The following is a 104,815-nucleotide window of genomic DNA, read 5'->3' on the forward strand; positions in this document are numbered from 1 at the left end:
GCGATGGCCACCTTGTGCTCGGCGGTACGGGCCTGGCCCTCCTCGTCGATGGTGAGGGCGATGAGCGCGGCGCCGTGCTCCTGGGCGAGCCGGGTGACCTTGGCGAAGCGGGACTCGGGGCCGTCGCCGTCCTCGTAGTTGACGGAGTTGATGACGGCCCGGCCGCCGAGCTTCTCCAGACCGGCGCGGAGGACGTCCACCTCGGTGGAGTCGAGGACGACGGGGAGGGTGGAGGCGGTCGCGAAGCGGCCGGCCAGCTCCTCCATGTCGGCGACGCCGTCGCGGCCGACGTAGTCCACGCACAGGTCGAGCATGTGCGCGCCCTCGCGGATCTGGTCGCGGGCCATCTCGACGCAGTCGTCCCAGCGGCCTTCGAGCATGGCCTCGCGGAACTTCTTCGAGCCGTTGGCGTTCGTCCGCTCGCCGATCGCCATGTAGGCGGTGTCCTGGCGGAACGGCACGGTCTGGTAGAGCGAGGCGGCGCCGGGCTCGGGGTGGGGGGTGCGCTCGGGGGGCGTGAGGCCGTGGACCCGCTCGACGACCTGCCGCAGGTGCTCGGGGGTCGAGCCGCAGCAGCCGCCGACCAGGGACAGGCCGTAGTCGCGGACGAAGTTCTCCTGCGCGTCGGCCATCTCGGGCGGCGTCAGCGGGAAGTACGCGCCGTCCTTGGTCAGGATGGGCAGACCGGCGTTCGGCATGCACATCAGCGGCGTGCGCGAGTGGCGGGCGAGGTAGCGCAGGTGCTCGCTCATCTCGGCCGGGCCGGTCGAGCAGTTCAGGCCGATCATGTCGATGCCGAGCGGTTCGAGGGCGGTCAGCGCCGCGCCGATCTCCGAGCCGAGCAGCATGACGCCGGTGGTCTCGAAGGCGAGCGAACAGATCAGCGGTACGTCCAGGCCCAGGGCGTCCATCGCGCGGCGGGCGCCGATCAGGCTCGACTTGGTCTGCAGCAGGTCCTGGGTCGTCTCCACGATCAGGGCGTCCGCGCCGCCGGCGAGCAGGCCCTCGGCGTTCTGCTGGTAGCCATCGCGGAGCACGCCGTACCCGATGTGGCCGAGCGACGGCAGCTTGGTGCCGGGGCCGATCGAGCCGAGCACCCACCGCTGGCGGCCGTCCGCGGCGCCGAACTCGTCGGCGACCTCGCGGGCGATCCGGGCGCCGGCCTCGGAGAGCTCGAAGATCCGGTCCGCGATGTCGTACTCGCCCGCGGCCGAGTGGTTGGAGCCGAAGGTGTTCGTCTCGACGCAGTCGACGCCGGCCTCGAAGTACTCCCGGTGCACCGAACGGACGATGTCGGGCCGGGTGACGTTCAGGATCTCGTTGCAGCCTTCGAGGTTCTGGAAGTCCTCGAGGGTGGGGTCCTGCGCCTGGAGCATGGTGCCCATGGCTCCGTCGGCCACGACGACGCGGCTCGCGAGTGCCTCGCGGAGGGTCGCGGCGCGGTTCCGGCTGTCGGCGGACGGGGTCGGCAACGAGGCCATGGATGAGCTCCCTGGGATGCGACGGCTGTCGGCTTTGCACCATCGGAGGATGGCGCACGGAGTCAGCGTAACCGCGCTCCGCCCGGGGTGGACATGGCGTCCCACGGGCCGGACGGCATCCTGTGTCCGGGGACTCCCGGTCCGGCCCGTTCTTGTCCGACACTGTCTTGTGTGACACAAGGTCGGCATCGACCGATAGTGTTCAGCATTGTCGAACAGCGTGAGAAGGAGAAGGCCGGGCGATGGCGAAGAACATCCAGTCGCTTGAACGAGCGGCGGCCATGCTGCGACTGCTCGCGGGCGGCGAGCGCCGGCTCGGCCTGTCGGACATCGCGTCCTCGCTCGGGCTCGCGAAGGGTACCGCCCACGGCATCCTGCGCACCCTCCAGGCGGAGGGCTTCGTGGAGCAGGAGGCGACCTCGGGCCGCTATCAGCTCGGCGCGGAGCTGCTGCGGCTCGGCAACAGCTATCTGGACGTGCACGAGCTGCGCGCCCGGGCCCTGGTCTGGACGGACGACCTCGCGCGGTCCAGCGGCGAGAGCGTGCACCTGGGCGTGCTGCACCAGCGGGGCGTGCTGATCGTCCACCACGTCTTCCGGCCGGACGACAGCCGCCAGGTCCTGGAGGTGGGGGCCATGCAGCCGCTGCACTCCACGGCCCTCGGCAAGGTCCTCTCCGCGTACGACCCGGTGGCGCACAGCGAGGTGCTGGAGGTCGAGCGGGAGGCGTTCACGCCCCGGACGACCGTCGAGCCGGCCGCGTTCGAGTCGCTGCTCGACCTGACCCGGGCGAAGGGCTGGGCGGCGGACGTGGAGGAGACCTGGGAGGGCATCGCCTCGGTGGCGGCGCCGATCCACGACCGGCGCCGGATGCCGGTGGGCGCGGTGGCGGTCACGGGCGCCGTGGAGCGGCTCTGCCCGGCCGGGGAGCTGCGTCCCGAGTTGGTGGCGGCGGTACGGGACTGTGCCCGCGCGGTGTCCCGGGATCTGGGGGCCAGGCGCTTCTGAGCCTGCCCCGATCCGACTGAACCCGCCGGTAACGATCGCGTTATCGGCGGGTTTTTCGCATCCCCGGCCCTTGACGTGCTGTTAACCCGAGGGCAAAACTTCCGTTCACCGGTCGGCATTGCCGAACACCTAACGGCAATACGCGCTAAGGTGTGGCAGTGCCAAGGGCCGGTAACGCCCTCACACGAGGGCGCGGACCACCGGAGGGACCCGGGGTTCGCCTTCCCCTGGACGAAGGACAAAGGAGTCGCGGGTGTCCAGCTCCGACATCTTCCTCGGCGAGACCATCGGTACCGCCGTTCTCATTCTGCTCGGCGGTGGTGTGTGCGCCGCCGTCACGCTCAAGGGCTCCAAGGCCCGCAACGCGGGCTGGCTCGCGATCACCTTCGGGTGGGGCTTCGCCGTCATGACGGCCGTCTACATGACGGCTTCCCTCTCGGACGCCCATCTGAACCCCGCCGTCACGGTCGGAATCGCGATCAAGGACGGCGAGTGGGGCGACGTTCCCGTCTACTTCGCGGGCCAGATGCTCGGCGCCATGATCGGCGCGGCGCTGGTCTGGGTGGCCTACTACGGGCAGTTCCAGGCCCACCTCGCCGACCCCGAGGCCTCGGGCGAGAAGCCGATCGAGGGCCCCGGCCCGGTGCTCGGCGTCTTCTCCACCGGCCCCGAGATCCGGAACACCTGGCAGAACCTGGCCACCGAGATCATCGGCACCGTCGTGCTCGTCCTGGCCGTGCTCACCCAGGGCCTCAACGACAGCGGCAAGGGCCTCGGCGTCATAGGCGCCCTGATCACCGCGTTCGTGGTGGTCTCCATCGGCCTCTCGCTCGGCGGTCCGACCGGCTACGCGATCAACCCGGCCCGTGACCTCGGCCCGCGCATCGTGCACGCCCTGCTCCCGCTGAAGCACAAGGGCGGTTCCGACTGGAGCTACGCCTGGATCCCGGTCGCCGGTCCGCTGATCGGTGGCGCCATCGCCGCGGGTATCTACACCATCGCGTTCGCCTGAGCCGTCCTTCTTCCAGACCTCCATGGAGCACACCGTGACCGACGCACACACCTCCGGCCCCTTCATCGCCGCGATCGACCAGGGCACCACCTCCTCCCGCTGCATCGTCTTCGACAAGGACGGCCGGATCGTCTCGGTCGACCAGAAGGAGCACGAGCAGATCTTCCCGAAGCCGGGCTGGGTCGAGCACGACGCCGCCGAGATCTGGACCAACGTCCAGGAGGTCGTCGCCGGCGCCCTGGCGAAGGGCGGCATCGCCGCCGCCGACGTCAAGGCCATCGGCATCACCAACCAGCGCGAGACCACGCTGCTCTGGGACAAGAACACCGGCGAGCCCGTCCACAACGCCCTCGTCTGGCAGGACACCCGCACCGACGCCCTCTGCAAGGAGCTCGGCCGCAACGTCGGCCAGGACCGCTTCCGCCGCGAGACCGGCCTGCCGCTGGCGAGCTACTTCGCCGGCCCGAAGATCCGCTGGATGCTCGACAACGTCGAGGGCCTGCGCGAGCGCGCCGAGGCCGGGGACATCCTCTTCGGCACCATGGACTCGTGGGTCATCTGGAACCTGACCGGCGGCGCCGACGGCGGCGTGCACGTCACCGACGTCACCAACGCCTCGCGCACCATGCTGATGAACCTGCACACGCTGGCCTGGGACGAGAAGATCGCGGAGTCGATGGGGGTCCCCCTCAACGTCCTCCCCGAGATCCGCTCCTCCGCCGAGGTCTACGGCCACGTCAAGGACGGCGTCCTCGCCGGCGTCCCGGTCGCCTCCGCGCTCGGTGACCAGCAGGCCGCCCTCTTCGGCCAGACCTGTTTCGCCGAGGGCGAGGCGAAGTCCACGTACGGCACCGGCACCTTCATGCTGATGAACACCGGTGACAAGATCATCAACTCCTACAGCGGCCTGCTGACCACGGTCGGCTACCAGATCGGAGACGGGAAGCCGGTCTACGCCCTGGAGGGCTCGATCGCCGTCACCGGTTCGCTGGTGCAGTGGATGCGCGACCAGATGGGCCTGATCAAGTCCGCCGCCGAGATCGAGACCCTCGCGTCCTCGGTCGAGGACAACGGCGGCGCCTACTTCGTACCGGCCTTCTCCGGCCTGTTCGCACCGTACTGGCGCTCCGACGCCCGCGGTGTGATCGCCGGTCTCACCCGGTACGTCACCAAGGCGCACATCGCCCGCGCCGTCCTGGAGGCCACCGCCTGGCAGACCCGCGAGATCACCGACGCCATGACCAAGGACTCCGGCGTCGAGCTGACCGCGCTCAAGGTCGACGGCGGCATGACCTCCAACAACCTGCTGATGCAGACGCTCTCGGACTTCCTGGACGCCCCCGTCGTGCGTCCGATGGTCGCCGAGACCACCTGCCTCGGCGCCGCCTACGCCGCCGGTCTGGCCGTCGGCTTCTGGCCGGACACCGACGCGCTGCGCGCCAACTGGCGCCGGGCGGCGGAATGGACCCCTCGCATGGACGCCGACAGGCGGGACCGCGAGTACAAGAGCTGGCTCAAGGCCGTGGAACGGTCCATGGGCTGGCTCGATGACGCATCCGAGGAGTAAGACATGACCACCCTGCAGAGCGTCCCCACCCTTGGGACGCGCCCGGCGTCCGGCTCCCTGCCGAGCCGCGCCGAGACCCGGGACCAGCTTTCCAAGGCGACGTACGACCTCCTGGTGATCGGCGGCGGCATCCTGGGCATCTCCACCGCCTGGCACGCCGCGCAGTCGGGCCTGCGGGTGGCCCTGGTGGACGCCGGCGACTTCGCCGGCGCCACCTCCTCCGCCTCCTCGAAGCTGCTTCACGGCGGTCTGCGCTACCTGCAGACCGGCGCGGTGAAGCTGGTCGCGGAAAACCACTTCGAGCGGCGTGCGGTCTCCCGTCAGGTGGCACCGCACCTCGCCAACCCCCTCACCTTCTACCTGCCCGTCTACAAGGGCGGCCCGCACGGCGCCGCCAAGCTCGGCGCCGGCGTCTTCGCGTACTCCGCCCTCTCGGCCTTCGGCGACGGCGTCGGGCACCTGCTCTCCCCCGCCAAGGCCGCGCAGGACGTGCCGGAGCTCCGTACGGACAACCTGAAGGCCGTGGCCGTCTACGGCGACGACCAGATGAACGACGCCCGCATGGCCCTGATGACGGTCCGCGCGGCGGTCGACGCCGGAGCCACCGTCCTCAACCACGCCGAGGTCACCGGGCTGCGCTTCACCCGCGGCCGGGTCACCGGCGCCGAGCTCAAGGACCGCACCAGCGGTGACGAGTTCGGCGTCACCGCCCGTCTCGTACTGAACGCGACCGGCCCGTGGGTCGACCACCTGCGGAAGATGGAGGACCCGAACGCGGCCCCCTCCATCCGCCTCTCCAAGGGCGCGCACCTGGTCCTCAGGCGGACCTCGCCGTGGAAGGCCGCCCTGGCCACCCCGATCGACAAGTACCGCATCACCTTCGCCCTCCCCTGGGAGGACATGCTGCTGCTCGGCACCACCGACGAGGAGTACGAGGGCGACCCCGGCCAGGTCGAGGTCACCGAGAAGGACACCGCCCAGATCCTGGACGAGGCCGCCTTCTCCATCCGCGACCAGCAGCTGTCCCGCGACCTCATCACCTACTCCTTCGCCGGTCTCCGGGTGCTTCCCGGTGGCCCCGGGGACACCTCCAAGGCCAAGCGCGAGACCGTCGTCACCGAGGGCCGGGGCGGCATGCTGTCGGTGGCCGGCGGCAAGTGGACGACCTTCCGCCACATCGGCCGTACGGTGATGAGGAAGCTGGAGCAGCTTCCCGGTCACCCGCTGGGCGAGGACTACGAGTCGGTGTCGACGCTGCCGAAGCGGCTGCCGCTGCCCGGTATCGCCAACCCGAACGCGGTCGCGCACCGGCTGCTCGTCGACGGCCCGGCGCCCGGCCCCCGGATGGCCGCCGACACCGCCAAGCACCTGGCGACGCACTACGGTTCGCTCTCCTTCGACATCGCGCGCATGGCGAACGAGAACCCCGAACTCGCCCGCCGCATCCACCCGGACGCGCCGGAGATCTGGGCGCAGGTCGCCTACGCCCGTGACCACGAGTGGGCCGAGACGGCGGACGACGTGCTGCGCCGTCGTACGACGCTGACCATCCGCGGTCTGGCGACGGACGAGGTCCGCGCCGGGGTCGAGTCGATGCTCGGGAAGTAACTCCCCCGGGTCGAGGGGCGGTTCCTCCTGGAGGAACCGCCCCTCACGCGTGCCGTGTGCGGGGGCCGGTTCCTGGGTAGTCGATCAAGGCCGCACGGGTTTTCGGGGACGTCCGGGGGCTGCGGACGGACCTCGGGAAAGCCGTAAGGTTGGTCCGTACGACAGGAACTTCGAAGAAGGAGGCGCTGGGTGATCGAGCTCGAGGGGGTACCCGAGCTGATCGACCCGGTCATGGTGGCCGCGTTCGAGGGCTGGAACGACGCCGGCGACGCCGCCTCCACCGCGGTCGCCCACCTGGACCGGGAATGGAAGGGCGAGGTGTTCGCGGCGCTCGACGCCGAGGACTACTACGACTTCCAGGTCAACCGGCCCACGGTCTTCCTGGACAACGGCGTACGGAAGATCACCTGGCCGACGACCCGGCTCTCCGTGGTCCGGGTCGGCGGGGACAAGCCCCGTGACCTGGTCCTCGTGCGCGGGATCGAGCCGTCGATGCGCTGGCGCTCCTTCTGCAACGAGATCCTCGCCTTCGCGCACGAGCTGGGCGTGGAGATGGTCGTGATCCTGGGCGCCCTGCTCGGGGACACCCCGCACACCCGGCCGGTCCCCGTCAGCGGCGTGACGTCCGACCCGGACCTCGCGCGCACGATGGACCTGGAGGAGACCCGGTACGAGGGTCCGACGGGCATCGTCGGCATCCTCCAGGAGGCGTGCACGCACGCGGGTGTGCCGGCGGTGAGCCTGTGGGCGGCGGTGCCGCACTACGTGTCGCAGCCTCCGAACCCGAAGGCGACGCTCGCGCTCCTCAACCGCCTCGAGGACCTGATCGGTCTGCGCATCCCGCTGGGCGAGCTGCCCGAGGACGCGCGGGCCTGGCAGGTGGGCGTGGACCAGCTGGCCGCCGAGGACAGCGAGGTGGCCGAGTACGTGCAGACGCTCGAGGAGGCCCGGGACACGGCGGAGCTGCCGGAGGCCTCGGGCGAGGCCATCGCCCGCGAGTTCGAGCGGTATCTGCGGCGCCGTGAGCCGGGCTCGGGTCCCGGTCCCGGCCTCGCGACGGAGGGTGGCGACACGGCGTTCCTGCGGGATCCCGGCAGTGGCCGTACGAGGCCGCCGAAGCCGGAGCAGCCGGGTCCGGAGGCCGTGCCCGGCGCGGAACCCGCACCGGAGGCGGCGGAGTCGGCGGGCCCCGGACCGGCGGAGGACGCCTCGTCGGACGCCGGTGGAGGCGACGGGCCCGAAGGGCCCGAGCCGCCCGGTGAGGACGCGGGCGACGACGCCGAGGAGTAGGCCGAGGAGTGCGCGGTACGGGAGGGGCGGCGCGGCCGCCCCTCCCGTACCGCTTTCCGGGCCCGTTCGAGCCGGGTACGCGACCGCCCCCGGACTTCTCGTGAAATTCGGGGGCGGTCGCGTACCGGCCCGGCGGGGCGGGGCCCTCGTTACAGGGCGACGCCGAGGAGGGCGTCGACGGCGCGGGAGACGAGACCGGGGGCGGAGTCGTCGGTGCCGCCCTCGGCGGCCTGGAGCACGGCCCAGCGGTCGACCGCGGCGAGCGCGGTGGGGGTGTCGAGGTCGTCGGAGAGGGCGTCGCGGAGCTCCTCGACGAGCGCGTCGGCGGACGGGCCGTCGGGGCGGGACACGGCGGCGCGCCAGCGGCCGAGGCGCTCCACGGCGTCCTGGAGGACCTGGTCGGTCCATTCCCAGTCGTCGCGGTAGCGGTGGGAGAGGAGCGCGAGCCGGATGGCGGCGGGGTCGACGCCGTCGCGCCGGAGCTTGGAGACGAAGACCAGGTTGCCCTTGGACTTGGACATCTTCTCGCCGTCGAGGGCGACCATGCCGGCGTGGACGTACGCCTTCGCCATGGGGAACTCGCCGGTGAGCGTCTGGGCGTGGGAGGCGCCCATCTCGTGGTGCGGGAAGATCAGGTCGGATCCGCCGCCCTGCACGTCGAAGCCCATGCCGAGGTGGTCGAGGGCGATGGCGACGCACTCGATGTGCCAGCCGGGACGGCCGGCGCCGAGGCTGGCGCCGTCCCAGCTCGGCTCGCCCTCGCGGGCGGCCATCCAGAGCATCGGGTCGAGCGGGTTCTTCTTGCCGGGGCGCTCCGGGTCGCCGCCGCGCTCGGCGGAGAGGTGGCGCATCAGCTCGGTGCTGTAGTTCGAGACCTGCCCGAAGTGCGGGTCCGCGTCGACGGAGAAGTAGATGTCGCCGTCGAGCTCGTAGGCGGCACCGGAGTCCCGGAGGCGCTCGACGAGCGGGACGATGCCGGGTATGGCCTCGACGGCGCCGATGTAGTGCTGCGGGGGCAGCATCCGCAGGGCGGTCATGTCCTCGCGGAAGAGCGCGGTCTCGCGCTCGGCGAGGCCGACCCAGTCGATGCCGTCGCGGATCGCGCGCTCCAGGAGCGGGTCGTCCACGTCCGTGACGTTCTGGACGTAGTGCACCTGCCGCTTGGTGTCGAGCCACACGCGCTGAACGAGGTCGAACGCGTTGTAGGTCGCCGCGTGACCCATGTGGGTCGCGTCGTACGGCGTGATGCCGCAGACGTAGATACGGGCGACGGGGCCGGGGGCGAGGGTCACTCGTCCGCCGGTCGCGGTGTCGTGGATCCGGAGGTCGCGGCCCTTGCCAGGAAGGGCGGGGACCTCAGAAGCGGGCCAGGCATGCATGCCCCGAGCGTAACCGGACAGGTGTTTCGGATACGAACCGGATCCGGGATCTTGACCTATTAGGCGCTCTTGCGGGTCGGAGGCGTGCGTGCGTACCTCCAGGGGTACGGAGCCTCGCCTCAGCCTTGGCCGAAAGCTTTCGGTCCGCTCAGACCGGCGGCCAGGGGATCGCCGGCCACTGCCCCGAGGGCTCCGGATGCCGCCCGGTGGCCCGCAGCGCCGCCACGCGGGCGCGTACCGCCGTGACCTCGCCGGGGGTGAGCAGTTCCGCCAGACGGGCGTCGAGAGGCGCTCCGGGCGCCAGGGAGAGGTCCAGGGCGTCGAGCACCCCGGCCGCCTCCGCGGGCAGTTCCTCGCCCGCCCAGCCCCACAGCAGGGTGCGCAGCTTGTCCTCGACGTGGAAGGTGACGCCGTGGTCGATGCCGTAGAGGCGGCCGTCGGGCGCCGGCAGCAGATGGCCGCCCTTGCGGTCGCCGTTGTTGATGACGGCGTCCAGGACCGCGAGCCGCCGCAGGTCGGGGGTGTCCGCGTGGACGAGGAGCGCGGTGCGCTCCTCGTCGAGCCGGGCGGGCCCCACGGCCTTCCAGCCCTCGCCCGCCTCCTCGTCCTCGGTGAGGGCGAGGAGGCGTGCCTCCGGATCGGCCTCGATCCACAGCTGGACCATGCCCTCGCCGTACGGCCCGTCGCGGAGCACGGTCGGCGGGACCAGGCCCCAGCCGGTGGCCTCGGAGATCTCGTACGCGGCGACCTCGCGCTGCGCGAGGGTGCCGTCGGGGAAGTCCCACAGCGGCCGCTCCCCCGCGACCGGCTTGTAGACGCAGGCCGCCTCGCGTCCCTCGTGGGCGACGGAGCAGTAGAGGACGGCGTTGGAGGCCTCGCGGACCTGGCCGCGCACGGTCAGCTCACCCCGGGCGAGCAGTTCGACGTCCTGCGGCGTCGTGAGGCTGCTGCTCATGCTCCGCGGCGGTATCCGTTCTGGCGCGGGCAGACGTGCCCCTCGGGGTCGAGCGGCAGGCTGCAGAGCGGGCACGGCGGCCGGCCCGCGTTGACGACGTCCAGGGCCCGCTTGGCGAAGGCGCGGGCCTGTGCGCCGCTGAGGCGGACCCGGAGCATCGGCGGGCCGTTCTCCTCGTCCTGGAGGAGCCGCTCCTCGGCCTCGGCGAGGTCCTCCTCGGATTCCACGTCGAGTTCGACGAGCGCCTGCGCCTCGACGATCATGCGCTGCTCCTCGCCGTCCCAGGCGAGCGCCATGGTGCCGACCCGGAACTCCTCCTCGACGGGTACGTCGAGGGGGGCGGTGTCGGCGACCTCGGCGGGGGCGACGGCGGGCACGGGCGCGTTGCCCCCGGTGCGGCGCACGACCTCGTCGAGGAGTTCGTCCATGCGCTCGGCGAGGGCCGCGACCTGCGTCTTCTCCAGGGCGACGCTGGTGACCCGGCCGCCGGCGGACGCCTGGAGGAAGAACGTACGGCGGCCAGGCAGCCCGACCGTACCGGCCACGAAACGCTCCGGTGGGTCGTAGAGGAACACCTGACGGGACACGTTTCCCGGCTCCCTTGCGTCTCGACGGTCGTACTACAGCGGCGCGTCCACCCTACTGCGCGAAGGGATCACGGTGCGCCCGCGCCGCCCCCGACCGCGGCCGTCCCGCTGCTGTCGGGGTGGTCCCGGGGGCCGAAACCGGCGAAGTCCCCCGTGTCGCCGAGGCGGAGGAGGAAGGGACGCAGGCGCGTGTAGCGGATGACGGTGACCGAGCAGGGGTCGACGTGGAGGCGCTGGAAGAGGTCGAGGTGGAGGCCGAGGGCGTCCGCCACGATCGACTTGACGATGTCGCCGTGCGAGCACATGACATAGCAGGCGTCCTCGCCGTACTCGGCCTCGATCCGCGCGTTCCAGTCGTGCACGGCGTCGACGGCGCGGGCCTGCATGGCACGCATGGACTCGCCGCCGGGGAAGGCGGCCGTGGAGGCGTGCGCCTGGACGACTTCCATGAGGGGTTCGTCGCCCAGTTCGGCCAGCTTGCGGCCCGACCAGTCGCCGTAGTCGCACTCGTTGATCCGGTCCTCGACGTGCAGCGGCAGGTCCGGGCGGGCTTCGAGGAGGGGTCGTACGGTCTCCCGGCAGCGCTGGAGGGGGCTGGAGACGACGGCGGCGAGCGGGACGTCCGCGAGGCGCCCGGGGAGCGCGGCGGCCTGCGCGGCGCCCCGCTCGTCGAGGGCGACCCCGGGCGTGCGCCCGGCGAGGACACCGGAGGTGTTGGCGGTGGAGCGTCCGTGCCGGACGAGGATCAACGTGGCCATGCCGGCCAGCCTAGGGCGTGTCCGGCGGAAACCCGGTGGAGAGCCCGGTGGGGAGGATCCGGATGGGCACACGCGTGCATGGCGGGGCCGTTCGGGGGGAGAATGCGGCGCGTGATCGTCGACTCTGCCATCTATCGGGACGGGCGCCGTACGGACGGGCCCGCCGACCTCTCGGACGCCCTGGACCAGGCGCGGGCCACCGGGGACGCCTTCCTCTGGGTGGGCCTCCACGAGCCCACGGAGGCGGAGTTCGACCACGTCACCTCCGAGTTCGCGCTGCACCCGCTGGCCGTGGAGGACGCCCTGAAGGCCCACCAGCGGCCCAAGCTGGAGGTCTACGACGACTCGCTGTTCGCGGTGCTCAAGCCGATCGTGTACGAGCCGAAGAGCGACCGGGTCTCCTCGGGCGAGCTGATGCTGTTCGTGGGCGACTCGTTCGTGGTGACGGTCCGGCACGGCGAGGGCGCGCCGCTCGCCGAGGTGCGCCGCCGTCTCGAGGCGGACCCGGAGCTGCTGAAGCACGGGCCGACGTCGGTGCTGTACGCGGTGAGCGACGCGATCGTGGACCACTACCTCGACGTGGCGGGAGAGCTCCAGGTGGACCTGGAGGAGCTGGAGGCGGACGTCTTCGCGCCGACCGGCGGCAATCCGGCGAACACGGCGGAGCGGATCTACACGGCGAAGCGGCAGGTGCTGGAGTTCCGGCGGGCCAGCGGCCCGCTCGCGGGTCCGCTGGCCCGGCTCACGGCCGGTTCGGTGCCGTTCGTGCACGAGCGCGCGCAGCCGTTCTTCCGGGACGTCAACGACCATCTGATGCGCTCCAACGAGCAGGTGGAGGGGCTCGACCGGCTCCTGTCCGACGTGCTGTCGGCCCATCTCGCGCAGATGGGGGTACGGCAGAACGACGACATGCGGAAGATCTCGGCGTGGGCGGCCATGGCGGCGGTCCCGACGATGGTCGCGGGGATCTACGGCATGAACTTCGACCACATGCCGGAGCTGCGGTGGGTGGGCTCGTACCCGGTGGTGATCGCCGTGATGACGGGCATCGTCCTCGGGCTGTACCGGTTGTTCAAGCGGCGCGGCTGGATGTAGGCCCCGCCCGGGGCCCGGCGGGCTCGGGCGGGCCCGGCGGGCTCGGGCGGGCTCGGCAGGGCTCGGGCGGGCTCGGCAGGGCTCGGGCGGGCTCGGCAGGGCTCGGGCGGGCTCGGCAGGCGAGAGCGGGGGCTCAGAAGGCGGGGGCGGGAGTCGCGGGGCCGCCGAGGGCGTCGAGCCGCTCGGGCATCCGCAGGTCGACCATCTTGTGCCAGCCGGCGGCGCGCTCGTACGCGTACATGCCGTGGATGCCCGCGGCGAGGGCGGCGCCCTTGGCCCGGGGCCAGCGCAGGATGCGCCCCATGTGACGCATCACGGCCAGGCTGACGTCGCGGTAGACCTGGATCTCGACGAGGGCGGACTCGCGCAGGGTCCGCTGGATGAGCCGGCCGTGGCCCGCGCGGGCGAGGCGGAGCAGTTCCTCGTGGCAGTAGGCGAGGTGGTTCGCCTCGTCGTTGTCGATCATGTGGATGGCCTTGCCGAGTTCGGGGTGGTCCCCGAAGTACGTGACGAGCATGTCCATCTGGTCGGCGGCCCGCTGCTCGGTGACCCGGCTGTGGGCGAGGTAGGCGATGACGTCCTGCTCGGTCAGCGGCTCGTCGGCGCGCAGCTTGTCGTGCGCGAGGCCGATGCCGCGCTGTTCGAGGAGCATCGTGTAGTCGGTGTCGGGCGGTACGGGGACGGGGGTGAGGCCGCGCCTCCTCATCAACGCCTGGAAGATCCGGCCGTGCTTGTCCTCGTCGGCGCCGTGCCGGGTGATCTTGGGCGTGAGCTCCCGCATGCCGGGCGCGACGAGGGCCGCGATCCGGGCGTTCTCCCAGCCGCCCTGGGTCTCGCCGCTCGCCGCGATGGAACAGAACAGCCGAAAGGACTCGTCGTTGTCGATGATCTCCTGGAACAGACCCTTGGCCGTGAGCATCGCCGCCACCTCCGTGCGCGTTCCGCACTCCGTACGCCCCCGGGACAGAACGAGTCAAATGCGGTCAGGGGCGGCAGGCAACAGGAGGGGCCGTACGACTCGGCCGAAAGAGTGAGTGCCGGAGGCGTAACCGGGGGCCCCGTGGAGCCGTTGTGCTGCGTGACGGCCGTGGCGGGGAAGACCCCCGAGCCCCCACCACGGCCGCGGACCTCTTCTCGACGGCGCTCTCGCACCCTCGGGGTTACGCCAGGCCCGCCCGCTCCATGGCCTCCACACCCGCCCGCAGGGCCGCCACCCGCTCGTCCAGGGTGAAGCCCGCCGGGGCGAGGGTGAGCGTGGTGACACCGGCCTCGGCGTAGGCCGTCATCCGGTCGGCGATCCGCTCGACGGAGCCCAGCAGCGCGGTCTGGTCGATGAGGCTGTGGGGCACGGCGGCCGCGGCGGCCGCCTTGTCGCCGGCCAGGTACTTGTCCTGGATGTCGGCGGCCTCCTTCTCGTAGCCCATGCGCCGCGCGAGCTGGTTGTAGAAGTTCTGCTTGCGGCTGCCCATGCCGCCGACGTAGAGGGCGGTGTACGGGCGGAAGACGTCCGCGAGGGCCTCGACGTCGTCACCGAGGGCGAGCGGCACGGTGGGACAGACGTCGAAGCCGTCCATCGTCAGACCGGCCTTCTCGCGGCCGGCGCGCAGCGGCCGGAGCGCGGTCTCCTCCAGATGGGCGGCGGAGGGGAAGATCAGCAGGGCGCCGTCGGCGATCTCGCCGGTCTGCTCCAGGTTCTTGGGGCCGATGGCCGCGATGTAGAGCGGGATGTGCTCGCGCTGCGGGTGGACGGTGAGCTTGAGGGGCTTGCCGGGGCCGTCCGGGAGCGGCAGGGTCCAGTGCTCGCCGTCGTGGGTGAGGCGCTCGCGGGACATGGCCTTGCGGACGATCTCGACGTACTCGCGGGTCCGGGCGAGCGGCTTGTCGAACTTCACGCCGTACCAGCCCTCGGAGACCTGCGGCCCCGAGACGCCGAGGCCGAGCCGGAAGCGGCCGCCGGTGAGCGAGTCGAGGGTGGCGGCGGTCATCGCCGTCATGGCCGGCTGCCGGGCGGGGATCTGCATGATCGCGGAGCCGACGTCGATGCGTTCCGTCTTCGCCGCGACCCAGGCGAGGACGGTGGGGGCGTCCGAGCCGTAGGCCTCGGCGGCCCAGCAGACGTCGTAGCCGAGGCGGTCCGCCTCCTGCGCGACGGCGAGGTTGTCGCCGTCCATACCGGCGCCCCAGTAGCCGAGGTTGATGCCGAGCCGCATGTCCACGCACCCCTTACCCATCGGTAACGTCCCTGTGGGCCGGACTCTAGCGCGCGCTCCTGCCATCCGTCAGGACGCGGTTGTCCACAGGCTCTCTCCGCGTGGTGCCCTGGCCAGTAATCTCGCGCCCATGGAGCAGAGGCATCTCGGACGTACCGGCCTGCGTGTGTCGCGCATCGGACTCGGCACCCTCACCTGGGGCCGGGACACCGACGAGCACGACGCCGCCGAGCAGTTGAGGACGTTCTGGGACGCGGGCGGCACGCTCGTGGACACCGCCGACGTGTACGGCGGGGGCGAGGCGGAGTACCTGCTCGGGCGTCTCATGGAGCGGCTCGTCCCCCGGCAGGACCTCGTCCTGTCGACCAAGGCGGGCAGCGTGCCGGACCCCGACCGGCGCACGGACGGCTCGCGGGGCCATCTGCTCGCCGCGCTCGACGCCTCCCTCGCCCGGCTCGGCACCGACCACGTGGACCTGTGGCAGCTGCACGCCTTCGATCCCCACACGCCCCTGGAGGAGTCCCTCCAGGCGCTCGACATCGCCGTACGCAGCGGCCGGGCGCGGTACGCGGGCGTGTCGAACTTCTGCGGCTGGCAGCTCGCCAAGGCGGGCACCTGGCAGCTCGGCGGGGACCGGACCCGGCTCGCGGGGGCGCAGCTGGAGTACTCGCTGCTCCAGCGGGGTGTGGAGCGCGAGGTGCTGCCGGCCGCCCAGGACCTGGGGATAGGCCTGCTGCCCTCCTCGCCGCTCGGACGTGGGGTCCTGACGGGCAAGTACCGCAGTGGGACCCCCACGGACTCGCGGGGCGCGTCGGAGACGATGGCGCCGTTCGTGGAGCCGTATCTGGACGAGGCGGCGAGCCGGATCGTGGACGCGGTCGCGACGGCGGCCGACGGCCTCGCGACGACACCGCTGCACGTGGCGCTCGCCTGGGTCCGTGACCGGCCGGGAGTGACCGCCCCGATCGTCGGCGCGCGCACGGCACGGCAGCTCACGACCGCGTTGTCGGTGGAGACCCTTAGTCTTCCTGACGAGATCTGTCGGGCGCTGGACGATGTGTCGGCGCCCGTGCACCGCTATCCGGATCACGACTGGAGCACCTTGTGACCGAGCCTTCCGGGGAGACCGCGCCCGAGGCCGTGGAGCCCGCCGAGGACCTGCGGGAGGGAGCCGCCGAGGCCCCGGGCCCCGACGCGCCCGAGGAGCCGGGTACGGCAGAGGAGCCGGGTTCCGCCGAAGAGCCCTCCGAGGGGTTGGACACGGCCGGGGAGACCAGTGTCGGCGAAGAGGCCGCCGACGGGCCGGACACGGCCGGGGAGACCGGCGCCGCCGAGGGGGCGGCCGGGCCGTCGGGGGTGGCCGGGGGCGCCGACACGCCCGGGTTGAGCGACGCGCAGGCCGAGCTCGCCGCGCAGCGCGAGCTGCGGGCCAGGATCGAGGCGCGGAAGGCCGAGAAGGAGGGGCCCCTGGCGAGCGGCGCCAAGCTGAGCGGCACGGCGGCCGACCTGCTCGCGGCCGTCCGGGCCGTGGAGGGCGGTGCCGCCTCGGGCAGCGCGTTCTACGAGGCCCCCGAGCCCGCACCGCGACGCCCCGCGCCCGAGACGGCCCCGGCCGTGACCGCACGGCCGCCCGCACCGGCGCGGGCGGCCGGACCCGCGCCCGGCACGACGGCCGCCGTCCAGGAGGTCCTGGCCAAGGGCGGCGCCCCCGAGGCGCTGGCCGGCCGGGTCGCCGTCGTGCTCGGCGAGAACGCCGCCGCGGCCCTCCTCGACGACCCGTGGCAGCTGCTCGCGGTGCCCGGGGTGCGCCCGGAGCAGGCCGACGGCTTCGCGCGGACCCTGCTCGGCGCCGCGTGCGGCCCCGACGACCCGCGCCGGACGGTCGCCCTGACCGTGTGGCTCCTGGAGCGGGCCGCGCTCCAGGGACACACGGCGCTCGAGATCCGGGCCGTGCACGCCGGACTCGCCGGGCAGGGGGTGCCCGATCCGGAGTCCGCGGTCGAGGAGGCGGTCTCGGCGGGCGCCGTCCTCGTCTTCCAGGAGGAGGAGACGGCGGAGGAGGAGGATCCCGAGGAGGGTGAGGAGCCGGCAGAGGCCGTCGCCGCGGAGCCGGCCGCGCCGGTGCTGCTCGGGCTCGACCGGTACGCGCTGGCGGAGGAGAGCCTCGCGGACGCCCTCGCCCGGCTGGTCAGGACGGTGACGCCCGCCCCGTGGGAGGGCTCCGAGCTCGAACGCGCCGCCGGTGCGCACGGCCTCGTCCTGCACACGGGCGGCGAGGCGTCCCGCGCCGAGCCGGTGGCACTCGCCGTGGCCGCTCGCGAGCGCGGCCTCCGCACCCTGGTCACCGTCCACGCGGGCGACGGGCGGCGCGCGCCCGACGCCGCCGGGGCGGCCGTGGTCACGGTCGCCGACCTGCTCTCCGGGGCTGCCGGTCCGGGCCGTGACGAGGAGGGCGCCCTCGCCCTGGACCTCCTCGTGGTGCTCGACGCGCCGCAGCTGGACACGGAGACGGCCGCCGTGCTGTTCGAGTCGCTGCCCGACGGCTGCCGTCTGGTGCTGAGCGGCGACCCCGCGGTCCTCGGCGCGCCGGGGGCCGGTCAGGTCTTCGCGGACGTGCTCGCGGCCCGGGTGTGCCCCCACGTCGCGTCGCGCCTGCCCGACCCGGGGCCGCTCGGCGAGCTGGTCTCGGGGATCGGCGCCGGAGAGCTGAACCAGGTCGAGGCCCCCGGCAAGGAGATCGTGATCGTCCCGGTGCGGGACGCCGGCGAAGCCGTGCACCGTACCGTCCAGCTGGTGGCCGACTCGGTGCCGCGGGCGATCGGGGTGCCGTCCGAGCAGACGCAGGTGGTGACGGTCGGACACGGCGGTTCGGCGGGTACGCGCGCGCTGAACGCGGCGCTCAAGCAGCGGCTCAACCCGGGCCCCGGCCGCTTCGGCGGCTACGACATCGGCGACCGGGTGGCGTACGCGCCGGCGCCGGGCCGGACGGTGACGGGCACGGTGCTTTCGGCCGACGCCGAGGGGCTGCGGCTGCGCTGCGGGGACGAGGAGCTCCTCGTACCGAAGGAGCGGGTGGAGACGGAGCTGCGGCACGGCTGGGCGGTCACCGCGCACCAGGCGGCCGGGACGCGCCGGCCTGCGGTGGTCGTGGTGCTGCCCGGCGACGCCGCCGCGGGTCTGAGCAGGCCGTGGGTGTACACGGCCTTCAGCAGGGCCGAGCGCCATCTGTCGGTCGTGCACGGGGTGGACCAGGCGCTGGCCCGCGCGGTGGCCGAGGGGGTGGCTCCGGAGCGTACGACACGGCTGCGACCGCTCCTGGAGGCGCTGCTGGCCACGCCCGAGGAGTAGGCGGACGGGCGGAACGGCGGAGGGCCGGGGCACCGATCGGTGTCCCGGCCCTCCGCCGTCTCCCCCTCAGGAGCCGGAGCCGCCGGTTCCTTCCTTCTCGTCGTGGTCCTCGTCGTCGTGCTCCTCCTCGTCGAAGACGGAGCTGACGTCGAAGCGGCAGACGATCCGCTCGGGGTCGGCGTGCTCGAAGGGGGCGTTGAGCCACTCCCCCGGTTCCGGGATATCGTCGGCGGCGGTGACCCAGAGTGTGGAGTCGCCCTCCTCCAGGCCGAATTCCTTGTGCCGGGAGGCGATCTCGTCGGGTTCGTACTCGCCGAAGAGCACGCCGAGCGCGGCGAGCGGCGAGACACCGGCCCTGGCGGCCGGCCCGGTGGTGTCCGTGTCGCCGTCGATCTCGGCGACGCGGCGGGCCTGGGCGAGCAGACGTTGCGGTTCCGCCACGGCGTAGTCGCGGCGGATCAGGAGGCTGACGGCATGGGGTTCGTCAGGTCCGGAGTACGGCGGCAGTGCGCCGTCCGCTCCGGGGATCTCGAAGGGAGTGACCTCGTCGTAGCGGTCGTAGAGGAGTTCGTCGTACGCCTCGGCCGCCGTGGCGAGGGCGTTGAAGGCTTCGTAGACGGCCGTGTCGTCGTCCCCCGTGCGGCGTTCGACCGCCGCGAGGTGACGGTCCAGTGCGGCTTTGACCGCCTCGGCGGCGGCACGTACCTCGGCAGCGGTGGGCTGCGCAGCATCAGACATGGGACAGACGCTATCCGTACCGGGCCGGTGCCCGCACAATAGATGCGATGCCGGAATACGAATTTGTCGACGTGTACGTGCCGCGAGGGGTCTCCCGCAAGGAGGCGACGCGGCTGTTGACCGACCATGCCGAGTACGGACACTGGGAGTTGGACCGTCTGAGCCTGCACCGGGACGGGAGCCGCAGAGTGCGGCTGAAGCGGCGGATCATCCGCCAGGTCCGGGCGACCTGGTAGCGAGAACAGGACGACAGGAAGGGGCCCCGCGGTCTGCGGGGCCCCTGTGCGTGGTGCGGCGCGGGTGCTTCAGGCCGCGCTGCGGGCGCGGCGGTAGATCAGCGAACCGGCGAGCAGCAGGCCGGCACCTGCGGGGACGATCACGCCGAGCGGACCGGAACCGGTCTCGGCGAGCTCCTCGACGGCGCGGGGCGGAGTGACGCCGTGCTCACCGGGAGTGTTCGAGCCGCCGTCGTCGCCGGGGGTGCCGGGCATGCCAGGAGTACCGGGCGTGCCCGGGTTGCCAGGCGTGCCGGGGTTGCCGGGAGTGCCAGGGTTACCCGGGTTCCCAGGATTGCCGGGGTTCCCAGGATTACCGGGGTTCCCAGGATTACCGGGATTACCCGGATTCCCGGGATTACCCGGATTACCCGGGTTGCCGGGGTTGCCCGGCTCCTCCTCCCCGTACCCCGTGTCCCCGCCGTTCGCGCAGTCGTTGCCTCCGGCGGCGTTGCCGAGGCCGATGCCCGTGACGCTGTTGCCGCACACGTTCACCGGAACGTCGACCGGCACCTCGACGGTGTTTCCGGAGCCCACGCCCGGAGAGCCGCTGGTGTGCCCGTCCGCCGAGGAGCCGCCGCCCGGCGTGCCGGGCTTCGAGGTGTTGGCACACGTGTTGCCCATCGCCGGATTCAGCAGTCCGACGACGTTGACGGTGTTTCCGCAGACGTTCACCGGTACGTGCACCGGGACCTGGACGGAGTTTCCGGACGCGACGCCCGGCGAATTCGTGGCCGCGCCGTTCGCACCGGAATCGGCGTGCGCATAACCGCCGCCGACGGCGGCGAAAACGCCTCCGGCGGCCGCAACGGTGATAAGGCCCTTGCGCGTGACCTGTCGCATAGCTTGTTTCCTGCCTGCTCGGCTTCGAAAGAGTGCCACCGGGCGGAACGCCCGGGGCGGAAATGGCCACCGGCCCCGGAGTGCATGGCACGCACTCCGGGGCCGGACCGGCTCACACCCTCACGGGCGAGGCACAACGTCAGGCGTTGACGCAGGTGTTGCCGAAGGCGGGGTTCAGCAGGCCGATCACGTTGACCGTGTTGCCGCACAGGTTCACGGGAACGTGAATCGGCACCTGGACGACATTGCCCGAGAGGACACCGGGGGAAGCGATGGCAGCACCCTGGGCGCCCGAGTCGGCAACGGCCATGCCCGCACCCGCGAGAACGAGACCGCCCGTGGCAGCCGCGGCAGCGGCGACCTTCTTGAACATTGTTCCTCCTAGTTGGCAAGGCGGCCCCAGCCGCGGACCGCACACCTGTAACGAGGGGGAAGGGAGGGGGCTACGAGCCCCTGTGTTCATTCACTCTTTCTGGTCATATGCAAACGCGCGCCCGAATTCAGCAGGCGTCGATGAAGCGGTCCAGGACCCGGGCGCCGAACTTCAGGCCGTCCACCGGCACCCGCTCGTCCACGCCGTGGAACATGCCGGCGAAGTCGAGCTCCGGCGGCAGCTGGAGCGGGGCGAAGCCGAAGCAGCGGATGCCGAGGTCGTCGAAGGACTTGGCGTCGGTGCCTCCGGAGAGCATGTACGGCACGGCGCGGGCGATCGGGTCCTCGGCGCGCAGCGCCAGCTGCATGGCGTCCACCAGGGCGCCGTCGAAGCTGGTCTCCAGGGCCTTGTCGCCGTGCACGTCCTCGCGCTTCACCTTCGGCCCGAGGATCCGGTCGAGGTCGGCGAGGAACTCCTGCTCGTACCCGGGCAGGAAGCGCCCGTCGACGTGCGCGGTGGCCTGGCCGGGGATCACGTTCACCTTGTAGCCGGCGCCGAGCATGGTGGGGGCGGCGGAGTTCCGCAGGGTGGCGCCGACCATCTTGGCGATGCCGCCGAGCTTGGCGAGGGTGCCGTCCATGTCCTCGGGGTCGAGGGGGGTGCCGAGCGCGTCCGAGAGCTCGTCCAGGAAGGAGCGCACGGTCTTGGTGACCCTCACCGGCCACTGGTGGCGGCCGAGGCGGCCGACGGCCTCGCAGAGCTCCGTGATCGCGTTGTCGTCGTTGGTCATCGAGCCGTGACCGGCCGTGCCCTCGACGGTGAGACGCATCCAGTGCATGCCCTTCTGGGCCGTCTCGACCAGGTAGAGGCGCAGGTTCTCGTTGACGGTGAAGGAGAAGCCGCCGACCTCGCCGATGGCCTCGGTGACCCCGTCGAACAGGCCCCGGTGCTTGTCGACCAGGTGCCGGGCTCCGTAGGTGCCGCCGGCCTCCTCGTCGGCGAGGAAGGCGAGGACGATGTCGCGCGGGGGCTTGCGGCCGCTGCGCAGCCGGTCGCGTACGACCGCGAGGGTCATCGCGTCCATGTCCTTCATGTCGACGGCGCCGCGGCCCCAGACGCAGCCGTCGGCGATCTCCCCGGAGAAGGGGTGGTGGGTCCAGTCCTCGGCGTTGGCCGGGACGACGTCGGTGTGGCCGTGGATGAGGAGGGCCGGCCGCGACGGGTCCTCGCCCTCGATGCGGGCGACGGTGGAGGCCCGCCCCTGGTGCGACTCGATGATCGTCGGTTCGAGTCCGACCTCCGCGAGCTTCTCGGCGATGTACTCGGCCGCCGCGCGTTCGCCGGGGCCGGAGTGGTCGCCGTAGTTGCTGGTGTCGATGCGGATGAGGTCGCTGCAGAGGTCCACGACCTCACTCTCGGCGGTGACGCTTCGGCCCGTGTTCGACTCGCTCACGCTGCTTCCTCCCACTACGTGCCCCACGTGATTGCTTCGGTGCTCGCCCCATCCTCCCGCGCGCCCCCCTCCGCGCCCAAGGGCGGCCCTCGTCCGACACGCGCCCGTCACAGGACGGGGGCGGCCGGGGGTGGTGATCGACCACCCCGAATGTTTGCTATGGTTTTCCTCGTCGGAAGGCCCCAGCGGCCAGGAAGACAGACACCTTGTCCGGGTGGCGGAATGGCAGACGCGCTAGCTTGAGGTGCTAGTGCCCTTTATCGGGCGTGGGGGTTCAAGTCCCCCCTCGGACACCAGCGAAAGACCCCACATCATGTGGGGTCTTTCTCGTTACGGCGGTAGGACCCGGTGCGACGCAGATCCAAGGCCCCCTCTTCGCCCCTCCCCCAGCGGGACGGGATCGATCCGGTGCGGGTGCGGTTGCCTGAGGACCCCGAGGGGGGCTGGGGGACCGTACGGGAGCACCTGCTCGACCGGTACGCGGGTGCCATCGGTGCCGCGCGGGTCGAGGACATGCTGCTGAGCGGCCGTTTCGTGGGGACGGACGGTCCCGTCGGCGGGGACGAGCCGTACACCGTGGGGCGGTACCTCTGGTTCCACCGGGACTTTCCCGTCGAGACGCCGGTGCCCTTCCCGGTCGGGGTGGTGTACCGGGACGAGCGGATCGTGGTCGCCGACAAGCCGCACTTCCTGGCGACGATGCCCCGGGGGCGGCACGTCACGGAGACCGCGATGGCCCGGTTGCGGCGGGAGCTGGGGCTGCCGTGTCTGCAGCCCGCGCACCGGTTGGACCGGCTGACCGCGGGGCTCGTGCTGTTCGTCGTGCGGGAGGAGGACCGGGGGGCGTACCAGACGCTGTTCCGGGACCGGCTCGTGCGCAAGGAGTACGAGGCGGTGGCGCCGTACGATCCGGCGGTCGGGCTGCCGGTGACCGTGCGGAGCCGGATCGAGAAGGAGCGGGGGGTGATGGCCGCCCGTGAGGTGCCGGGTGAGCCGAACAGCGAGAGCCGGGTCGAGCTCCTCGGTCGTTCCGGAGGGTTCGGGCGGTACCGGCTGGTGCCGGAGACCGGCCGCACGCATCAGCTGCGGGTGCACATGAACGCCCTGGGGCTGCCGCTCCTGCACGACCCGGTCTATCCCGTCGTGCGCGAGGACGGGCCGGAGGACTTCTCGCGTCCGCTGCAACTGCTCGCGCGGAGGCTGGAGTTCACCGACCCGTTCACGGGTGTGGCGAGGTGTTTCGAGAGCCGGCTGGCTCTCAGTGGCCTCGGTTGATCCACTCCTCCAGGTGGGGGGCCTCGGCGCCGATCGTCGTCGTGTCGCCGTGGCCGGTGCGGACCACCGTCTCCGGCGGCAGGGTCAGGAGCTTGTCTCGGATCGAGTCGACGATCGTCGGGAAGTCCGAGAAGGACCGGCCGGTGGCGCCGGGGCCGCCCTGGAAGAGGGTGTCGCCGGTGAAGACCGTGCCGAGCTCGGGGGCGTGCAGACAGACCGCTCCCGGCGCGTGGCCCGGGGTGTGGAGGACCGTGAGGTCCGTTCCCGCGATGGTGAGGACCTGGCCGTCGGCGAGGTCGCCGTCGGGGCTGTGGTCGGGGTGGGTCAGCTTCCACAGCGGCTGGTCGGCGGGGTGGAGCAGGATGCGGGCGCCGGTGGCGGCGGCGAGCGCGGGGGCGGCGTCGATGTGGTCGTCGTGGGCGTGGGTGCAGACGATGGCGCGCAGGGCGCGGCCGTCGAGGGCGGCGAGGACGGCGTCGGCGTCGTGGGCGGCGTCGATGACGATGGCCTCGGTGTCGTCGCCGACGATCCAGACGTTGTTGTCGACGTCCCAGGTGCCGCCGTCGAGGCTGAAGGTGCCGGAGGTGACGAGGTGGTCGATGCGGGCGGCCATCAGAAGACCACCACCGAGCGCAGGACGTCGCCCTCGTGCATGCGGGCGAAGGCCTTCTCGACGTCGTCGAGGCCGACGGTCTCGGTGACGAAGGCGCCGAGGTCGATGCGGCCCTGCTGGTGCAGGTCGACGAGCATGGGGAAGTCGCGGGAGGGCAGGCAGTCGCCGTACCAGGAGGACTTGAGCGCGCCGCCGCGGCCGAAGACGTCGAGGAGCGGGAGTTCGAGCTTCATCTCGGGGGTGGGGACGCCGACGAGGACGACGGTGCCGGCGAGGTCGCGGGCGTAGAAGGCCTGCCGGTACGTCTCGGGGCGGCCGACGGCCTCGATGACGACGTCGGCGCCGAAGCCGCCGGTGAGTTCGCGGATCGCCTCGACGGGGTCGGTGGTGCGGGAGTTGACGGTGTGGGTCGCGCCCATCGTCCGCGCGCTCTCCAGCTTCCGGTCGTCGATGTCGACGGCGATGATCTTCGCGGCTCCGGCGAGGCGGGAGCCGACGATCGCCGCGTCGCCGACGCCTCCGCAGCCGATGACGGCGACGGTGTCGCCGCGGCCGACGTTCCCGGTGTTGATCGCGGCTCCGATGCCGGCCATCACGCCGCAGCCGAGGAGGCCCGCGATCTCGGGGGCGACGGCGGGGTCGACCTTGGTGCACTGGCCGGCGGCGACGAGGGTCTTCTCGGCGAAGGCGCCGATGCCGAGGGCCGGGGAGAGCTCCGTGCCGTCGAGGAGGGTCATCTTCTGCCGGGCGTTGTGGGTGTCGAAGCAGTACCAGGGGCGGCCGCGCCGGCAGGCGCGGCACTGGCCGCACACCGCGCGCCAGTTGAGGATCACGTAGTCGCCGGGCTCGACGTCGGTGACGCCCTCGCCGACCGACTCGACGATTCCGGCGGCCTCGTGGCCGAGGAGGAAGGGGAACTCGTCGTTGATGGCGCCCTGCTTGTAGTGGAGATCGGTGTGGCAGACGCCGCAGGCCTGGATCTTCACGACGGCCTCGCCCGGGCCGGGGTCGGGGATGACGATCGTCTCGACCCGTACCGGTTCGTTCCTGCCGGGGGCGATGACCCCCTGGACGTGCTGCGGCATCGCGAACTTCCCTTCCTCCGACCGGATCTTGTAAGGCTCTTGCGTACCACTATCTCCTGACAAAAGGCGAGTCCCCCGCAGGCAGTGCCTGCGGGGGACTCGCCGGATCCCGTGGGGGAGGTCAGTCCCGGTGGGTGGCGGCGGTCGTGCGGACCCGGCGGCGGACCAGGAACCAGCCGCCGACGAGGGCCGCCGCGATGAGCGGCAGGCAGGCGACGGTGGTGCGGCCGACGCCGCCGTCCATCCACATGAGGACGAGGACGGAGCCGAGGAAGCCCAGGGTCACGATCTGGGTGTACGGGGCCCAGGGCAGGTTGTAGCCGGGGCGGGTGACCCTGCCCTCCTGGGCGCGGCGCCAGAAGAGGAGCGAGCAGACCATGATCATGGCCCAGGTGCCGATGATGCCGATGGAGGCGAAGTTCAGGACCAGCTCGAAGGCGTCGTCGGGCATGACGTAGTTGAGGCCGACGCCGAGGACGCCGAAGCCGGCGGTGAGCAGGATGCCGCCGTAGGGCACGCCGCCCCGGTTCATGACGCCGGTGAACTTGGGCGCGGAGCCGGCCAGCGACATGGAGCGCAGGATGCGGCCGGTGGAGTACAGGCCCGAGTTGAGGCTGGAGAGGGCGGCGGTGAGGACGACGAGGTTCATCACGCCGGCGGCGCCGGGGACGCCCAGCTTGTCGAAGACGGTGACGAAGGGGCTCTGGTCGCCGGAGTAGGCCGTGTACGGCAGGAGCAGGGCGAGCAGGACCACCGAGCCGACGTAGAAGAGGCCGACGCGCCACATGATCGAGTTGATCGCCTTCGGCATGATCTTCTCGGGGTTCTCGGTCTCGCCGGCGGCGACGCCGCAGAGCTCGACGGAGGCGTAGGCGAAGACGACGCCCTGGATGAGCAGCAGCATCGGCATGACGCCGCTGGGGAAGATGCCGCCGTTGTCGGTGATGGTGGCCATGCCCGGGGTATGGCCGCCGATGTCGTGGGAGGTCACGACGAGGAAGATGCCGACGAGCATGAAGACGACGAGGGCGCCGACCTTGATGATCGCGAACCAGAACTCCATCTCGCCGAAGTACTTCACGGAGATGAGGTTGGCGGCGAGGACGACCGCGAGGGCGATCAGGGCGAGGATCCACTGCGGGACGTCGCTGAACATCGACCAGAAGTGGGCGTAGGTGGCGGCCGCGGTGATGTCGGCGACGGCGGTGGTCGACCAGTTGAGGAAGTACAGCCAGCCGGCCGTGTAGGCGCCCTTCTCGCCCATGAACTCACGGGCGTAGGAGACGAAGGCGCCGGAGGAGGGGCGGTAGAGCACCAGCTCGCCGAGGGCCCGCACCACGAGGAAGGCGAAGACGCCGCAGACGGCGTAGGCGATGAAGAGGGAGGGTCCGGCCTGGGACATCCGGCCGCCGGCGCCCAGGAAGAGGCCGGTGCCGATGGCTCCGCCGATGGCGATCATGTTGACGTGCCGGGACTTGAGGTCCTTGCGGTATCCGGCGTCGCCGGCGTCGACGTGGGGGGCGGCCGGGTTCGCCGGTGCGGCGGACAGCGGGTCGGCCGCGGTGACGCGGTCACTCATGGAGTTGTTCGCCTTCGTGAGGGGGCTGTGCGGTACCCGGCCGTGCCTCGTGGGGGTCTCCCGGCACGGCCAGCGGACATCCTCACGGCAAGGGGCGCCGACTGACTGTGGCGCATGTCACTGAACGCCCATATTTGAGCTAGTTCAGAGCTTTACGGGCGGCTTACGAGCGCCTGACCGGCACCTTACGACTTCCTACGGAGCCAGGACGTCCAGTTCCCGGAGGGCGCCGACCGCGATCTGGCGGGTGAGCTCCTCGGCGCGGGCCGCGTCCCGTTCCCGTACGGCCTCGGCGACCTGGACGTGGAGGGTGACGGCGGCCGGGTCGGGGTCCTCGAACATCACGTGGTGGTGGGTGCGGCCGGTGAGGACCTCGGCGACGACGTCGCCGAGGCGGGCGAACATCTCGTTGCCCGAGGCGTTGAGCACGACCCGGTGGAAGGCGATGTCGTGGACGAGGTACTCCTCGAGGCGTCGGCCGCGCGAGGTGGCGACCATGCCGAGGGCCTGTTCGGTGAGCTCGCGGCACTGCTCGGGGGTGGCGTTCTCCGCGGCCAGGCCGGCGGCGACGGGTTCGACGGCCGAGCGGAGCACGGTGAGCGAGCGGAGCTGACGGGGCCGGTCGGCGCCGGCCAGGCGCCAGCGGATGACCTGGGGGTCGTACACGTTCCAGCTCGCCGCGGGAAGGACGGTCACGCCGACGCGGCGGCGGGACTCGACGAGGTGCATGGACTCCAGGACCCGGACGACCTCGCGGACCACGGTCCGGGAGACGTCGAAGCGCTGGGCGAGCTCGTCGGTGCGCAGCACGGTGCCCGGGGGGTACTCCCCCGCGGTGATCGCGAGACCCAGGGCGGCGAGGACGTGTGAGTGGAGCCCCGGGGCCGGTGTCGTCATGGCGGCAAGCCTATGCGCGGCCGCGCAGGTGATCACATCGGGAATTAAAAGTACTACTTTTATGTCACAGCCTCTTGAATACGTCGTACCCAATGGGTTTCATGAGCGCGACGGATCGATGTCGAAGAAGACAGCGAGGCACCACCCATGAGCACCCCCCACCCCCCGGTCGTCGTCGTGATGGGCGTCGCCGGGACCGGCAAGACCACGATCGGCCCGCTGGTCGCCGAAGCGCTGGACCTCCCGTACGCGGAGGGCGACGACTTCCACCCGCCGGCCAACGTGGCCAAGATGTCGGCCGGCACCCCCCTGGACGACACCGACCGTGAGCCCTGGCTCGACGCCATCGGGAAGTGGGCGCACGACCGGGCCGGGCTCGGCGGGGTGGTGAGCAGCTCCGCGCTGAAGCGGAGTTACCGGGACCGGCTGCGCGCCGCGGCCCCCGGTGTGGTCTTCCTCCATCTGACCGGCGACCGGGAGCTCATCGAACGGCGCATGGGGGCCCGCCAGGGCCACTTCATGCCGACGGCGCTCCTCGACTCCCAGTTCGCCACCCTGCAGCCGCTGCAGGCCGACGAGGCCGGCGTCGCCGTCGACGTCTCCGGCACCCCCGAAGAAATCGCCGCCCGCGCCGTCGTCGCGCTGCGCCGGCTCACCCACTGACCCCGAGGAACCCCCGTGACCAGTCTCAGCGTCGAGACCCTGGCAGCGGACGCCGTCGAACCGATCACCTCGGCCGGCAACGCCCAGCTGGGCATCGCCGTACTCGCCGGCATCGCCGTCATCGTCCTGCTCATCACCAAGTTCAAGCTGCACGCGTTCCTGGCGCTGACCATCGGGTCGCTCGCGCTCGGCGCGTTCGCCGGTGCCCCGCTCGCCGACACGATCAAGTCGTTCACCACCGGCCTGGGCGCCACCGTGGCCGGCGTGGGCGTGCTGATCGCGCTCGGCGCCATCCTCGGCAAGCTGCTCGCCGACTCGGGCGGCGCCGACCAGATCGTCGACACGATCCTGGCGAAGGCCGGCGGCCGGGCCATGCCCTGGGCGATGGTCCTCATCGCCTCCGTGATCGGCCTGCCGCTCTTCTTCGAGGTCGGCATCGTGCTGCTGATCCCGGTGGTCCTCATGGTCGCCAAGCGCGGCAACTACTCCCTGATGCGGATCGGCATCCCGGCCCTCGCCGGACTCTCCGTGATGCACGGGCTCATCCCGCCGCACCCCGGCCCGCTCGTCGCGATCGACGCGGTCGGCGCCAACCTGGGCGTCACGCTCGCCCTCGGTCTCGTCGTCGCGATACCGACGGTGATCATCGCCGGTCCGCTGTTCTCCCGGTACGCCGCCCGCTGGGTCGACATCCCGGCCCCGGAGCACATGATCCCGACCCGTCCGTCGGAGGACCTGGAGAAGCGCCCCGGCTTCGGCGTCACCGTCGCGACCGTGCTGCTGCCCGTCGTCCTGATGCTGGTCAAGGCGCTCGTCGACATCGTGGTCGACGACCCGGAGAACGGCGTCCAGAAGGTCACCGACGTCATCGGCTCGCCGCTGATCGCGCTGCTCGCCGCCGTCATCGTGGCCCTCTTCACCCTGGGCCGCGCGGCCGGCTTCACCAAGGAACGGCTGTCCTCGACCGTCGAGAAGTCCCTCGCCCCGATCGCGGGCGTGCTGCTGATCGTCGGCGCGGGCGGCGGCTTCAAGCAGACCCTGATCGACATCGGCGTCGGCCAGATGATCCTGGACTTCTCCAAGAACTGGTCCATCCCGGCCCTGCTGCTCGCCTGGCTGATCGCGGTCGCGATCCGGCTCGCCACGGGCTCCGCGACGGTCGCCACGATCTCGGCGGCGGGCCTGGTGGCTCCGCTGGCGGCGGGCATGTCGACGGGTGAGACGGCGCTGCTCGTCCTCGCGATCGGCGCGGGTTCGCTCTTCTTCAGCCACGTCAACGACGCCGGGTTCTGGCTGGTGAAGGAGTACTTCGGGATGAACGTCGGCCAGACGATCAAGACCTGGTCGGTGATGGAGACGATCATCTCGGTCGTCGGCATCGTGTTCGTGCTGCTGCTCTCGCTGGTGCTGTAGCACCCGCTTGTGACCGGGCGTGACCGGCGATGAGGGCCGGTCGTGGCTGACAGACTGTCGGCCATGACCGGCCCTCACGCGCTCAAGCCCTTTCTCCTCGCCTTTCCCGGCCCCCTCCGCGACCGGCTCGTCGCCGCCGTCCTCTCCGGCGAGAAGACGGCCACCACCGGGCTCCTCGTGGAGTACGAGGTCGAGAACGAGGAGCTGCCGGAGGCGGGCGAGCGCTCGGCGCTCATCGACTCGGACGGGCGTGAGGTCGCGGTCGTGGAGGTGACGGAGGTCCGCGTGCTGCCCCTGGGCGAGGCGGACCTCCGGCTCGCGCTCGACGAGGGCGAGGGGTTCCTGTCGGTCGCGGACTGGCGGGAGGCCCATGAGCGCTTCTGGCACAGCGAGGAGATGCGGGAGGGGCTCGGGGACCCGGGGTTCGTGGTGGACGACGGGACGATGGTGGTGGTGGAGCGGTTCCGGGTGGTGGAGGCGCTCGCGCCCGGCGCGGAGTCCCTCTCCCCCGGTGTCGGCTGACCGCCTTCTTCCGGGACGTCAGCCGACCGCCTTCGCCGCCGGGCGTCAGCCGACCGCCTTCGCCGCCGCCCTGCCCGCCGCCCGGCCCGAGAAGACGCAGCCGCCGAGGAAGGTGCCTTCGAGGGAGCGGTAGCCGTGGACGCCGCCGCCGCCGAAGCCGGCCGCCTCGCCCGCCGCGTAGACGCCCTCCAGGGGTTCGCCGCCCTCCGTGAGGACGCGGGAGTCGAGGTCGGTCTCCAGGCCGCCGAGGGACTTGCGGGTGAGGATGTTGAGGCGTACGGCGATCAGCGGGCCCGCCTTGGGGTCGAGGATGCGGTGCGGGACCGCCGTGCGGATGAGCTTGTCGCCCAGATAGCGGCGGGCGCCGTGGATCGCCGTGACCTGGAGGTCCTTGGTGAAGGGGTTGACGATCTCGCGGTCGCGGGCGGTGATCTCCCGGCGTAGCGCCGTCTCGTCGATCAGGTCCTCGCCGGTGATCCGGTTCATGCCCCGGACCAGGGCGGAGAGGTCGTTCTCGACGACGAAGTCGACGCCCTTGTCCATGAACGCCTTCACGGGTCCCGGCACGTCCGCCCGCGCGCGCCCGATGACGTCGCGGATCGACTTGCCGGTCAGGTCGGGGTTCTGCTCCGAGCCCGAGAGGGCGAACTCCTTGCCGATGATCCGCCGGTCGAGCACGAACCAGGTGTGGTCGTGGCCGGTCCGCATGATGTGTTCGAGGGTGCCGAGGGTGTCGAAGCCGGGGAAGAGCGGCACGGGCAGCCGCTTGCCGGTCGCGTCCAGCCAGAGGCTGGAGGGGCCGGGCAGGATGCGGATGCCGTGCCGGGCCCAGATGGGATTCCAGTTCTCGATGCCCTCCGTGTAGTGCCACATCCGGTCGCGGTTGATGTGGCGGGCGCCGGCCTTCTCGGCGACGCCGAGCATCAGGCCGTCGACGTGGGCGGGCACTCCGGAGAGCATCCGGGCGGGCGGGGTGCCGAGGCGCTCGGGCCACTGCGCGCGGACCAGGTCGTGGTTGCCGCCGATGCCGCCGGAGGTGACGATCACGGCCTGGGCGCGCAGTTCGAAGGTTCCGGTGGGCGTGCGGGTGCTGGCGGTGCCCCGGGCGACGGTGGAGGGTTCCAGGATCTCGCCGGTGACGGTGTCGACGGCTCCGGCGGTGCGGCCGAGGCCGGTGACCCGGTGGCGGAAGCGGAGCTTTACGAGGCCGCGGGCGACGCCCTCGCGGACCTTGCGCTCGAAGGGGGCGACGAGGCCGGGGCCCGTACCCCAGGTGATGTGGAAGCGGGGGACGGAGTTGCCGTGGCCGGTGGCGTCGTAGCCGCCGCGCTCGGCCCAGCCGACGACCGGGAAGAAGCGCACCCCGCGCGCGTGGAGCCAGGAGCGCTTCTCACCGGCGGCGAAGTCGACGTACGCCTCCGCCCACTTCTTCGGCCAGTGGTCCTCGGTCCGGTCGAAGCCGGCGGTGCCGTACCAGTCCTGGAGGGCGAGTGCGTGGCTGTCCTTGACGCGCATCCTGCGCTGTTCGGGCGAGTCGACGAGGAAGAGGCCGCCGAAGGACCAGTGGGCCTGGCCGCCGAGGGACTGCTCGGGTTCCTGGTCGAGGAGGATCACGGTGCGGCCGGCGTCGACCAGCTCGGCGGTGGCGACGAGCCCGGCGAGGCCGGCCCCGATCACGATCACATCAGCGTCGTAGGACATGGACCGCATCTTGGATACACGGATGTATCGAGTCAACCGTTTCACCGCCCCGACCCCTCTCCCATTTTCTAATGCCGAGCATTAACATGCATGCATGGCGAGGACATCGGGGCCCGAGACCCGGGACAGACTGATCCGCGCGGCGGAGGAGCTCTTCGCCGCCCAAGGCGTCCACGGCGCACAGCTGCGGGACGTCGTGGCCCTGGCCGGGCAGGCCAATCCCTCCGCCGTGCAGTACCACTTCGGTTCGCGCGGCGGGCTGATCGACGCGGTGATGGCCGGCCGCCAGACACGGACGGAGAGCGTGCTCGCCCCGCTGCTCGCGGCCGCCCCCGACGAGCTGCGCGCCCTGGTCGCGGCCCTCGTCACGGCCGAGGCGAGCGAGCTGCGCACCGACAGGGGCCGCCGCTGCCTCCGGATCTCCGCGCAGCTCAGCCATGAGAGCGGGGTACGCACCCGCACCCCGCATCCCACGCTCGCCGGCACCGGCTACTGGCGTCTGATCGAGCGGATCGCGGACCGCCTGGCCGCCGACGGGCTGCCCGAGCCCCTGCTCCTGGAACGCCTCGACCTGGCGCTCACCGTGGTGGGCGCGGCGATGGCGGACCGGGCCCGGCAGTACCTCGACGGCACCGAACCCCTCACCGGTGAGGCGCTCTTCCTCGCCGACCTGATCGAGACCACCACCGCCCTGCTGCGTGCCGCACGGCCGGAGCGGGCGCACCACCGAAAGGACCCCTCATGAACGACCTCACCGGCAGGACCGTCCTCGTCACCGGCGGCGCCCGCGGCCTGGGCGCCGAGGCCGCCCGGCAGGCGGTGGGGGCCGGCGCGAACGTCGTGATCACCGACGTCCTCGACGAGGACGGCAGGGCGACCGCCGACGCGCTCGGCGAGCGGGCCCGCTTCCTCCACCACGACGTGACCTCCGAGGAGGAGTGGGCGGCGGCCGTCGCGTACGCGGTGGCGGAGTTCGGCGGGCTGCACGGCCTGGTCAACAACGCGGGCATCTCCACCGGGGCCTTCCTGGAGACCGAGTCCGTCGAGCACTTCCGCAAGGTCCTCGACATCAACCTGACGGGCGTCTTCATCGGCATGAAGGCCGCGATCCCGGCGATGAAGGAGGCCGGCGGCGGCTCGATCGTCAACATCTCCTCCGCGGCGGGCCTGATGGGCCTCGCCCTGACCGCCGGGTACGGCGCCTCCAAGTGGGGTGTGCGCGGGCTGACGAAGATCGGCGCGGTGGAGCTCGGCACGGCGGGGATCCGCGTCAACTCCGTCCACCCGGGCATGACGTACACCCCGATGACGGCCTCCGTCGGCATCGAGCGCGGCGCGGGCAAGTACCCGAACACGCCGATGGGCCGGGTGGGCGAGGCCGACGAGATCGCCGGCGCGGTCGTCTTCCTGCTGTCGGACGCCGCCTCGTACGTGACCGGCGCGGAGCTGGCGGTGGACGGCGGCTGGACCACCGGTCCGACGGTGAAGTACGTCATGGGGCAGTGAGCCCGCGGGCGCGTCCGGTCGTCCGGTCGTCCGGTCGGATCCGTTTGGTTGGATGGCGGCATGAGCGCCGAAGAACTCCTTGACGTCGTCGACGAGAACGACCGGGTGACCGGACAGGCCCCGCGCGGTGAGGTGTACGCGCGGGGCCTGATCCACCGCTGCGTCTTCGTCCGGGTCCGGGACGCCGAGGGACGGGTCTTCGTCCACCGCAGGACGCCGACGAAGCTGGTCTTCCCCTCGATGTACGACATGTTCGTCGGCGGGGTCGTCGGCGCGGGCGAGTCCTACGACGAGGCCGCGCTGCGCGAGGCCGAGGAGGAGCTCGGGGTGCGGGGGCTGCCCCGCCCCGAGCCCGTCCTGACCTTCTTGTACGACTCCGGGGGCGTGGCCGGGAAGTGGTGGTCGGCGGTGTACGAGGTGCGGTGCGAGCTGCCCGTGGACCCGCAGGCCGAGGAGGTCGCCTGGCACGCCTTCCTGACGGAGGAGGAACTGGCCGGGCGGCTGCGCGAGTGGGAGTGGGTGCCGGACGGGCTCGCCGCGTACGAGCGGCTGCGGGCCCGGGAGACGGCCGGCGGGACGGGACGTGCCGGACGCCGCGGGCCCGGCCTTGATCCGGAGACCCCCTAGGGTGCGCGTGTGAGCGATTTCGTACAGAGCCTGCGGCTGTGGTTCGCGCCCCGGCGGATCAGGGACGAGGGCGAGACCCCCGACTACCGTTTCTCCCTGGCCAACGAGCGGACCTTTCTGGCCTGGATCCGGACCGCGCTCGCACTGGTCGGCGGCGGGTTCGCCGTCGACCAGTTCCTGCCGGACCTGCGCTGGGGGGTGCGGGTCGGGCTCGCGGTGGGCCTGCTCGTGGCCGGTGTGCTCTGCGCCCTGCGCGCGGTGAACCACTGGGTGCGCTGCGAGCGGGCCATGCGGCGCGGCGAGGACCTGCCCGTCTCCCGGTTCCCGGCGGTGCTGAGCCTCGCGGTGGCCCTGGTGGCCCTCGCGATGGTGGTGGTCGTCGTCTTCGGCTGGGCCGATCGGTGACCGGGGCCCGCGATCCGGGCCGGGAGGTGGCCGAGGCCCGCGACCCGGGACTCCAGCCGGAGCGGACCCGGCTCGCGTGGCGGCGCACGACCCTGTCCTGCACGGTGGTGGCGGTGCTCGCCGTCAAGGTGGCCGTACCCGACGAGATCACGGCGGCCGACGCGACAGCGCTCGCCCTGTCGGCGCTGGTGTGGGTGGCGTTCCTGGCCGTCGCCCACCGCCGCATCCGCGTCCTGGACGCGGCCCGGCCGGACCCCCTCTCGCACCGGGGCGCGCTGCTCGCGGCGGTGTGCACGATCGCGCTCGCCGTCCTCGGCGCGGCGATGATCTGGTGACCGGGCCCCACAGTGAGGGCGACAGGCCGGACGAGAGGGGCATACCGGGACGAGAGGGACGCACGAGGCTAGCCTGGGTGGGTCAGCCGACCCCTCACAGAGGCCATGTCATGACCGTTCTCCACCATGAGCACGCCACCCACAGCCACACCCACGGCGCGGACTGCGGCCACCCGGCGGTGACCCACGAGGACCACGTCGACTACGCGCACGACGGGCATCTGCACCGCGAGCACTCCGGGCACTGGGACGAGTGCGAGAAGTCCGGCCACGTCTCCCACGACGGGCACGCGCACGAGCACGGGCCGGAGTGCGGGCACCGGGCGGTGACGCACGGCGACCACGTCGACTACGTGCACGACGGGCACCGGCATGCGGCCCACGACGGCCACTGGGACGACCACTGAGCCGTGCCGCCTTCCCCCGGACCGGAGCCGGCTGGCAGGCTGCGCCTGTCCAGTCGGGCTCTCAACCGGGGGAATCCCTGTGTCTGCCACCGACCCCTACGTGGTCACGCTCGCTCCGAACGTCCACGCCTTCGTCCAACCCGACGGCGGCTGGTGCCTGAACAACGCCGGCTTCCTCGGGGACGCGCGCGAGTCACTGCTCGTCGACACCGCCGCCACCGAGCGGCGGGCGCGGCTGCTGCGCGAGGCGGTGCTCGCCGAAGGGCTTCCGCTGCCGGGGACCATCGTCTCCACCCACCACCACGGCGACCACACCTACGGCAACGGGGTGTTCCTGCCGGAGGCGCGGATCGTGGGTCACGAGAACTGCCGGAGCGAGCAGCTCGCGGCCGGGCACCAGCTCCACCTGCTGTGGCCGCGGACCGACTTCGGGAAGATCGACATCCGGCCGCCCTCCGTCACCTACCAGGGACGGCTGACCCTGTACGTCGGGGACATCGAGGTGCGGGTGATCCACCCGGGCCCCGCGCACACGACGGGCGACTCGATCGTCCATCTCCCGGAGCAGGGCGTGGTGTTCACCGGCGACCTGGTCTTCCACGGCGGGACGCCGTTCCTGCCGATGGGCTCGCTCTCCGGTTCGCTGCGCGCCCTGGAGCTGCTGCGTTCGCTGGACGCCCCGACCGTGGTGCCGGGGCACGGGCCCGTCGCCGACCCCTCGGTGTACGACGCGACGGAACGGTACCTGCTCCGGGTGCGGGAACTGGCCGCCGAGGGGTACGCGAAGGGCGCCGCGCCGCTGGAGACGGCGCGGCGGGCGGAGCTCGGCGAGTTCGCCGCGTGGCGGGAGAGCGAGCGGCTGGTGGCGAACCTGCACCGGGCGTACGCGGAGCTCGACGGCCTTCCGGAGGGCTCGCCGCTCGACCCGGTGCGGGTCTTCGGGGACATGGCGGCGATGAACGGCGGGGAGCAGGTGGCCTGTCACGCGTAGCCCCTGGGCGGGCGGCGGCGGGGTGCGGGGCCTTGGGCGCGGGTTCGGGCACAAGGGGCGGAGGCGCCCGCCAGGGCGTCGTTCCGTTGTGCCCACCCGTTCCGCCCCAGCGGAACGAATGCCCACGACGAAGGGTCACCACTTGCTTGGGGTCCAGTCCGGATCCGCGGCGTGCATCGCCGCCCTGTCGTCGCGGTTCCGTAGGGTGCCGTCGTCGTCGAGCCAGCGGCGGTGCAGGGCGGCGAGGGCCGGCCGGTCGAGTACGACGCCCAGGCCGGGGGCGTCGGAGACGGTGAGCCGACCGTCCCGGAAGGCGGGGCGGGTGGTCACGACGTCCTCGGTCTGCCACGGGTAGTGGGTGTCGCAGGCGTGGTGGAGCTCGGGCAGGGTCGCGGCGACCTGGGTCATGGCGGCGAGGCTGATGCCCAGGTGGGTGTTGGAGTGCATGGAGAGCCCGACACCGTACGTCCGGCAGAGCGCGGCGAGTTCGCGGGTGCGGTGCAGTCCGCCCCAGTAGTGGTGGTCGCAGAGGACGATCCGTACCGCCCCCTCGGCGAAGGCCTCCGGGACCTCCTCGAAGGTGGTCACGCACATGTTGGTGGCGAGCGGCACGTCGGTGCGGGCGGCGATCTCGGCCATGGCGCCGGTACCGCTCGCGGGGTCCTCCAGGTACTCCAGCACGTCCTTGAGTTCGCGCGCCACGGCGAGCGAGGTCTCCACGGACCAGGCGCCGTTGGGGTCGAGCCGGAGCGGGCGGCCGGGGAACGCCTCGGCGAGCGCGCGGATCGCGGCGATCTCCCGTTCGGGCTCGAACACCCCGCCCTTCAGCTTGAAGGAACGGAAGCCGTACGCGCGGTCGAAGCGGCGGGCCTGGGCGACGATGCCGGCGGGGTCGAGGGCCGGGCCCCAGTCGTCCGCCGGGGCGTCCGCGCCCGGGTGGGCGGCCCAGCGGTAGAAGAGGTAGGCGCTGTACTCGACGCTGTCGCGGACCTTGCCGCCGAGCAGGGCGTGAACGGGCAGGCCGAGGGTCTTGCCGAGGGCGTCGAGGCAGGCGGTCTCGAAGGCGGAGACGACGGAGAGGCGGAGCTTTTCGGCGGTACGGACTCCGCGCAGTCCGCCGGCGTCCACACCCGCGTCGGGCTGCGGGACGGCCACGCCTGGATGGACCACGGCGGGACGAGCCGCCGCGGGATCGGCGGACGCGGGATCGGCGGATGCCGGATCGGCGGTTGCCGGATCGGCGGTTGCCGAGGTGGTCGCCGTCGGATCGACCGCCGCGGCCAGGGCGAAGAGGGTGTTCACGTCCGTGACCGGGTGGCCCGGCAGCGCCTCGGCCAGCGGCCGGGCCAGGTCCAGGTAGACGGTGTCGCCGTAGGTCTCGCCGAGACCGCTCACCCCTCCCCTGGTGATCACTTCGACCACGAGCCGGGGCGTGTAGGGCTGGTGGACTCCCTGGACGTTGAGAAGAGGCGGGTCGGAGATGAGGATCGGGGTGAGCCGGACTTCGTCGACGATCAACTTCGCATCCATATGTGAACCCTATTCATGGACACGACCGAACCGCCAGAGCGCGTCAGGCCCTTTCCGTACTCCCCCTGGACGACATACCGACTGGTCGGTCATCATGAACGCCGACCGAAGCCGATCCGGAGGTACGCACGTATGAGTTCCGCCCCGCCGCCAGGTCTCGACCCCGAGCAGCTGCGCCGCTTCCTCGACCGCGAGCGCCCCGGCCTGGTGTCCGGCCCCCTCGAAGCCCGGCTGATCGAGGGCGGCCGGTCGAACCTGACGTACGTCGTCACCGACGGCACCGGCCGTTGGGTCGTCCGCCGGCCGCCGCTCGGCCACGTCCTCGCCACCGCCCACGACATGCGCCGCGAGCACCGTGTCATCAGCGCGCTGCACGCCACGGACGTGCCCGTCCCCGAGACGCTGCTGCTCTGCGAGGACGAGTCCGTGATCGGGGCGCCCTTCTACGTCATGGAGTTCGTCGAGGGGACGCCGTACCGCTCGGCCCGTGAACTCGCCCCGCTCGGCCCCGAGCGCACCCGCGCCGCCGTCCTCGGCCTGGTCGACGCCCTCGTCGACCTGCACGCCGTGGACCCGGACGCCGTCGGGCTCGGCGACTTCGGGCGCCCCGAGGGCTTCCTCGACCGGCAGCTGCGCCGCTGGGGCAAGCAGCTCGACGCCTCGCGCGGCCGCGAACTGGCCGGGATCGACGAGCTGCACGCCGCCCTCGGCCGGTCACTGCCGGTCTCGCCGCCGCCCACGGTGATCCACGGCGACTACCGGCTCGACAACGTCCTCATCGACGGGGACGACCGCATCCGGGCCGTCCTCGACTGGGAGATGTCCACGCTCGGCGACCCGCTCACCGACCTCGGCCTGCTCGTCATGTACAGCACGCCGCTCGGCCTGCCGGACTCGCCCGTCTCCACCACCGCCACGGCCCCGGGGCACCCGAGCACCGCGGAACTGGTCGAGCGCTACGCGGCCCGCTCGGGCCGCGACACCTCCGCCCTCGCCTGGTACACGGCCTTCGCCTGGTTCAAGCTCGCCGTGATCCTGGAGGGCATCCACTACCGCTGGACCCTCGGGCAGACCGTCGGCGCGGGCTTCGACCGCATCGGCGACCTCGTCCCCGTCTTCATCGAGCACGGCCTGACCACCCTTCAGGAGGGCTGAACCACCATGGACTTCGCCTACGACGCGCGCACCGAGGAGCTCCGCGCCAAGCTCCTCGCCTTCATGGACACGTACGTGTACCCGGCCGAGGAGACCGCCGAGGAACAGCGCGCCCTGCTCGCCTCGCCCTGGGACACCCCGGCGGTGGTCGAGGAGCTGAAGGCCGAGGCCAAGCGGCAGGGTCTGTGGAACCTCTTCCTTCCGGACGCGGAGTACGGGGCCGGGCTGACGAACCTGCAGTACGCGCCGCTCGCCGAGATCACCGGCCGCAGCCCGCACCTGGCGCCGACCGCCCTCAACTGCGCCGCCCCGGACACCGGGAACATGGAGCTGCTCGCCCAGTTCGGCGACGAGGCGCAGAAGAAGCAGTGGCTGGAGCCGCTGCTCACGGGCGAGATCCGCTCGGCGTTCGCGATGACCGAGCCCGAGGTGGCCTCCTCCGACGCGACGAACGTCGAGACCCGGATCCGGCGCGACGGTGACTCGTACGTCGTCGACGGCCGCAAGTGGTACATCTCCGGGGCGATGAACCCCGACTGCAAGATCTTCATCGTCATGGGCAAGACCGACCCGGACGGGCCGGACCCCCGCCGCCAGCAGTCGATGATCCTCGTGCCGCGCGACACCCCGGGCGTCGAGGTGCGGCGCGCCATGCGGGTGTACGGGTACGAGGACCACTCCCACGGCGGCCACGCCGAGGTGCTCTTCGACGGGGTCCGCGTCCCGGCCGCGAACCTGATCGGCGAGGAGGGCGGCGGCTTCGCCATCGCGCAGGCCCGCCTCGGCCCCGGCCGCATCCACCACTGCATGCGGCTCATCGGCATGGCCGAGCGGGCCGTGGAGCTGATGTGCCGGCGCGCGGTCTCCCGTACCGCCTTCGGCAAGACGCTCGCCCAGCAGGGCGTCGTGCAGAACTGGATCGCGGACGCCCGGGTGACGATCGAGCAGCTGCGGCTCCTGGTCCTCAAGACGGCCTGGCTCATGGACACCGTCGGCAACAGGGGCGCCCACACCGAGATCCAGGCCATCAAGATCGCGACCCCCCGCGCGGTCGTCGACATCATCGACAAGGCCGTGCAGGCCCACGGGGCGGGCGGGGTGTCGCAGGACTTCCCGCTGGCCGAGCTGTGGGCGGCGGCGCGGACGCTGAAGCTCGCGGACGGACCGGACGAGGTGCACCAGCGGTCGCTGGCGCGGCGGGAGCTGAAGAAGTACCTGTAGCGGTACGGGCGGGCGGCGCGGGCCCGCGGACGCGTTCCCCCTGCTCCGGCACGACCGGGGGGAGCGGTTCGCGGGCCGCGTGCCAAGAGGCGGGGAGGGCGGTGACGCCCGTGCGAGCGGCGATCACCCCGCCCGCGATGGCGCAGGTGGTGTCGATGTCGCCGCGCCCCTCGACGGTCCGCCAGATGCCCTCGTGCAGGTCGTCGAGGTGGCCCGCCGCGCACCACAGCGCGTAGGGGACGGTGTCGGGCCCGGACATCCGGTACCCGGAGCCCAGGACCTCCGCGGCGTGCCGGACCGAGGTGCGCTCCGGCATCCTCGACGCGATCCGCACTCCCGACCGGACGTCGCCGTCGGGCAGCCGTTCCGCGACGGCGCGGAGGAAGTCGGGCCGCGCCGGGGCGGGACCTCCCCGGCTGCGGGTCGCGAACGCCGCGGCGAGGGCGACCGCCACCGCCCCCGAGACCGCCTCCGGGTGGTGGTGCGAGACCTCGCCCTGGCGGGCCGCCTGCTCCACGACCGCGTCGAGGGGCGCCGAGCGGGGCGACCCGCATGGCGGCGCCGTTGCCCCAGGAGCCCTGGCCGCCGAACTGCCCGGCGACCACCTCCCGCCAGGGACCGCCCGCGCCGATCCGACGGAGCACGTCGTGCATCGAGGCTCCGTAACCGCGGTGCGTGTCGTCGGCGTAGGCCTCCGCGAAGCGCAGGGCGAGGCGGTCCTGGTCGACCGTACCGCCGCCCTCGACGAGTTCCCGGACGAGGGCGAGTGCCTGGGCGGTGTCGTCGCTCCATCGCCACAGCGGCTCCCGGGGCGGCGTGCGCGCTTCCAGGGCCGCGGGCCCCTCCCGGCGCAGGATGCCGAACCAGCGGTCGCCGAAGGCGTCACCGAAGGCGAGCCCGTGCAGCGAGTCCCGTACGGAGGAAGGGTCGTTCGTCATCGGGGGAGTATCACAGGGCACCGCCGCTCCGGCACGCCGTTTTCGGCGGCCCCTCAGGGACGACCCCTCAGGGACGGAGCGCGCGCAGCAGGAGGTCGGCGAGGTGGCCGGCGACCTGTTCGGGGGTGAGGGGGCCGTCCGGGCGGTACCAGGTGGAGAGGTGGTGCACGGAGCCGAAGTGGTAGTCGACGACCAGGTCGGCGGGGGTCGCCGAGGAGAACACCCCGGCCCGCTGACCCTCCTCGACCAGGGCGCGGAACCGTTCGTGGTAGCGGCGGCGCTCGGCTCTGACCTGCTTGTTCTTCTCCGGGCTGAGGTGGTGCATGGAGCGGAAGAAGATGGCGGCGTCGTCGAGGTTCTCGATGGTGGTGACGACGACGTCGGCGGCGGCGTCGCGGAGCCGGTCCTCGATGGGCGCGTCGGCGTCGGCGTAGGCGTCGAGTCGTTCCTGCTGGAGGCGGAGGACGCGCGCGTAGACCTCCTGGAGGAGGTCCTCCTTGGAGCCGAAGTAGTGGTAGAGAGCGCCCTTGGTGACCCCGGCGGCCTCGACGATCTCCTGGACGGAGGTGCGGTCGTAGCCCCGCTCGGCGAAGAGCCGGGTGGCGGCGGCGAGGAGTCTCTGGGGGACGGGTGCGCCGCTCCCGTCCGTCGTCCTGGCCATGCTCCGCCGCCTTCCTTGGTGATCGTTCTCGGTCACGGGAACACGTTCCCGCCGGTAGATCTTCCCATCCGCCGGGGCCCTCGCCTACGGGTGCCCGCGGATCGGCCGCTCCGGGCCCGCCCGGCGGCGGCCGCGCGCCGCTCCCCCGGCTATCGCGTGCCCGTCTCCCAGGCCTGCTGGACGTGGTTCATCGTGGTGAGCCAACGCTCGGGGTCGGTGGCCCTGTTGCGGTAGTAGCCGGCGACCTCGGGGTGCGGCAGGACGAGGAAGCGGTCGGCGGCGATGGCGTCGAGGAGGGCGTCCGCGACGTCCTCGGGCTCGATGGCGGTGGGGGCGAGGACGAGCTCGCCGGCCGTTCCCGCGGCGGTGAGCATGTCCGTACGGACGCCCTGCGGGCAGATCGCGTGGACGGCGAGGCCGCGGTGCCGGTAGGTGAGGGAGAGCCATTCGGCGAAGGCGTACGCGCCGTGCTTGGAGACGCTGTACGGCGCCGCGCCGATCATGGTGAGCAGTCCGGCGGCGGAGACGGTGGAGACGAACCGGCCGCTGCCGCGCTCCAGCCACTGCGGGAGGAGGGCGCGGGCCGCGCGGACATGGGCCATGACGTTGACGTCCCAGGCGGCGGCCCAGACGTCCTCGTCGGCGAAGGCGTCGCCGGGCGAGGAGAGTCCGGCGTTGGCGCACCAGATGTCGACGGTGCCGCCGAGGGCCTCGCGGGCCTCGTCGACGACGGCGGAGGCGTCCCCGGGGACGGCGAGGGCGCCGATCTCCTCGGCGACGGCCTTCGTGCGGACGGGGTCGAGGTCGTTGACGACGACCCGGGCGCCTTCGGCGGCGAACCGGCGGGCGAGGGCGGCGCCGATGCCGCCGCCCGCTCCCGTGACGACCACTCCCGCGCCCTGGACGACGCTCGTACCCGTGCTCCCGCTCGTATCCGCGCCCATGGCGTGATCCACCTCTCCGAGACGACGACCCTGACGTGCCGAACGGCAGACTAACCGGTCGGTATGTAAGGAGGGAAGGGGCCGGGGGCGGAGCGGCGGGGACGAGTGAGGGCGCGGGGGCGGAGGCGGGTGGGGCGCGGGGGACGGAAGAGGCGCGCCGCACGGTTCCCGCACGCCTCGTTCCCCGGAGGCGTCAGGAGCGCTAGCGTGCGTGCCCATGTCGCGCGCCCCGGCCGGGGACGGCGATCGAGGAGGTTTCCGCATGAGCCTGTCGCGACGGAGTCTGCTGGCCGCCGGAGGGGCGCTCGGCGCGGTGGCGGCCACCGTGCCGAGCGCCGCGGCGGCCGACGGGCAGCCGGGCCGCCACCGGGTACGGACCGGCTTCGAGCGGCTCGCGGCCGACGGGTACGCCCTCCTGGCCGGCGAACGGGTCGGCGTCGTCACCAACCCGACCGGGGTCACCGGGGACGCGCGGCACGTCGTGGACGTGATGCACGCCGACGAACGGGTCGACCTGGTCGCCGTCTTCGGCCCTGAGCACGGCTTCCGGGGCACCGCGCAGGCGGGCGGCTCCGAGGGCCGGTACGACGACCCGGCGACCGGACTGCCCGTCTACGACACGTACCTGAAGAGCGGTCAGCCGCTGGCGGACGTCTTCACCGCCTCCGGCGCGGACACGGTCGTCTTCGACATCCAGGACGTCGGCGCCCGCTTCTACACGTACATCTGGACGCTGTACGACTGCATGGTGGCCGCCGCCCTGGCCGGGAAGCGGTTCGTGGTCCTGGACCGGCCGAACCCGGTGACCGGGCGGGCGGCGCTCGGCCCCGTCCTGGACCGGACGTTCGCCACGTTCGTCGGACGCGAGCCGATCGCGCAGGCGCACGGCATGACGGTGGCGGAGCTGGCCCGGCTGTTCAACGCCGAGTTCCTGAGCACGCCCGTCGCCCTGGAGACGGTCCGGATGACGGGGTGGCGGCGCACGGAGTTCTTCGACGCGACCGGGCTGCCGTGGGTGCCGCCCAGCCCGAACATGCCGACGCCGGACACCGCGCTCGTCTACTCCGGGACCTGCCTCTTCGAGGGGACGAACCTGTCCGAGGGCCGGGGCACCACCCGCCCCTTCGAACTCCTCGGCGCCGAGGGGGTCGACCGTCGGTGGGCGGAGGCGGCGAACGCGCTCGGCCTGTCCGGGGTGCGGTTCCGGGAGGCGTACTTCGCGCCGAGCTTCTCCAAGTTCCAGGGGAGGACGGTGGGCGGGGTGCAGCTGCACGTCCACGACCGGGACTCCTTCGACCCGGTACGGACCGGGATCGGGCTCCTGGTCACCGCCCGGAGCTCGTGGTCCGGCTTCGCGTGGCGGGCGGACCACTGGATCGACAAGCTGACCGGCTCGACCCGGGTGCGGACGCTGATCGACGCCGGGGCGGGCGTGGACGAGACCGTCGGGGCGTGGCAGGCGGACCTGGCGGCCTTCCGGGCGGTCCGGGAGGAGTATCTGCTCTACCGCTGAGAGGAGTCGTCCGTCACGCCGCCGACCGGGGTCTCCCCGGTCGCGGCCACGGCGCTCCGTTCCTGGTCAGGGTTTCTTCCCCGCCGATCGGACGCGGGAGTTCCGCCGGGTCTCCGGGGCCTCTTCCGCACCGCTGATGGCTTCCATCCGAATTCCGATGGAACACGGCGGCGCGCTCGTTCGTCCCTCTGATACCGCGGAAGGACCAGCGACGGAGGTGCGGGAGATGGCCGGTTTCCGGAGTCTCGCGAGACAGGTGCGCGATCCGAGGTGCGACACGGCACTGCGCAGGTACTCGCTGCGCAAGTGCCTGGAGCGGTTCGCGCCGTACGGGCACCGGGCGACGTGGGACCACCTGTGCCGCAGGCACAGCTTCGGACCCGAGGACCGGGAGCTCGACCCCGGGCGGCTGATCGCCGCGCTCGACGAGCTGGAGGAGGCGCGGGCCGTGTGGCTCGCGTACGAGGAGGAGTTCGCCGCCCGGCGACGGCGCGAGAAGCAGGAGGGCCTGCGCGGGCTCGGGGCGCTCGACGACTGGCACCGGCGGGTCTGGGGCGGCAACGGCGTGGTCCGGTGCGGCGATCCGGCGGTGCACCCGTCGGACCCGCTGCCCGAGGTGCTGCGGCGGCTGATCACGGCCCTGGAGCGCGGACCGGGCGAAGGGTGCCCGGTGTGCGCGGGGCCGCGGATCGAGTGGGCGGGGCCGGGGGACGCGTACGAGCCGTGGCTCGGCCCGGTCTGCGGGGACTGCGGAGTGGGCGTGCCCCGCGCGGTGCTCACCTCCGGGGCGCTGGCCCGCGCCCGGGGGGACCGGAACCGGTCGCTGGCGCCGGCGGCGTGAGCACCGGGAGCCGGAGACGTCCTCCGCGCCTCCGGCGCCCCTGACCCCGGTCCGATCCGGTTCCGGCCCGCCCGAGGGGCCCTAGGACCTGCCCTTCGGGGCGGTCCGGCGTACCGGCAGCAGGCGGGAGCCCGTCATCTGTTCGCCGATGACGTCGTCGGGGTTGGACAGGACGCAGGTGTCCAGCGACAGGCAGCCGCAGCCGATGCAGTCCGTCAGGTGGTCGCGGAGCCTGCCGAGTTGCTTGATGCGCTCGTCGAGCTCGGTGCGCCAGGCCGCCGAGAGCCTGGCCCAGTCCTCGTTGGTGGGCGTGCGCCCCTCGGGGAGCTGGGCGAGGGCCTCGCGGATCGTGGCCAGCGGGATGCCCACCCGCTGGGCGGCGCGGACGAAGGCGACCCGGCGCAGGGTGTCGCGGCCGTAGCGGCGCTGGTTGCCGGTGGTGCGGCGGCTGCTGATGAGCCCCTTCGCCTCGTAGAAGTGGAGGGCGGAGACGGCTGCCCCGCTACGGGCGGAGAGCTGGCCGACGGTGAGCTCGTGGATCTTCTCTGGAATCTGCGGCACCCCGCGACCCTACTGGTCCTTCGACCGCGCCTCCGGTCCGTTGACAGCGCACCCCTCACCCCCACATGCTGAGCAAGCGCTTAGATACCGACCATCAGGTATGCCGTACCAGAAGGGACAGGAACATGGCCGAGCCGAGGATCTTCACCTCCGCCGACGAGCTCCGCGCGGGGGTCGGCGAGCAGCTGGGACACAGCGACTGGCTGGAGGTCGACCAGAAGCGGATCGACCTCTTCGCGGAGGCGACCGGGGACCACCAGTGGATCCACGTGGACCCGGAGCGCGCCGCCTCCGGACCCTTCGGCACGACGATCGCGCACGGCTATCTGACCCTGTCGCTGCTGCCGCTGTTCGTCCCGCAGGTGCTGCGGGTCGAGGGCATGAAGATGGGCATCAACTACGGCACGGAGAAGGTGCGTTTCCCCGCCCCCGTGCCGGTCGGCTCGCGGCTGCGCGCGACCGCCGTCCTGACGAAGGTCGAGGAGGCGGGCGGCGGTGTGCAGGTGACGGCCGCGGTGACCGTGGAGCGCGAGGGCGGCGAGAAGCCGGTCTGCGTCGCCGAGTCGGTCTCCCGCTACTACTTCTGAGCGCCGACCATCCGCAGGACGAGGTCGGCGTAGAGCGCGCCGACCTCGTCGGGCGTCCTGCGGCCCTGGGTGTTGAACCAGCGCGAGACGTCGATGCAGAGGGAGAGCACGGCCACCGTCGTGCCGGACACGTCCGGCACGTCGAACTCCCCCGCCGCCACACCCTCGTTGATGATGCGGCGCACCACCCCGTCGGACTCGCGGCGCAGCTCCACGATCTCGGCGCGGTGCTCGGGACCGAGGGCGTCGAGCTCGTACTGGACGACCCGGGCCGTGGTGTGGCGCTCGGCGTGCCAGCGGACGAAGGAACGCACGGCGTCGGCGAGGCGCTCGGCGGCGGTGCCGGGCCCCTCGGCCGAGGCCCGGAGGATCTCCAGGGCCCTGTCGTGACCGATCCGGCTGATCCGGTGGAGCAGCTCTTCCTTGGTCTTGTAGTGGATGTAGAGCGCGGCCGGGCTCATCCCGGCGCGGCCCGCGATGTCCCGGGTGGTCGTGGCGTGGTAGCCCCGCTCGGCGAACGCCTCGACGGCGGCCACCAGCAGCCGCCGGGCGGCCTCGGGCGTGACCTCGCCCCAGGGCACGTCCTCGGCCCCGGGCGTCTCCTCCGCCGCGCTCATCGCACACTCCTTCTCGACCCCGTCAGGACGAACACCATACAACGAGGGTGAGCAAGCGCTTAGATCTTGGCGGTCGGCGCTCCTGCCGGAGCTTCGCACGCCAGAGCTTCTGTCAGAGCTTCTGGAAGGGGTCGTGCTCGGCGAGGAGCTTCTCGAGCCGGGCCTGGTCGACGCGGCTGACGATCTGGCCGGCCTCCTGGCGGTCGCGGACGACCTTGGCCAGCGTGAACGCCGAGGTCGTGAGGTAGAGGACCGCGACGGCGAGGAAGGCCCGCACCCAGGCGCTGGCCTCCAGCTGGAAGATCCCGATGGCCACGGCCGCGAGGGCGATCCCGAAGGAGAGGACGGCCTGCATGTAGTAGGCGGCGGTGTTCTGCTGCTTGACCGGTGTGTCGCTCATGCCGGACAGCATCCGCCGGATGTGGCCCGTGCCACATCCGTCCGCGTACTCAGCGACGTACTCAGAAACCGGGGACCGGAGGCCGGGAGCCGGGGCCGGCGACCAGGAGGTTGGTGATCAGGAGGCCGGTGGTCAGAAGGCCGAGATCCCCGTCAGCGCCCGTCCGATGATGAGCTTCTGGATCTGGCTGGTGCCCTCGTACAGGGTCATCACGCGCGCGTCGCGGACGAGCTTGCCGACCGGGTACTCGTCGATGTAGCCGTAGCCGCCGAAGACCTGGAGGGCGTTGTTCGCGGCCCGGACGGCGGCCTCGGAGGCGTACAGCTTCGCCTTGGAGGCGGCGGTGGCGAACTCCTGGCCCCGGTCGATCAGGTCGGCGACCCGCCAGGTGAGCAGCCGGGCGGCGTCCACGTCGACGGCGATGTCGCTGATCAGTTCCTGGACGAGCTGGTACGAGGCGATGGGCTTGCCGAACTGCTCGCGCTCCCCCGCGTACCGCACGGCGGCGTCGAGGGCGGCCTGGGCGATGCCGACGCAGCCGGCGGCGACCGACATGCGGCCCTTGGCGAGGGCGGACATGGCGACGGTGAAGCCCTTGCCCTCGGGGCCGAGCATCGCGCCGGCCGGGACGCGGACGTCCTCCAGGACCAGTTCGGCGGTGGCCTGGCCGCGCAGGCCGAGCTTGCCGTGGACGGGGCGGCGGGTGAGGCCGGGGGTGTCGGTGGGGACGAGGAAGGCGGAGACGCCCTTGTGTCCTGGGGTGTCGTCGGTGCGGGCGAAGAGCAGGACGACGTCGGCCCAGGTGCCGTTGGTGATGAACATCTTGGTTCCGTTGAGCACGTAGTCACCGGCGCCGCCGTCCCGTACGGCCCGGGTGGCGAGGTTCCCCGCGTCGGAGCCGGTGCCGGGTTCGGTGAGGCCGAAGCAGCCGAGCGCCTCGCCGGAGGCGAGCCGGGGCAGCCAGGCGCGCTTCTGCTCCTCGTCGCCCCAGGAGGCGATCGTCTTGGCGACCAGGCCGAGGGAGACGGAGACGATGCCGCGCACGGAGGAGTCGCCGCGTCCGAGCTCCTCGGTCACGAGGCAGTAGGCGAGGTGGTCGCCGCCGGAGCCGCCGTACTCCTCCGGGACCGTGAGCCCGAGGAAGCCGACGGCGCCGAGCTTCTTCACGAGCCCCCGGTCCACCTCCTCCGCGCGGTCCCACGCCGCGGCGTGCGGGGTGACCTCGCGCGCGACGAAGTCCTCGGCGAGCCGCCGTACGGCTTCCTGCTCCTCGCTCAGTGCCAGATCCACCGTGTCACCCCTCACCCGGGCCGCCGTCCGGCCGCTCGTTAATTACCACTGCTAGTTTTGTGGCGCAGGCCTACTATGTGCGCCATGGCCCGACCGCGCAAGCCCCTGCTCAGCCGAGACCGCATCGTCGAGACGGCGGGCGCGCTCGTCGACGCGGAGGGGCTCGGCGCGCTCTCGACCCGGCGGCTCGCGGCCGAACTCGGGGTGAGCGGACCCTCGCTCTACAACCACTTCCGCACCAAGGACGAGATCCTCGACGCCGTCGCCGACGCGGTGAGCGCGAAGATCGACCTGTCGATGTTCACGGAGGCCGACGGCCGCGACTGGCTCACGGCGCTGCACGACTGGGCCGTCTCCTACCGCGCCGCCCTCACCGACCACCCGCACATCGTCCCGGTCCTCGCCCAGGGCCCCGGCCGCCGCCCGGCGGGCCTGCGCGTCGCGGATGCCGTCTTCGGCGCGATGGTCCGCGCGGGCTGGCCGCCCGCCCAGGCCACCTCCATCGGCGCGCTGATGCGGTACTTCATCACCGGCTCCGCCCTGGGTTCCTTCGCCCGCGGCTTCGTCGACGACGAGTCGGCCTACGACCCGGCCGACTACCCCCACCTCGGCCAGGCCCACCTCCTCGCGGAGCACCGCCAGAAGGTCGACGAGGGCGCCTTCGAGACGGGCCTGCGGGCCCTCCTGGACGGACTGCGGCTCCAGTACGAGGCACTCGCCCGCCGGCCCGGAACCCCCCACGACACTTCGGCCGCCGCCGAAGTGTGAGTGCGGGAAGCTGGTCGCATGGCAGCCAGTGACCTCGCCGCGCTCGCGGCGCTCCTCGCGGACGAGACCCGCGCCGCGTTCCTGCTCGCCCTGCTCGACGGACGGGCCTGGACCGCCGGGGAACTCGCCCGGCACGCGGGCGTGGCGCCGTCCACCGCCAGCGAGCACCTCGGCAGACTCGTCTCCGGCGGGATGCTCACGGAGGAACGGCAGGGGCGCCACCGGTACGTACGCCTCGCCGACCCCGGGGTCGCGCACCTCGTCGAGGACCTGGCCGCCCGCTCCGAGCCGGCGGCGTCCGCGCCGCCCCGCTCGCTGCGCGCCGCGAACGCCGGGCGGGCGATGGCCCGGGGGCGGACCTGCTACGACCACCTCGCCGGCCGGCTCGGCATCGCCGTCACCGAGGCGATGACCGCCCGCGGACTGCTGCGCCAGGACACCGGATTCGCGCTCACGGACCGGGGCCTGGCCTGGTTCGAGGACCTTGGCGTCCCCCTCGTGCGCCGGGGTCGGCGGCCCGTCGCGCGCGGCTGCCTCGACTGGACCGAGCGGAGACCGCACCTCGCGGGGATCGCGGGCGCCGCGCTGTGCCGGCACGCGCTGGACGCGGGGTGGTGCGTACGGATCGGGTCGGAGCGGGCCGTGAAGGTGACCGAGGAGGGCGAGAGCGCGCTGTACGCGACCCTGGGCATCGCGGCGGCGGAGCTGCGGTGAGCCGGGGGGCCGGGCGACACGCCCCCGGGAGCGGGCCGGGCCACGGAGCGTGGGGCGACAGCGCGACGGGCGGGAGCGGGCCGTGGCGCGGCGGGCGACTTGCCGAACGGCCGTGGCGCGGCGGGTGGGTGGGGCGTGGGGGGACAGTTCGGTGAGCGCCGAAGCGTCCGGGTCCTACGGTCGGGGCATGCAGAAGCAATCCTCGCGGCTCGCCCTCGCCGCCGCCGGTGTCACCGTCGTCCTGTGGGCCTCCGCCTTCGTCTCCATCCGCAGCGCCGGGGCGGCCTACTCCCCCGGCGCCCTCGCGCTCGGGCGGCTGCTCGCGGGGGCCCTGGTCCTCGGGGCCGTCCTCCTGGTCCGGCGGGAGGGGCTGCCGCCCCGGGCGGCCTGGCCGGGGATCGTGGTCTCGGGCCTGCTCTGGTTCGGGGTGTACATGGTGGCGCTCAACTGGGGCGAGCAGGAGGTCGACGCGGGCACGGCGGCGATGGTGGTGAACATCGGGCCGATCCTGATCGCGCTGCTCGGCGCCCGGTTCCTCGGCGAGTCGCTGCCGCCGCGGCTGCTCGCGGGCATGGCGGTGTCCTTCGCGGGCGCGGTGGCGGTGGGCCTCTCGATGTCCCGCGCGTCCTCCGGCGGGCACGCCTCGGTGCTCGGGGTGCTGCTCTGCGTCCTGGCCGCGATGGCGTACGCGGGCGGGGTCGTGGCCCAGAAGCCGGCGCTCGCGCACGGCAGCGCGCTCCAGGTGACGACCTTCGGGTGCCTGGTGGGTGCGGTGGCCTGTCTGCCGTTCGCCGGGCAGCTGGTCGAAGAGGCGGGCCGCGCCCCCCTGTCGGCGACCCTGAACATGGTCTACCTGGGCGTGTTCCCGACCGCGCTCGCCTTCACGACCTGGGCCTACGCCCTGGCGCGTACGACCGCGGGGCGGATGGGCGCGACGACGTACGCCGTACCCGCGCTCGTCGTCCTCCTCGCCTGGCTGCTCCTCGGTGAGCTGCCGGGGCTGCTCACGCTCGCCGGGGGCGCCCTGTGCCTGGCCGGTGTGGCCGTTTCCCGGTCCCGGTCACGGGCTTCCGCCGCGGCCGGAACGGCTGAATCCACCTGACAGGCCATACCCCCGGTTCCGGTCACTTCACGGACGGCCGGCACGGACCGACCGGCTCGCGACCTGGAGAGGAGACGCCCGTCAAGCCTCCGTTTCGGCCCCCCGGGCGAGAACATACGTTTCGCGGCCGCCCGGCCGGATAGTTTCGAGTCGGTCACAGGCGTGGGCCGGAACATAACGCTCCGGCACCTTCTGGCAAGCCGACGGGGGAGTTCATGGCGATACAGCAGCGGGCGGAACGTACAAGACAGGAGATTCTGTCGGCAGCCGCGCGGGTGTTCGACGGGCTTGGGTACGAGCGGGCGTCCCTGGCCAGAATCGCCGGCGAGGCCCGGGTGACGACCGGGGCGCTGGTCTTCCACTTCGCGACGAAGGCGGACCTCGCGACGGCGGTCCGCGGGCGGGCCCGCGCGGTCACCCGGATCACGGTCGAGTCGGCCTGCCTGTCCGCCGAGGGGGTGGGCGGCACGGCGATCGACAAGTTAGTCATCGCCACGCACGCGCTGATCCGGCTCTTCGAGACCGATCCCATGGCGCGGGCGGGCGAACGTCTCGCACGGGAGCTCCAGTTGACCGATCCCGGGCTCTCCCGCGAGTGTCCCTGGCGGCGCGAGGTGGCCCGCCTGGCGCGTTACGCGGCGGCCGAGAAGGCCCTGCGCCCCGGCGTGGACGCGACGGCCGTCGCGGCGCTCATCGGCTACGTGATCACCGGGGTCGAGCTGGAGATGCGCTGCCCGAGCAGGCCCGCGGAGGAGTTCTGGTCCGCCGAGGAGTCGACGACCGCCGAGAGCGGCGCCCTGCACTGCTCGGCCGAGCAACGACTCGGGCGCATCTGGGAGTTGATCCTGCCGGGCCTGGTCCACCCGGCCGCCGGCCAGCCCGGCGCCTAGCGGCCGGACCTGCCGCCACCGGTCCGTACCGGACCCCCGCCCCCCACCGCCACCGCTCCGTACGCCGACCGCGCCCCGGGCGTCCGCCCGGCACGCCGGGGCCCAGCCGTACGACGCCCGCGCCCAGTACGCCCGTCGAGGCCCGCCCGAAACGCGTCCGCCGGAAGTCCGTCCGGGCGACACCCGCCCCCGGGCCCGGCCGGCCGAGGCCTTCCGGCGCCCCTCCTCACTCCCCCGACCGCAGCAGGTGGCGGGCGAAGTCCGCGAGGGCGCTGCCGATGCGCTCGGTCGACAGGCCGAGTTCGTGCCGCTGGAACTGGAAGAGCTCCGGCGACAGCGGGCCGAGCGCGACGTCGATCAGCGGGTCCGGGTCCCGGACCCCGTGGTCGACGAGCAGGGTGCGGACGTGCACGCGCCAGAAGCCGTACGCGCCCGTCCGGAAGCGCGCCGGGCCGGTCTCCGCCCCGAGCGCGAGCGGCAGGTGCCGTTCGAGCAGGTCGAGCATGGCCAGGTAGAACGCGGCGAGCCGTTCCCCGGCGGGAGCGCCGGGGCCCAGCGGCGGCGGGCCGTAGATGAGCTGCCCCTGGAGCCGGCGCTCGTGCTCGTCGAGGAGCGCGACGGCGACCGACGAGGGATCGGGGAAGCTCCGGTACAGCGTGGCGCGGCCCACCCCGGCGGCCTTGGCGATCCTGTCCATGGTGACGGACCGCGGGTCCTGCTCGGCGAAGAGCCGTTCGGCCGCGGCCAGGATCTGGGCGCGGTTGCGTTCCGCGTCCGCGCGCCTGCGCGGGGCGACCGGCTGTTCGTCGGCCGCCTGGAGATCACCGAGGAGCCCGCCGACCCGGTGCACGGAGGCGGCTCCACGACCGCGCTGCTCGTCGTCGCTCATGGACCAGACCTTACTTCCCCCGGAGCTAAGTGGACACCTTGTCCGTTTGATGGCAGCCGTGGCATGCTAACCGGACTCAGTGTCCACTTACCCGCTCGTCCCCGCCCCAGGGAGATCAAGATGCACACCGCGCTCCTCGCCGCGGCCCTGCTGGTCGGCTGCCTCCTGGCCGTCCAGGCCTCGGTGAACCTCCAGCTCAACTCGGCCGTCGGGACCCCGTACGGCGCCTCGACCATCCAGCTCGGCGTCGCGACCGGTCTGCTGACCGTGCTCGCGGTGGTGGCCGGAGCACTCGGCGCGCTCGGCAAACTGCCCGACGTCGAGCCCTGGCAGCTCCTGGGCGGCCTCGCCAGTCCGCTCTACATCACCAGCGGCATCCTGCTCTTCCCCCGGCTCGGAGCCCTCGCCGCCGTCGGGCTCTTCGTCACCGGCCAGATGTTCGCCTCGCTCGCGCTGGACCTCTTCGGCCTGCTCGGCCTCGAGCAGAAGGACCTCAGCGCCGGGATCGTCGTCGGCGCCCTCGCCGTGCTCGCCGGCATCGTCGTGATCATCCGGGGCATGAAGGCCGCCGCCCCTCCCGGCGCCCCCAGGATGTCGGGCGCCGGCCGCGTCGGCTGGCTCGCCCTCGGTGTCGTCGCCGGCGCCGTGCTGCCCGTGCAGGGCGCGGTCAACGCCCAGTTGCGCGCCCAGCTCAAGGAGCCCATCACCGTCGCCGTGATCAGCTTCGCCGTGGCGACCTTCACCATCGCCGTCGTCCTGCTCGTGCTCTACGCGACCCGGCGCACCCCCAAGCCCAAGATCGCGCCCCTGAAGAAGATGCCCTGGTGGGGCTGGCTCGGTGGCGCCTGCGCCGCCGCCTACGTCACCGGCACCTTCCTGCTCATCCCCTCCATCGGGGCGGCGGTGACCATCGCGCTCACCGTGACGGGGCAGCAGCTCACCTCGGCGCTGATCGACCACAAGGGCCTGTTCAAGCTCCCGCAGCGCTCCCTGACCAAGCCGCGCGCCCTGGGCCTCGCCCTGCTGATCGCCGGCTCCCTGACCATCCAGCTCGTCTGACCATCCAGCCCGTCCGACCCGGGGCCGCCCCTCTCCGGGACCGCGCCCGGGAGCCACGGCCCACCCGGTGCGTCATGAAACTCGCCGCGTCGCGAGACCCGCCGCGTCGTGGAACTCGGTGCGTCATGAAAGGTGTGTCATGAAAGCGTCCTACACCGCCGGACCGGACATCCACGTCCTCCCCTCGGCGCTGCCCATACCGGGCCTCGGCGACCAGCCGGTGAACGCCTTCCTCCTGCGGTCCGGACAGCCGCTCCTCGTGGACACCGGCATGCCCGTGGACCGGGACGGCTTCCTGGACGCCCTCTGGTCGCTGATCGACCCGGCGGATCTGCGCTGGGTGGTCGTCACCCACGACGACCGCGACCACACCGGCGCCCTCGCGTCCGTCCTGGCCGCCGCGCCGCACGCGAAGGTGCTCGCCAACGCGATATCGGTGACGCGAATATCGGAAGAGTTCAGCATTCCGCAGGACCGGGTGGCGACCGCGAACCCGGGAAGCCGCGTGAAAATCGGCGACCGCGAGCTGAGTTTTCACCGGCCGCCCACTTTCGATTCACCCGGAACCCTTGCCGTGTTCGACCATTCCGATGGAACCCTCTACAGCTCCGACAGCTTCGGTACCGTCGTCGAGGAAATCAGTCAGGAATTCAACGAACTCTCCGAGGCTGAATTCTTCCACGGCTTCGAGGTCCTGAACCGGGCCATAGCCCCGTGGACCGCGCTGGTCGACGAGGCGAAGTTCCTCCCGCCGGTGCGCGAACTGGCCGCCCTGCGCCCCGCGCGGCTGCTCAGCGCCCACGGGCCGACCGTCCGGGAGGACGCCGTACCGCGGCTCTTCGAGGCGATGGCCCGCATCCCCTCCCTGCCCGCCTGGCTGCCGGACGCCGACCTCGACCTGGAGGCGGCGCTCGACGCCATCGAGTCCCCAGCGGGCTGAGCCCGCTCCGCCCGCGTACGAACCGAGGAGAACCATGCCCGACCCGACCACCGCCGACCTGACCCCGCCGCGCGGAGTCATCACCGTCTTCTCCGACATCTGGTGTTCCTTCGCGCACATCGCCGTCCACCGGCTGCACACCACCCGGGCCCGTCTCGGCCTGGAGGAGCAGGTCTCCTTCGACCTGCGCGCCTTCCCCCTCGAACTGCTCAACGACGCCCCGAGCCCGCGCCCCGGCACGGACAGCGAGGTGGCCAGGATGGCGAGCCTCGAGCCGGCCGCCGGCTGGCAGCTCTGGCAGGCCAAGGACTGGCTGTACCCCTCGACGACCCTGCCCGCCCTCGAGGCGGTGCTCGCCGCCAAGGAGCAGGGCCTGAACGCCTCCGAGCAGCTCGACCTCGGGCTGCGCCGGGCCTTCTGGGCCGAGTCGCGCTGCATCAGCCACCGCAAGGTGATCCTGGACGTGGCCGCGGACACCGGCGCGGTCGACGTGGCCGCCCTCACCGAGGCGCTGGACGACGGGCGCGCGCGCCGGGCGCTCGCGGACCAGGCCGCGCAGTCCCGGACCGACCGGATCAACTGCAGCCCGCACCTGTTCCTGCCCGACGGCTCCGACCACGCCAACCCGGGCATCGACGTGGGCTGGGAGGGCGCGTACGGCATCGGCTGGCCGGTGATCGCGTCGGACGACCCGAAGGTGTACGAGGACATCCTCCTGAAGGCCGCCACTGAATAGTTGAACAAGCCGCCAAAAGCGGCCGGACAACACCGGAACGACGGTCAGACATTCCGTTCGAGGAATGTCTGACCGTCGTTCCTTTTTTTCGCCGGGAGAACATCGCGGTGATTATTAATTGCGTGACCCGGCCGTTATTCGCAAGGCCGGTCGAAGCTCCTAAAGTCGTTCACGCCGCCGGAGTTCCGGACGGAGATTCGTATCGACAGCGGGAGTTCTTCATGTCGTTGACCGACAAGGCAGACGTCAGCACGTTCGTCGACCTCACCCAGCACGAGATCGAAGCCCTGAAGACCAGGTTCAACCTGGCCGACGCGCACACCCACCAGCGTCAGTCCGCGTCCCAGGAGCGAATCGTCTCGCGACTCCCTGAACTCTGGCACGAGTCCGAGTCGAAGCAGCAGGCGCACTTCGAGCGCCAGTTCCTGGACGCCTTCTTCCGGCTGCACCAGCAGCCCACCGCCCGTGCGATGGACCGCACGCTCCTCTCCTACTCCGCCAGCGTGTCGACGATGGTCGCCGGCATGCTCCTCAAGCAGCGCGGGATGTCGGTGCAGCTGGTCGAGCCCTGCTTCGACAACCTGGTCGACCTGCTGCGCAACATGCAGGTGCCGATCTCCCCGCTCGCCGAGTCGGCGCTGCACGACAGGGACGCCATCTACGAGCGGCTCGTGGAGCAGGTCGACGCGGACGCGATCTACCTGGTCGACCCCAACAACCCCACCGGGTTCACCCTGCTCGCCGAGAAGCTGGAGGGCTTCCGCGAGGTCGTCCGCTACTGCGTGGACCACGGCAAGGTCCTGGTGATGGACTTCTGCTTCGCCTCCTTCGCGCTCTGCGACGAGGGCATCGGCCGGGTCGACATCTACCAGCTCCTGGAGGAGTCGGGCGTCACGTACATGGTCATGGAGGACACCGGCAAGACCTGGCCGATCCAGGACGCCAAGTGCGCCATGATCACGGCCAGCCGGGACATCCAGGAGGAGGTCTACAACCTCCACACCAGCGTCCTCCTGAACGTCTCGCCCTTCGTCCTCAACATGGTCACCCAGTACGTCGAGGACTCCATCTCCGACGGCTTCGCCTCCGTGCGCGACATCATCCGGACCAACGGCGAGGCCGCCCGCGACGCGCTCAGCGGCACCATCCTGGAGTTCCAGGAGCCGGTCGTCGGCACCAGCGTCGCCTGGTTCCGCATCAAGCCGGAGCACCTGACCGCCACCCGCCTCCAGGCCGTCCTCTTCGACGAGGAGGTGTACGTCCTGCCCGGCACCTTCTTCTACTGGAACACCAAGGAGAAGGGCGAGCGCTTCATCCGGCTCGCCCTGGCCCGCGAGCCCGAGGTGTTCGCCGGCGCGATGGAGCGGATGCGGAAGGTGCTCGAGCGCTATGCGGGCTGACGCCGACCCGGTGGTGTTCGTCGACGCCACCCTCTTCATGGGCATGCACAGCAAGGACGGCGCCGTCCGCCTGGCCGCCAAGGCCTTCTTCGCGGGCCGCCTGGCCGCGGGGGACGCCGGCCGGGTCCTGATGAGCTGGGAGCAGGTCGGCCGCTGCGACGACCTGGTGTGGGCGTACGAACGGGGCGTGCAGGACGACTACTACCCCTTCATGGACGTCCTCCACACCGACCTCGCCATCGAGCGGATCGGTTACGACGAGGACGACGTCCGCCGGGCCCTCACCCTGCCCGCGCTCGACGGCCTGCCCACCCACGAGCGGCTGCTGCTCGCCCAGGTCATCGGCCGCGGGGGCGTCCTGCACACGGCGAGCCCCCGGCTGGCCGGGACGACCGGCCTGCCCGTCGTACCGATCGTGCCGGACGGCTCAGCCGGCACGATCCGGGACACGGCGTTCCCCGCGTACCTGGAAGACCTCTACCAGCGGTCGCTGGTGCTGACGGTCGTCTCCGAGAGCCTCTGAAGACCTCCGAGAACCTCCGAAGACCTCCGAAGCCTTCTGAAGACCTCCGAAGACCTGTGAAGAACTCCGAAGGGCACCCCACTCATGCCTGACACCTACTCCGGGACCGTCGTCCCGCTGATCACCCCTCTCGACGAGGACGGAACCGTCGACGAGCAGAGCGTCGCCCGCCTCCTGGACCACATCCGGGACGAGGTCACGGGCCTCATGCCGGCCCTGACCTCCGGTGAGGGCTGGAAGCTCGACGCCCGGCAGTGGCAGGACGTCGTCACGCACACCGTCAAGCACGCCGACGGCCTCCCCGTGCTCGCCGGCATCCAGCTCCCCGACACCGCCTCGGTGATCGACCGGGCCCGCACGGCCGCCGAACTCGGCGTCGACGCGGTCGTCGTCACGACGCCGTTCGGCTCCGACGTGACGCAGGACGGGATCGTCGCGCACTACCGGGCGATCCGCACGGCCCTCGACATACCGATCTTCCTCTACAACGAGGAGGCGCTGTCGGGCAACCGCATCGAGTTCGACACCCTGATCCGGATCTGCGAGGAGATCCCGGGGATCGTCGGCATCAAGGAGTCCAGCGGCGACGCCGCCTTCACCCGACGGATGGCCGAGGCCGGCACCGGCATCCCGGTCTTCGAGGGCTGGGAGAACCTCCTCGTCGACGCCCGCGGCATCCAGGGCTTCATCGGCCCGCTGGCCAACCTCGAACCCGGCCTGTGCAACGCGATGCTGGTCGACCCCAGCCCGGACCGCCAGGCGGAGATCAACGCCGTCTGCGAGCGGTACGGAGTCTTCCGCGACGACTGGTACCGCTGGGTCAAGAAGGAACTGCACCGGCGCGGTGTGATCGGTTCCCCCACCACGCACGAGGAGGCGAAGGCGGCATGAGCACCACCCCCGCCTCCCGCACTCCCTCGTCCCACGTGTCCGTCCCGGTGGCCGCGCACTCGGTCGCGGCCCCGGCCGCGACCGCGCAGCGCGAACTGCACGAGCTCTACCGGCGGGTGCCCAACCTCGGCGACTACGGGTCGATGACCGCGATCGAGGAACGGTGGATCCTGCCGAAGGCGCGGGCGTACGAGGCCTCCGCGCCCCGGTTCGGCTCGGCCGGCGAGCTGCTCCAGGCGCTCAAAAGCTTTCTCGGCGAGGAGGAGGCCGCGATCCCGGAGAGCGCGACCTTCCTCGCCGAGCACGCGACGCTCGACCAGTTCAAGGTCGTGGTGGGGCAGTTCGCCCTCGACGGTCTCACCGAGTCCGAGTCGCTGCTGCCCGTGGTGCCCCGGCTGCCGTACCGCTCGGCGATGGCGGTCTTCCGGGTGCTCATCGACGAACTCGGCTGCGGCAACGAGGAGAAGGCGCACTCCCAGCTCTACCGGGACCTGCTCACCGAGCTCGGCATGAGCCTCCGGCTCGACGACTACCTCGACGAGACGTCCCCGGAGTGCTTCGCGTACGTCAACATGTTCCACTGGCTGGCGAGCCGGGCGCCCTCGCCGCAGTACTTCCTGGGCGCGTACGCCTACTTCGAGACCAGTGTGCTGTACGCCTTCCAGAGCTTCGCGCGGGCGGCACGGCGGCTCGGCATCAGCCACGACGCCTACTACACCGAGCACCTCTACATCGACTCGTACCACAGCAACCACATGCGTACGGCGATCCGTGCCCTCGAGGAGCCGGACCTGGCGAAGATCTGGGCGGGGGTCCGGCTGGCCTCCGACATCGTCGGCACGGCCACGGAGGCGGCCGTCGCACGGGCGCGGGAGACCGTCGCGTGACCGCCGTGCCCGCCGGACGGCGGAGCTCCGACGAGCCCACCGTCCGCCAGGTGACGGAGGACCTGGTCCTGGTCGAGGTCGCCGGCCGCAAGGTCCTCGCGGCCGCCGTCTGCCCGCACCGCGGGGGCCGGCTCAAGTACGGCAGGGTCGACGGGGACAGGCTGCGGATCACCTGCCCCCTGCACCACACGGTCTTCGACCTGACCAGCGGGGAGCGCATGTCGGGAGCGGCGTGCGCGGCCCTGCGGGTCGTCGACGTCCTGCCCGGTGAACACGGCGGGCGCGGCCCGGCCGGGGGCGACACGCCGCCAGGGCAGGGTCCGGTCGGGGGCGGGACCCCGTTCGGGCAGAGCCCGGCCGGGGGCGCCTCGTGACCACCACACCGACCGGGGCGGCGACCGTCGTGACGCCGCCCCGCGCGGGGGCCGGCCACGACGGCGTCGCGCCGGTCCCGGAGGCCGAACGCACCTCGGCGCCGGGCGCGTTCGGCTGGATCTGGCCCTCCGCGCAGTTCTCCTTCGGCACGGTCGTCCTCGGCGCGCTGCCCGTCGTCTTCGGCCTGGGCTGGTGGGCCTCGGCGAGCGCCATCGCCGCGGGCGTCGCCGTCGGCACGGCGCTCCTCGCGCCGCTGGCCCGGTTCGGCGTGCGCACCGGCACCAACGACCCGGTGGCGAGCGGGGCGCACTTCGGCGTACGGGGCAGGGTCCTCGGCAACGCCCTCACCGTGGTGACCGCGCTCGGCTTCTTCGCGATCGCCGTGTGGACGGGCGGCACCGCCGTCATGGTCGCCGGGCACCGCCTCCTCTCCACCCCCACGGGCCCCGGCGCGCTGACCGCCGCCATGTTCGTGACGGCGGCGGCGGTCGCGCTGGTCGCCGTACGCGGCCACGAGACACTGGTGCGCACCTACAAGGTGACCGCGGTCACCGGTGGCGCGGTCCTCCTCGGCACCGTCCTCGTCCTCGCCCCGGACTTCGACGCGGGGTACGCCGGCGGGGCGCTCGCGCTCGACAGCGTCTTCCACACCTGGCTGCTCGCGGCGACCGCGTCCGCGACCGTTCCCCTGTCGTACGCCACCTTCCAGGGCGACTACACCCGCTTCATGCCCGCCTCCACGCCCACCGGCCGGGTGGTGCGCGCCAGCGGGATCTCCATGTTCCTCAGCAGTCTCGCCGCGCTGCTCACCGGCGCGTACGTGACGACCCTCTTCCCCGTCCCCGACGAGCCGTGGCTGCAGGGCCTGACGGACGCGGTGCCCGGCTGGTTCGCGGTGGCGGTCGTGGTCTTCGGCTTCGCGGGCACCCTGCCGCAGGCGGGACTGTGCCTGTACGCGGCCGGGCTCTCCGCCAACTCGGTGTTCTGGCGCTCGTCGCGGGCCGCGGTGACCACGGTGGTGGCGCTGCTCGCGGCAGCCGTGCTGTACCTCGGGGCGGTGGTGTACGACGCCATGGACGCGATGTCGGCGTTCGTGACGCTGCTCCTGACGGTCGTCGCCCCGTGGGCGGCCGTGCTCTCCGTCGGGTACGTGCTCCACAGGGGCCGGTACGACGCGGAGGCCCTGCGTACCTTCACCACGGGCGGCGGCGGGCGGTACTGGTACACGGGCGGGGTCAACCCGCGGGCCGCCGCGGCCTTCGCGGCCGGCTCCGCCGTCGGGGTGCTGTGGGTCAACAACCCGCTGTACACCGGGCCGTTGACCGGTCTCACGGACGGCGTGGACCTCAGCCTGCCGGCCTCCTTCGTGGTCGCGGCCGCGCTGTACGGGGCGCTCTGCCGCGCATGGCCGGAGCCTCTTCTTCCGCCCTCCGACGGCCGTCCGTCCCGCGCACCGACCGCCGTCGATCCCGTTCACTGACCGAGGTGACTCATTCATGTCCATGTTCCGACTCGCGGTCCGGTCGGTCGTCGAGGAGGCGGAAGGCGTCCGGGGACTGCTCCTCGCCGACCCGGCGGGCGCCGACCTGGCCCCGTGGGAGCCCGGTGCGCACCTGGAGGTGACGCTGCCGTCCGGGGCGGTCCGGCACTACTCGCTCTGCGGCGATCCCGCCGACCGGAGCGTCTACCGGCTCGGGGTACTGCGGGAGCCGGCGGGCCGGGGCGGTTCGGAGGAGGTCCACACGGCCGTCGGGGAGGGCACGCTCCTCGGGGTGCGGGGCCCGTACAACCGTTTCCCGCTGGTGCCCGCCGAGCGCTATCTGTTCGTCGCGGGCGGCATCGGCATCACCCCACTGCTGCCGATGGTCCGCTCCCTGCCGCCGGGATCGTGGTCCCTGCTGTACGGCGGCCGGAGCCTGGCGTCGATGGCGTACCGCGAGGAGCTCTCCGGGCTCCCCGGCGTCACGCTCGTCCCGCGGGACACGGCGGGGCTGCCCGACCTGGACGCCGTCCTGGGGGAGCTGCCGCCGTCGACGGCCGTCTACTGCTGCGGCCCCGAGGGGCTGCTGAGGGCGGTGGAGGAGCGCTGGTCCGGGCCGCTGCACACGGAACGGTTCGGGGCGGCGGCGCCTGCCGGCGGGGCCTCCGGCCCGGACGGCTTCGAGGTCGAGCTGCGCCGCAGTGGGCGGATGCTGCGCGTGGAGCCCGGACGGACCCTGCTCGACACCGTGCGTGAGGTGGTGCCGGGTGTGGCGTACTCCTGCGAGGAGGGGTGGTGCGGCACCTGTGAGACGAAGGTGCTCGCCGGGACGCCCGAGCACCACGACTCCGTCCTCGGCGAGGAGGAGAAGGCCTCGGGGACGACGATGATGATCTGCGTGGGCCGCGCGCGCGGCGGCCGGCTCGTCCTGGACCTGTGACGGGCGGAGGCCCGTACCGGCTCGTGGGCCGGTACGGGCCTCCGCGTCCGCTCGGGGTGCGGGGTACGCGTGCCGGTCAGTCGAAGACGACCAGGGCGCGGCCGCCCTTGCCCGCGATCATGTTGTCGAAGGCGCCCGGGATGCCGTCCAGGGTGATCCGCTCGGTGACGAGCGCCCCGAGGTCGAAGCGGCCCGCCCTGATGTGCTCGGCGAGGACCGGCAGGTCCACGGCCGGGTTCGAGTTGCCGTAGACGCAGCCGGCGAGGGTCCTGCCCCAGTGGAAGATCTCCAGGGCGTTGAACGTGACCTGCTGGTCCTTGCCGCCGATGCCGACGACCGTGGTGCGACCGCCGCGCCGGGTGGACTCCCAGGCGGTACGGATGGTGACGGCGCGGCCCACGCACTCGACGGCCACGTCGACGCCCTGGCCCCCCGTCAGCTTCCGGATCTCCCTCGGCGTCGTCTCGGAGGCGACGACGTACTCGGTGGCGCCCGCCGCCCGCGCGAGCGCCTCCTTCTCCGGGGAGACGTCGACGGCGACGATCGTGGACGCGCCCGCGATCCGGGCGGCCTGGAGGGTGGCGAGGCCCACGCCGCCGACCCCGAACACCGCGACCGACTCGCCCTCGCGGACCCGGGCGGAGTGGTGGACCGCGCCCCAGCCGGTGAGGACGGCGCAGCCGAGCAGGGCCGCGTCGGTGAGCGGGATCCCGTCGGGGACGGGCAGGACGCTGTTCTCGGCGACGACCGTCTCCTCGGCGAAGGCTGCGACGGTGAGGCCAGGGTGGAGCTCCGTGCCGTCCTGGGTGCGGGCGTGGACGTTCGCCGCGCCGGCCAGGGCGTCGACGCAGAGCCACACCTCGCCGAGCGAACAGGGGTGGCAGTTCCCGCAGGACGGCGCCCAGTTGAGGACGACGCCGTCGCCCGGGGCGACCCGGGTGACGCCCTCGCCGACGGAGACGACGGTGCCGGCGCCCTCGTGGCCGAGGACGGCGGGGACCGGCAGGCGCATGGTGCCGTTGGCGAGGGACAGGTCGGAGTGGCAGACGCCGGCGGCGGCGAGCCGGACCCGGACCTGGCCGGGACCGGGCTCGGGGAGCTCGATGCCGGTGATCTCCAGGGGCGAGCCGACGGCGGGCAGGACTGCGGCGCGGATCACGCTCACGTGCGGTGCTCCTCGGGTGTCGGAACTGTCGGAACCATCGGGACTGTCGGATCCGGCTCAGAACTGGAGGGACTTGGTCTGGAGGTACTCGGAGAGACCGTGCGCGCCGAGTTCGCGGCCGACGCCGGACTGCTTGTACCCGCCGAAGGGGGCCAGCGGGTTGAACCGGCCGCCGTTGATGTCGACCTGGCCGGTCTCCATGCGGCGGGCGAAGGCCACGGCCTCCTCGGGGTCGCCCCAGACGGCACCGGCCAGGCCGTAGACGGTGCCGTTGGCGAGGGCGAGCGCGTCGGCCTCGTCCTCGTAGCGGAGGAGCGAGACGACCGGCCCGAAGATCTCCTCCTGCGCGATGGTCATCTCCGGGGTGACGTCGGCGAAGACGGTCGGGGAGACGTAGTAGCCGGTCTCGCGCGGGGCTTCGGGGCCGCCGGCGACGAGCCGGGCGCCCTCCTCGACGCCCTTCTCGATGTAACCGCGGACGCGCTGCTGCTGCTTGGCGTTGACCAGGGGGCCGACCCGCTCGCCGGGTACGTACTTGGCGACGGCCTCGGCGGCGAGCGCCACCGCCTCCTCGTACCGGTCGGCGGGGATCAGCATCCGGGTCCAGGCGCTGCACGTCTGCCCCGAGTTGGACATGACGTTGGCGATGCCGACGGCGACGGCCTTGGGGAGGTCGGCGCTCGGCAGGATGACGTTGGCGGACTTGCCGCCGAGTTCGAGGGCGACCCGCTTGACGGCCCCGCCCGCGAGGGCGCCGATGCGGCGGCCGACGGCGGTGGAGCCGGTGAAGGAGACGAGGTCCACGTCCGGGTGCTCGGCGAGGGCCTGGCCCGCGACCGGGCCGAGCCCGGTGACCAGGTTGAAGACACCGGCGGGGATTCCCGCCTCGTGCACGGCCTCGGCGAAGAGCTGCGCGGTGAGCGGGGTGTCCTCGGCGGGCTTGAGGACGGTGGTGCAGCCGGCGGCGAGGGCCGGGGCGACCTTGGCGACGATCTGGTGGAGCGGGTAGTTCCAGGGGGTGATCGCGGCGACGACACCGACCGGCTCGGAGTAGACGGTCGAGTTGCCGACCTTCTCCTCGAAGGGGTGGGTGGCGGCCAGGTCCGCGTACGAGCCGGCCACGGCGATCGGCAGTCCGGCGTGGACGGCGGCGGCGAGCTGCGGCGGCGCGCCGAGTTCGGCGGTGACGGTGGCGGCGATCTCCTCCGCGCGCGTGGCGAGCGCGTCGCGCAGGGCGGCGATGCGGGCGCCGCGCTCGGCGGGCGGGGTCGCGGCCCAGCCGGGCAGCGCGGCGCGGGCGGCGCGTACGGCGGCGTCGACGTCCTCGGCGGTGCCGGCCGGGACGTGTCCGATGACCTGCTCGTCCGCCGGGTTGATGACGGCGATCCTGTCGGGGCCGGACGCGGGGCGCCATTCCCCGCCGATGTACATCGCGTCGTGCGCGTCGTGGGCCTTCATGCGCTTCCCTCTCCTCACCCGGCCGACCGGTTCGGCGGCGTCGACCCAAACTAGCGCCGTTAGTTTTTCGGCGCCAGGGGCCCGGGACGTGCCCCCGGTCTCAGTACCGGGCCGAGCACCGGACCGAGCACCGGACCGAGCACCGGACCGAGCACCGGACCGATCGTGCCGCCCCGGCGCGGACGCTGTCCACGGCGGGACCGGGCAGTCACCGGGCCCCGGAACTGGCCCCCGACTCCTGGACAGGGCCGCGCGCACGCCGCCGCGCCCGGCGGGCACGCCGGGTGGCGGGCCCGCCGGACGCGGCGGGGAGGGGCTTGCCGGACTCGGCGGGGAGAGGGCCGACGGAGCGGCTGGGATCCGTCGGAAGCGTTGGGCAGACCTTTAGGTCAGATCTTCTGGGCGATGCCGGTGAGGTGGGCGAAGACGACGATGTTCGCCTCGTAGCCCGTTTCGCGGTCGAAGGCTCCGCCACAGGTCAGCAGCCGCAGTTCGGGCCGCCCGGTGGCGCCGTACACCTCCTTGTCGGGGAACTCCGCCTTGGCGTACGTACGGATGCGGTCGACCGTGAAGACGGCGACCCTGCCGTCCGCGCGGGCGACCCGGACGGTGTTGCCGGGGCTGAGCGAGTCGAGATTCAGGAAGACCGCGGGTCCGGTGCGGGTGTCGCGGTGACCGACGACGACCGCGGTCCCCCGCTCACCCGGCGTGGCCCCCTTCGCGTACCAGCCGACGACCTGGGGGTTGTCGACCGGCGGCGTGGCGAGTCGTCCCGCGCCGTCGAGGCCCAGCTCGATCACGGGCGCCTCGATGGTGATCGCCGGTACGGCGAGGGTGGTCGGACGCGAGCGGGCCAGCGGCGCGGGCGGGGGCGTCGGCCGGGGCTGCGGCGCGGCCTTCGGCCGGGGCGCGGTCCGCGCCTTGTGGTCCAGGGCGGCCGGCGCTCCGGCCGCGGCGGCCGGAGCGGCCCCGCCGGGAGCGGCCGGGCCGGCGGCGAGCGCCGGGCCGGCCGGTTCCTCGTCTCCGGCCCACCAGACGCCGCCGGTCACCAGGACCACGGTGACCGTCACGGTCCTGGCGAGCCGGAACAGGCGCCGACGCCTGCGCGTGAGGCGGGAGAGCCTACGCGGCGCCATTGTTGCGGCGGCGCGAGCGGCGGATCAGGACCAGTCCGGCCGTACCGGCGAGACCGGCGGCGACGGCCGCCCCGACGCCGAACGTGGAGGAGTCCTCGGCCGCGATCTCCGCGCTGCCGCCGCCACCCGCACCGACCGGGCCGTGCGGGGGCTTGTGGTGGCCGCCGTGGCCGCCGTGGCCGCCGTGGCCGTTTCCGCCGTTGCCGTTGCCCCCGTTCGGCGGGTTCGTGAAGTCGTCGCAGTCGACCCTGAAGACCTTGCTCTTCTTGGCCCCCTGCTGACCCATCCAGGTCCACTCGATCTTGTACATGCCGTCGGGGAGTTCGATGTCCGGGGTGTACCCGTTGCCCTCGCGGTCGACGGTGATCGCGCCGCTCCTGACCGTGCCACCCCTCGGAGGCTGCGGCGCGATCGTCCAGTTGAGCAGCTGGAGCCCGTCGAAGCCGAGTGCGGCCGCGTAGAACGTGCAGACCTTGGGCTCGTGGCGCTGGTCGGTCTCCGGCGTGCGCGGCGGCTCGTCGGCGCGCCCGGCGTGGTGGATCTTGACGTCGCCGTTGTCACCGGGGGCGGCGAACGCGGCGGGCGCACCCGCGAAGGCGAGACCACTGAGAGTGAGAGCGGCCGCTGCGGCGGACAGGGGCCGGACGAGGCGAACGGACATAGGGGTTCCTCCGGGAGGATGTCGTCGGACATTTCAACCGATATTCCGACTATCAGTCATCACATGAGCACGGAGGGTGGCGACATGCGTGTCGCCACCCTCCGTGTCCCCCGTCCGGCCCAGACAGGCCCCGCACCGGCTCTGCACCAACCCCGCACCGGCCCCGCGATTCGGTGACGAACCCTCAGACGATCCCGAAGAGCAGGGCCGCCGCAAGCACCACGAGGGAGGTCAGCGCGGCCCACTTCACCGTGAACCTGGTGTGGTCGCCGAACTCGACCTTCGCCATGCCGACGAGGACGTACACGGCGGGCACCAGCGGGCTCGACATGTGCAGGGCCTGGCCGACCAGCGAGGCCCGCGCGATCTCCAGGGGCGACACGCCGTGGGCGGCACCCGCCTCCGCGAGGACGGGCAGCACGCCGAAGTAGAAACCGTCGTTCGACATGAAGTACGTGAGCGGCAGGCTCAGCAGACCGGTGACCAGGCCCATGTGCGGACCCATGCCCTCGGGGATGGCGCCGACGAGCCAGTCGGCCATGTGCTTGACCATGCCCGTGCCGGTGAGGACACCGGTGAAGACGGCGGCGGCGAAGACCATGCCGGAGACGTTGAGGACGTTGTCGGCGTGGGCGGCGATACGCGTCTTCTGCTCGGCCATGTTCGGGTAGTTGACGGTGAGCGCGAGCGCGGCACCGAGCAGGAACAGCACCGGGATCGGCATCAGTTCGAGGATCATCGCGGCGAGCAGCGCGACCGTCAGTCCGGCGTTGAACCAGTACAGCTTGGGACGCAGGGTCGCACGGTTCGGGTCGAGCCCCTGGAACCCGTCGCCGCCACTGTCGCTGTCGCCCTCACCGTCGCCCGCTTTCGCTCCGGCGCCGGAGCCGGCACCGGTCGGCTTGTCCAGCGCGCCCGTGCCGGTGGTGCCGCTGCCCGCGGTGACAAGCACGGTCTCGGTCTCCGGCACCAGGACCTCGTCGAGCGTGAGGTAGCCGATGCGCTTCCGCTCGCGGCGCCCGAGGGCGTACGCGAGGACGAACACGAAGAGCAGGCCCATGCCGAGCGCCGGAATCATCGGCACGAAGACATCACCGGCGTCCAGCTTCAGCGCGGTCGCGGCGCGGGCCGTGGGGCCACCCCAGGGCAGGGTGTTCATGACGCCGTTCGCGGTGGCGGCGACACCCGTCATGACCACCAGGCTCATACCGAGCCGCTTGTACAGCGGATACATCGCGGAGACGGTGATCATGAACGTGGTCGAGCCGTCGCCGTCCAGCGACACGATCGCGGCGAGCACCGCCGTACCCACGACGATCCGTACGGGGTCGGCCTTGCAGAAGCGCAGGATGCCCCGGACGATCGGGTCGAAGAGGCCGACGTCGATCATGACGCCGAAGTAGACGATGGCGAACATCAGCATCGCGGCGGTCGGCGCGAGCTTGCCGACGCCTTCGATGACGTAGTCGCCGAGCTGGGCCCCCTGCCCGACCGCGACACAGAAGAGCGCGGGGATCAGCACGAGCGCCGCGATCGGCGACATCTTCTTCATCATGATCAGGACCAGGAAGGTCGCGATCATGGCGAAGCCGAGGACGGTCAGCATGGAGGGCACCTCACGTTCACCGTTGAACTGCCGCCGAGCGGCGGTCCGGATGACGTTAGGTGTCCCCTTCTGCCGTTAACAAGACGTTGACGCGTGAGCAATACGAGCAAAACCCCAGGTCAGAGCAGGGGTGATACGTCGACGGGGAAACCGTTCAGCACGGCGGTGCCCGACAGCGGGTCGAGCCGGGAGCCGTCGAGCAGCTGGTTGACGTTGACGCCGGGGCGCGCGGACGCCACGGTCAGCCGGGTGCCCGGCCGGTCGTGACCCCAGCCGTGCGGGAGGCTCACCACCCCCGGGCGCACCTCGTCGGTCACCTCGACCGGCACCTCCAGCTCGCCGCCCTCGCCCTTGACCCTGGCGCGACCGCCGTCGGTCAGCCGCAGCCTGGCCGCGTCCTCGGGATGCACCTGGAGGGTGCAGCGGTTCGAACCGCCGCCGAGAGCGGGGGTGTTGTGCAGCCAGCTGTTGTTCGAGCGCAGGTGGCGGCGCCCGACGAGCTGGAGGGTGGCCGGGTCGGGTACGGCGTCGAGCGCGGCGCGCAGCCGGGGCAGATCGGCGGCGAGGGGCGCGGGGAACAGCTCGATCCGTCCGCTTCGGGTCTTCAGGACCTGACCGAGGCGCGGCTTCAGGGGGCCCAGGTCGATGCCGTGCGGGTGGGCCCGCAGCTGGTCGAGGGTGAGCCCGTACGGGCCGAGGCGCAGCATCAGGTCGAGCCTGCGCTCGACCCCGGTCTCCCCGGTGAGCCGGGCGGCGAACTCCTCGGGGTCGGCGCCGTACGCGGGTGAGTGCTCCTGTGTCACGGCCTTGGCGAGGGTGGTGTCGATGGCGAGCCGGTCGACGGCGGAGGGCGGAGCGCCGTGCATCCCGGAGACGGCGAGGATCAGCCGGGCGTGGATCTCGCACTCGTCCATGCGGTCCGCTTCGAGGGGGACGGCCGCCGGGGTGTAGCGGACCTGGTCGCGGACGGCGAAGCCGTTGAAGGCGAAGTCGAAGTGGGCGCTGCGGGACGGGGGCGGCGGTGGCAGCAGGACGTCGGCGTGGCGGGTGGTCTCGTTGAGGTACGGGTCGACGGCGACCATCAGGTCGAGGGAGCCGAGGGCCGCGTCGAGGCGGTCCCCGTCGGGTGCGGAGAGGACGGGGTTGGCGGCGACGGTGATCACCGCGCGGATGCGCCCCTCCCCCGGCGTCTCGATCTCCTCGGCGAGCGCGACCAGCGGCAACTCGCCCTTGGCCTCGGGGTGGTGCGAGACCCTGCTGTGCCGGCGCCCGAGGGCGAAGCCCCTGCCCGGTCCGGCGGGGCGCGGGGCGGGCGCGGTGGCGGAGAGCGGGAAGAGGGCGCCGCCGGGCCGGTCGAGGTTGCCGGTGAGGATGTTGAGGACGTCGACCAGCCAGTTGCCGAGGGTGCCGTACGCCACGGTGGAGCTGCCCATCCGCCCGTACACGGCGGCGGTGGGCGCGGCGGCGAGCTCCCTGGCGAGGACACGGATGGTGTCGGCGTCCACGTCACAGGCGGCGGCGACCGCCTCGGGGCTGAACTCCCGTACCGCCGCCCGTACCTCCTCGACCCCCTCCACATGGGCGGCGAGCGGACCGAGGTCGGTGAGTCCCTCCTCGAAGAGGGTGTGGGCGACGGCGGCGAGGAGGAGCGCGTCGGCGCCGGGGCGGATCGCGACGTGCCGGTCGGCGAGCCGTGCGGTGCGGGTCCGCCGGGGGTCGACGACGGTGAGGGTGCCGCCGCGCCGGCGCAGTGCCTTGAGTCTGCCGGGGAAGTCGGGGGCGGTGCACAGGCTTCCGTTGGAGTCGAACGGGTTGGCTCCGAGGATCAGCAGGTGATCGGTGCGGTCCAGGTCCGGCACGGGGACGGCGAAGGGGTCTCCGAACAGCAGGCCGCTGGAGACGTGCTTGGGCATCTGGTCGAGCGTGGACGCCGTGAAGAGGTTCCTGGTGCGCAACGCGCCGATCAGTAGGGGTGGGTAGAGGGCGCCGGCGATCGTGTGCACATTGGGGTTGCCCAGGACGATACCCACCGCGTCCGGCCCGTACTCCTCGATGATCGGTCGAATTCCGGCGGCGATCGTCGCGAACGCCTCCTCCCAGGTGGCCTCCTGGAGTTCTCCGTCCTTGCGGATCAGGGGGACGCGCAGCCGGTCGGGGTCGGCGTCGACCTCGGGGAACGCGGCGCCCTTGGGGCAGATGAACCCCTGGCTGAAGACGTCGTCGCGGTCGCCGCGCGCCTTGGTGACGCGGCTGCCCTCGATCGTCAGGGTCAGTCCGCAGGTCGCTTCGCAGAGGGGACAGATGCGCGGGACGGTGGACATGGCGGCTCCCTGGGGCGCGGCGTCGGGGGGCCGAGCATACCGACCGGTAGGCACGTGCGGGAGGGGGTCGCGGAAGGTTACGAGAGCGAGGGCGCCAGATAGGCGTGGAGCAGGTGACGGGTCTCGCCGATCAGCGCCGGGTCGCCGGCCGGGTCCGTGCGGAAGGCGAGCCGGACGAGGGCGTCTGCGGTCTCGACGCCGACCAGGACCTTCCGCCGCAGGTCGTCGTCGGCGGGCCGGTTCAGATGGGCGGCGAGGAGGGCGCAGAGCCGTTCGGCGACCAGCCGGTTGGGGTCCTCGACGACACCTCCGGCCGCGTCCGGGCCGCCGCCGTCACCGTCACCCGCGCCCTCACCGGGCGCGGCGGGCACCCCGAAGTCGACGAGCGCGAAGCCGGGGACGGTCCGCTTCATCGCGATGAACTCGTCGAGGACGCCGTCGATGGCCCCGTACGCGTCGAGGAGCGGCGCTTCGGCGAGCCGGTCGGAGACCCGCCGGGCGTACTCGTCGAGGTTGCGGTGCGCGAGAGCGGCGACCATCGCCCGCTTGTTGCCGAAGAAGCGGTAGACGGAGCCGATGGGGACTCCGGCGCGGCCGGCGACGGCGCGGGTGCTCAGCTGCTCGTAGCCGGTCTCGTCGAGGAGCGCGGCGCAGGCGTCGAGGATCCGGGCGAGCCGCTCGGCGCTGCGCTGCTGCACCGGTGCGCGGCGGAGGGCCGGAGGGGTCTGGGGGCGGGTCTGGGGCACGGGGACCATGATGCCGCTCCGGTCGTAGGTCGGGCGACGAGCGGGGCGAGGACCTGGGCGGGAGGGTCCAGGGAGGCGAGGGCCGGGCGCCCGGCGGGTTCAGGCGATCAGCAGGCCGATGCCGCCGAGCGTGTACGCGATCATCAGGGCGAACAGCGGGAGTTGGCCGGCGACGGCGCGATGGGGCGGGAAGAGGCGCACGGACCGGTCGTGGGCGGCGATGACACCGAGGACGTGGCCGGTGACGATCGCGGCGACCTGAAGCGTCGCGAGGCCCCCCGGACCCAGGAACGGGGCGGGTGGGAGGGCGTTGTCAGTGCCCGCCGCCATGATGACTGTACGTGGCGCCTCGGTGACGAAGAGCGAGAAGTAGTGGGCCACCAGATAGCCGAGGGCGATGGGCAGGAGCGAGTGGGCGAAGGAGGTGAGCGGGGTGGTGAGGGCCGGGTTCATCAGGCGCAGGGCGCCCGCGCAGAGTCCGTAGCAGGCGGCGGCGAGGGCGACGGCGGCGAGGAGGCCGAGGGTGGCGGTGGGAGTGGGTCCGAGAGAGGAGGTCTGGAGGGTGGTGATCCAGCGGGGGTTGTCGGAGAGGCCGTCGTAGGCGGTGGAGCCGAGGAGGACGCAGACGGCGGCGACGAGGCCGGGGGTCTGCGGGGTGGCGTCGAGGCCGTGGAAGGGGGAGCGCAGGACCAGTCGGCCGTCGGCGCGGCGGCCGAGCGGGGAGAGCCGGGCGAGAAGGGAGGAGTACACCTCGAAGGGGTCGGCGTGGGCGAACCACCGGTCGCCGTGGCGGGCGGCGCCGAGGAGCTGGACGGCGGTGTGCACGGTCAGGGCGGTCAGAAGCGTGGCGGAGGAGGTGTTGTCGGGGGCGACGAGTTCGAGCCAGGTGAAGAGGAGGAGGCCGGCGGCGGCCGGGCGGATGCCCAGTGCGGCGGGCAGGGGGCGGGGGTTCCGGGGCGGGCACAGGGCGAGAAGGGCGCGCAGGGGGTTGAGGAGGCGCCAGACGGGGCCGAGGAGAAGGGAGGCGGGGACGAGTCCGACCCAGAGCAGGACGTAGAGGGCGCCGGGTGCGGGGTTGCGGTCCGGGTCGTCCGGGCCGAGGAGGAGGTGGAGAAGGAGGACGAGAGCGGCGGCGGCACCGAGGAGGCGGAGTGCGGTGCGGGTGACGGGGGCGTCGGCGGCCCGTTGGAGGGCGGCGGGGAGCGGGCGTCCTGCCTGGTCGCCGCGGAAGCGGGAGGAGGACCAGAGCAGCCCGAGGGCGAGGAACGAGACGAGGAGCGCGGCGAAGGCGCCCGCGTAGGCGTAGAAGGGCGAGAGGGGGAGGTCGTGCCGGGAGCCCACGCCGTGGGCGAGCGGAAGGCCGAGCGCGGGGGCGGGGGCGTGGGCGGCATGGACGGCGGCGTGGGCGAGGACGCCGGTCATCGGACGACGAGTTGGGTCAGCACGAGTCCGGACTCGTGGGTCTCCACCTCGAAGAGACCGGTGCGGTCGGTGATGAGGGTGAGGGTGGCGGGCGTCCCGGGAGAGAGGGGCAGTTCGCGGTCGTAGCCGTGCACGTGGAGGGTGTCGGCGCGGTCGCTGGTGACACGGAGGGTGAGGCGTTCGCCCTTCTTCAGTTCGATGCGGGAAGGGGGCGGTGAGACGGTCGTTCCGGTGACGGTGAGGGTGACGGTCCGGCCGGGGTCGGACGGACGGGACCCGGTCGGCCGGGGACTCGCGGGCGCGGACGTGACGGACGTCGGCGGGGCGGAGGCCGACGGGGTGGCGGGCGGTGTGGCAGGGGTCGGTGTGGCGGAAGTGGTGTCCAGGCGGAGGGTGGTCTGGACGGGGGTGCCGGAGGCGGCCCAGACCGTGTGGTCGTCCGCGTGGAGCCGGACGGTCAGGGTGCGGGCTCCCGCCGGTACGTATCCCCACGGCCCGTACAGGCGGGCCGTCTCCCGGCCGTCGACCAGCAGGCGGGCATGGCCACGGCCCGGGAGGGCCGCGCCGCCGGTGCTCTCGGGGGTGAAACGGAACCTCTCCACCGTGAGGTGGACGTTCCAGCCGCCCTCGCTGTCGGGGTGGGCCTCGGCCCGGACGGTGGGCGCGTCCGCCGTCGGCAGCTCCCGGAGCCGGTGTCCGCCCTCGTCGCGGGCCGGCAGCAGTGTGCCGCTGCTCCCGGTGGCCTCCTGGTGACTGGTGCCGGGCTTGTGGTGGGTGGTGGCCCGGCCGCCGCAGCCCGTGAGGGCCGATACGGCGACCAGGGCCAGCGCCAGCGGTACCGCGGCGCCGAGGGGCCCCCGGGGGACCCTCGGTATCCGGGAGGGGGAGGGCGTGGTCTCGCGCCGCCGCGTCATGCCGTTCCCTCCCCGAGCGGCCGCTCCTGGCCGCGCCCGGAACCGGATCCGGGCGCGGTGCCGGAACCGGTCCCGGCGTCCGCCCCGGCTTCCGTTCCCGCGTTCGAGCCGGAGGCCTGCTGCTGTCCGGAGGTCGGCCGCTGCCCGGAGTCCGGCTGTTGTCCGGAGGTCGACTGCTGCCCGGAGGCCGGGGCCTGCCCGGAGGTGGGGGTCCCTTCGGAGGTCGTGTTCTGTTCCGCGGTTCCGGGTGCTCGGCCTCCTGCCGCCACCACCGCCCAGAGCACCCAGACGACGCCGAGCAGGAGGCGGAGCCAGGCGGGGCTCAGGGGAATGCCCGGGACCATCAGGATCGCCTTGTCGAAGGCGTCGAGCAGGGTGAGGGCGCCGAGGGTCACGGTGGTCCAGGCGAGGACGGGGCGGCCGGGGCGCAGGGCGAGGCCGAGGAGGGTCCACCACACCCCGGTGAGGAGGAGCGCGAGGGCCGGGACGGCGGTCGGGGTGAGGGCGAGGGTCGAGCCGGCCACGTCGAGGGCCAGGCCGGCGAGGCCGATGAGGGTGGCCGCGCCGGCGAGTCGGCTGTCGCGCAGTCGGCGCAGCCAGAGGGCGAGGCCGGCCAGGGCGAGCACGAGGGCGCTGCCGAGGGCGAGTTGGGTCTCGACGCGCTGGAGGCCGCGGGCGCCGTACCAGTCGCAGCCGGCGGGGAGGCGGCGCGCCTGGACGCTGTAGTCGGCGCAGACGAGGAGCTGGGCGAGTTTGACGGGTTCGCCGACGAGCCGGTCGGTGTTCCCGGCGACATCGCCGCGGCGGGTCCCGCAGCCGGGCAGGGCGCCGGGTGAGGCGGCGCCGGTGTCGGTCTGCCAGCAGTTGCCGCTGCCCTGGCCGTCCCACCAGACGTCGCTGCGGTTGGGGCGGGAGGTTCCGGCCCGGTCGACGCCGAGGTGGTTGCCGGCGTAGCGGTTGTGGTGGGAGGTGTCGGTCTGCTTGGCCCAGGCGGACTCGCCGCGGATGAAGGCGGGGACGGCGTTCAGGTAGAAGGCGGCGCGCTGGTGACCGTAGACCCAGTTGCCCTCGTAGAGGTTCCAGTTGCCGCCGGCGGTGATGATGCCGGTGCCGGGCGGCATGGAGATCTGGGGGCAGACGACGCCGTGTTCGTAGCCGCGTTCCACGGGCGGCTTGGCGCAGGTGCCGTCGGCGACGTACGGGTAGTAGTTCTGGTTGTTGTCGTGGATCAGGTTCCGTTCGAACTTCGCGTGGTTCTGCGGGAGTCCGGGGTGGCCGGGGAAGGCGGAGTCCATGGAGGCGCCGCCCATGTTGTGGTCGAACTCGTTGTCGTGGACCCAGACGGAGTCTCCTGCGGTGCCGGAGTAGCCGACCATGTTGTGGTGGCTGCGGCAGCCGGTGATCTCGATGGAGTAGCGGGGGACGTCGTAGCCGCGGCCGTCGTTGATGTTCGAGGCCGAGCCGGGGTAGATGCCGGAGTCGCCGTTGCCGTAGGACTCGCAGTTCTTGTAGAGGCCGTGGTCGGAGGCGAAGGTGAGGAAGCCGTACTCGTCGTTCCAGCGGGTGAGGACGTCGTCGATGACGAAGCCGTCGGCGGCCAGGACGTACAGGGAGTTGAAGGTGGTGCGCTGGGCGGTGAAGTTACGGAAGTAGACGCCGTCGGAGCCGTCGGCGCGCAGCGCGTTGAGCTTCTGGTACTTGGCGTCGATCACGACGTCGAGGCGGGAGGCTCCGGTGCCTTCGATCTGGAGGTTCTTCTTGCCGAGGATGGCGACGAGGTTCTGGTTGTGGGGGCACTGCCGCTGCTGTTCGTAGCTGAGGATCTGGTAGCCGAGCGCGGACTTCGGTGCCTCGAGAGTGGCGCAGGCTCCGGTGGGCGGGGGCAGCGAGGGCTCCTCCTCGTAGAGGCCGGGGAGGATCGCGATGGTGAGGCCGGGGCGGTCGACGGCGTCGACGGCCTGCTGGAGGTGGCGGTGGCCGTCCCGGACGCAGCGCTCGTGGAGGGCGAGGTTGCGGGCCTTGAGGGCGGCGGGGAAGCCGGAGATCCGGCGTTCGAACTCGGTCCTGTCGGTCTTGCAGACGAGGAGGTCGGGTTCTCCGGTGCGAAGCTTCGGCACGCTGCCGGAGCCGTCGGGGAAGGTGACGGGCCGCTCTTCGTGGGCCTGGGCCCCGGGAGCGGCGAGCAGGGCCGCGGCGAGTGCCGCGAGCACGACCGAGAGCGCGAGGACGAACCTTCGGGTCCAGGACATGCGCGTGAGAGTAGAGCAATGTTCACCTTTTTTGACCCCCTCGTGCCGAGATCGTCGGCAACAGGGCGCTGGACCTTCCCCCGCCGCCCCGTTGACGGGAGCCGCGTGGAATCCTATGGTCATCCATAGGATTCCCTTGTGGGCTCAGGACAGGAGCGGGCGATGACCACGGAGCAGGCCAGGAAGACGGCCGAGGCGCTCGGCTACAGCACCGGTTTCGGCAACGAGCACAGCTCGGAGGCGGTCCCCGGCGCACTGCCGCACGGCCGGAACTCCCCGCAGCGGGCCCCCCTCGGTCTCTACGCCGAGCAGCTCAGCGGCAGCGCCTTCACCGAGCCCCGGGCCCACAACCGCCGTTCCTGGCTCTACCGGATCCGCCCCTCGGCCGCACACCCGCCGTTCACCCGGATCGAGAACGGCGCGCTGCGCGGCGCCCCCTTCACCGAGACCGTGCCCGACCCCAACCGGCTCCGCTGGAACCCGCTGCCCGAGCCCGCGCCCGGCACCGACTGGCTGGCCGGTCTGTGGACCCTCGGCGGCAACGGCGACGCGGCGCAGCGCTCCGGCATGGCCGTGCACCTGTACCACGCGAACGCTTCCATGGAGCGGGTCTTCGGCGACGCCGACGGCGAGCTCCTGATCGTCCCGGAGCGCGGCGGACTCCTGCTCCACACCGAGCTCGGACTGCTCGCCGCCCACCCCGGCGAGGTCGCCCTGGTCCCGCGCGGGGTCCGCTTCCGCGTCGAACTCCTCGAAGAGACCGCCCGCGGCTACGTCTGCGAGAACTACGGGGCTCCGTTCCAGCTCCCCGACCTCGGCCCGATCGGCGCCAACGGGCTGGCCAACGCCCGCGACTTCCGGGCCCCCGTCGCCGCCTACGAGGACGTCGAGGGTCCGGTCGAGGTGGTCAACAAGTACTGCGGCAACCTCTGGTCGGCGACGTACGGCCACTCCCCGCTGGACGTCGTCGCCTGGCACGGCAACCACACCCCGTACGTCTACGACCTGCGCCGTTTCAACGTCATCGGGACGATCTCGTACGACCACCCCGACCCGTCGATCTTCACGGTCCTCACCTCGCCCTCCGACACCCCGGGGCTCGCGAGCGTGGACTTCGTGGTGTTCGCCCCGCGCTGGCTGGTCGGCGAGGACACCTTCCGTCCGCCGTACTTCCACCGGAACGTGATGAGCGAGTACATGGGCCTGATCGAGGGCGCGTACGACGCCAAGGCGGAGGGCTTCGTACCGGGCGGCGGCTCGCTGCACAACATGATGTCCGCGCACGGCCCCGACCGGGAGACCTTCGACAGGGCCAGCGCCGCCGAGCTGAAGCCGCAGCGGATCGACGACGGCCTTGCCTTCATGTTCGAGACCCGCTGGCCGGTGACGGCGACCCCGCAGGCCGCGGCCGCCGACCACCTGCAGAAGGGGTACGACGACGTATGGCAGGGTCTTGAGCGCCACTTCCGGCCGTAGTGTCTCGGCCGTAAGCCCGTAGCCTTCGTACGGAGAACCCGTGACCGCCTTCGCTCCCGACTCGCTGGTCCTGAACCGCAAGCTGCCGCTCTGGTATCAGGTCTCGCAGTCGCTTCGTGCCTCGATACTGGGCCGCACGCCCGACGCCTCGCTGCGGCTGCCCACCGAGGAGCAGCTCGCGGCCCACTACGGCGTGAGCGTGCTCACCATGCGCCAGGCCCTCAAAGAGCTGGAGGAGGAGGGCCTGATCAGCCGGCACCGGCGGCGCGGCACCTTCATCGAGCCGGGCGCCCGGCGCTCCACGCCGCGCCGGCTGCTCGGCTCGATCGACGCGATCGTGGCCCAGCAGTCGGGCGAGCGGACGACGGTCCTCGGGCACGGCACCGAGCCGGTGCCGGGTGAGCTCGCGGAGTACTTCCCGGACGTGACGGAGATCGTGGCGTACCGGCGGCTGCGCCGCGACGGCGAGAGCGGCGAGCCGACGAACTGGGCGGAGAACGCGGTGCTCCCCGAGCTCGCCGCCACGATCGACCCGGCCGATCTGGAGCGCTGGCCGATGACGAAGGTTCTGCGGGACGTCGTCGGGGTGCGGATCAGCCGCATCACGGACACGGTCGAGGCCCGCCTCGCCGACCCGGAGACGGCGTCGCTGCTCCAGGTCCCGCTGCTCTCGCCGATCCTCCACTACACCGGCGTGAGTTACGACGGGGACGGCAGGGTCGTCGACGTGGCGCGCATCCGCTACCGCGGCGACCGCTTCTCCTTCACGGTGACGGTCGAAGCCCAGTGATCCCGGGGGCGGCCGGAGCCCCACGGCGGTCGTTAGCATGCGGGGCGTGACGGAAGCCCCCGGAGCGCACGACGCCGAGCCGCCCCACCTCGACGGCCCGCCCCTCCTCGACGACCTCATGCCGTGGTCCGTCGCGCCGCTGCGGTTCGGCCGCTCGTGGATCGTGGCGCCGGACGCGCGGACGCTGCGGTCCCGCTGGGACCGGCTGGCGGCGGCGGAAGGCGCCGAACGGGAGGCGCTGTTCCGGCCCAGCCGGGCGCGGACCCCGGCGAGCGCGGTGGCCGCGCTGCCGGGGCAGCGGACCGGGACCGTCCGCTGGGCCCGCGAGCCGGGGCCGTGCCCCGAGCCGGTGCGGGTCGCACGCGGGCCGTTCGACGAGCAGTGGCTGCTGCCCGACCACCGGCTGATCGACACCGCCAGGCCCGAGCTGTGGCGGGTCGCCGGGGAGCCACAGCTCTTCGCTGTCGAGCAGGGGTACGTGCCGGGGGCGGCGGGACCCGCCCTCCTGGTGACGGCCGCACTGCCCGAGGGCCGCTCCCCCGCGGGCCGGCCGGGCCGCATCCGCCCGCTGTTCCGGCGCCCCGGGGGCCGGGAGCCCAATGTCGCGCCCGGTCTCCTCGCCTTCCTCGGGGAGCGGTACGGGCGTGAGGTCGACGCCCTGGAGTGGCTGGCGTGGACGGTGGCGGCGGCCCGGCCCTCCCCCGCCGGGTGCCGTGTCCCGCTCCCCGCGGACCCGGAGGTGTGGGCGGCGGGCGTGGAGCTCGGCCGGGAGCTCGTCGACGTACAGGCGCGGGGTGCCCTGAGCGGGGCGAAGCCGCGGCTGCCGGGCGGGCGCCGCCCCTACGTGCGGGCGGCGGTCCCGGCGCGGCCCGAGGCGATGACGTACGAGGCCGGGGACGAGGCCCTGTGTCTGGACGGGGGCCGGATCTCGCCCGTACCGGAGGAGGCCTGGGAGTTCCGCGTCGGCGGGGCGCGGGTCCTGGAGCAGTGGTTCGCGCGGCGGACCGCCCCGGCCGAGCCGGGTTCCCTGGAGGCGATCGGTCCTGCGGCCTGGCCGCAGGAGTGGACGTCGGAGCTGCTCGACCTGATCACGGCCCTCGCGCTGCTCGGCGCCCGGGAGCCGGAACGGGCCGCCCTCACGGCGGGAGCGGCCGGCCGGGAGGAGCTGAGGGCGGCGGGGGTGCTGCCCCCGCCGGCCGGGGCCCGCCGCCCCGCGTCCGTGCTCGACCATCAGGAGGAGGGCCCGGAGGGGCAGTTCATGCTGCTGTGACGGGGCCCTCCGGCGGCGCGAACGAGTCGAGGAGGCGCCTGATGGTCATGGCGAAGATCTCGTCCGGGTCGACGGGGGCGGCGGGGGCCTCAGCGAGCAGTGCGGCGAGGTGCGGGTACTTCCCGCTCGCGACCTGCCCCATGAGGTAGGCGCCGCGCACCGCCTGCTCCTCCTCCTCGGACCACGGAAGTCCGCGGGCCCGTTCGGCGATGGCCTGTTCGTTGGCGACGGTCGCCATCACCGTGCCGTTGACCATGGCGATCAGCTGCATCTTCAGTCCGGCGGGGGCGTCCAGGGGTTCGAGGCAGCTCAGGCACCACTCCAGGAAGCGCAGGGCGTTGGGGCTGAACCCGTAGGCGGTGGTCATCACCCGGGCGAGCCAGGGGTGCCGGTACATGATCGCGCGGCTCTGGTGGGCGATCGCGGTCATGTCGGCGCGCCAGTCGCCGCTGGGTTCCCCGGGGTACGTGTACTCGCCGCTGACCGCGTCGACCATCAGCTCGTAGAGGTCCTCCTTGCGGGGGACGTAGTTGTAGAGCGACATGGTGCCGCAGCCGAGTTCGGCGGCGACGCGGCGCATGGAGACCGCGTCGATGCCGTCCGTGTCGGCGATGCGCACGGCGGCGGCCACGATGTCACCCCGGCTGTACGCCGGTTTCGGGCCTCGGCCCGCGCGCTCGGGGCGCGCCCAGATCACTTCCGGTTCGGCCGCTCGGCCCGCCATGGATCATCACCTCGACCCCATCGTAGTGACGTACACCGTACGTAGTGCGGTATGGTCGCGCCATGACGACTACGTACGCTGTACTTAGTGAAGGTCTGCAGAAGCGTTACGGCGAGGTCCCCGCCCTGCGCGGCCTCGACCTCGCCGTCCCCGAGGGCTCCGTCTGCGGCGTCCTCGGCCCCAACGGCGCCGGCAAGACCACCGCCGTCCGTGTCCTGACGACCCTGGTGAAGCCCGATGCGGGAAGCGCGCTCGTGGCCGGCCACGACGTGGTGCGCGACCCGGCGGGGGTGCGGAAGCGGATCGCGGTCACGGGGCAGTACGCCTCCGTCGACGGCGACCTGACCGGCGCCGAGAACCTGCGGCTCTTCGCCCGTCTGCTGCGCGCCCCGCGCGCCCGCGCCGACGAACTCCTGGAGCGGTTCGGCCTCGCCGCCGCGGCCGGGCGGCCCGCCCGCACGTACTCCGGCGGCATGCGGCGCCGGCTCGACCTGGCGGCGAGCCTGCTCGTACCGCCGCGCGTCCTCTTCCTCGACGAACCCACGACCGGACTCGACCCGCACAGCCGCAACGGGATCTGGGACGCCGTACGGGAATTGGCCGCCGGGGGCACCACCGTGCTGCTGACCACGCAGTACCTGGAGGAGGCCGACCAGCTCGCCGACGACATCGTCCTGATCGACGAGGGACGGGTCGCGCAGCGCGGCACCCCGGCCGAACTCAAGGCCCTGGTCGGCAGCTACGCCGAGGTCGTCGTGGGCGCCCCCTCGTCCCTCGACGCGGCCGCGGCCGTCCTCGACCGGCTGACCGGCTCGGCCCCCGTCCTGGACGCCGAGCGCCGCACGGCCGGCGCGGTGGCCACGGACACCACGCTCACCCTCCCCCGGATCGTCCGCGAGCTCGACGCCGCCGGGGTACACGTCATCGACGTCTCCCTGCGTCCGCCCACCCTCGACGAGGTGTTCCTGCGCCTCACCGTCCGGAAGGAGCTCGTCGCGTGAGCGCCCTCGTCCACGACGGGACCGCCGTCCTCGGCCGCCACCTCCAGCGCGTCCGGCACGCGCCCGCGATCACCGTCATGACGCAGACGATGCCGATCGTGTTCCTGTTGTTCTTCGGGTACGTGTTCGGCAGCGCGCTCGCCGTGCCCGGCGCCGAGTACCGCTCCCAGCTGGTGCCCGGCCTGCTGGTCGCGACGGCCGCCGGCGGCCTCATGACCGGCATGTTCCAGGCCGCCCAGGACTCCCACCGGGGCGTCATGGACCGCTTCAGGACCATGCCCGTGAGCCGGGCCGCCGTCCCTCTCGGACAGGCGCTCGCCGACCTGGTGGCCAGTGCCGTCGGCACGGTCCCGCTGGTCCTGGTCGGGCTCGCCATGGGCTGGCGGATCGAGGGGACGGCGCCGGAGGCCCTGGGCGCCCTCGGCCTGCTGCTCCTGTTCCGCTTCGCCACGACCTGGGTGGGCATCCTGCTCGGCCTGGCCTCGAAGAGCGAGGAGGCGGCGGGGCAGCTCGGCAGCGCCACGTTCATGCTGCCGCTGCTGTCCAACGCGTACATCCCGACCGACGGCATGCCGGACTGGCTGCGCACGGTCGCCGAGTGGAACCCGGTCTCGGCGGTCACCACGGCGGTACGGGTCCTCTTCGGCAACGCGCCCGTACCGGCGGACGCGGCCTGGCCCGTGGCCCACCCGGTCGCCGGGGCGCTGCTCTGGTCGCTGGGCCTGATCGCCCTCTTCGCCCCCCTCGCGGTACGCCGCTACGCCCGGGGCTGACCCGGGCCTGTGAGGCACGTCCCGGTGACAGGGACCGGCCCCGCAGGGTAGGCAGGGCTTCCATGAGCACTCAGCCACTCCCCCTCGAAGGGATCACGGTCGTCGCCGTCGAGCAGGCCGTCGCCGCCCCCTTCGCCACCCGGCAGCTCGCCGACCTCGGCGCCCGCGTCGTCAAGATCGAGCGGCCCGACGGCGGGGACTTCGCCCGCGGGTACGACACGGCCGCCCGGGGCCTCGCCTCCCACTTCGTGTGGTGCAACCGCGGCAAGGAGTCCGTGGCGGTCGACCTCAAGGATCCTCGCGGCCTCGCCCTCGTCCGGCGGATGGTGGCCGGCGCGGACGTCTTCGTGCAGAACCTGGCCCAGGGGGCGGCGGCCAGGCTCGGCCTCGACGCCGCCGCCCTGTGCGCCGCGCACCCCCGGCTGATCGCCGTCGACGTCTCGGGGTACGGGGCAAGGGGCCCGTACGCGCACAAGCGGGCGTACGACATGCTCGTCCAGTGCGAGGCGGGTCTCGTGTCGGTGACCGGCACACCGGAGCGGCCGGTCAAGTCGGGGATCCCGGCGGCCGACATCGCGGCCGGCATGTACGCCTTCTCCGGCGTCCTCGCCGCGCTCGTACGACGCGGCACGACCGGCCGGGGCGGACCGGTGGAGGTCTCCCTGCTCGACTCCCTCGCCGAGTGGATGGGGCATCCGTTGCACTACGGGACGCACGGGGGTACGCCCCCGGCGCGTACGGGGCTCGCGCACGCGGTGATCGCGCCGTACGACGCCTATCCGACGGCGGACGGTGGCCTGGTGCTGCTCTCCGTGCAGAACGACCGGGAGTGGCGGCGGCTCGCGGAACAGGTCATCGGCCGCCCGGAACTGGCCGACGCCCCGGCGTTCGCGACGAACACGGCCCGGGTGGCCGGGCGCGCGGCGACGGACGCGGTGGTCGCGGCGGCACTGGCCCCGCTGACCGCGCCCGATGCGCTGGCCCGGCTCGACGCGGCGGGCATCGCCTGCGCCCGGCTCAACTCGGTCGCGGAGCTCGCCGGGCATCCCCAGCTGACGGCCCGTGACCGCTGGCGCGAGGTGGAGTCGCAGGTCGGACCGTTGCGGGCGCTGCTGCCGCCGATCGTGTTCCCGGACGCGCCGGAGCCGCGGATGGACCGGATCCCGGCCCTCGGGCAGGACACGGACGAGGTGCTCGCCGGGCTCGGGGTGCCGGAGTCGGAGGTGAAGGAGCTGAGGAGGGCGGGCGTGATCGCCTGACGCCACCTCTGGCGGATACGACTGAGCGCCGGACGGGCGGGGACACGTCCGGCGGTGTCGCAGTCGGAGTCGTACGGGCCACCGGGCGGCAGCGGGCGGGAACCTCGGGAGCCGCGGCCCGGCACCCGCCCCCTAGCGGCGCGTTCCGAAGAGGGAGCGGCGCAGTCGGCGGAGCGGGGCGAAGAGCGAGACCCGCGCGCTGCGGCTGCGGTGACCGTGCACCGGCACCTCGGGCGTACGCGACGTCAGCTCGCGCATCAGCAGCGTCGCCTCGGCCGCCTCGCGCTGGGGCACGGCGGGGCCGCCGAGCACCGCGAGATGACGGTCGAGCCGCGAACTGGTCGCGCCGCTCCCGCAGGTGATGGCAGGCACTCGCGGCCTGCTGCGCATTGCTATCTGTTCCATGTCACTCCCCACCCGTACAAGGGCACCCGACCCAGGGCAGGTTAACCCTATCGCCCCGCCATGACACCCGTGTATCCCGCCGACATGACGGGGCGCATGCGTACGAGGGTTGACGGTCACTGTCCGAATCCATCTGATTCCAGGGCGAGTTGGACAGGACCCGAACACCTGCCGAACCGTCACGAACCATCCTGCACTCCGAGGCCCCACCCATGGGCGGCCGGGCCGGTGTGATCTCCACCACCAAGATCGTTCCCCCCTGGCCGCCGACGGACCGGCGACGGACCTGCGACGGACCGCCGACAGATCAGCCACGGACCGGCGACGGCGGGACACCCCTCGGCTACCGTGGATCCATGACGGTGATCGCGGGTCGTTACCGGCTTCTGGACGTCCTCGCCGAGGGGGCGACGGGCACCGTCTGGCGCGCCCTGGACGAGACGAGCGGCCACGACGTGGCCCTGAAGGAGTTCCGGGCCCCGGCCGGACTCCCGGCGGACGAGGTGCCGCTGCTGTCCGCCCGGCGCGAGCGCGCGGCACGGGCCGCCGCCAGGATCTCGCACCCCTCCGTCGTACGGGTCCTCGCGGTGGCCACCGAGGACGGCAGGCCCTGGGTCGTGACGGAGCTCGTGCGCGGCCTCACCCTCGCCGAGACGCTGGAGGCCGCCGGTCCGCTGCCGGCGCGCGAGGCCGCGCGGGTCGGCGCCGAGGTCCTCTCCGCCCTCAGGGCGGCGCGGGAGGCCGGCGTGCCCCACCGGGGCGTGGAGGCGCGGCACGTCCTGCTCGCCAACGACGGCCGGGTCGTCGTGACCGGTTTCGGTACGGCTCCGGGGGACGGGCCGGGCCCGGAGGCCGACCTGGGGTCCCTGGGGGCGCTTCTCGACGCGGCGGTGTCCGGGTCGCCCTCGGCGGACGACAGGACCGGAGCGCTCCGCGCCGTGATCGAGGAGCTCGCGCACCCGGACCCCACGCGTCCCGTGACGGCGGACCGGGTCGAGGAGGAGCTGCGGCGGCTGGCCTCGGGGGGCGCACGGCCCCCGGGAACGGGGACCGGCGCTCCGGTGGGCGGCGAGCCGGGCGGGCGGGAGGCGGAGGACGTCCCCACCGCACGTGCGCCGGTGCCCGGTTCGGCTCCTCCGCCGCGCCGGACGCGGTCGAAGCCCCGGAAGCGTTCGCCGCGCCGGAGCCGGGTGCTCCTCGCCGGGCTGATCGGGGCGCTGCTGATCGCGGCGGCGCTGGTGTATCACGCGGTACGGGACGGGGACCGTGGCGCCGGGCCCGGTCCGGGCGGTGTCACGAGCACCGCTCCGGCCGGTCCCGGCGCCACGGGCGCGGGCGGCGCGGTTACGCCACGCTCCTGAAGGAGGGGAGGTAGCCGCCGGACTGTCCGGCGGCGGTCGGGTGGTAGGACTCCCCGATGTTGAGCCAGTTGACGCTGTGCAGCCAGGCGGATCCGGAACAGATCTCGTGTCCGGTGAAGGCCGGGACGACGCTGGAGAAGGTGTAGCCGTGGTCGGCGGCGCGCTTGGCGACGGCCGCGTTGAGGTGGTCGGAGGCCCCGTTGATGGCCCTCCGCTCGTTCTCGCTGAGGCCGGCGACACAGCTGCCGGCCAGCTGGTAGAAGCGCGGGTAGCCGAGGACGACCACGTGGGCGGCGGGCGCCTTGTTCCTGATGGCGGTGTAGACGGAGTCGAGCCTGCCGGGCAGCGTGGTGTCCACGTAGCTCTTGGCCTGATTCACACGGTTGATGCAGGTGGCTTCGGACTGCAGCACACAGGTCGTCATGACGTCGGCGAAACCGGCGTCATTTCCTCCGATCGTGAGGGAGACCAGGTCGGTGGCGGCGGAGAGGGGGCCGAGCTGACCGGCGGTCACATCACCCGTTCGAGCGCCCGAGCAAGCGGTGAACGCGAAGGAGGAGGGGGCGTTCGCGTTCTTCCACAGCACCGGGAACGCCTTCGTGGAGCGCTTGCAGTCGCCGCTGGCACTGTCGTAACTCCCGGCGCCGACACCGGAGGAGTACGAGTCACCCAGCGCCACGTAGTCGAGGGCGGCGGTCTCGGCGGCCTGGGCGGCGCCCGCCCCGGTGAGGGCGAGGACGGCGCCGAGCAGGAGCGAGGACGAGAGGGCGGTGAATCGGGACAGTCTCATGGAACCTCCCTGTAGCAGGATCTCTGCGCTACCAGGTAGTAGCATCGGATCCGCCGCTCCGGAAGTGTTCATGTCAAAACTGCCGACGAACATCGCCTGATGTCCCCTCAGGGAGCGTCGAAATCAGGCCACCTCGGGAACCGGAGGTTCCGGTACCGCCGGGCGGTCGAACGAGATCGCGACACATTCACACAACAACGCACAGGAGCGCGATCCCGCCTCACCGTTCCCCACGCGCAAACGGATTGATCGAATCCGATCGGGACGGTTGCACTTCTGACCGGCGAAGCTTCGCCAAACTACGGAAAAGCGGGCCACGGATCCGGGGCTTGCCATACAGTCTCATTCATCAATACCGTCGTACATCTCACCCGCACGGACCATCATGCACAGCGGCTCAGGGGAGGGCTCTAGCGTCGCGATGGTCCCGGAGTGAGGCGCGGTAGGGGGGTGTCGTGCTCGGTGTGCGAACGTGCGCCGAGTGGCGGGTACCGCGCGGCCAGTCATGCCAACTCACGGGTCCTGCAAGGAGATCGATTCCGCGCGGGCGAAGCGAGAACCCCCCTTTCGAACCGGACACACCATCGGACCGCCCAAGGGGTGGGCGGCCCACCGGACGAGAGGGAAACCAGACCCATGAGCTCGTTCCTGCGCCCATCCATCACGGGCCAAGAAATGACCGAGCCGAGTCGAATAGCCGCCCAATACCGGGCCATCACCTCGCATCTGGCGATCACACCGCCGGTGAGTGTCGTCATTCCCGCGATGAACGAAGCCGAAAATCTTCCGTACGTCTTCAAGACGCTGCCGGAATGGATTCACGAAGTCGTCCTCGTCGACGGAAATTCCACTGACAACACGGTGGACGTCGCCCGTGAACTCTGGCCGGACGTCAAGGTCGTCAAGCAGGTGGGCAAGGGCAAGGGCGACGCGCTGATCAGCGGGTTCGCCGCCTGCACCGGCGACATCATCGTCATGGTCGACGCGGACGGCTCGGCCGACGGCCAGGAGATCGTCTCCTACGTCTCCGCCCTCGTCGGCGGCGCCGACTTCGCCAAGGGCTCCCGATTCGCCAACGGCGGCGGCACGGACGACATGACGACCATCCGCAGACTCGGCAACTGGGCCCTCTGCACGCTCGTCAACCGCAAGTTCGGCGCCCGGTACACCGACCTCTGCTACGGCTACAACGCCTTCTGGCGTCACTGCCTCGACAAGATCACCCTCGACTGCACCGGATTCGAGATCGAGACCCTCATCAACATCCGGGTCGTCAAGGCCGGTCTCAAGGTGCAGGAGGTGCCGAGCCACGAATACAACCGCATTCACGGCGTCAGCAACCTCAACGCCGTACGCGACGGCATCCGCGTCCTGAAGGTCATCCTCAGGGAGAGGTCGCCCAGCAGGGCGGCCCGCCGCCGGCCCGCTCCGTTCTCGGTCAACGTCCCCCGGGGAGAGACGTCTTGAACGACCGCACGACCCCGGGCGGCTTCTCGGTGGTGATCTGCGTCTACACGGAGGAACGGTGGGAGGACATCCTCGCCGCCGTCGACTCCGTACGGAAGCAGTCGCTGCCGCCGCTGGAGACGCTGCTCGTGGTCGACCACAACGAGCGGCTGCTCTCCCGGCTCGCCGAGGAGTTCCCGGACCACCGGTTCCGCGAGGAGGTGCGGGTGCTCGCCAACACGGGCCCCCGCGGCCTCTCCGCCGGCCGCAACACCGGAATCGCCGCCGCCCGCGGCGAGTTCGTGGCCTTCCTCGACGACGACGCGGTCGCCGAGCCGGACTGGCTCCACCACTTCGCCGCCGCCTACGACGACCCGCGCGTCATGGCCGTCGGCGGCCGGACCCTGCCCGCCTGGGAGTCCGGCCGCCGCCCCGCCTGGTTCCCGGAGGAGTTCGACTGGGTCGTCGGCTGCACGTACCGGGGCCTGCCACCGGGCCGGGTCCCCGTGCGCAACGTGCTCGGCGGCAACGCCTCCTTCCGTCGTACGGCCTTCGACGCGGCGGGCGGCTTCGCCACCGGCATCGGGCGCGACGGCGACCGGCGGCCCCTCGGCGGCGAGGAGACCGAACTGTGCATCCGGCTCGCCAAGGCGCTGCCCGGGGCGATCCTCCTCATCGACGACCGGGCCGTCATCCACCACAAGGTGCCCGCCGTCCGCGAGCGCTTCGCCTACTTCCGCACCAGGGTCTACGCCGAGGGCCTCTCCAAGGCGCTCGTCGCGCGGAGCGTCGGCGCGCAGAAGGGACTGGAGTCGGAACGGCGCTACACCACGAGGGTGTTGCCCTCGGGCGTCCTGCGCGGAGTCCGTGACGCGCTGCGCGGCCGCTCCGGCGGCGCGGGCCGGGCCGGGGCCATCGTGACCGGAGTGACGGTCGCCGCCGGCGGCTACGCCCTCGGTTCGCTCCGCGCCCGGCGGAGCGGGACGAGCTTCTCGTGGGGACCGATCGAACGGGAGCCGGTCGAACGGACCCCGAGCGACACCGCGGAGGCCGGGACCGTGGAGACCGGGACCGTGGGGACCGCGAGCGACACCGTCGGGGCCGGTGGCGGGGCCGTCGAAGGGGCCACTCGATGAACGACACCACGGCCGTGCCCGTCCTCATGTACCACGCCGTCGACCCTGATCCCGCCCCCGCGACCCTGGGACTCTCCGTCACCCCCGAGGCCTTCGCGGCGCAGATGGAGGTGGTCGCCGAGCGGGGGTTCACGCCGCTGACCACCGCCGGGCTCGCCGCCGCCTGGCGCACCGGCCGTCCGCTGCCCGCCCGGCCGCTGCTCGTCACCTTCGACGACGGGTACGAGGGCGTGCACCGGTACGCGCTGCCGGTGCTCGCCAAGCACTCCTTCGCGAGCACCGTCTTCGTCTCCACCGGCTGGCTCCCCGGCAGGCACGCGACGGGCGGCGCGCTCGACACCATGCTCGACTGGGCGCAGGTGCGGGAGCTCGCCGGCGCGGGTACGGAGATCGGCGGACACAGCCACACCCACCCGCAGCTCGACCAGCTCGACGCGCGGCGGCTCCGGTTCGAGACGCTGCGCTGCCGCGAGATCGTCGGCGAGGAGCTGGGGACCGCCCCGGTCTCCTTCGCCTACCCGTACGGGTACTCCAGCCGACGGGTCCGTCGTACCGTCCGGGAGGCCGGCTTCACGCAGGCGCTCGCCGTCGGCAACGCGCTGGCCAGACGCCGACAGGGTCCGTACGCCCTGGAGCGGGTCACCGTGCGCCGGTCGACGGACGTCGAGGAGTTCACCCGGCTCGTCGAGGGCCGGGCGATCGGGCGGAACTTCGCGGCGGACCGGGCCCTGACGAAGGGGTACGCGCTCGCGCGGCGCGCCCGGGGCGCGGTGCGGGGCCACTGGATCTGACGTACCGCCGGACCTGCGGACCCGGGGGAGCGTCCCGTTCGAAACCCGGTGCGCGCACTGCCCGGTTGCCGGATCATGGGCGCCATGGCTGACACCCCACCGGTACCGTCGGAGCCCCAGCGGTCGCTGCCGATCCGACTCAACCTCGATGACGGCGACTCGCCCTCGGACGTCGTCGACGCGCTGTTCCTCGGCCGCTTCGCGACCGGGGAGCAGCCCCACGCGCACAGCACCAGCCTGGACCGGGTCAGGCCGGAGGCGACCCTGCTTCCGGCGGGGGCGAGCGTGCTGCGGGCCGCGAAGGACGACGACCGCAGCGCCCTGCTCGCCGAGGGCGAGGGGTGGACGCTCCTCGTCTCCCGCTGGAACCGGGGCGCGGACGTCACCGTCACCGCCGCCGACGCGGAGCTCGCCGAGCGCGTCCTGAAGGAGGCGACCGACGGGGCGAAGGACGAACCGGAGCCGCAGCCGGAGGACGTGACGATGGGGTTCTGGTACGTGTCGCCCCGGCGCGGCCCGCACCGGACGACCCGGCAGATCGGCGCCGGGACGTGGGAGGAGGTCCGGCCCAACTACTCGGCGCCGGTGGCCGAGTCCATGGACCGGCTGATGAAGGTGACGCCCGACTCGATCGCCGGCCGGCTCCTGCTGCTGCACGGCCCGCCGGGCACGGGCAAGACGTCCGCGCTGCGGACCCTGGCCCGGTCCTGGCGCGACTGGTGCCAGGTGGACTGCGTCCTGGATCCCGAGCGGCTCTTCAACGACGTCGGCTATCTGATGGACATCGCCATCGGGGAGGACGAGGGCACGGCGAAGGGGCGCTGGCGGCTGCTGCTCCTGGAGGACTGCGACGAGCTGATCCGGGGCGAGGCGAAGCACACGGCGGGCCAGGCCCTTTCACGGCTGCTCAACCTGACGGACGGTCTGCTCGGGCAGGGGCGCAACGTCCTGGTGGGGGTCACCACCAACGAGGACCTGGAGCGGCTCCACCCGGCCGTGGTCCGCCCGGGCCGCTGCCTGGCCCGCATCGAGGTGGGGCCGCTGACCCGGGCGGAGTCGGTGGCCTGGCTCGGCCGCGAGGAGGACGTGCCGCGCGAGGGCGCGACGCTGGCGGAGCTGTTCGCCCTGCGGCGCGGCACGCCCCCGGCGGGACTTCCCGAACCGCGCACGGCGGGGGCGGGCCTCTACCTGTAGCCGTTCCCGCCGGAAGCCGGGCGGCCCCCGCCGGAAGCGGCCGCTGTCCGCGGCCGCCCGCCCGGAGCCCCGCCGCCCCGCCCGGAGCGGAGCCCCACCGCCCCCGCCCGGAGCCCCGCCGGGAGCCCGTGGCCGCCCCGCCCGCGAACCGTCAGTTGTCGTACGCGGCGCGCAGGGCCTCGCTCAGTGCCGCCTCCGCCGCCTCGCGACTGAGGCCGAGACGGCGGGCCTCCTCGGCGTACTGGGCGGCGGCGGTGGCGGCCCGGCGGGTCGCGGCGTCGCCCGCCGCCGCGACGAAGGTCCCGTGGCGACCGCGCGTCTCGATCACCCCGTCCGCCTCCAGTGCCTTGTACGCCTTGGCGACCGTGTTCGCGGCGAGGCCCAGCTGTTCCGCGAGCCCTCGTACCGTCGGCAGCTTGTATCCGACCGGCAGTCTGCCCGACCGGGCCCGCTCCGAGATCTGGGCACGCAGTTGTTCGTAGGGAGCGGTGGTGGATTCGTGGTCCACGGCGATGGTGAGTGTCACGCCGCCGATTCTGCCCCCACCCCACCGGAAAAGGGGAGGCGGCGGTGTGCCCCCGGCCCGTAGCGTGCGGCCCCATGACTGTGATCGTGCGTGATGTACGGGCCGAGGACGCCGGGGGTTTCGCCCGGGTCCGGCGGGCCGCGCTCCCCTGGATGCTCTCGACCGCCGAGCAGCTCGTCTTCGACTGGGCGCACGCCCATCCCGAGAGCCACTACCGGCCGCTGGTCGCCGTGACCGAGGACGGCGGGATCATCGGGACCGCCCAGGTGGGGATCGCCCACGACGCGCCGGAGCCGGGCATCGGCTATGTGAACGTGTACGTGGACCCGGCGCACCCGGGGCGCGGCGCCGGGACGCTGCTGCTGCGGGCCGCCGAGGAGTACCTGGCCGAGCGGGGGGCGCGCACCCTGTACAGCTGGGCCCTCGACGAGCCGGCGAACCGTTCGTGGGCCGAGCGGCGCGGCTACGCGCCGAGCCGTTCCGCGCACTTCCTCCGTCTCGATCTGACCGCCGCCGAGCTGCCGCCGCTCGCCGTTCCGCCGGCCGGTGTCGAGCTGCTCACGGCCGAGGACTTCGCGGCCGACCCCCGACCGCTCTTCGACCTCGACGCGGTGACGACCGCCGACGAGCCGGGGGACGTGGGGGCCGAGCTCGACGACTACGCGCACTGGCTGGCGACGACCTGGGAGCATCCGCTGCTCGACCGGGCGCTGACGACGGTCGCGGTGGTGGACGGGGTTCCCGCCGCGTTCAGTGCGGCGCAGACGGACGGTCTGGGCCGGTACGCCTCGGGGATGACCGGTACGGCCCCGGCGTTCCGGGGGCGCGGTTTCGCCAAGCTGGCCAAGAACACGTCGCTGCACCGGGCCCGTGCGGCGGGCTGCGTGGAGGCGTTCACCGGGAACGACGCGGGGAACGGGCCGATGCTGGCGATCAACGAGTGGTTCGGTTACGAGATCTGCGCGACGGAGGTGCGGCATGTCCGGACGATCGGTTGAGGTCACCCTGACGAAGGCGGGCCGGACGAAGATCCGCTATCCGGCGGAGGTGCTCGCGGAGGACGGCGCCCGGCTCTCGGTGCGCGCTCCGTGGGCGGCCGAGGGGGTACGGGACTTCGGCTTCGTGCGGTTCGAGCCGGGCGACGTCTTCGTGGAGCACTACTGGCGCGACCGCTGGTTCTCCGTCAAGGAGGTGCGGTCCGCCGAGGGCGTCCTCAAGGGCTGGTACTGCGACATCACCCGGCCGGCCGTGATCAGTGGCGCCGGGGTGGTGGTCGAGGACCTGGACCTGGACCTGTGGGTGTCGGCGGACGGCAGCGAGGTGCTGCGGCTCGACGAGGACGAGTTCGCGGCGAGCGGGCTCGCCGCCTCCGATCCGGAGGCGGCGGAGCGTGCCGTCGTGGCCCTCGACGAGCTGGAGGCGCTGGGCCGTGAGGGGCTGATCGACCTGCTGCGCCGGTAGCGTCAGCGGAGTTCGACGGCCGCTTCCTCGACGGCGAGGAATTCGGGGGTCGGCAGGCCCCATCCGCCGGTCGTGAGCTGCATGAGGGTGGCCTGCACACGGGCGGTGCCCGGCCGGTAGGCGGGGTCCTTCACGACGGAGGTGTTGATCCACTCGTGGAGGTGTCCGTCGCAGACGGCGCGGGTGCCGCCGATTCCGGCGGAGCGGTCGCCCTGGACGAGGGTGGAGCTGACGAAGACGGGGCCCGCGCTGTCGTCGAGGCAGCGGTAGGTGCCGGAGAGGGTCACCGTGCTGTCGTCGCCGACGGTTCCGTATCCGTGGACGGAGAGGTCCTCGGCGGCTCCTCCCGCGTGGGCGAGGGGGGCGGCGGCGGAGGCCAGCAGGGCACCGGCGGCGAGGGCGAGTCGGACGCGCATGAGCGGGGTCCTTTCAGGGTGGGGGGATGCTACTGCCCGCCAGGGATACCGGATCCGGCCGCCACATGTCCGAAACTCACCCCTTCGGGGGCGCGTTGAGGAACTTTCGGTAGTGAATACGGTCGTACGGTCCGTCCGCGCGGCGCTCGACGACCTCGTAGCCGTACCGCTCGTACAGCTTCTGGTTCTCCCACATCATCGCGTTGGTGAGCAGCCGGACCTCGGGAAGTCCGAGCTCCCCGGCGTGCCGCTCCACCCAGTCGAGCAGCAGTCGGCCCAGGCCCGTGCCCTGGGCGTCGGGGTGGACGGCGATCTCGTCCAGACAGAGGTGATCGGCCTCGTGGATCACCACCACGAGGCCGGTGACCGGGTCGCCCGTGACGAAGACCCGCCCCGCGGCCACGTTCGCCGCGTGGTCGTACTCCATCGGGGCCGGTACGAGACCGATCCGATCGATGTAGTGGTGGAAGGCCGCGTCGGTCACGGCCTTCACGGCGGGCACGTCCGCGGCGACCGCGGGACGGATCAAGGCGTCTGTCATACCGTCACGTTACGACGGCGGAAGATCACCTTCCTCAACAGGGGCCAGGCGAGGAGCAGCACCACGACCACGTACACGGTGATCGCGAACGGGGTGTTCACCAGACCGGTCACCGAGCCGTCGCTGATCTGCAGAGCACGCCGCAGCTGCTGTTCGGCGGCCGGGCCGAGGATGACGCCGATGACGGCCGGCAGTACCGGCAGGCCGTAGCGGCGCATGCCCAGGCCGATCAGGCCGATGACGAGCAGGACGACCAGGTCGAGCGCCTCCCCTCCCACGGCGTACGCGCCGACGGCGGCGAAGAAGAGGATGCCGGCGTAGAGGTACGGGCGCGGGATGCGCAGCAGCTTCGCCCAGACGGGCGCGAGCGGCAGGTTGAGCGCGAGCAGCAGGACCATGCCGACGAAGAGCGAGGCGATCAGGCCCCACACCAGGTCGGGCTCCCGCTCGAAGAGGAGCGGGCCCGGCTGGATGCCGTACTGCTGGAACGCGGCCAGCATCACGGCGGCGACGGCCGTCGTCGGCAGCCCCAGGGTCAGCATGGAGACGAGCGTCCCCGCCGCCGAGGCGGAGGCCGCCGACTCGGGTCCCGCCACACCCTCGATGGCGCCCTTGCCGAACTGCTCCTTGTGCTTCGACAGACGCTTCTCCGTCACGTACGACAGGAACGTCGGGATCTCCGCGCCGCCGGCCGGGATCGCGCCGAACGGGAATCCGATGAGAGGACCGCGCAGCCAGGACTTCCAGGTGCGCTTCACATCGTCCCTGCCCAGCCAGGGGCGCCCGACCGGGATGGCCTCGCCCGCCGTGCGGCGCAGGTGCGCGGCGACCCAGAGGGCCTCGCCGATGGCGAAGAGACCGACCGCGACGATGACCACGTCGACGCCGTCGGCGAGCTGGAGCGAACCGAAGGTGAGGCGCTGCTGCCCGGTCATCTGGTCGAGGCCGACCAGACCGATGGTGAGACCGATGAGGAGCGAGGCGAGGCCCCGGATGCGGGAGGAGCCGAGGACCGAGGTCACCGCGATGAAGGCGAGGACCATCAGGGCGAGGTAGTCGGGGGCACCGATGCCGACGGCGAGCGCGGCGACCGTCGGGGCGAGGACGACGAGCAGGATCGTGCCGATCATGCCGCCCGCGAAGTGGCCGATGGCCGCGGCGGCGAGCGCCTGCGCGCCGCGGCCCGCCTTGGCCATCGGGTTGCCCTCGATGGCGGCGACGACGGCCGCGCTCTCGCCGGGGGTGTTGAGGAGGATCGAGGTGGTGGAGCCGCCGAACATGGCGCCGTAGTAGATGCCGGCGAACATGATGAACGCGCCGGTCGGTTCGAGCCCGTACGTCACCGGGAGCAGCAGGGCGACGGCCATGGCGGGGCCGATGCCGGGCAGGACGCCGATGGCCGTGCCGAGGAGCACGCCGATCGCGGCCCACAACAGGTTCATCGGCGTGAGGGCGGTGCCGAAGCCGTCGATGAGGGAGTTGAGGGAATCCATGGGTCAGATCACTCCCATCAGCGGGCCGCCGGGCAGCGGGACGCCGAGCAGCTTGTCGAAGACGACGTAGGTGAGGAGCGAGAGGGCGGCCGCGATCAGGGGGTCGCGGTGGAGGTGGCGGCTGCCGAGGGCGTAGGCCGCGCCCCAGAAGAGGAGCGCCCCGGCGACCGGGAAACCGACGGGTCCGATGAGGACCGCGAAGGCGAGGAAGACGCCCGCGAGGAGGAGGACCGTACGCCAGTCGGCGGGCTCGGTCAGGTCGACGTCCTCGCCGGCCTCGGCCTCGCCCCGGCCGCCGCGCAGGACGTCGACGGAGAGGAGCACGGCGACGACGAGCAGGCCGCAGCCGACGACGAGGGGGACGGTGGCGGGGCCGACGGGGCCGCGCCCGGTGAGGTCGGCGTCGAGGGTGAGGGCGTCGGTGAGGACGAGGACGCCGAGGAGGAACAGGAGGGCGCCGACGCCGAGTTCGGAACGCTCACGCAGCCAGGTCTTCACAGCCCCAGCTCCTTCAGTACGGAGCCGACGCGCCGGTCCTGCTCGGCGAGGAACGTGCCGAACTCCTCGCCGGGCAGGAAGGCGTCGTCCCAGCCGTGGGTCTTCAGCGACTCGCGCCACTGCGGGGAGTCGTGCAGTGCGGTCACGAGGGTGACGAGCTTGTCGCGCTCGGCGTCGGAGAGGCCGGGCGGGGCGACGATGCCGCGCCAGTTGGTGAACTCGGTGTCGAGTCCGGCCTCGCGGAGCGTGGGGGCGTCGAGGCCGGGGACCCGCTCCGGTCCTGTGACGGCGAGGAGGCGCAGCTCCCCCGCCTTGATCTGGTCGAGGTACTCGCCGACGCCGGAGACGCCGAAGGCGACCTTGTCGCCGAGGATGGAGGCGAGGAGCTCGCCGCCGCCGTCGAAGGGCACGTAGTTGACGTCCTTCGGCGCGATCCCGGCGGCCTGGGCCATCAGCATCGGGGCGAGGTGGTCGGGGCCGCCGGGCGAGGACCCGCCGCCGACGGGCAGTTTGCCGGGGTTCTTCTTCCAGGCGGTGAGCAGGTCCCGGATGGTCTTGTACGGGGAGTCCTTGCCGACCACGACGATGTCCTGCTCCTCGGTGAGCCGGGCGATCGGGGTGGTGTCGGCAAGGGTCCTGGGGGTCTGGTTGGTGTGGACGGCGCCGACGACGCCGAGGCCCATGGACATGGCGAGACGGCCGTTGCCGCGTTCACCGACGAGCCGGGTGAGGCCGACGGTGCCGCCCGCGCCGGGCAGGTTGAAGACCTCGACGTCGCCGGTGAGGTCCGCCTCCTCGGCGTTCTTGGCGGCGGTGCGGGCGGTGATGTCGTAGCCGCCGCCGGGGGTGTTGGGGACCATGAAACGCAGGCCGGGTATCCGCGTGCCGGTGTCGGAGCCGCTGCCGGGGCTGAGCAGCGGCGGAGCCACCAGGACGAGCAGCGCGGCCCCGAGGAGGGCGAAGGGGGTGCGCAACCGCACGTGTGCCGCCTCTCGTGTCGAAGGGGAAGGGGGATGTGAGGTGGCCCACATGTTGCCCGCGCGTTAAGAAGCTGTCTCTCTTCCGCAACCAACGGACGTTGTGGTCGTTGTGGTCGGGACCTAGCGTGGGTCGGCGTGACGAGAGTGCTGGTGGTCGACGACGACTTCATGGTCGCCAAGCTGCACTGCCGCTATGTGTCGGCGGTGGCGGGCTTCTCGGTGTCCGGGGTCGCGCACAGCGGCGCGGAGGCGCTGCGCGCCGCCGAGCGACTGCGGCCCGACCTGGTGCTGCTCGACGTCTTCCTGCCCGACATGGACGGCGTCCAGGTGCTGCGGGAGCTGCGCGCGGCGGGCCTGGGCATGGACGCGCTCTTCATCACGGCGGCGCGGGACGTGGGCACGATCCGCGCGGCGCTGCGGGCGGGGGCGCTGCACTACCTGATCAAGCCGTTCAGCCAGGCGGCGCTGCACGAGCAGCTCCGCCACGTGGCCTCGCTGCGCAGCCGCCTCGACGAACTCGACGAGGCCCGGCAGGAGGACGTCGACCAGATCTTCGGCACCCGCCCGCGCGGCTCCCGGGAACTCCCGAAGGGCCTCGCCGCCCACACGGCCGACCTGGTCGACTCGGTCCTCCGCGCCCACCCGGCGGGCCTCTCGGCGACGGAGTGCGCGGAGGCCGGCTCGCTGTCCCGGGTGAGCGCCCGCCGCTACCTGGAGTACTTCGCGGAGACGGGCCGCGCGGAGATCACCCTGCGGTACGGAGGAACGGGACGCCCGGAGCGGCGCTACCGGCGGCTGGGGTAGGGCGTCGGCGGGCCTGTTCCTCAGGCGCTCCTTTCCTGCGTCGTAAGCGGCTCCGGAGAGGAATCCGCTGGTCGTGCGCCGCTTTGGATGCCCCCAAGAGTGCCAGGGGAGCCAAACCGGGAGCCACGCCGCTGGAGGCGGCTTTACTTCTTCGGCTCCTCAGGCCCCGGGAAGATGTCGTCCATCGCCTCGGCTCCCTGAGTGATGATCGGGCGGAGCTGCTTCCGGTACACCTGTTCCGTCGTCTGCGTAGTGCTGTGTCCTACCACCCGGGCGATCACCTCGATCGGGATCCCGTGATCGGACAGGACAGAGACGAAACTCGTCCGGAGCTCCCTTGGCGTCCACGCCCCGGGGTCCTCGAACCCAGCCTCCTTGAGCAGAGTGCGGAACGCTCGGCGAACGTCCTCGGCGGTGCGCTGCTGACCGCTGGCCGTGCCGAAGACGAAGTCCTCGTCACTCCACACGAGTCCCAGCGACTCTCGCTGCGCCTGCTGCGTCTCGCGCAGCGAGCACAGGATGGCGACGAGCTGCTGCGGCATCGCCAGGGTCCGCCGGCTCTTACGCGTCTTCGTCTCGCCCGTGCGTCGCACGGAGCGCCACACTTCGATGTGCGGCATCGTGCCGTCCGGCACGTCCAGCTTCACGTGGCTCCACGTGAGGGGGCGTACTTCCTCGGTCCGAATGCCAACCAGCAGCGAGAGAGCGAGGTAGGCGTGGATCCAGGAGCCGAGCATCGCGCTGAGAGCCGCCTTGGCTTGTAGCAGCGTCAGGGACTTACTCGGACGCCCTGACTGGCCTTCCGGCGTCTCTACCAGTTCGGCCACGTTGCGGAACACCTTCCCCCTCCGCTGAGCGTGCGTGATCGAGCGCCTCAGGATGGAGAGCACCATCTGGAGAGAGCTGGTCGCCAGGACCATGGCCTTCTCGTCCAACCAGTAATCGAGTGTGTCCGCCTCCAGGTCGCGCAGCTTCGCTCTACCCAGGTCGGCCACCACATGGTTCTTGGCGAGACTTCGGTACGTGGAGATGCTCACGGCATCACGCCCCTTGAGGCCGTGCTTGAGCCAGTCCGTAACAGCCTGCTCGACGGTGTACGTGGCGGAGGTCTTGACCCCTGCTTCCAGCTCCTTCTTGAGCTCTTTCAGCTTGAGCCGGACCTCGGTCTTGGTCTTACCGGACACCTTCGGCCGATGCCGCTTCCCCGCAGGGGTGTAGCCGAGCGATACAGCTCCGATGAAGCGGTTCTTGGACTTGTCCCAGTAGATCGAGTCTTCTCCATTGCCAGCCTTGCGCGGCTGGTCGGACGAGTTGGGCATTCGTGCCTTCCAATGACGGAGGGCCGCGCCGAGGATCGGCGCGGCCCATAGGTGAAACGGGTCAGGCGGCTTCGGCCTCGCGCTTGAGCAGTTCGACGTAGTCGTCGATGTACTCGCTCGGCACGAGGCGCCGGCGTCCGATACGGACGGTGCGGAGCCGTCCGAGGCGGACCTCCTCGTAGGCCTTGGTCCGCTTGATGCTGAGGAACACGGCCGCGTCCTCAACTCGATGCAGGCGGCGGTACTCCACAGAGGGTGCAGCAGCTCCCCCGGTGCGTACGTGCCCCGCATCACCACCGGCGGAAGCGAGGTGGAGATCCAGGATGTTGCTGTTGGGCTGGGGCGTCTTGGTGGTTGCCATCGGGCTCCTTCAGCTCGGTCCGGGGTGCCAGAACCCCGGAAAGTGCTGACAGAACTGACAGAACCTCGCCGGATGGCCTCTGACCTGCAGGTTTGGGCGTTTCCACGGTCGTGACAAAACCTCAAAAAACTCTGACAGAACCTCGAAAACCTCAGTTCTGTCAGGGCGGGCGCTCGCCTCCGGGGGAGGTTTTTTGAGTTCTGTCAGAGTTTCCGGAGGTTCTGTCAGAGCTCCGGAAGTGCTCGTTTCCGCAGGTCAGGTGGCTGGTCGGGAGGTTCTGTCAGTTCTGTCAGCGGATCCGGGGGTTTTCAGGCGGCTGGGGTGATGCGGGGGTGGGTCTCGTAGCGGGGGGAGGGCGGCCGGCCGCCGCGGGTGGTGCGGGGCGGCGGGGGCTGCTGGCGGACCCAGCCGTGTTCCTCCAGCAGGACCAGGGCGGGGTCGAGGTCGCTCATGGCGGGGAACTCGCTGCGGGGCATCGCGCGGAAGAGGTCCCGCTTGGTGAAGGTGGCGGTGCGGGTCTCGCGCAGGTGGGTCAGCACGCTGTGGGCGGCTTCCTGGGCGGGGTCGGCCTTCATGGCGTCGAAGACGTCCAGGGCGTGGGCGGTGAAGTAGTCCCCCAGCCGGGTGGCGTCGGCCATCGTGGCGGCGGCGATCGGCTTGGTCCAGGCGTCCTCGGGGTGGGCGGCGAGGTGGAGCAGCCCGGCGATGCGGGCGACGGCACCGTCGCGCTTGCTGGCCCAGTTCACGATCGGCGCCAGGGTCCCGTCCTTGCGCAGGCGGGACTCGGTGACGCGCTGGTAGGCGAGCAGGACGGCGTCGGCCTCGGAGGTGAGGGTGAGCTCGGCGGTCTCGGTCCAGGCCGCGAGTGTCAGCGCGAGCCGTCCGAGCTTGTGGGCGTAGGTGTCGGCGGTGTCGGGGCTGAGGAGTTCGGGGGTGACGTTGCGGTAGCCGACGAGGGATTCGGGCTTGGAGTAGAGGAACCGGGCGAGCAGGCCGCGTCCGTCGGCGCCCTTGATCTGCCCGATGGAGTCCAGGACGTCCGGCTGCATCGCCAGGCCCATGGTGATGGCGGGGTTCTCGATGTACTGGGCGTCGCGGGCCTGGCGGTTGACGCGGGCCATGTCGCCGGCGTGGCCCTTGAGGAAGATCCCCATGTTCGGGACGCCGGAGTAGCGCCCGGCGATGATCTCGAAGATCTCGCCCTCCGGGGACAGGATGGAGATCCGTCCGTCCTGCTGGGCGAGCAGGGTGGTCAGGGACTCGGCGGTGATGTCGTCGGCGATGAGCTGCGGCTCGGCCGGGATCACGGCCCGCTCGGCGGACCGGGACAGGGACGCGGCCTCGGCAGTCAGCTCGGCCAGCTTCTCGGCATCGGCGCTGGCGGCCTGCTTCTCCGCCCGCTCGGCGGCGGCCTTCGCGATCCGCGCGGCCGCGGCGGCCTCGGCCCGCTGCGGCGCGGTGAGCTCGATGAGGGCCTTCTCGGCGGCGAGCAGGGGCTTGGTCATGAGCCCGAACACGGCGCTCTTGCGGTTGCCGGGCGGCAGGGCGACAGCGGTGTAGAGGTTGACCGGCTCGCTCCACTGCCCGCGCACGGACACGGTGAGGCGTCCGCCGGCGGCGGTGCCGATGACGGCGAGCGCCAGGCACCCGGCCAGGTCGACCGGGGTCTGGGTCTCCTCGGCGACACCGGCCGTCATGGCGCCGAGCCAGTCGGGCAGCGTGTCGACGGGGAAGACGGGGAGTTGCCCGCGCGGGTTGAGCGGGACCGGTTCGTCCCACACCGGCCCGGCGACGTCCTCGGCGGTCATCTCGTCGAATCCGGCCCACAGGTCCGGCTCGTGCGCGCTCATACGGCGTCCTCCCGATCGGTCAGGGGCAGGGGGTCAGTGCGGTGGGCCGGGTGCGGGTCAGAGCCAGAGGAGACGCCTTCGGCGACGCCCGTCGGGGTGCCCACGGCCGGGAGTCGGCCGGGCTGTTCGGCGGACTCGGGCATGTGGTGGACGGGACGGCTCTTAGGAGGCGGGGGGAGGAAGTGGTTCATGCCGTCCTCCGGGCGCCGGCGGGGTTGTGGGCGATGGACCAGTCGAGCCCGCGGGTGATGACGTCGTCGTAGTAGCGCTGCGACTGCGTGGCGTTCCCCGCCGCCGCCCTTCTAAGAGCCTCCTCGACGTCCTGCCGGGCGAGGTCGCCGGACGCGACTAGCCGTCCCAGGGCCCGTGCGGCGGCGAGCAGGGTGGCGTTGCGGGTGCCGTCGGCGGCGCGGGCGACGCTGTCCGTCTCGTTGCGCAGCGCTGCGGCGGCGTAGCGGGATGCCCGAACGCTCAGCGGCACCGGGGGCGCCGTGGCGGTCTGGACGAGCTTGGGGCGGGCCGTGAGGGCGTCCAGGATCCAGGCGGGCAGCGGGGCCGGGGGTCGGCTGTCGAGGACCTCGTAGAAGCCGTCCAGGGTGTGGCTGCCGGGGGCGACGACGTAGCCGCCCCACCCTCGGGTGTCGATGTGCTTGCCGAGCCGTCCGGCGGTGTTGCCGAGCCGGACACCGTCGGGCTGGGTGAAGTACAGGTGCTGCCCACCGCGCGCGGTCCTCACCCGGTGGGTGAGGGGGACGGCCTGTCCGGCGCGCTCGCAGAGCGCCTCAAAGGTGGTCACGCCGTCAGGCGTTCCTTCTTCGTCTGTCGGCTTGAGCGTGTCCAGGTCGACGACCAGCAGTCCGGAGGGGCCGGTGGCGATGCCGATGTTGTACGGGGCGTGGGTCCAGGCGGCAGCGAGCAGGTCGTGGTCGGTGGTCGCGCGCTGCTCGGGGGTCTTGTGCCCGTCCGTGCAGCGGCCGGTGCGAGGGCAGCGGGAGTCGGCGTGGCCGGCGGGCCGCTTGTCCCGAGAGCGGAGGGGGAAGACGGGCCAGCCGCGTTCGGCGGCGCTGATCGCGTGGGCGAGCAGGTCCAGGCCCGGCAGGTCGATCGTGGGCAGATCGCTCACTCGGTCACCGTCCGAGGTGCGTGGTCTCGCGGATTGGGGATCGGATGGGTCATGCTGGGTGTCTCCAATTCGTTGCGAGCGGGTTGGATGTGAGGGCGGCCCCGGCTTTGGCGAGACGGGGGCCGCCCTCGGTCGTGCTGGTCAGGCCGCAAGTTCGGGCTGGTGCCAGGCGGGCAGGTCGTCCAGGACGCGGGTGCGCCATCGCAGGGCGTAGTCGAGGCAGTTGGCGCAGTTCTTGTGGGTGTGGCCGGGGATTGGGGGCCGGTGGCGGGCGTGGTAGCTCCAGGCCAGGGAGTCGGCGGAGGCCAGGAGGTGGCCGACCCGGGCCAGGCCCAGGGTCTTGAAGCCGAAGCCGTGCAGGCGCAGCCCGTGGGCGGCCATGGCGGTGACGATGGCCGCGCCCTCGGTGGTGGACTGGCGGCGGCAGACCGAGCCCAGTCCCACGACCGGTTCGGCCCGCAGGTTGACCCCGGCCTTCTCGTAGAGCTCCCGGCAGTGCTCGTACTCGGGGATCGTGTTGCCCTGCAGGGTGGGGATGATCCGCAGGTCGGGTGCCAGGCTGCGCAGGTCGAGGAAGTTGTTCACCGTGCGCCGCTGGTGTTCGACGACGCTGAGACCGGTGCCGGCGAAGCGCAGGGGGCCGGCCTGTCCGCCGTGGATGATCAGGTCCTCACACATCCAGTCCTGTCCGGCGGCCCAGTCATAGGGGCCGACCGACTCCCAGATGCGCCGCAGATCGGTGACGTACTGGCGCGGGCTGCGGGTCCAGGTGCCGTGCTTTTGGAGCTCCGTGAAGCCGCCGGAGTCGACGGCGTAGGGGCCGAGGGCGGGGTGGAGGATTTTGGTCTGGGTGAAGTGCTGGGCCTTGAGGAACAGCGGTATCCGCACCGCGCGGACCCAGTGCTGTTTGTGGGTGGTCAGGTAGAAACGCACGCGGAGATCTCCCTAACGGTTGGCTGTTACGCGGCGAACAGATCGGCCTGCCCCGGCTCGACCGGGACAGCGACGCCAGCGACGGACTGCCCGGCGCCGGTCGTGACCGGGGTGATGGGGGCGACCGGGGTCAGGACGGTCACCCGCTGGTTGGTGACGGGGCCGTCGTTGTGGAACCGCCAGGTGCCCACGTCGTGCTGCGGCCGGTCCGACCCGGGCCGGGTGTAGCGGCGGGGCTCACCGAGGTGGGCGGCGTTCCACTCCTCCGCACACACCTTGTGGACAGGCTCACCGGCGTGCGACCGCAGCGGGGTCGGCCGACCACACAGGCCGCACGGCCGGTTACGTGCACGGTCGAAGTGCCGGGCGTCGCCCCAGTCCAGGAGCGGGTCCATGCCCGTCAGGAGGTCGACTGGGTGGTCTGGCGGACGTAGTGGCGCGGGTCGCAGATCACGGCCGCGTCGTCGACGTCCATGAGCCGCCGGGCGGCCCGGTCGGCGTCCGTGGTGGCGTCGCTGACGGGCGGGGCGACCTCGTCGCCGAGGGCGATGCGGTCGAGCAGGGCGGCCTTGCGGAGCCAGAACTCCCGGCTCGTCTCGGTGCCGAACGGCCGGTCGGCGGCGGTGCGGGCGACCCAGCCGATCTCCCGGATGATGCTCGGGGCCTTGGCATAGGCCTGCTCCGGCGTCGGCCACTCCTCCGGGGTGGCGGGGCGGTGGTCGGCGGACAGGTAGATGCGGGTGCGGTCGCCGTTGCGGGTGGCCGTGCGGTGGGCGGACCAGGTGGTGAAGACGCTGCCGAGGGTGTCGATGACGTGGTCGGTGTCGTCGGGGTCGCAGATGACGCGGATCTCGAACACGGTGTGTCTCCTCAGAGGTTGGAGGCGGCGTCGATGAGGCTCTGGGCGAGGCGGTTGATGGGGCCGGCAGCGCCGGTGGAGGCGAGGAAGAACCCGAACCCGGCAGCGACGAGCGCGCTGCCGTAGCCGAGGTTTCCGGCGCGCAGGAGGAAGTACAGGACGAGTCCGAAGAGGGCGACGAGCGAGACGGTTATGGCCATGCCGAAACTCCCTTGATCACAAGGTGGGGTGGCTGGGTAGGGTGCGGGTACCTCGGGTGCTGACAAGCTCGGGGACATGGCCGACGGCGCGTCCGCCTAGCTCCTGCAAAGAGCGGGGTACGTCTCATGACGGGCGCCGTCGGCCGCTTCATGCCCAGGGTCAGGGGGTGCCGGCGCGATGGATCGCGCGGCTGTGGTGGATCAGGCACCGTCCGACGGGCCGACCGGTGCGACTGAGAAACGCATTGGTCGAACGGCTTTGTCCAGGAGCAGGATGCAGCTATGCGTTACCCCAACGAGGACCCTGAGCTGTTCGCTCTTGTGCACCGCTACGTCGCACCCAACCGGCGCTACCTCAAACTCGGTGGCCACATCCGGCGCACGAGTGATCCTGAACGCACCGAGTTCGTACGGGCACTGGGCGAAGACGCCGGAGCTATCACTCCCGGCGAGCTGGCCATCCTGCTCGAAGGTGGCTGGCGCGAGCGCAGGACCGCTGCCTGGCTCATCGCCGTGGCCCGCAGAACTGAGTTCCGCGAACGCCTCGGCGAACTGCTGCTTGCCAGCGAGGTCTGCTTCGCAGGCTCGGACTACTGCGTGACCTTGGCCAGCTTCGGCACTCCTGCCGACGCGGACCTGCTGGCCGCCTACCTCGACCGCTACCTGCGGCGCCCGGACCTCTACTACGACCAGCCAGCCGCCATGGGCGCGCTCCTCCACCTCGATGCCAAACTCCGTGCCGATCAAGCGGCCCGGTTCCTGGCCCCAGACGGCCTTTGGCATCAGTGGATCGACGGGCCACCCCGCAAGGAGCACCACGGCACACCAGAGAGCTATCGCGAGAGCATCAGCTGGGCTTGCGCCTTCGCCGATGAGAGCGCTGAGCATCTCCCGTCAACGAACCGCTGACGTCGTCCTTCGCGCGCCTGCGTAGGGCGGTACCAAACCTCTGCTGGGGCTGGTGGAGTTTGGAGTGCCGAAAAGGGCCCGTCGTCGGGCGAAAGGCCGGTGGGCTTCGTCGTGTCAGCTCACCAGTCGTTGTCGGTAGCGGTGGTGGGTTTGTCGGGGGTGTTGACGATGCCGCGTCCGTCCCAGATGGCGGCGTCCTGGTCTTCCTCCTCGAAGGTGGTCTCGTTCATCGGATGGCCTCCTGGCGGGCGTGGGCGGCGGCGGTGCGGACGAGGGTGAGAACTTCGGCGCGGGTGCGGCCCTGCGCGTCGTTCCAGCGGTGGTAGGGCTCGCTGACCCCGCGGGCGGCGAGCACGGTCTGGAGGTGGTGGCCGGCGGTGCGGGCGGTGGTCTCGTCGCCGTAGCCGAGGCGGAAGAGAACGGCCTGGGCGCCGAGGATGCAGCGACGGCCCGAGGTGGAGCGCAGGGAGCCGTGGTGCCAGCCGTAGCGCTCGATGACCAGCGCGGTGAGCTCCAGGTGTTCGGCGACACTGATCTGCCGTCCGGCGCCGTGGAGCCGGCGCAGCAGCGGGAAGTTGAGCGCCCAGTTGGGCAGAAG

At 72.3% G+C, this 104,815-nt stretch carries 105 protein-coding genes, 1 tRNA gene and 2 pseudogenes; 55 read left to right on the forward strand and 53 right to left on the reverse strand.

What is annotated here, in order from left to right; all coding sequences use genetic code 11:
* On the reverse strand, positions 1-1,481 hold a 1,481-nt coding region (locus ACFWUY_RS23720), incomplete at its 3' end, for a homocysteine S-methyltransferase family protein (RefSeq protein WP_384112277.1).
* Positions 1,482-1,723: 242 nt separating this feature from the next.
* Here ACFWUY_RS23720 and ACFWUY_RS23725 point away from each other — a divergent pair.
* From ACFWUY_RS23725 to ACFWUY_RS23745, 5 genes are all read left to right on the forward strand, one after another.
* Positions 1,724-2,488: an IclR family transcriptional regulator gene (locus tag ACFWUY_RS23725; protein ID WP_384112280.1), complete on the forward strand. Its 765-nt coding sequence runs from the start codon at positions 1,724-1,726 to the stop codon at positions 2,486-2,488.
* A gap of 253 nt (positions 2,489-2,741) precedes the next feature.
* Complete coding sequence (locus ACFWUY_RS23730; protein ID WP_384112285.1) at positions 2,742-3,500, forward strand: MIP/aquaporin family protein; 759 nt, start codon at positions 2,742-2,744, stop codon at positions 3,498-3,500.
* 34 nt (positions 3,501-3,534) lie between these two features.
* Positions 3,535-5,067, forward strand: coding sequence for a glycerol kinase GlpK (gene glpK / locus ACFWUY_RS23735; RefSeq protein WP_384112288.1), 1,533 nt, complete (start codon positions 3,535-3,537; stop codon positions 5,065-5,067).
* 3 nt (positions 5,068-5,070) lie between these two features.
* A complete protein-coding gene (locus ACFWUY_RS23740) occupies positions 5,071-6,675 on the forward strand; it encodes an FAD-dependent oxidoreductase (RefSeq protein WP_384112291.1) in 1,605 nt (534 codons plus the stop codon).
* Positions 6,676-6,864: 189 nt separating this feature from the next.
* Positions 6,865-7,965: a PAC2 family protein gene (locus tag ACFWUY_RS23745; protein ID WP_384112294.1), complete on the forward strand. Its 1,101-nt coding sequence runs from the start codon at positions 6,865-6,867 to the stop codon at positions 7,963-7,965.
* A 149-nt stretch (positions 7,966-8,114) separates the two neighbouring features.
* Here the strand turns inward: ACFWUY_RS23745 and mshC are convergent, their stop codons facing one another.
* The 4 genes from mshC to ACFWUY_RS23765 form a co-directional block, all read right to left on the reverse strand.
* Positions 8,115-9,344, reverse strand: coding sequence for a cysteine--1-D-myo-inosityl 2-amino-2-deoxy-alpha-D-glucopyranoside ligase (gene mshC / locus ACFWUY_RS23750; protein ID WP_384112298.1), 1,230 nt, complete (start codon positions 9,342-9,344; stop codon positions 8,115-8,117).
* Between the two features lie 148 nt (positions 9,345-9,492).
* On the reverse strand, positions 9,493-10,299 hold the full coding sequence (locus ACFWUY_RS23755; protein WP_384112301.1) for an SCO1664 family protein: 807 nt from the start codon (positions 10,297-10,299) through the stop codon (positions 9,493-9,495).
* Entirely contained in the window at positions 10,296-10,886 is a 591-nt protein-coding gene (locus ACFWUY_RS23760) for a DUF3090 domain-containing protein (protein ID WP_351217621.1), read from the reverse strand. The genes ACFWUY_RS23755 and ACFWUY_RS23760 overlap by 4 nt, the downstream gene beginning before the upstream one ends.
* A gap of 68 nt (positions 10,887-10,954) precedes the next feature.
* Positions 10,955-11,644, reverse strand: coding sequence for a histidine phosphatase family protein (locus ACFWUY_RS23765; RefSeq protein WP_384112306.1), 690 nt, complete (start codon positions 11,642-11,644; stop codon positions 10,955-10,957).
* Between the two features lie 102 nt (positions 11,645-11,746).
* Between ACFWUY_RS23765 and ACFWUY_RS23770 the strand changes: the two genes are divergently transcribed.
* Positions 11,747-12,739: a magnesium and cobalt transport protein CorA gene (locus ACFWUY_RS23770; protein WP_384112309.1), complete on the forward strand. Its 993-nt coding sequence runs from the start codon at positions 11,747-11,749 to the stop codon at positions 12,737-12,739.
* Between the two features lie 133 nt (positions 12,740-12,872).
* Here ACFWUY_RS23770 and ACFWUY_RS23775 read toward each other — a convergent pair whose 3' ends face one another.
* On the reverse strand, positions 12,873-13,658 hold the full coding sequence (locus ACFWUY_RS23775; RefSeq protein ID WP_384112311.1) for a ferritin-like domain-containing protein: 786 nt from the start codon (positions 13,656-13,658) through the stop codon (positions 12,873-12,875).
* Positions 13,659-13,899: 241 nt separating this feature from the next.
* The gene (locus ACFWUY_RS23780) at positions 13,900-14,949 is read right to left on the reverse strand and encodes an LLM class F420-dependent oxidoreductase (protein WP_384112616.1); all 1,050 of its coding nucleotides are present in this window, start codon (positions 14,947-14,949) and stop codon (positions 13,900-13,902) included.
* 130 nt (positions 14,950-15,079) lie between these two features.
* Between ACFWUY_RS23780 and ACFWUY_RS23785 the strand changes: the two genes are divergently transcribed.
* Both ACFWUY_RS23785 and ACFWUY_RS23790 read left to right on the forward strand, forming a co-directional pair.
* The gene (locus tag ACFWUY_RS23785; protein ID WP_384112314.1) at positions 15,080-16,057 is read left to right on the forward strand and encodes an aldo/keto reductase; all 978 of its coding nucleotides are present in this window, start codon (positions 15,080-15,082) and stop codon (positions 16,055-16,057) included.
* The gene (locus ACFWUY_RS23790; RefSeq protein ID WP_384112317.1) at positions 16,054-18,297 is read left to right on the forward strand and encodes a helix-hairpin-helix domain-containing protein; all 2,244 of its coding nucleotides are present in this window, start codon (positions 16,054-16,056) and stop codon (positions 18,295-18,297) included. Before ACFWUY_RS23785 ends, ACFWUY_RS23790 begins: the two co-directional genes overlap by 4 nt.
* Before the next feature lie 66 nt (positions 18,298-18,363).
* On the opposite strand, the gene ACFWUY_RS23795 is transcribed toward ACFWUY_RS23790, so the two are convergent.
* A complete protein-coding gene (locus tag ACFWUY_RS23795; RefSeq protein WP_384112320.1) occupies positions 18,364-19,035 on the reverse strand; it encodes a hypothetical protein in 672 nt (223 codons plus the stop codon).
* Positions 19,036-19,082: 47 nt separating this feature from the next.
* Here ACFWUY_RS23795 and ACFWUY_RS23800 point away from each other — a divergent pair, with 47 nt between their 5' ends.
* Positions 19,083-19,271, forward strand: coding sequence for a DUF5703 family protein (locus ACFWUY_RS23800; protein WP_015032473.1), 189 nt, complete (start codon positions 19,083-19,085; stop codon positions 19,269-19,271).
* Between the two features lie 69 nt (positions 19,272-19,340).
* Here ACFWUY_RS23800 and ACFWUY_RS23805 read toward each other — a convergent pair whose 3' ends face one another.
* The 3 genes from ACFWUY_RS23805 to ACFWUY_RS23815 form a co-directional block, all read right to left on the reverse strand.
* The gene (locus tag ACFWUY_RS23805) at positions 19,341-20,153 is read right to left on the reverse strand and encodes a chaplin (RefSeq protein WP_384112324.1); all 813 of its coding nucleotides are present in this window, start codon (positions 20,151-20,153) and stop codon (positions 19,341-19,343) included.
* 139 nt (positions 20,154-20,292) lie between these two features.
* Positions 20,293-20,526, reverse strand: a complete 234-nt coding sequence (gene chpH, locus ACFWUY_RS23810; RefSeq protein WP_384112327.1) for a chaplin ChpH — start codon at positions 20,524-20,526, stop codon at positions 20,293-20,295.
* Positions 20,527-20,653: 127 nt separating this feature from the next.
* Positions 20,654-21,979 (reverse strand): M20/M25/M40 family metallo-hydrolase, encoded by a 1,326-nt coding sequence (locus tag ACFWUY_RS23815; protein WP_384112330.1) that lies wholly within the window; start codon positions 21,977-21,979, stop codon positions 20,654-20,656.
* Between the two features lie 208 nt (positions 21,980-22,187).
* Between ACFWUY_RS23815 and ACFWUY_RS23820 the strand changes: the two genes are divergently transcribed.
* Both ACFWUY_RS23820 and ACFWUY_RS23825 read left to right on the forward strand, forming a co-directional pair.
* Positions 22,188-22,275: transfer RNA gene (locus ACFWUY_RS23820), tRNA-Leu, on the forward strand.
* A 52-nt stretch (positions 22,276-22,327) separates the two neighbouring features.
* A complete protein-coding gene (locus ACFWUY_RS23825) occupies positions 22,328-23,254 on the forward strand; it encodes a pseudouridine synthase (protein WP_384112333.1) in 927 nt (308 codons plus the stop codon).
* Here ACFWUY_RS23825 and ACFWUY_RS23830 read toward each other — a convergent pair.
* The 4 genes from ACFWUY_RS23830 to ACFWUY_RS23845 form a co-directional block, all read right to left on the reverse strand.
* Positions 23,238-23,867 carry an MBL fold metallo-hydrolase gene (locus ACFWUY_RS23830; RefSeq protein ID WP_384112335.1) on the reverse strand — a complete coding sequence of 210 codons (630 nt, stop codon included), beginning with the start codon at positions 23,865-23,867 and terminating at the stop codon, positions 23,238-23,240. The genes ACFWUY_RS23825 and ACFWUY_RS23830 overlap by 17 nt on opposite strands.
* Positions 23,867-24,952: an S-(hydroxymethyl)mycothiol dehydrogenase gene (locus ACFWUY_RS23835; RefSeq protein ID WP_384112338.1), complete on the reverse strand. Its 1,086-nt coding sequence runs from the start codon at positions 24,950-24,952 to the stop codon at positions 23,867-23,869. Before ACFWUY_RS23835 ends, ACFWUY_RS23830 begins: the two co-directional genes overlap by 1 nt.
* A gap of 121 nt (positions 24,953-25,073) precedes the next feature.
* Positions 25,074-26,531 (reverse strand): amino acid permease, encoded by a 1,458-nt coding sequence (locus ACFWUY_RS23840; protein WP_384112340.1) that lies wholly within the window; start codon positions 26,529-26,531, stop codon positions 25,074-25,076.
* Positions 26,532-26,726: 195 nt separating this feature from the next.
* Positions 26,727-27,428: a FadR/GntR family transcriptional regulator gene (locus ACFWUY_RS23845; protein WP_384112343.1), complete on the reverse strand. Its 702-nt coding sequence runs from the start codon at positions 27,426-27,428 to the stop codon at positions 26,727-26,729.
* A 147-nt stretch (positions 27,429-27,575) separates the two neighbouring features.
* On the opposite strand from ACFWUY_RS23845, the gene ACFWUY_RS23850 reads away from it, so the two are divergent.
* The 3 genes from ACFWUY_RS23850 (at position 27,576) to ACFWUY_RS23860 (ending at position 30,026) form a co-directional block, all read left to right on the forward strand.
* Positions 27,576-28,091, forward strand: a complete 516-nt coding sequence (locus tag ACFWUY_RS23850; RefSeq protein WP_384112346.1) for a gluconokinase — start codon at positions 27,576-27,578, stop codon at positions 28,089-28,091.
* A 15-nt stretch (positions 28,092-28,106) separates the two neighbouring features.
* Positions 28,107-29,504 (forward strand): gluconate:H+ symporter, encoded by a 1,398-nt coding sequence (locus ACFWUY_RS23855; protein WP_384112349.1) that lies wholly within the window; start codon positions 28,107-28,109, stop codon positions 29,502-29,504.
* Positions 29,505-29,567: 63 nt separating this feature from the next.
* On the forward strand, positions 29,568-30,026 hold the full coding sequence (locus tag ACFWUY_RS23860) for an ASCH domain-containing protein (protein ID WP_384112351.1): 459 nt from the start codon (positions 29,568-29,570) through the stop codon (positions 30,024-30,026).
* Positions 30,027-30,071: 45 nt separating this feature from the next.
* Here the strand turns inward: ACFWUY_RS23860 and ACFWUY_RS23865 are convergent, their stop codons facing one another.
* Positions 30,072-31,727: an FAD-binding dehydrogenase gene (locus ACFWUY_RS23865; RefSeq protein WP_384112356.1), complete on the reverse strand. Its 1,656-nt coding sequence runs from the start codon at positions 31,725-31,727 to the stop codon at positions 30,072-30,074.
* A gap of 94 nt (positions 31,728-31,821) precedes the next feature.
* Between ACFWUY_RS23865 and ACFWUY_RS23870 the strand changes: the two genes are divergently transcribed.
* From ACFWUY_RS23870 to ACFWUY_RS23900, 7 genes are all read left to right on the forward strand, one after another.
* Entirely contained in the window at positions 31,822-32,472 is a 651-nt protein-coding gene (locus tag ACFWUY_RS23870; protein ID WP_384112359.1) for a TetR/AcrR family transcriptional regulator, read from the forward strand.
* Entirely contained in the window at positions 32,469-33,233 is a 765-nt protein-coding gene (locus ACFWUY_RS23875; RefSeq protein WP_384112362.1) for a glucose 1-dehydrogenase, read from the forward strand. Before ACFWUY_RS23870 ends, ACFWUY_RS23875 begins: the two co-directional genes overlap by 4 nt.
* A 60-nt stretch (positions 33,234-33,293) precedes the next feature.
* Positions 33,294-33,860: an NUDIX hydrolase gene (locus tag ACFWUY_RS23880; RefSeq protein ID WP_384112365.1), complete on the forward strand. Its 567-nt coding sequence runs from the start codon at positions 33,294-33,296 to the stop codon at positions 33,858-33,860.
* Between the two features lie 9 nt (positions 33,861-33,869).
* A complete protein-coding gene (locus ACFWUY_RS23885; protein WP_384112368.1) occupies positions 33,870-34,265 on the forward strand; it encodes a YidH family protein in 396 nt (131 codons plus the stop codon).
* A complete protein-coding gene (locus ACFWUY_RS23890) occupies positions 34,262-34,600 on the forward strand; it encodes a DUF202 domain-containing protein (protein WP_384112374.1) in 339 nt (112 codons plus the stop codon). Before ACFWUY_RS23885 ends, ACFWUY_RS23890 begins: the two co-directional genes overlap by 4 nt.
* A gap of 110 nt (positions 34,601-34,710) precedes the next feature.
* Positions 34,711-35,007 carry a hypothetical protein gene (locus ACFWUY_RS23895; RefSeq protein ID WP_384112379.1) on the forward strand — a complete coding sequence of 99 codons (297 nt, stop codon included), beginning with the start codon at positions 34,711-34,713 and terminating at the stop codon, positions 35,005-35,007.
* 79 nt (positions 35,008-35,086) lie between these two features.
* Positions 35,087-35,998: an MBL fold metallo-hydrolase gene (locus ACFWUY_RS23900; RefSeq protein WP_384112384.1), complete on the forward strand. Its 912-nt coding sequence runs from the start codon at positions 35,087-35,089 to the stop codon at positions 35,996-35,998.
* 135 nt (positions 35,999-36,133) lie between these two features.
* Here ACFWUY_RS23900 and ACFWUY_RS23905 read toward each other — a convergent pair whose 3' ends face one another.
* Entirely contained in the window at positions 36,134-37,528 is a 1,395-nt protein-coding gene (locus ACFWUY_RS23905) for an enolase C-terminal domain-like protein (RefSeq protein ID WP_384112388.1), read from the reverse strand.
* Between the two features lie 132 nt (positions 37,529-37,660).
* On the opposite strand from ACFWUY_RS23905, the gene ACFWUY_RS23910 reads away from it, so the two are divergent.
* Both ACFWUY_RS23910 and ACFWUY_RS23915 read left to right on the forward strand, forming a co-directional pair.
* The gene (locus tag ACFWUY_RS23910) at positions 37,661-38,683 is read left to right on the forward strand and encodes a phosphotransferase (RefSeq protein ID WP_384112391.1); all 1,023 of its coding nucleotides are present in this window, start codon (positions 37,661-37,663) and stop codon (positions 38,681-38,683) included.
* A 6-nt stretch (positions 38,684-38,689) separates the two neighbouring features.
* Positions 38,690-39,904, forward strand: coding sequence for an acyl-CoA dehydrogenase family protein (locus ACFWUY_RS23915; RefSeq protein ID WP_384112396.1), 1,215 nt, complete (start codon positions 38,690-38,692; stop codon positions 39,902-39,904).
* 58 nt (positions 39,905-39,962) lie between these two features.
* Here ACFWUY_RS23915 and ACFWUY_RS23920 read toward each other — a convergent pair.
* The 3 genes and pseudogenes from ACFWUY_RS23920 to ACFWUY_RS23930 all read right to left on the reverse strand — a co-directional run.
* Positions 39,963-40,842 (reverse strand): annotated as a pseudogene (locus tag ACFWUY_RS23920) (ADP-ribosylglycohydrolase family protein); the annotation flags it as partial.
* A gap of 67 nt (positions 40,843-40,909) precedes the next feature.
* Entirely contained in the window at positions 40,910-41,503 is a 594-nt protein-coding gene (locus ACFWUY_RS23925; RefSeq protein ID WP_384112399.1) for a TetR/AcrR family transcriptional regulator, read from the reverse strand.
* A gap of 149 nt (positions 41,504-41,652) precedes the next feature.
* Positions 41,653-42,447 carry an SDR family oxidoreductase gene (locus ACFWUY_RS23930; protein ID WP_384112402.1) on the reverse strand — a complete coding sequence of 265 codons (795 nt, stop codon included), beginning with the start codon at positions 42,445-42,447 and terminating at the stop codon, positions 41,653-41,655.
* A gap of 262 nt (positions 42,448-42,709) precedes the next feature.
* Between ACFWUY_RS23930 and ACFWUY_RS23935 the strand changes: the two genes are divergently transcribed.
* Positions 42,710-43,960, forward strand: coding sequence for an exo-beta-N-acetylmuramidase NamZ domain-containing protein (locus ACFWUY_RS23935; RefSeq protein WP_384112405.1), 1,251 nt, complete (start codon positions 42,710-42,712; stop codon positions 43,958-43,960).
* Positions 43,961-44,186: 226 nt separating this feature from the next.
* Positions 44,187-44,801 carry a hypothetical protein gene (locus tag ACFWUY_RS23940; RefSeq protein WP_384112409.1) on the forward strand — a complete coding sequence of 205 codons (615 nt, stop codon included), beginning with the start codon at positions 44,187-44,189 and terminating at the stop codon, positions 44,799-44,801.
* 81 nt (positions 44,802-44,882) lie between these two features.
* Here ACFWUY_RS23940 and soxR read toward each other — a convergent pair whose 3' ends face one another.
* Positions 44,883-45,362, reverse strand: coding sequence for a redox-sensitive transcriptional activator SoxR (gene soxR, locus ACFWUY_RS23945; RefSeq protein ID WP_384112415.1), 480 nt, complete (start codon positions 45,360-45,362; stop codon positions 44,883-44,885).
* 125 nt (positions 45,363-45,487) lie between these two features.
* Here soxR and ACFWUY_RS23950 point away from each other — a divergent pair, with 125 nt between their 5' ends.
* Positions 45,488-45,949: a MaoC family dehydratase gene (locus ACFWUY_RS23950; protein ID WP_384112419.1), complete on the forward strand. Its 462-nt coding sequence runs from the start codon at positions 45,488-45,490 to the stop codon at positions 45,947-45,949.
* On the opposite strand, the gene ACFWUY_RS23955 is transcribed toward ACFWUY_RS23950, so the two are convergent.
* The 3 genes from ACFWUY_RS23955 to ACFWUY_RS23965 all read right to left on the reverse strand — a co-directional run bounded on the left by ACFWUY_RS23955 (position 45,940) and on the right by ACFWUY_RS23965 (position 48,256).
* A complete protein-coding gene (locus tag ACFWUY_RS23955; RefSeq protein WP_384112422.1) occupies positions 45,940-46,566 on the reverse strand; it encodes a TetR/AcrR family transcriptional regulator in 627 nt (208 codons plus the stop codon). The two genes, ACFWUY_RS23950 and ACFWUY_RS23955, sit on opposite strands and share 10 nt — an antisense overlap.
* Before the next feature lie 112 nt (positions 46,567-46,678).
* Complete coding sequence (locus ACFWUY_RS23960; RefSeq protein ID WP_024758619.1) at positions 46,679-46,966, reverse strand: YiaA/YiaB family inner membrane protein; 288 nt, start codon at positions 46,964-46,966, stop codon at positions 46,679-46,681.
* Positions 46,967-47,098: 132 nt separating this feature from the next.
* Positions 47,099-48,256 (reverse strand): acyl-CoA dehydrogenase family protein, encoded by a 1,158-nt coding sequence (locus tag ACFWUY_RS23965; RefSeq protein ID WP_384112426.1) that lies wholly within the window; start codon positions 48,254-48,256, stop codon positions 47,099-47,101.
* Positions 48,257-48,340: 84 nt separating this feature from the next.
* On the opposite strand from ACFWUY_RS23965, the gene ACFWUY_RS23970 reads away from it, so the two are divergent.
* The 4 genes from ACFWUY_RS23970 (at position 48,341) to ACFWUY_RS23985 (ending at position 51,730) form a co-directional block, all read left to right on the forward strand.
* A complete protein-coding gene (locus ACFWUY_RS23970; protein WP_384112429.1) occupies positions 48,341-49,024 on the forward strand; it encodes a TetR/AcrR family transcriptional regulator in 684 nt (227 codons plus the stop codon).
* An 18-nt stretch (positions 49,025-49,042) separates the two neighbouring features.
* Complete coding sequence (locus ACFWUY_RS23975) at positions 49,043-49,738, forward strand: ArsR/SmtB family transcription factor (protein WP_384112431.1); 696 nt, start codon at positions 49,043-49,045, stop codon at positions 49,736-49,738.
* A 187-nt stretch (positions 49,739-49,925) separates the two neighbouring features.
* The gene (locus ACFWUY_RS23980; RefSeq protein ID WP_384112434.1) at positions 49,926-50,840 is read left to right on the forward strand and encodes a DMT family transporter; all 915 of its coding nucleotides are present in this window, start codon (positions 49,926-49,928) and stop codon (positions 50,838-50,840) included.
* A 215-nt stretch (positions 50,841-51,055) separates the two neighbouring features.
* Positions 51,056-51,730, forward strand: coding sequence for a TetR family transcriptional regulator (locus ACFWUY_RS23985; protein WP_384112437.1), 675 nt, complete (start codon positions 51,056-51,058; stop codon positions 51,728-51,730).
* Positions 51,731-51,956: 226 nt separating this feature from the next.
* Here ACFWUY_RS23985 and ACFWUY_RS23990 read toward each other — a convergent pair whose 3' ends face one another.
* The gene (locus tag ACFWUY_RS23990) at positions 51,957-52,619 is read right to left on the reverse strand and encodes a TetR/AcrR family transcriptional regulator (protein WP_384112440.1); all 663 of its coding nucleotides are present in this window, start codon (positions 52,617-52,619) and stop codon (positions 51,957-51,959) included.
* 120 nt (positions 52,620-52,739) lie between these two features.
* Between ACFWUY_RS23990 and ACFWUY_RS23995 the strand changes: the two genes are divergently transcribed.
* The 10 genes from ACFWUY_RS23995 (at position 52,740) to ACFWUY_RS24040 (ending at position 61,850) form a co-directional block, all read left to right on the forward strand.
* Positions 52,740-53,678 (forward strand): DMT family transporter, encoded by a 939-nt coding sequence (locus tag ACFWUY_RS23995; protein WP_384112443.1) that lies wholly within the window; start codon positions 52,740-52,742, stop codon positions 53,676-53,678.
* 139 nt (positions 53,679-53,817) lie between these two features.
* Positions 53,818-54,618 (forward strand): MBL fold metallo-hydrolase, encoded by an 801-nt coding sequence (locus ACFWUY_RS24000; RefSeq protein ID WP_384112447.1) that lies wholly within the window; start codon positions 53,818-53,820, stop codon positions 54,616-54,618.
* Positions 54,619-54,652: 34 nt separating this feature from the next.
* Entirely contained in the window at positions 54,653-55,354 is a 702-nt protein-coding gene (locus tag ACFWUY_RS24005; protein WP_384112449.1) for a DsbA family protein, read from the forward strand.
* Between the two features lie 221 nt (positions 55,355-55,575).
* Positions 55,576-56,754: an aminotransferase class I/II-fold pyridoxal phosphate-dependent enzyme gene (locus ACFWUY_RS24010; RefSeq protein WP_384112451.1), complete on the forward strand. Its 1,179-nt coding sequence runs from the start codon at positions 55,576-55,578 to the stop codon at positions 56,752-56,754.
* A complete protein-coding gene (locus ACFWUY_RS24015) occupies positions 56,744-57,277 on the forward strand; it encodes a DUF6190 family protein (protein ID WP_384112454.1) in 534 nt (177 codons plus the stop codon). Before ACFWUY_RS24010 ends, ACFWUY_RS24015 begins: the two co-directional genes overlap by 11 nt.
* 84 nt (positions 57,278-57,361) lie before the next feature.
* On the forward strand, positions 57,362-58,168 hold the full coding sequence (locus ACFWUY_RS24020; RefSeq protein ID WP_384112457.1) for a dihydrodipicolinate synthase family protein: 807 nt from the start codon (positions 57,362-57,364) through the stop codon (positions 58,166-58,168).
* A complete protein-coding gene (locus ACFWUY_RS24025) occupies positions 58,165-59,055 on the forward strand; it encodes an iron-containing redox enzyme family protein (protein WP_384112460.1) in 891 nt (296 codons plus the stop codon). Before ACFWUY_RS24020 ends, ACFWUY_RS24025 begins: the two co-directional genes overlap by 4 nt.
* A complete protein-coding gene (locus ACFWUY_RS24030) occupies positions 59,052-59,429 on the forward strand; it encodes a Rieske (2Fe-2S) protein (RefSeq protein ID WP_384112466.1) in 378 nt (125 codons plus the stop codon). The genes ACFWUY_RS24025 and ACFWUY_RS24030 overlap by 4 nt, the downstream gene beginning before the upstream one ends.
* Positions 59,426-60,910 carry a purine-cytosine permease family protein gene (locus tag ACFWUY_RS24035; protein ID WP_384112472.1) on the forward strand — a complete coding sequence of 495 codons (1,485 nt, stop codon included), beginning with the start codon at positions 59,426-59,428 and terminating at the stop codon, positions 60,908-60,910. Before ACFWUY_RS24030 ends, ACFWUY_RS24035 begins: the two co-directional genes overlap by 4 nt.
* 16 nt (positions 60,911-60,926) lie before the next feature.
* Positions 60,927-61,850, forward strand: a complete 924-nt coding sequence (locus ACFWUY_RS24040; RefSeq protein ID WP_384112477.1) for a PDR/VanB family oxidoreductase — start codon at positions 60,927-60,929, stop codon at positions 61,848-61,850.
* A 76-nt stretch (positions 61,851-61,926) separates the two neighbouring features.
* Here the strand turns inward: ACFWUY_RS24040 and ACFWUY_RS24045 are convergent, their stop codons facing one another.
* From ACFWUY_RS24045 to ACFWUY_RS24090, 10 genes are all read right to left on the reverse strand, one after another.
* The gene (locus ACFWUY_RS24045; protein ID WP_384112619.1) at positions 61,927-63,009 is read right to left on the reverse strand and encodes a Zn-dependent alcohol dehydrogenase; all 1,083 of its coding nucleotides are present in this window, start codon (positions 63,007-63,009) and stop codon (positions 61,927-61,929) included.
* Between the two features lie 63 nt (positions 63,010-63,072).
* Positions 63,073-64,473, reverse strand: coding sequence for an aldehyde dehydrogenase family protein (locus tag ACFWUY_RS24050; RefSeq protein ID WP_384112481.1), 1,401 nt, complete (start codon positions 64,471-64,473; stop codon positions 63,073-63,075).
* 389 nt (positions 64,474-64,862) lie between these two features.
* Positions 64,863-65,609: a class F sortase gene (locus tag ACFWUY_RS24055; RefSeq protein WP_384112484.1), complete on the reverse strand. Its 747-nt coding sequence runs from the start codon at positions 65,607-65,609 to the stop codon at positions 64,863-64,865.
* On the reverse strand, positions 65,596-66,270 hold the full coding sequence (locus ACFWUY_RS24060) for a hypothetical protein (RefSeq protein WP_384112487.1): 675 nt from the start codon (positions 66,268-66,270) through the stop codon (positions 65,596-65,598). Before ACFWUY_RS24060 ends, ACFWUY_RS24055 begins: the two co-directional genes overlap by 14 nt.
* 184 nt (positions 66,271-66,454) lie before the next feature.
* A complete protein-coding gene (locus tag ACFWUY_RS24065; RefSeq protein ID WP_384112490.1) occupies positions 66,455-67,876 on the reverse strand; it encodes a CitMHS family transporter in 1,422 nt (473 codons plus the stop codon).
* Between the two features lie 119 nt (positions 67,877-67,995).
* Positions 67,996-70,197, reverse strand: a complete 2,202-nt coding sequence (locus ACFWUY_RS24070; protein WP_384112493.1) for a molybdopterin-dependent oxidoreductase — start codon at positions 70,195-70,197, stop codon at positions 67,996-67,998.
* Positions 70,198-70,274: 77 nt separating this feature from the next.
* A complete protein-coding gene (locus ACFWUY_RS24075) occupies positions 70,275-70,952 on the reverse strand; it encodes a TetR family transcriptional regulator (RefSeq protein ID WP_384112496.1) in 678 nt (225 codons plus the stop codon).
* Positions 70,953-71,042: 90 nt separating this feature from the next.
* Positions 71,043-72,365, reverse strand: coding sequence for a hypothetical protein (locus ACFWUY_RS24080; RefSeq protein ID WP_384112499.1), 1,323 nt, complete (start codon positions 72,363-72,365; stop codon positions 71,043-71,045).
* Positions 72,362-73,279, reverse strand: a complete 918-nt coding sequence (locus ACFWUY_RS24085; protein ID WP_384112502.1) for a hypothetical protein — start codon at positions 73,277-73,279, stop codon at positions 72,362-72,364. Before ACFWUY_RS24085 ends, ACFWUY_RS24080 begins: the two co-directional genes overlap by 4 nt.
* Positions 73,276-75,528 carry a right-handed parallel beta-helix repeat-containing protein gene (locus ACFWUY_RS24090; protein ID WP_384112505.1) on the reverse strand — a complete coding sequence of 751 codons (2,253 nt, stop codon included), beginning with the start codon at positions 75,526-75,528 and terminating at the stop codon, positions 73,276-73,278. Before ACFWUY_RS24090 ends, ACFWUY_RS24085 begins: the two co-directional genes overlap by 4 nt.
* Positions 75,529-75,690: 162 nt before the next feature.
* Between ACFWUY_RS24090 and hmgA the strand changes: the two genes are divergently transcribed.
* Genes hmgA through ACFWUY_RS24105 form a run of 3 tightly spaced genes read left to right on the forward strand, consistent with a single transcriptional unit; the run spans position 75,691 to position 79,064 of the window.
* Positions 75,691-77,004 carry a homogentisate 1,2-dioxygenase gene (gene hmgA, locus ACFWUY_RS24095; protein WP_384112508.1) on the forward strand — a complete coding sequence of 438 codons (1,314 nt, stop codon included), beginning with the start codon at positions 75,691-75,693 and terminating at the stop codon, positions 77,002-77,004.
* 40 nt (positions 77,005-77,044) lie between these two features.
* Positions 77,045-77,794 carry a GntR family transcriptional regulator gene (locus ACFWUY_RS24100; RefSeq protein WP_384112510.1) on the forward strand — a complete coding sequence of 250 codons (750 nt, stop codon included), beginning with the start codon at positions 77,045-77,047 and terminating at the stop codon, positions 77,792-77,794.
* 37 nt (positions 77,795-77,831) lie between these two features.
* Complete coding sequence (locus ACFWUY_RS24105) at positions 77,832-79,064, forward strand: type ISP restriction/modification enzyme (protein ID WP_384112513.1); 1,233 nt, start codon at positions 77,832-77,834, stop codon at positions 79,062-79,064.
* On the opposite strand, the gene ACFWUY_RS24110 is transcribed toward ACFWUY_RS24105, so the two are convergent.
* Complete coding sequence (locus tag ACFWUY_RS24110; protein WP_384112516.1) at positions 79,051-79,788, reverse strand: TetR/AcrR family transcriptional regulator; 738 nt, start codon at positions 79,786-79,788, stop codon at positions 79,051-79,053. The two genes, ACFWUY_RS24105 and ACFWUY_RS24110, sit on opposite strands and share 14 nt — an antisense overlap.
* Before the next feature lie 62 nt (positions 79,789-79,850).
* On the opposite strand from ACFWUY_RS24110, the gene ACFWUY_RS24115 reads away from it, so the two are divergent.
* The 3 genes from ACFWUY_RS24115 (at position 79,851) to ACFWUY_RS24125 (ending at position 82,821) form a co-directional block, all read left to right on the forward strand.
* Positions 79,851-80,789 carry an ATP-binding cassette domain-containing protein gene (locus ACFWUY_RS24115; RefSeq protein ID WP_384112520.1) on the forward strand — a complete coding sequence of 313 codons (939 nt, stop codon included), beginning with the start codon at positions 79,851-79,853 and terminating at the stop codon, positions 80,787-80,789.
* Positions 80,786-81,562: an ABC transporter permease gene (locus tag ACFWUY_RS24120; RefSeq protein WP_384112523.1), complete on the forward strand. Its 777-nt coding sequence runs from the start codon at positions 80,786-80,788 to the stop codon at positions 81,560-81,562. Before ACFWUY_RS24115 ends, ACFWUY_RS24120 begins: the two co-directional genes overlap by 4 nt.
* 62 nt (positions 81,563-81,624) lie before the next feature.
* Entirely contained in the window at positions 81,625-82,821 is a 1,197-nt protein-coding gene (locus ACFWUY_RS24125; protein WP_384112526.1) for a CaiB/BaiF CoA transferase family protein, read from the forward strand.
* A gap of 132 nt (positions 82,822-82,953) precedes the next feature.
* Here the strand turns inward: ACFWUY_RS24125 and ACFWUY_RS24130 are convergent, their stop codons facing one another.
* Positions 82,954-83,226 (reverse strand): hypothetical protein, encoded by a 273-nt coding sequence (locus ACFWUY_RS24130; RefSeq protein WP_384112529.1) that lies wholly within the window; start codon positions 83,224-83,226, stop codon positions 82,954-82,956.
* A gap of 356 nt (positions 83,227-83,582) precedes the next feature.
* Between ACFWUY_RS24130 and ACFWUY_RS24135 the strand changes: the two genes are divergently transcribed.
* Entirely contained in the window at positions 83,583-84,587 is a 1,005-nt protein-coding gene (locus ACFWUY_RS24135) for a protein kinase (RefSeq protein WP_384112532.1), read from the forward strand.
* Here the strand turns inward: ACFWUY_RS24135 and ACFWUY_RS24140 are convergent.
* Positions 84,571-85,377 (reverse strand): SGNH/GDSL hydrolase family protein, encoded by an 807-nt coding sequence (locus ACFWUY_RS24140; RefSeq protein ID WP_384112536.1) that lies wholly within the window; start codon positions 85,375-85,377, stop codon positions 84,571-84,573. The two genes, ACFWUY_RS24135 and ACFWUY_RS24140, sit on opposite strands and share 17 nt — an antisense overlap.
* Before the next feature lie 636 nt (positions 85,378-86,013).
* On the opposite strand from ACFWUY_RS24140, the gene ACFWUY_RS24145 reads away from it, so the two are divergent.
* From ACFWUY_RS24145 to ACFWUY_RS24160, 4 genes are all read left to right on the forward strand, one after another.
* A complete protein-coding gene (locus ACFWUY_RS24145) occupies positions 86,014-86,844 on the forward strand; it encodes a glycosyltransferase family 2 protein (protein ID WP_384112539.1) in 831 nt (276 codons plus the stop codon).
* Complete coding sequence (locus ACFWUY_RS24150; protein WP_384112542.1) at positions 86,841-87,959, forward strand: glycosyltransferase family 2 protein; 1,119 nt, start codon at positions 86,841-86,843, stop codon at positions 87,957-87,959. Before ACFWUY_RS24145 ends, ACFWUY_RS24150 begins: the two co-directional genes overlap by 4 nt.
* Positions 87,956-88,750 carry a polysaccharide deacetylase family protein gene (locus tag ACFWUY_RS24155; RefSeq protein ID WP_384112546.1) on the forward strand — a complete coding sequence of 265 codons (795 nt, stop codon included), beginning with the start codon at positions 87,956-87,958 and terminating at the stop codon, positions 88,748-88,750. Before ACFWUY_RS24150 ends, ACFWUY_RS24155 begins: the two co-directional genes overlap by 4 nt.
* Positions 88,751-88,825: 75 nt before the next feature.
* Positions 88,826-89,944: a DUF5925 domain-containing protein gene (locus tag ACFWUY_RS24160; RefSeq protein WP_384112549.1), complete on the forward strand. Its 1,119-nt coding sequence runs from the start codon at positions 88,826-88,828 to the stop codon at positions 89,942-89,944.
* 151 nt (positions 89,945-90,095) lie between these two features.
* Here ACFWUY_RS24160 and ACFWUY_RS24165 read toward each other — a convergent pair whose 3' ends face one another.
* A complete protein-coding gene (locus ACFWUY_RS24165; RefSeq protein WP_384112552.1) occupies positions 90,096-90,470 on the reverse strand; it encodes a GntR family transcriptional regulator in 375 nt (124 codons plus the stop codon).
* A gap of 74 nt (positions 90,471-90,544) precedes the next feature.
* Between ACFWUY_RS24165 and ACFWUY_RS24170 the strand changes: the two genes are divergently transcribed.
* Both ACFWUY_RS24170 and ACFWUY_RS24175 read left to right on the forward strand, forming a co-directional pair.
* Positions 90,545-91,468, forward strand: coding sequence for a GNAT family N-acetyltransferase (locus tag ACFWUY_RS24170; RefSeq protein ID WP_384112555.1), 924 nt, complete (start codon positions 90,545-90,547; stop codon positions 91,466-91,468).
* On the forward strand, positions 91,449-91,931 hold the full coding sequence (locus ACFWUY_RS24175) for a DUF402 domain-containing protein (protein WP_384112558.1): 483 nt from the start codon (positions 91,449-91,451) through the stop codon (positions 91,929-91,931). The genes ACFWUY_RS24170 and ACFWUY_RS24175 overlap by 20 nt, the downstream gene beginning before the upstream one ends.
* Positions 91,932-91,933: 2 nt before the next feature.
* Here the strand turns inward: ACFWUY_RS24175 and ACFWUY_RS24180 are convergent, their stop codons facing one another.
* From ACFWUY_RS24180 to ACFWUY_RS24200, 5 genes are all read right to left on the reverse strand, one after another.
* Positions 91,934-92,347, reverse strand: coding sequence for a DUF6299 family protein (locus ACFWUY_RS24180; RefSeq protein ID WP_384112561.1), 414 nt, complete (start codon positions 92,345-92,347; stop codon positions 91,934-91,936).
* A gap of 76 nt (positions 92,348-92,423) precedes the next feature.
* Positions 92,424-92,888 (reverse strand): GNAT family N-acetyltransferase, encoded by a 465-nt coding sequence (locus ACFWUY_RS24185; RefSeq protein ID WP_384112564.1) that lies wholly within the window; start codon positions 92,886-92,888, stop codon positions 92,424-92,426.
* The gene (locus ACFWUY_RS24190) at positions 92,885-94,381 is read right to left on the reverse strand and encodes a tripartite tricarboxylate transporter permease (protein ID WP_384112568.1); all 1,497 of its coding nucleotides are present in this window, start codon (positions 94,379-94,381) and stop codon (positions 92,885-92,887) included. The genes ACFWUY_RS24185 and ACFWUY_RS24190 overlap by 4 nt, the downstream gene beginning before the upstream one ends.
* Positions 94,382-94,384: 3 nt before the next feature.
* Positions 94,385-94,879 (reverse strand): tripartite tricarboxylate transporter TctB family protein, encoded by a 495-nt coding sequence (locus ACFWUY_RS24195; RefSeq protein ID WP_384112570.1) that lies wholly within the window; start codon positions 94,877-94,879, stop codon positions 94,385-94,387.
* A complete protein-coding gene (locus ACFWUY_RS24200; RefSeq protein WP_384112573.1) occupies positions 94,876-95,859 on the reverse strand; it encodes a Bug family tripartite tricarboxylate transporter substrate binding protein in 984 nt (327 codons plus the stop codon). The genes ACFWUY_RS24195 and ACFWUY_RS24200 overlap by 4 nt, the downstream gene beginning before the upstream one ends.
* Before the next feature lie 135 nt (positions 95,860-95,994).
* On the opposite strand from ACFWUY_RS24200, the gene ACFWUY_RS24205 reads away from it, so the two are divergent.
* The gene (locus ACFWUY_RS24205) at positions 95,995-96,663 is read left to right on the forward strand and encodes a response regulator (protein ID WP_384112575.1); all 669 of its coding nucleotides are present in this window, start codon (positions 95,995-95,997) and stop codon (positions 96,661-96,663) included.
* A gap of 143 nt (positions 96,664-96,806) precedes the next feature.
* On the opposite strand, the gene xerC is transcribed toward ACFWUY_RS24205, so the two are convergent.
* The 8 genes from xerC to ACFWUY_RS24245 all read right to left on the reverse strand — a co-directional run bounded on the left by xerC (position 96,807) and on the right by ACFWUY_RS24245 (position 103,308).
* Positions 96,807-97,982: a tyrosine recombinase XerC gene (gene xerC, locus ACFWUY_RS24210; protein ID WP_384112578.1), complete on the reverse strand. Its 1,176-nt coding sequence runs from the start codon at positions 97,980-97,982 to the stop codon at positions 96,807-96,809.
* Between the two features lie 61 nt (positions 97,983-98,043).
* Complete coding sequence (locus ACFWUY_RS24215) at positions 98,044-98,343, reverse strand: helix-turn-helix domain-containing protein (RefSeq protein ID WP_384112581.1); 300 nt, start codon at positions 98,341-98,343, stop codon at positions 98,044-98,046.
* A gap of 308 nt (positions 98,344-98,651) precedes the next feature.
* Complete coding sequence (locus ACFWUY_RS24220; RefSeq protein WP_384112584.1) at positions 98,652-100,193, reverse strand: YfjI family protein; 1,542 nt, start codon at positions 100,191-100,193, stop codon at positions 98,652-98,654.
* A gap of 187 nt (positions 100,194-100,380) precedes the next feature.
* A complete protein-coding gene (locus ACFWUY_RS24225; protein ID WP_384112587.1) occupies positions 100,381-101,316 on the reverse strand; it encodes a bifunctional DNA primase/polymerase in 936 nt (311 codons plus the stop codon).
* Between the two features lie 141 nt (positions 101,317-101,457).
* A complete protein-coding gene (locus ACFWUY_RS24230; protein WP_384112590.1) occupies positions 101,458-102,249 on the reverse strand; it encodes a hypothetical protein in 792 nt (263 codons plus the stop codon).
* A 26-nt stretch (positions 102,250-102,275) separates the two neighbouring features.
* On the reverse strand, positions 102,276-102,644 hold the full coding sequence (locus ACFWUY_RS24235; RefSeq protein ID WP_384112593.1) for a hypothetical protein: 369 nt from the start codon (positions 102,642-102,644) through the stop codon (positions 102,276-102,278).
* A gap of 5 nt (positions 102,645-102,649) precedes the next feature.
* Entirely contained in the window at positions 102,650-103,108 is a 459-nt protein-coding gene (locus ACFWUY_RS24240; protein WP_384112596.1) for a hypothetical protein, read from the reverse strand.
* Positions 103,109-103,119: 11 nt separating this feature from the next.
* Positions 103,120-103,308, reverse strand: a complete 189-nt coding sequence (locus tag ACFWUY_RS24245) for a hypothetical protein (protein ID WP_384112606.1) — start codon at positions 103,306-103,308, stop codon at positions 103,120-103,122.
* 282 nt (positions 103,309-103,590) lie between these two features.
* On the opposite strand from ACFWUY_RS24245, the gene ACFWUY_RS24250 reads away from it, so the two are divergent.
* Positions 103,591-104,217: a DUF6000 family protein gene (locus ACFWUY_RS24250; RefSeq protein ID WP_384112610.1), complete on the forward strand. Its 627-nt coding sequence runs from the start codon at positions 103,591-103,593 to the stop codon at positions 104,215-104,217.
* A gap of 226 nt (positions 104,218-104,443) precedes the next feature.
* Here ACFWUY_RS24250 and ACFWUY_RS24255 read toward each other — a convergent pair.
* A pseudogene (locus tag ACFWUY_RS24255) lies at positions 104,444-104,815 on the reverse strand (hypothetical protein); the annotation flags it as partial.

The organism is Streptomyces sp. NPDC058664 (genome assembly GCF_042716635.1).
Classification (GTDB): domain Bacteria; phylum Actinomycetota; class Actinomycetes; order Streptomycetales; family Streptomycetaceae; genus Streptomyces.

Coding starts and splice junctions, on each gene's coding strand:
- ACFWUY_RS23910 (WP_384112391.1), top strand. CDS start 37,661: ATGAGTTCCGCCCCGCCGCCAGGTCTCGACCCCGAGCAGCTGCGCCGC.
- mshC (WP_384112298.1), bottom strand. CDS start 9,344: ATGCATGCCTGGCCCGCTTCTGAGGTCCCCGCCCTTCCTGGCAAGGGC.
- ACFWUY_RS24155 (WP_384112546.1), top strand. CDS start 87,956: ATGAACGACACCACGGCCGTGCCCGTCCTCATGTACCACGCCGTCGAC.
- ACFWUY_RS24185 (WP_384112564.1), bottom strand. CDS start 92,888: ATGACAGACGCCTTGATCCGTCCCGCGGTCGCCGCGGACGTGCCCGCC.
- ACFWUY_RS24040 (WP_384112477.1), top strand. CDS start 60,927: ATGTCCATGTTCCGACTCGCGGTCCGGTCGGTCGTCGAGGAGGCGGAA.
- ACFWUY_RS24055 (WP_384112484.1), bottom strand. CDS start 65,609: ATGGCGCCGCGTAGGCTCTCCCGCCTCACGCGCAGGCGTCGGCGCCTG.
- ACFWUY_RS23925 (WP_384112399.1), bottom strand. CDS start 41,503: ATGGCCAGGACGACGGACGGGAGCGGCGCACCCGTCCCCCAGAGACTC.
- ACFWUY_RS23780 (WP_384112616.1), bottom strand. CDS start 14,949: ATGCGGCTCGGCATCAACCTCGGCTACTGGGGCGCCGGTATGGACGGC.
- chpH (WP_384112327.1), bottom strand. CDS start 20,526: ATGTTCAAGAAGGTCGCCGCTGCCGCGGCTGCCACGGGCGGTCTCGTT.
- ACFWUY_RS24000 (WP_384112447.1), top strand. CDS start 53,818: ATGAAAGCGTCCTACACCGCCGGACCGGACATCCACGTCCTCCCCTCG.
- ACFWUY_RS23995 (WP_384112443.1), top strand. CDS start 52,740: ATGCACACCGCGCTCCTCGCCGCGGCCCTGCTGGTCGGCTGCCTCCTG.
- ACFWUY_RS24140 (WP_384112536.1), bottom strand. CDS start 85,377: ATGAGACTGTCCCGATTCACCGCCCTCTCGTCCTCGCTCCTGCTCGGC.
- ACFWUY_RS24105 (WP_384112513.1), top strand. CDS start 77,832: ATGCGGGGCGTGACGGAAGCCCCCGGAGCGCACGACGCCGAGCCGCCC.
- ACFWUY_RS24010 (WP_384112451.1), top strand. CDS start 55,576: ATGTCGTTGACCGACAAGGCAGACGTCAGCACGTTCGTCGACCTCACC.
- ACFWUY_RS24115 (WP_384112520.1), top strand. CDS start 79,851: ATGACGACTACGTACGCTGTACTTAGTGAAGGTCTGCAGAAGCGTTAC.
- ACFWUY_RS24005 (WP_384112449.1), top strand. CDS start 54,653: ATGCCCGACCCGACCACCGCCGACCTGACCCCGCCGCGCGGAGTCATC.
- ACFWUY_RS24075 (WP_384112496.1), bottom strand. CDS start 70,952: ATGGTCCCCGTGCCCCAGACCCGCCCCCAGACCCCTCCGGCCCTCCGC.
- ACFWUY_RS24110 (WP_384112516.1), bottom strand. CDS start 79,788: ATGGCGGGCCGAGCGGCCGAACCGGAAGTGATCTGGGCGCGCCCCGAG.
- ACFWUY_RS23985 (WP_384112437.1), top strand. CDS start 51,056: ATGGCGATACAGCAGCGGGCGGAACGTACAAGACAGGAGATTCTGTCG.
- ACFWUY_RS24065 (WP_384112490.1), bottom strand. CDS start 67,876: ATGCTGACCGTCCTCGGCTTCGCCATGATCGCGACCTTCCTGGTCCTG.
- ACFWUY_RS24245 (WP_384112606.1), bottom strand. CDS start 103,308: ATGGCCATAACCGTCTCGCTCGTCGCCCTCTTCGGACTCGTCCTGTAC.
- ACFWUY_RS23835 (WP_384112338.1), bottom strand. CDS start 24,952: ATGCCGCAGCACGTCCAGGGGGTCATCGCCCCCGGCAGGAACGAACCG.
- ACFWUY_RS24085 (WP_384112502.1), bottom strand. CDS start 73,279: ATGACGCGGCGGCGCGAGACCACGCCCTCCCCCTCCCGGATACCGAGG.
- ACFWUY_RS23930 (WP_384112402.1), bottom strand. CDS start 42,447: ATGGGCGCGGATACGAGCGGGAGCACGGGTACGAGCGTCGTCCAGGGC.
- ACFWUY_RS23805 (WP_384112324.1), bottom strand. CDS start 20,153: ATGCGACAGGTCACGCGCAAGGGCCTTATCACCGTTGCGGCCGCCGGA.
- ACFWUY_RS23770 (WP_384112309.1), top strand. CDS start 11,747: ATGCGGCGCGTGATCGTCGACTCTGCCATCTATCGGGACGGGCGCCGT.
- ACFWUY_RS24190 (WP_384112568.1), bottom strand. CDS start 94,381: ATGGATTCCCTCAACTCCCTCATCGACGGCTTCGGCACCGCCCTCACG.
- ACFWUY_RS24070 (WP_384112493.1), bottom strand. CDS start 70,197: ATGTCCACCGTCCCGCGCATCTGTCCCCTCTGCGAAGCGACCTGCGGA.
- ACFWUY_RS23840 (WP_384112340.1), bottom strand. CDS start 26,531: ATGAGTGACCGCGTCACCGCGGCCGACCCGCTGTCCGCCGCACCGGCG.
- ACFWUY_RS23870 (WP_384112359.1), top strand. CDS start 31,822: ATGGCGAGGACATCGGGGCCCGAGACCCGGGACAGACTGATCCGCGCG.
- ACFWUY_RS23880 (WP_384112365.1), top strand. CDS start 33,294: ATGAGCGCCGAAGAACTCCTTGACGTCGTCGACGAGAACGACCGGGTG.
- ACFWUY_RS23915 (WP_384112396.1), top strand. CDS start 38,690: ATGGACTTCGCCTACGACGCGCGCACCGAGGAGCTCCGCGCCAAGCTC.
- ACFWUY_RS23860 (WP_384112351.1), top strand. CDS start 29,568: ATGACCGGCCCTCACGCGCTCAAGCCCTTTCTCCTCGCCTTTCCCGGC.
- ACFWUY_RS23830 (WP_384112335.1), bottom strand. CDS start 23,867: ATGGCCGCCCGCATCGACCACCTCGTCACCTCCGGCACCTTCAGCCTC.
- ACFWUY_RS23740 (WP_384112291.1), top strand. CDS start 5,071: ATGACCACCCTGCAGAGCGTCCCCACCCTTGGGACGCGCCCGGCGTCC.
- ACFWUY_RS24125 (WP_384112526.1), top strand. CDS start 81,625: ATGAGCACTCAGCCACTCCCCCTCGAAGGGATCACGGTCGTCGCCGTC.
- ACFWUY_RS23940 (WP_384112409.1), top strand. CDS start 44,187: ATGGCCGGTTTCCGGAGTCTCGCGAGACAGGTGCGCGATCCGAGGTGC.
- ACFWUY_RS24020 (WP_384112457.1), top strand. CDS start 57,362: ATGCCTGACACCTACTCCGGGACCGTCGTCCCGCTGATCACCCCTCTC.
- ACFWUY_RS24050 (WP_384112481.1), bottom strand. CDS start 64,473: ATGAAGGCCCACGACGCGCACGACGCGATGTACATCGGCGGGGAATGG.
- ACFWUY_RS24130 (WP_384112529.1), bottom strand. CDS start 83,226: ATGGAACAGATAGCAATGCGCAGCAGGCCGCGAGTGCCTGCCATCACC.
- ACFWUY_RS24175 (WP_384112558.1), top strand. CDS start 91,449: ATGTCCGGACGATCGGTTGAGGTCACCCTGACGAAGGCGGGCCGGACG.
- ACFWUY_RS23850 (WP_384112346.1), top strand. CDS start 27,576: ATGAGCACCCCCCACCCCCCGGTCGTCGTCGTGATGGGCGTCGCCGGG.
- ACFWUY_RS23975 (WP_384112431.1), top strand. CDS start 49,043: ATGGCAGCCAGTGACCTCGCCGCGCTCGCGGCGCTCCTCGCGGACGAG.
- ACFWUY_RS24250 (WP_384112610.1), top strand. CDS start 103,591: ATGCGTTACCCCAACGAGGACCCTGAGCTGTTCGCTCTTGTGCACCGC.
- ACFWUY_RS24215 (WP_384112581.1), bottom strand. CDS start 98,343: ATGGCAACCACCAAGACGCCCCAGCCCAACAGCAACATCCTGGATCTC.
- ACFWUY_RS23775 (WP_384112311.1), bottom strand. CDS start 13,658: ATGCTCACGGCCAAGGGTCTGTTCCAGGAGATCATCGACAACGACGAG.
- ACFWUY_RS23755 (WP_384112301.1), bottom strand. CDS start 10,299: ATGAGCAGCAGCCTCACGACGCCGCAGGACGTCGAACTGCTCGCCCGG.
- ACFWUY_RS23905 (WP_384112388.1), bottom strand. CDS start 37,528: ATGGATGCGAAGTTGATCGTCGACGAAGTCCGGCTCACCCCGATCCTC.
- ACFWUY_RS23960 (WP_024758619.1), bottom strand. CDS start 46,966: ATGAGCGACACACCGGTCAAGCAGCAGAACACCGCCGCCTACTACATG.
- hmgA (WP_384112508.1), top strand. CDS start 75,691: ATGACCACGGAGCAGGCCAGGAAGACGGCCGAGGCGCTCGGCTACAGC.
- ACFWUY_RS24145 (WP_384112539.1), top strand. CDS start 86,014: ATGAGCTCGTTCCTGCGCCCATCCATCACGGGCCAAGAAATGACCGAG.
- ACFWUY_RS24060 (WP_384112487.1), bottom strand. CDS start 66,270: ATGTCCGTTCGCCTCGTCCGGCCCCTGTCCGCCGCAGCGGCCGCTCTC.
- ACFWUY_RS23795 (WP_384112320.1), bottom strand. CDS start 19,035: ATGTCTGATGCTGCGCAGCCCACCGCTGCCGAGGTACGTGCCGCCGCC.
- xerC (WP_384112578.1), bottom strand. CDS start 97,982: ATGCCCAACTCGTCCGACCAGCCGCGCAAGGCTGGCAATGGAGAAGAC.
- ACFWUY_RS23895 (WP_384112379.1), top strand. CDS start 34,711: ATGACCGTTCTCCACCATGAGCACGCCACCCACAGCCACACCCACGGC.
- ACFWUY_RS23990 (WP_384112440.1), bottom strand. CDS start 52,619: ATGAGCGACGACGAGCAGCGCGGTCGTGGAGCCGCCTCCGTGCACCGG.
- ACFWUY_RS23785 (WP_384112314.1), top strand. CDS start 15,080: ATGGAGCAGAGGCATCTCGGACGTACCGGCCTGCGTGTGTCGCGCATC.
- ACFWUY_RS23955 (WP_384112422.1), bottom strand. CDS start 46,566: ATGAGCGCGGCGGAGGAGACGCCCGGGGCCGAGGACGTGCCCTGGGGC.
- ACFWUY_RS23845 (WP_384112343.1), bottom strand. CDS start 27,428: ATGACGACACCGGCCCCGGGGCTCCACTCACACGTCCTCGCCGCCCTG.
- ACFWUY_RS23875 (WP_384112362.1), top strand. CDS start 32,469: ATGAACGACCTCACCGGCAGGACCGTCCTCGTCACCGGCGGCGCCCGC.
- ACFWUY_RS24135 (WP_384112532.1), top strand. CDS start 83,583: ATGACGGTGATCGCGGGTCGTTACCGGCTTCTGGACGTCCTCGCCGAG.
- ACFWUY_RS24025 (WP_384112460.1), top strand. CDS start 58,165: ATGAGCACCACCCCCGCCTCCCGCACTCCCTCGTCCCACGTGTCCGTC.
- ACFWUY_RS23800 (WP_015032473.1), top strand. CDS start 19,083: ATGCCGGAATACGAATTTGTCGACGTGTACGTGCCGCGAGGGGTCTCC.
- ACFWUY_RS24015 (WP_384112454.1), top strand. CDS start 56,744: ATGCGGGCTGACGCCGACCCGGTGGTGTTCGTCGACGCCACCCTCTTC.
- ACFWUY_RS24220 (WP_384112584.1), bottom strand. CDS start 100,193: ATGAGCGCGCACGAGCCGGACCTGTGGGCCGGATTCGACGAGATGACC.
- ACFWUY_RS23950 (WP_384112419.1), top strand. CDS start 45,488: ATGGCCGAGCCGAGGATCTTCACCTCCGCCGACGAGCTCCGCGCGGGG.
- ACFWUY_RS24170 (WP_384112555.1), top strand. CDS start 90,545: ATGACTGTGATCGTGCGTGATGTACGGGCCGAGGACGCCGGGGGTTTC.
- ACFWUY_RS24235 (WP_384112593.1), bottom strand. CDS start 102,644: ATGGACCCGCTCCTGGACTGGGGCGACGCCCGGCACTTCGACCGTGCA.
- ACFWUY_RS23725 (WP_384112280.1), top strand. CDS start 1,724: ATGGCGAAGAACATCCAGTCGCTTGAACGAGCGGCGGCCATGCTGCGA.
- ACFWUY_RS24080 (WP_384112499.1), bottom strand. CDS start 72,365: ATGACCGGCGTCCTCGCCCACGCCGCCGTCCATGCCGCCCACGCCCCC.
- ACFWUY_RS24090 (WP_384112505.1), bottom strand. CDS start 75,528: ATGTCCTGGACCCGAAGGTTCGTCCTCGCGCTCTCGGTCGTGCTCGCG.
- ACFWUY_RS23935 (WP_384112405.1), top strand. CDS start 42,710: ATGAGCCTGTCGCGACGGAGTCTGCTGGCCGCCGGAGGGGCGCTCGGC.
- ACFWUY_RS23765 (WP_384112306.1), bottom strand. CDS start 11,644: ATGGCCACGTTGATCCTCGTCCGGCACGGACGCTCCACCGCCAACACC.
- ACFWUY_RS23970 (WP_384112429.1), top strand. CDS start 48,341: ATGGCCCGACCGCGCAAGCCCCTGCTCAGCCGAGACCGCATCGTCGAG.
- ACFWUY_RS23865 (WP_384112356.1), bottom strand. CDS start 31,727: ATGTCCTACGACGCTGATGTGATCGTGATCGGGGCCGGCCTCGCCGGG.
- ACFWUY_RS23980 (WP_384112434.1), top strand. CDS start 49,926: ATGCAGAAGCAATCCTCGCGGCTCGCCCTCGCCGCCGCCGGTGTCACC.
- ACFWUY_RS24160 (WP_384112549.1), top strand. CDS start 88,826: ATGGGCGCCATGGCTGACACCCCACCGGTACCGTCGGAGCCCCAGCGG.
- ACFWUY_RS24180 (WP_384112561.1), bottom strand. CDS start 92,347: ATGCGCGTCCGACTCGCCCTCGCCGCCGGTGCCCTGCTGGCCTCCGCC.